This window comes from Microbulbifer mixtoriginis (SeqCode) (assembly GCF_052467515.1).
In genome coordinates, this window is the sequence record NZ_CP174314.1 from 751,979 (window position 1) to 867,321 (window position 115,343).

At 49.4% G+C, this 115,343-nt stretch carries 101 protein-coding genes and 1 pseudogene (2 of these 102 running past the window's edge); 58 read left to right on the plus strand and 44 right to left on the minus strand.

All coding sequences use genetic code 11. The features are described from left to right. The 9 genes from panB to dksA form a co-directional block, all read right to left on the minus strand. Nucleotides 1-372: the 5' portion of a 3-methyl-2-oxobutanoate hydroxymethyltransferase gene (panB, locus tag ACJJIT_RS03125; protein WP_252083167.1), read on the minus strand. It extends 441 nt beyond the left edge of the window; only the first 372 of its 813 coding nucleotides appear in the window; the start codon lies at nt 370-372; its stop codon lies off the left edge, out of view. 5 nt (nt 373-377) lie between these two features. Further along, on the minus strand, nt 378-1,064 hold the full coding sequence (locus ACJJIT_RS03130) for a deoxynucleoside kinase (protein WP_252083166.1): 687 nt from the start codon (nt 1,062-1,064) through the stop codon (nt 378-380). 108 nt (nt 1,065-1,172) lie between these two features. Then, complete coding sequence (gene folK / locus ACJJIT_RS03135; protein WP_444899950.1) at nt 1,173-1,649, minus strand: 2-amino-4-hydroxy-6-hydroxymethyldihydropteridine diphosphokinase; 477 nt, start codon at nt 1,647-1,649, stop codon at nt 1,173-1,175. Beyond that, nucleotides 1,649-3,028 carry a polynucleotide adenylyltransferase PcnB gene (gene pcnB / locus ACJJIT_RS03140; protein ID WP_444899951.1) on the minus strand — a complete coding sequence of 460 codons (1,380 nt, stop codon included), beginning with the start codon at nt 3,026-3,028 and terminating at the stop codon, nt 1,649-1,651. Before pcnB ends, folK begins: the two co-directional genes overlap by 1 nt. A gap of 855 nt (nt 3,029-3,883) precedes the next feature. Next, nucleotides 3,884-5,275: a sigma-54-dependent transcriptional regulator gene (locus ACJJIT_RS03145; protein ID WP_444899952.1), complete on the minus strand. Its 1,392-nt coding sequence runs from the start codon at nt 5,273-5,275 to the stop codon at nt 3,884-3,886. A gap of 127 nt (nt 5,276-5,402) precedes the next feature. After that, nucleotides 5,403-8,363, minus strand: a complete 2,961-nt coding sequence (locus tag ACJJIT_RS03150; protein WP_444899953.1) for an ATP-binding protein — start codon at nt 8,361-8,363, stop codon at nt 5,403-5,405. Beyond that, nucleotides 8,353-8,529 carry a hypothetical protein gene (locus tag ACJJIT_RS03155; protein WP_252083161.1) on the minus strand — a complete coding sequence of 59 codons (177 nt, stop codon included), beginning with the start codon at nt 8,527-8,529 and terminating at the stop codon, nt 8,353-8,355. The genes ACJJIT_RS03150 and ACJJIT_RS03155 overlap by 11 nt, the downstream gene beginning before the upstream one ends. Nucleotides 8,530-8,615: 86 nt before the next feature. Beyond that, complete coding sequence (gluQRS, locus tag ACJJIT_RS03160; RefSeq protein WP_444889519.1) at nt 8,616-9,488, minus strand: tRNA glutamyl-Q(34) synthetase GluQRS; 873 nt, start codon at nt 9,486-9,488, stop codon at nt 8,616-8,618. Nucleotides 9,489-9,566: 78 nt separating this feature from the next. Continuing rightward, complete coding sequence (dksA, locus tag ACJJIT_RS03165) at nt 9,567-10,004, minus strand: RNA polymerase-binding protein DksA (RefSeq protein WP_152454721.1); 438 nt, start codon at nt 10,002-10,004, stop codon at nt 9,567-9,569. Between the two features lie 254 nt (nt 10,005-10,258). Here dksA and sfsA point away from each other — a divergent pair, with 254 nt between their 5' ends. Beyond that, entirely contained in the window at nt 10,259-10,957 is a 699-nt protein-coding gene (gene sfsA, locus ACJJIT_RS03170; protein WP_444889520.1) for a DNA/RNA nuclease SfsA, read from the plus strand. A 49-nt stretch (nt 10,958-11,006) separates the two neighbouring features. Here sfsA and ACJJIT_RS03175 read toward each other — a convergent pair whose 3' ends face one another. The 4 genes from ACJJIT_RS03175 to ACJJIT_RS03190 all read right to left on the minus strand — a co-directional run bounded on the left by ACJJIT_RS03175 (nt 11,007) and on the right by ACJJIT_RS03190 (nt 14,003). Then, entirely contained in the window at nt 11,007-11,351 is a 345-nt protein-coding gene (locus tag ACJJIT_RS03175) for a Rieske (2Fe-2S) protein (protein ID WP_252083158.1), read from the minus strand. A gap of 97 nt (nt 11,352-11,448) precedes the next feature. Continuing rightward, nucleotides 11,449-12,504 (minus strand): S1C family serine protease, encoded by a 1,056-nt coding sequence (locus ACJJIT_RS03180; RefSeq protein WP_444883910.1) that lies wholly within the window; start codon nt 12,502-12,504, stop codon nt 11,449-11,451. A gap of 124 nt (nt 12,505-12,628) precedes the next feature. Next, the gene (htpX, locus tag ACJJIT_RS03185) at nt 12,629-13,513 is read right to left on the minus strand and encodes a protease HtpX (protein ID WP_252083156.1); all 885 of its coding nucleotides are present in this window, start codon (nt 13,511-13,513) and stop codon (nt 12,629-12,631) included. 205 nt (nt 13,514-13,718) lie between these two features. Beyond that, nucleotides 13,719-14,003, minus strand: a complete 285-nt coding sequence (locus tag ACJJIT_RS03190; protein WP_252083155.1) for a TfoX/Sxy family protein — start codon at nt 14,001-14,003, stop codon at nt 13,719-13,721. A gap of 243 nt (nt 14,004-14,246) precedes the next feature. Between ACJJIT_RS03190 and ACJJIT_RS03195 the strand changes: the two genes are divergently transcribed. The 3 genes from ACJJIT_RS03195 (at nt 14,247) to ACJJIT_RS03205 (ending at nt 16,470) form a co-directional block, all read left to right on the plus strand. Then, nucleotides 14,247-14,963: a M15 family metallopeptidase gene (locus ACJJIT_RS03195; RefSeq protein WP_444899954.1), complete on the plus strand. Its 717-nt coding sequence runs from the start codon at nt 14,247-14,249 to the stop codon at nt 14,961-14,963. Between the two features lie 142 nt (nt 14,964-15,105). Continuing rightward, the gene (cysE, locus tag ACJJIT_RS03200; protein ID WP_252083153.1) at nt 15,106-15,930 is read left to right on the plus strand and encodes a serine O-acetyltransferase; all 825 of its coding nucleotides are present in this window, start codon (nt 15,106-15,108) and stop codon (nt 15,928-15,930) included. Between the two features lie 51 nt (nt 15,931-15,981). After that, nucleotides 15,982-16,470 carry a hypothetical protein gene (locus tag ACJJIT_RS03205; RefSeq protein ID WP_252083152.1) on the plus strand — a complete coding sequence of 163 codons (489 nt, stop codon included), beginning with the start codon at nt 15,982-15,984 and terminating at the stop codon, nt 16,468-16,470. A gap of 121 nt (nt 16,471-16,591) precedes the next feature. Here the strand turns inward: ACJJIT_RS03205 and ppa are convergent, their stop codons facing one another. Further along, nucleotides 16,592-17,128: an inorganic diphosphatase gene (ppa, locus tag ACJJIT_RS03210; protein ID WP_020412430.1), complete on the minus strand. Its 537-nt coding sequence runs from the start codon at nt 17,126-17,128 to the stop codon at nt 16,592-16,594. 162 nt (nt 17,129-17,290) lie between these two features. On the opposite strand from ppa, the gene ACJJIT_RS03215 reads away from it, so the two are divergent. From ACJJIT_RS03215 to ACJJIT_RS03240, 6 genes are all read left to right on the plus strand, one after another. Next, nucleotides 17,291-18,664, plus strand: coding sequence for a glutamine synthetase family protein (locus ACJJIT_RS03215; RefSeq protein ID WP_444887076.1), 1,374 nt, complete (start codon nt 17,291-17,293; stop codon nt 18,662-18,664). An 81-nt stretch (nt 18,665-18,745) separates the two neighbouring features. Further along, nucleotides 18,746-20,134: an aldehyde dehydrogenase family protein gene (locus ACJJIT_RS03220; protein ID WP_444899955.1), complete on the plus strand. Its 1,389-nt coding sequence runs from the start codon at nt 18,746-18,748 to the stop codon at nt 20,132-20,134. A gap of 24 nt (nt 20,135-20,158) precedes the next feature. Continuing rightward, complete coding sequence (locus ACJJIT_RS03225) at nt 20,159-20,596, plus strand: hypothetical protein (protein WP_444899956.1); 438 nt, start codon at nt 20,159-20,161, stop codon at nt 20,594-20,596. A 256-nt stretch (nt 20,597-20,852) separates the two neighbouring features. Next, on the plus strand, nt 20,853-22,037 hold the full coding sequence (locus ACJJIT_RS03230; RefSeq protein WP_444899957.1) for an iron-containing alcohol dehydrogenase: 1,185 nt from the start codon (nt 20,853-20,855) through the stop codon (nt 22,035-22,037). 63 nt (nt 22,038-22,100) lie between these two features. Further along, entirely contained in the window at nt 22,101-22,703 is a 603-nt protein-coding gene (gene msrA, locus ACJJIT_RS03235) for a peptide-methionine (S)-S-oxide reductase MsrA (RefSeq protein WP_444899958.1), read from the plus strand. Nucleotides 22,704-22,928: 225 nt separating this feature from the next. Continuing rightward, nucleotides 22,929-23,846, plus strand: coding sequence for a hypothetical protein (locus ACJJIT_RS03240; protein WP_444899959.1), 918 nt, complete (start codon nt 22,929-22,931; stop codon nt 23,844-23,846). A 115-nt stretch (nt 23,847-23,961) separates the two neighbouring features. Here the strand turns inward: ACJJIT_RS03240 and pdxR (ACJJIT_RS03245) are convergent, their stop codons facing one another. Beyond that, the gene (pdxR, locus tag ACJJIT_RS03245) at nt 23,962-25,443 is read right to left on the minus strand and encodes a MocR-like pyridoxine biosynthesis transcription factor PdxR (protein WP_444899960.1); all 1,482 of its coding nucleotides are present in this window, start codon (nt 25,441-25,443) and stop codon (nt 23,962-23,964) included. A gap of 345 nt (nt 25,444-25,788) precedes the next feature. Here pdxR (ACJJIT_RS03245) and ACJJIT_RS03250 point away from each other — a divergent pair, with 345 nt between their 5' ends. After that, nucleotides 25,789-28,209, plus strand: coding sequence for a hypothetical protein (locus ACJJIT_RS03250; protein WP_444899961.1), 2,421 nt, complete (start codon nt 25,789-25,791; stop codon nt 28,207-28,209). Between the two features lie 657 nt (nt 28,210-28,866). On the opposite strand, the pseudogene ACJJIT_RS03255 reads toward ACJJIT_RS03250, so the two are convergent. The 3 genes and pseudogenes from ACJJIT_RS03255 to ACJJIT_RS03265 all read right to left on the minus strand — a co-directional run. Further along, nucleotides 28,867-29,297, minus strand: a pseudogene (locus ACJJIT_RS03255) (IS30 family transposase); the annotation flags it as partial. A gap of 345 nt (nt 29,298-29,642) precedes the next feature. Continuing rightward, a complete protein-coding gene (locus ACJJIT_RS03260; protein WP_444899962.1) occupies nt 29,643-29,888 on the minus strand; it encodes a hypothetical protein in 246 nt (81 codons plus the stop codon). A gap of 79 nt (nt 29,889-29,967) precedes the next feature. Further along, complete coding sequence (locus ACJJIT_RS03265; RefSeq protein ID WP_444899963.1) at nt 29,968-30,150, minus strand: helix-turn-helix domain-containing protein; 183 nt, start codon at nt 30,148-30,150, stop codon at nt 29,968-29,970. Between the two features lie 114 nt (nt 30,151-30,264). Between ACJJIT_RS03265 and ACJJIT_RS03270 the strand changes: the two genes are divergently transcribed. After that, entirely contained in the window at nt 30,265-30,642 is a 378-nt protein-coding gene (locus ACJJIT_RS03270; protein WP_444899964.1) for a YybH family protein, read from the plus strand. Between the two features lie 11 nt (nt 30,643-30,653). Continuing rightward, nucleotides 30,654-31,316 (plus strand): alpha/beta hydrolase, encoded by a 663-nt coding sequence (locus ACJJIT_RS03275; protein ID WP_444899965.1) that lies wholly within the window; start codon nt 30,654-30,656, stop codon nt 31,314-31,316. Between the two features lie 653 nt (nt 31,317-31,969). Here ACJJIT_RS03275 and ACJJIT_RS03280 read toward each other — a convergent pair. Together ACJJIT_RS03280 and pdxR (ACJJIT_RS03285) are read right to left on the minus strand one after the other, a co-directional pair. Then, nucleotides 31,970-33,382 carry a hypothetical protein gene (locus ACJJIT_RS03280; RefSeq protein ID WP_444899966.1) on the minus strand — a complete coding sequence of 471 codons (1,413 nt, stop codon included), beginning with the start codon at nt 33,380-33,382 and terminating at the stop codon, nt 31,970-31,972. A 241-nt stretch (nt 33,383-33,623) separates the two neighbouring features. Then, nucleotides 33,624-35,096 (minus strand): MocR-like pyridoxine biosynthesis transcription factor PdxR, encoded by a 1,473-nt coding sequence (pdxR, locus tag ACJJIT_RS03285; protein ID WP_444899967.1) that lies wholly within the window; start codon nt 35,094-35,096, stop codon nt 33,624-33,626. A gap of 103 nt (nt 35,097-35,199) precedes the next feature. On the opposite strand from pdxR (ACJJIT_RS03285), the gene ACJJIT_RS03290 reads away from it, so the two are divergent. Then, complete coding sequence (locus ACJJIT_RS03290) at nt 35,200-35,799, plus strand: pyridoxamine 5'-phosphate oxidase family protein (RefSeq protein WP_444899968.1); 600 nt, start codon at nt 35,200-35,202, stop codon at nt 35,797-35,799. Here the strand turns inward: ACJJIT_RS03290 and ACJJIT_RS03295 are convergent. From ACJJIT_RS03295 to ACJJIT_RS03305, 3 genes are read right to left on the minus strand one after another with little or no spacing between them, the layout of a single operon-like run. Next, on the minus strand, nt 35,792-36,262 hold the full coding sequence (locus tag ACJJIT_RS03295; protein ID WP_444899969.1) for a GNAT family N-acetyltransferase: 471 nt from the start codon (nt 36,260-36,262) through the stop codon (nt 35,792-35,794). The two genes, ACJJIT_RS03290 and ACJJIT_RS03295, sit on opposite strands and share 8 nt — an antisense overlap. A 55-nt stretch (nt 36,263-36,317) precedes the next feature. After that, on the minus strand, nt 36,318-37,274 hold the full coding sequence (locus ACJJIT_RS03300) for a S41 family peptidase (RefSeq protein ID WP_444899970.1): 957 nt from the start codon (nt 37,272-37,274) through the stop codon (nt 36,318-36,320). Beyond that, nucleotides 37,271-37,810 carry a MarR family winged helix-turn-helix transcriptional regulator gene (locus ACJJIT_RS03305; protein WP_444899971.1) on the minus strand — a complete coding sequence of 180 codons (540 nt, stop codon included), beginning with the start codon at nt 37,808-37,810 and terminating at the stop codon, nt 37,271-37,273. The genes ACJJIT_RS03300 and ACJJIT_RS03305 overlap by 4 nt, the downstream gene beginning before the upstream one ends. Nucleotides 37,811-38,005: 195 nt before the next feature. Between ACJJIT_RS03305 and ACJJIT_RS03310 the strand changes: the two genes are divergently transcribed. The 3 genes from ACJJIT_RS03310 to ACJJIT_RS03320 all read left to right on the plus strand — a co-directional run bounded on the left by ACJJIT_RS03310 (nt 38,006) and on the right by ACJJIT_RS03320 (nt 41,893). Continuing rightward, a complete protein-coding gene (locus ACJJIT_RS03310) occupies nt 38,006-40,852 on the plus strand; it encodes an ExeM/NucH family extracellular endonuclease (RefSeq protein ID WP_444899972.1) in 2,847 nt (948 codons plus the stop codon). A gap of 265 nt (nt 40,853-41,117) precedes the next feature. Then, nucleotides 41,118-41,492 (plus strand): hypothetical protein, encoded by a 375-nt coding sequence (locus ACJJIT_RS03315; protein ID WP_444899973.1) that lies wholly within the window; start codon nt 41,118-41,120, stop codon nt 41,490-41,492. Nucleotides 41,493-41,527: 35 nt separating this feature from the next. Continuing rightward, nucleotides 41,528-41,893, plus strand: coding sequence for a VOC family protein (locus ACJJIT_RS03320; protein WP_444899974.1), 366 nt, complete (start codon nt 41,528-41,530; stop codon nt 41,891-41,893). Between the two features lie 115 nt (nt 41,894-42,008). Here ACJJIT_RS03320 and ACJJIT_RS03325 read toward each other — a convergent pair whose 3' ends face one another. Together ACJJIT_RS03325 and ACJJIT_RS03330 are read right to left on the minus strand one after the other, a co-directional pair. Beyond that, nucleotides 42,009-43,820, minus strand: a complete 1,812-nt coding sequence (locus tag ACJJIT_RS03325) for a hypothetical protein (RefSeq protein ID WP_444899975.1) — start codon at nt 43,818-43,820, stop codon at nt 42,009-42,011. A 709-nt stretch (nt 43,821-44,529) separates the two neighbouring features. Further along, entirely contained in the window at nt 44,530-45,792 is a 1,263-nt protein-coding gene (locus ACJJIT_RS03330) for a 6-phosphofructokinase (protein WP_444889544.1), read from the minus strand. A 280-nt stretch (nt 45,793-46,072) separates the two neighbouring features. Here ACJJIT_RS03330 and mpl point away from each other — a divergent pair, with 280 nt between their 5' ends. The 4 genes from mpl to ACJJIT_RS03350 all read left to right on the plus strand — a co-directional run bounded on the left by mpl (nt 46,073) and on the right by ACJJIT_RS03350 (nt 51,109). Further along, the gene (mpl, locus tag ACJJIT_RS03335) at nt 46,073-47,461 is read left to right on the plus strand and encodes a UDP-N-acetylmuramate:L-alanyl-gamma-D-glutamyl-meso-diaminopimelate ligase (RefSeq protein ID WP_444899976.1); all 1,389 of its coding nucleotides are present in this window, start codon (nt 46,073-46,075) and stop codon (nt 47,459-47,461) included. A 29-nt stretch (nt 47,462-47,490) separates the two neighbouring features. Then, the gene (locus tag ACJJIT_RS03340; RefSeq protein WP_435583650.1) at nt 47,491-48,117 is read left to right on the plus strand and encodes a flavin prenyltransferase UbiX; all 627 of its coding nucleotides are present in this window, start codon (nt 47,491-47,493) and stop codon (nt 48,115-48,117) included. A gap of 21 nt (nt 48,118-48,138) precedes the next feature. Next, complete coding sequence (locus ACJJIT_RS03345; RefSeq protein WP_286036977.1) at nt 48,139-48,414, plus strand: SelT/SelW/SelH family protein; 276 nt, start codon at nt 48,139-48,141, stop codon at nt 48,412-48,414. 118 nt (nt 48,415-48,532) lie between these two features. Beyond that, nucleotides 48,533-51,109, plus strand: coding sequence for an efflux RND transporter permease subunit (locus ACJJIT_RS03350; protein ID WP_444899977.1), 2,577 nt, complete (start codon nt 48,533-48,535; stop codon nt 51,107-51,109). Nucleotides 51,110-51,186: 77 nt separating this feature from the next. Here the strand turns inward: ACJJIT_RS03350 and ACJJIT_RS03355 are convergent, their stop codons facing one another. After that, entirely contained in the window at nt 51,187-51,468 is a 282-nt protein-coding gene (locus ACJJIT_RS03355; protein ID WP_252083127.1) for a peptidylprolyl isomerase, read from the minus strand. Between the two features lie 195 nt (nt 51,469-51,663). On the opposite strand from ACJJIT_RS03355, the gene ACJJIT_RS03360 reads away from it, so the two are divergent. From ACJJIT_RS03360 to ACJJIT_RS03425, 14 genes are all read left to right on the plus strand, one after another. Further along, a complete protein-coding gene (locus tag ACJJIT_RS03360; RefSeq protein ID WP_444887053.1) occupies nt 51,664-52,239 on the plus strand; it encodes an LON peptidase substrate-binding domain-containing protein in 576 nt (191 codons plus the stop codon). A gap of 88 nt (nt 52,240-52,327) precedes the next feature. Then, the gene (locus ACJJIT_RS03365; RefSeq protein ID WP_444899978.1) at nt 52,328-53,611 is read left to right on the plus strand and encodes a glutamate-5-semialdehyde dehydrogenase; all 1,284 of its coding nucleotides are present in this window, start codon (nt 52,328-52,330) and stop codon (nt 53,609-53,611) included. Further along, the gene (nadD, locus tag ACJJIT_RS03370) at nt 53,589-54,332 is read left to right on the plus strand and encodes a nicotinate-nucleotide adenylyltransferase (RefSeq protein WP_444899979.1); all 744 of its coding nucleotides are present in this window, start codon (nt 53,589-53,591) and stop codon (nt 54,330-54,332) included. Before ACJJIT_RS03365 ends, nadD begins: the two co-directional genes overlap by 23 nt. Beyond that, nucleotides 54,332-54,709: a ribosome silencing factor gene (rsfS, locus tag ACJJIT_RS03375; RefSeq protein WP_444899980.1), complete on the plus strand. Its 378-nt coding sequence runs from the start codon at nt 54,332-54,334 to the stop codon at nt 54,707-54,709. Before nadD ends, rsfS begins: the two co-directional genes overlap by 1 nt. A gap of 4 nt (nt 54,710-54,713) precedes the next feature. Continuing rightward, the gene (gene rlmH / locus ACJJIT_RS03380) at nt 54,714-55,190 is read left to right on the plus strand and encodes a 23S rRNA (pseudouridine(1915)-N(3))-methyltransferase RlmH (RefSeq protein ID WP_444883939.1); all 477 of its coding nucleotides are present in this window, start codon (nt 54,714-54,716) and stop codon (nt 55,188-55,190) included. Between the two features lie 122 nt (nt 55,191-55,312). Continuing rightward, on the plus strand, nt 55,313-57,205 hold the full coding sequence (gene mrdA / locus ACJJIT_RS03385) for a penicillin-binding protein 2 (RefSeq protein WP_444899981.1): 1,893 nt from the start codon (nt 55,313-55,315) through the stop codon (nt 57,203-57,205). Further along, the gene (gene rodA, locus ACJJIT_RS03390) at nt 57,198-58,343 is read left to right on the plus strand and encodes a rod shape-determining protein RodA (RefSeq protein WP_444883940.1); all 1,146 of its coding nucleotides are present in this window, start codon (nt 57,198-57,200) and stop codon (nt 58,341-58,343) included. The genes mrdA and rodA overlap by 8 nt, the downstream gene beginning before the upstream one ends. 43 nt (nt 58,344-58,386) lie before the next feature. Continuing rightward, nucleotides 58,387-59,397: a lytic murein transglycosylase B gene (gene mltB, locus ACJJIT_RS03395; protein WP_252083121.1), complete on the plus strand. Its 1,011-nt coding sequence runs from the start codon at nt 58,387-58,389 to the stop codon at nt 59,395-59,397. A gap of 148 nt (nt 59,398-59,545) precedes the next feature. After that, entirely contained in the window at nt 59,546-60,412 is an 867-nt protein-coding gene (locus ACJJIT_RS03400; protein ID WP_444889549.1) for a septal ring lytic transglycosylase RlpA family protein, read from the plus strand. A 362-nt stretch (nt 60,413-60,774) separates the two neighbouring features. Continuing rightward, a complete protein-coding gene (locus tag ACJJIT_RS03405; protein ID WP_252083120.1) occupies nt 60,775-61,920 on the plus strand; it encodes a D-alanyl-D-alanine carboxypeptidase family protein in 1,146 nt (381 codons plus the stop codon). A 176-nt stretch (nt 61,921-62,096) separates the two neighbouring features. Next, complete coding sequence (locus ACJJIT_RS03410) at nt 62,097-62,378, plus strand: HP0495 family protein (protein ID WP_444889550.1); 282 nt, start codon at nt 62,097-62,099, stop codon at nt 62,376-62,378. Further along, on the plus strand, nt 62,378-63,079 hold the full coding sequence (gene lipB, locus ACJJIT_RS03415) for a lipoyl(octanoyl) transferase LipB (protein WP_444899982.1): 702 nt from the start codon (nt 62,378-62,380) through the stop codon (nt 63,077-63,079). Before ACJJIT_RS03410 ends, lipB begins: the two co-directional genes overlap by 1 nt. Beyond that, complete coding sequence (lipA, locus tag ACJJIT_RS03420; RefSeq protein ID WP_444883942.1) at nt 63,072-64,055, plus strand: lipoyl synthase; 984 nt, start codon at nt 63,072-63,074, stop codon at nt 64,053-64,055. Before lipB ends, lipA begins: the two co-directional genes overlap by 8 nt. Before the next feature lie 815 nt (nt 64,056-64,870). Further along, nucleotides 64,871-66,580, plus strand: coding sequence for an AMP-binding protein (locus tag ACJJIT_RS03425; protein WP_444899983.1), 1,710 nt, complete (start codon nt 64,871-64,873; stop codon nt 66,578-66,580). Between the two features lie 88 nt (nt 66,581-66,668). Here the strand turns inward: ACJJIT_RS03425 and ACJJIT_RS03430 are convergent, their stop codons facing one another. Continuing rightward, nucleotides 66,669-66,959, minus strand: coding sequence for a DUF1540 domain-containing protein (locus tag ACJJIT_RS03430; RefSeq protein WP_252083115.1), 291 nt, complete (start codon nt 66,957-66,959; stop codon nt 66,669-66,671). A 612-nt stretch (nt 66,960-67,571) separates the two neighbouring features. Between ACJJIT_RS03430 and ACJJIT_RS03435 the strand changes: the two genes are divergently transcribed. Continuing rightward, nucleotides 67,572-68,090, plus strand: coding sequence for a hypothetical protein (locus tag ACJJIT_RS03435; protein ID WP_444899984.1), 519 nt, complete (start codon nt 67,572-67,574; stop codon nt 68,088-68,090). Nucleotides 68,091-68,216: 126 nt separating this feature from the next. On the opposite strand, the gene ACJJIT_RS03440 is transcribed toward ACJJIT_RS03435, so the two are convergent. Together ACJJIT_RS03440 and ACJJIT_RS03445 are read right to left on the minus strand one after the other, a co-directional pair. Continuing rightward, nucleotides 68,217-68,738 carry a GNAT family N-acetyltransferase gene (locus ACJJIT_RS03440; RefSeq protein ID WP_444899985.1) on the minus strand — a complete coding sequence of 174 codons (522 nt, stop codon included), beginning with the start codon at nt 68,736-68,738 and terminating at the stop codon, nt 68,217-68,219. Nucleotides 68,739-68,872: 134 nt separating this feature from the next. Beyond that, nucleotides 68,873-71,245 (minus strand): autotransporter outer membrane beta-barrel domain-containing protein, encoded by a 2,373-nt coding sequence (locus tag ACJJIT_RS03445; RefSeq protein WP_444899986.1) that lies wholly within the window; start codon nt 71,243-71,245, stop codon nt 68,873-68,875. A 433-nt stretch (nt 71,246-71,678) separates the two neighbouring features. On the opposite strand from ACJJIT_RS03445, the gene arfB reads away from it, so the two are divergent. Continuing rightward, nucleotides 71,679-72,086, plus strand: a complete 408-nt coding sequence (arfB, locus tag ACJJIT_RS03450; protein ID WP_444883946.1) for an alternative ribosome rescue aminoacyl-tRNA hydrolase ArfB — start codon at nt 71,679-71,681, stop codon at nt 72,084-72,086. A 317-nt stretch (nt 72,087-72,403) separates the two neighbouring features. On the opposite strand, the gene ACJJIT_RS03455 is transcribed toward arfB, so the two are convergent. Continuing rightward, nucleotides 72,404-73,033 carry a DUF2799 domain-containing protein gene (locus tag ACJJIT_RS03455; RefSeq protein WP_444899987.1) on the minus strand — a complete coding sequence of 210 codons (630 nt, stop codon included), beginning with the start codon at nt 73,031-73,033 and terminating at the stop codon, nt 72,404-72,406. 685 nt (nt 73,034-73,718) lie between these two features. Here ACJJIT_RS03455 and ACJJIT_RS03460 point away from each other — a divergent pair. Next, nucleotides 73,719-75,275: a M20/M25/M40 family metallo-hydrolase gene (locus ACJJIT_RS03460; protein ID WP_444899988.1), complete on the plus strand. Its 1,557-nt coding sequence runs from the start codon at nt 73,719-73,721 to the stop codon at nt 75,273-75,275. Between the two features lie 383 nt (nt 75,276-75,658). Then, on the plus strand, nt 75,659-78,280 hold the full coding sequence (locus ACJJIT_RS03465) for a TonB-dependent receptor plug domain-containing protein (RefSeq protein WP_444899989.1): 2,622 nt from the start codon (nt 75,659-75,661) through the stop codon (nt 78,278-78,280). 151 nt (nt 78,281-78,431) lie between these two features. On the opposite strand, the gene ACJJIT_RS03470 is transcribed toward ACJJIT_RS03465, so the two are convergent. The 4 genes from ACJJIT_RS03470 to can all read right to left on the minus strand — a co-directional run bounded on the left by ACJJIT_RS03470 (nt 78,432) and on the right by can (nt 82,360). After that, nucleotides 78,432-79,163: a glycerophosphodiester phosphodiesterase gene (locus ACJJIT_RS03470; protein ID WP_444899990.1), complete on the minus strand. Its 732-nt coding sequence runs from the start codon at nt 79,161-79,163 to the stop codon at nt 78,432-78,434. Nucleotides 79,164-79,341: 178 nt separating this feature from the next. After that, on the minus strand, nt 79,342-79,854 hold the full coding sequence (locus ACJJIT_RS03475; protein ID WP_252083106.1) for a flavin reductase family protein: 513 nt from the start codon (nt 79,852-79,854) through the stop codon (nt 79,342-79,344). Between the two features lie 105 nt (nt 79,855-79,959). Then, on the minus strand, nt 79,960-81,618 hold the full coding sequence (locus ACJJIT_RS03480; RefSeq protein ID WP_444899991.1) for an FAD-dependent oxidoreductase: 1,659 nt from the start codon (nt 81,616-81,618) through the stop codon (nt 79,960-79,962). A gap of 85 nt (nt 81,619-81,703) precedes the next feature. Beyond that, entirely contained in the window at nt 81,704-82,360 is a 657-nt protein-coding gene (can, locus tag ACJJIT_RS03485) for a carbonate dehydratase (protein ID WP_252083105.1), read from the minus strand. 136 nt (nt 82,361-82,496) lie between these two features. Here can and ACJJIT_RS03490 point away from each other — a divergent pair, with 136 nt between their 5' ends. Both ACJJIT_RS03490 and ACJJIT_RS03495 read left to right on the plus strand, forming a co-directional pair. Next, complete coding sequence (locus tag ACJJIT_RS03490; RefSeq protein ID WP_444883952.1) at nt 82,497-82,718, plus strand: hypothetical protein; 222 nt, start codon at nt 82,497-82,499, stop codon at nt 82,716-82,718. 163 nt (nt 82,719-82,881) lie between these two features. Next, nucleotides 82,882-83,391, plus strand: coding sequence for a GNAT family N-acetyltransferase (locus ACJJIT_RS03495; RefSeq protein ID WP_252083103.1), 510 nt, complete (start codon nt 82,882-82,884; stop codon nt 83,389-83,391). Nucleotides 83,392-83,442: 51 nt separating this feature from the next. Here the strand turns inward: ACJJIT_RS03495 and ACJJIT_RS03500 are convergent, their stop codons facing one another. Beyond that, on the minus strand, nt 83,443-84,663 hold the full coding sequence (locus ACJJIT_RS03500) for an MFS transporter (RefSeq protein ID WP_252083102.1): 1,221 nt from the start codon (nt 84,661-84,663) through the stop codon (nt 83,443-83,445). Nucleotides 84,664-84,840: 177 nt separating this feature from the next. Here ACJJIT_RS03500 and ACJJIT_RS03505 point away from each other — a divergent pair, with 177 nt between their 5' ends. From ACJJIT_RS03505 to ACJJIT_RS03520, 4 genes are read left to right on the plus strand one after another with little or no spacing between them, the layout of a single operon-like run. Further along, on the plus strand, nt 84,841-86,706 hold the full coding sequence (locus ACJJIT_RS03505) for an IucA/IucC family protein (RefSeq protein ID WP_444899992.1): 1,866 nt from the start codon (nt 84,841-84,843) through the stop codon (nt 86,704-86,706). A gap of 34 nt (nt 86,707-86,740) precedes the next feature. Then, a complete protein-coding gene (locus ACJJIT_RS03510; RefSeq protein WP_252083100.1) occupies nt 86,741-87,721 on the plus strand; it encodes a GNAT family N-acetyltransferase in 981 nt (326 codons plus the stop codon). After that, nucleotides 87,718-89,532 carry an IucA/IucC family protein gene (locus ACJJIT_RS03515; RefSeq protein ID WP_444899993.1) on the plus strand — a complete coding sequence of 605 codons (1,815 nt, stop codon included), beginning with the start codon at nt 87,718-87,720 and terminating at the stop codon, nt 89,530-89,532. Before ACJJIT_RS03510 ends, ACJJIT_RS03515 begins: the two co-directional genes overlap by 4 nt. Nucleotides 89,533-89,534: 2 nt before the next feature. After that, nucleotides 89,535-90,848 (plus strand): lysine N(6)-hydroxylase/L-ornithine N(5)-oxygenase family protein, encoded by a 1,314-nt coding sequence (locus tag ACJJIT_RS03520; protein ID WP_444899994.1) that lies wholly within the window; start codon nt 89,535-89,537, stop codon nt 90,846-90,848. Nucleotides 90,849-90,952: 104 nt separating this feature from the next. Here the strand turns inward: ACJJIT_RS03520 and ACJJIT_RS03525 are convergent, their stop codons facing one another. Further along, complete coding sequence (locus ACJJIT_RS03525) at nt 90,953-91,891, minus strand: hypothetical protein (protein WP_444899995.1); 939 nt, start codon at nt 91,889-91,891, stop codon at nt 90,953-90,955. A 309-nt stretch (nt 91,892-92,200) separates the two neighbouring features. Between ACJJIT_RS03525 and tnpA the strand changes: the two genes are divergently transcribed. The 6 genes from tnpA (at nt 92,201) to ACJJIT_RS03555 (ending at nt 98,772) form a co-directional block, all read left to right on the plus strand. Beyond that, the gene (tnpA, locus tag ACJJIT_RS03530) at nt 92,201-92,635 is read left to right on the plus strand and encodes an IS200/IS605 family transposase (RefSeq protein ID WP_444899996.1); all 435 of its coding nucleotides are present in this window, start codon (nt 92,201-92,203) and stop codon (nt 92,633-92,635) included. A 484-nt stretch (nt 92,636-93,119) separates the two neighbouring features. Further along, nucleotides 93,120-93,845 (plus strand): hypothetical protein, encoded by a 726-nt coding sequence (locus ACJJIT_RS03535; RefSeq protein ID WP_252083096.1) that lies wholly within the window; start codon nt 93,120-93,122, stop codon nt 93,843-93,845. Between the two features lie 309 nt (nt 93,846-94,154). Continuing rightward, nucleotides 94,155-95,270 carry a phospholipase A gene (locus ACJJIT_RS03540; protein ID WP_444899997.1) on the plus strand — a complete coding sequence of 372 codons (1,116 nt, stop codon included), beginning with the start codon at nt 94,155-94,157 and terminating at the stop codon, nt 95,268-95,270. A gap of 33 nt (nt 95,271-95,303) precedes the next feature. Then, on the plus strand, nt 95,304-95,708 hold the full coding sequence (locus ACJJIT_RS03545; RefSeq protein WP_444899998.1) for an NUDIX hydrolase: 405 nt from the start codon (nt 95,304-95,306) through the stop codon (nt 95,706-95,708). Between the two features lie 227 nt (nt 95,709-95,935). Beyond that, nucleotides 95,936-97,999 carry an aminotransferase class I/II-fold pyridoxal phosphate-dependent enzyme gene (locus ACJJIT_RS03550; protein ID WP_444899999.1) on the plus strand — a complete coding sequence of 688 codons (2,064 nt, stop codon included), beginning with the start codon at nt 95,936-95,938 and terminating at the stop codon, nt 97,997-97,999. A gap of 32 nt (nt 98,000-98,031) precedes the next feature. Beyond that, nucleotides 98,032-98,772 (plus strand): SDR family NAD(P)-dependent oxidoreductase, encoded by a 741-nt coding sequence (locus tag ACJJIT_RS03555; RefSeq protein ID WP_444900000.1) that lies wholly within the window; start codon nt 98,032-98,034, stop codon nt 98,770-98,772. 4 nt (nt 98,773-98,776) lie between these two features. Here ACJJIT_RS03555 and ACJJIT_RS03560 read toward each other — a convergent pair whose 3' ends face one another. The 6 genes from ACJJIT_RS03560 to ACJJIT_RS03585 form a co-directional block, all read right to left on the minus strand. Continuing rightward, nucleotides 98,777-100,537, minus strand: coding sequence for a hemopexin repeat-containing protein (locus ACJJIT_RS03560; RefSeq protein WP_444900001.1), 1,761 nt, complete (start codon nt 100,535-100,537; stop codon nt 98,777-98,779). A gap of 200 nt (nt 100,538-100,737) precedes the next feature. Beyond that, nucleotides 100,738-101,439 (minus strand): UTRA domain-containing protein, encoded by a 702-nt coding sequence (locus tag ACJJIT_RS03565; protein WP_252083090.1) that lies wholly within the window; start codon nt 101,437-101,439, stop codon nt 100,738-100,740. A gap of 79 nt (nt 101,440-101,518) precedes the next feature. Then, on the minus strand, nt 101,519-102,328 hold the full coding sequence (gene phnX / locus ACJJIT_RS03570; protein WP_444900002.1) for a phosphonoacetaldehyde hydrolase: 810 nt from the start codon (nt 102,326-102,328) through the stop codon (nt 101,519-101,521). Nucleotides 102,329-102,377: 49 nt separating this feature from the next. After that, nucleotides 102,378-102,932, minus strand: a complete 555-nt coding sequence (locus ACJJIT_RS03575) for an HD domain-containing protein (protein ID WP_444900003.1) — start codon at nt 102,930-102,932, stop codon at nt 102,378-102,380. After that, a complete protein-coding gene (locus ACJJIT_RS03580; RefSeq protein ID WP_444900004.1) occupies nt 102,922-104,106 on the minus strand; it encodes a TIGR03364 family FAD-dependent oxidoreductase in 1,185 nt (394 codons plus the stop codon). Before ACJJIT_RS03580 ends, ACJJIT_RS03575 begins: the two co-directional genes overlap by 11 nt. Before the next feature lie 19 nt (nt 104,107-104,125). Beyond that, nucleotides 104,126-105,562, minus strand: coding sequence for a DUF5690 family protein (locus ACJJIT_RS03585; RefSeq protein ID WP_444900005.1), 1,437 nt, complete (start codon nt 105,560-105,562; stop codon nt 104,126-104,128). A 159-nt stretch (nt 105,563-105,721) separates the two neighbouring features. On the opposite strand from ACJJIT_RS03585, the gene ACJJIT_RS03590 reads away from it, so the two are divergent. Continuing rightward, nucleotides 105,722-108,307 carry a TonB-dependent receptor gene (locus tag ACJJIT_RS03590; protein ID WP_444900006.1) on the plus strand — a complete coding sequence of 862 codons (2,586 nt, stop codon included), beginning with the start codon at nt 105,722-105,724 and terminating at the stop codon, nt 108,305-108,307. 65 nt (nt 108,308-108,372) lie between these two features. Here ACJJIT_RS03590 and ACJJIT_RS03595 read toward each other — a convergent pair whose 3' ends face one another. Continuing rightward, nucleotides 108,373-110,061, minus strand: a complete 1,689-nt coding sequence (locus ACJJIT_RS03595) for an acyl-CoA dehydrogenase family protein (protein ID WP_444900007.1) — start codon at nt 110,059-110,061, stop codon at nt 108,373-108,375. A gap of 667 nt (nt 110,062-110,728) precedes the next feature. Here ACJJIT_RS03595 and ACJJIT_RS03600 point away from each other — a divergent pair. The 6 genes from ACJJIT_RS03600 (at nt 110,729) to ACJJIT_RS03625 (ending at nt 115,161) form a co-directional block, all read left to right on the plus strand. Further along, on the plus strand, nt 110,729-111,412 hold the full coding sequence (locus ACJJIT_RS03600) for a LuxR C-terminal-related transcriptional regulator (protein WP_444900008.1): 684 nt from the start codon (nt 110,729-110,731) through the stop codon (nt 111,410-111,412). Then, nucleotides 111,409-111,822, plus strand: coding sequence for a CsgE family curli-type amyloid fiber assembly protein (locus tag ACJJIT_RS03605; RefSeq protein ID WP_444900009.1), 414 nt, complete (start codon nt 111,409-111,411; stop codon nt 111,820-111,822). Before ACJJIT_RS03600 ends, ACJJIT_RS03605 begins: the two co-directional genes overlap by 4 nt. Continuing rightward, nucleotides 111,822-112,223: a curli assembly protein CsgF gene (locus ACJJIT_RS03610; protein ID WP_252083081.1), complete on the plus strand. Its 402-nt coding sequence runs from the start codon at nt 111,822-111,824 to the stop codon at nt 112,221-112,223. Before ACJJIT_RS03605 ends, ACJJIT_RS03610 begins: the two co-directional genes overlap by 1 nt. 42 nt (nt 112,224-112,265) lie before the next feature. Further along, on the plus strand, nt 112,266-113,114 hold the full coding sequence (locus ACJJIT_RS03615) for a CsgG/HfaB family protein (RefSeq protein WP_252083080.1): 849 nt from the start codon (nt 112,266-112,268) through the stop codon (nt 113,112-113,114). 321 nt (nt 113,115-113,435) lie between these two features. Further along, complete coding sequence (locus ACJJIT_RS03620; protein WP_444900010.1) at nt 113,436-113,915, plus strand: hypothetical protein; 480 nt, start codon at nt 113,436-113,438, stop codon at nt 113,913-113,915. Between the two features lie 55 nt (nt 113,916-113,970). After that, a complete protein-coding gene (locus tag ACJJIT_RS03625; RefSeq protein WP_444900011.1) occupies nt 113,971-115,161 on the plus strand; it encodes a hypothetical protein in 1,191 nt (396 codons plus the stop codon). Between the two features lie 95 nt (nt 115,162-115,256). On the opposite strand, the gene holA is transcribed toward ACJJIT_RS03625, so the two are convergent. Next, nucleotides 115,257-115,343 carry the final stretch of a DNA polymerase III subunit delta gene (gene holA, locus ACJJIT_RS03630; protein ID WP_444900012.1) on the minus strand. Its footprint extends 918 nt past the window's final position, so the window shows 87 of its 1,005 coding nt (coding positions 919-1,005); its start codon lies beyond the right edge, outside the window; it ends in the stop codon at nt 115,257-115,259.

Consider the following 115,343-nt stretch of genomic DNA (forward strand, 5'->3'; position numbering starts at 1 on the left):
GGCGCCACCCTCAATCTTCACCATATGGGCGCCAGCCTGCATGATACGGGTGGCATTTGTGAGCGCTTGCTCCGGTGTGGCATATGTCATAAATGGCATATCACCCATGATCAGGGATTTTTTATTGCCCCTTGCCACTGCTTCCACGTGGTAGATCATCTGTTCCATGGTGACCGGCACTGTGCTGTCGTAGCCCAGTACGGTCATACCGAGGGAGTCGCCTACCAGCACGGTTTCCACTCCGGTTTTCTGCGCCATGGCCGCCATGGGCGCATCGTAGAGGGCGACGGTAATAAATTTCTCGCCGTTCGCTTTCATTTTGCGCAGGGTTTGCACGGTAACGAGCTTTTCTAATTCTGAAGGTGCATACATAGCGGTTAACTTCCCGGGTTGTAGTAATGACGGCCCTTGGTGACGGTGAGCATATACTCCACCAGTTGTTGGTAATCCTCGGGGCTATCGACGATATCGATTTCCTCACTGTTGACAATCAACAGCGGTGAGCTGTCGTAAAAGTGGAAAAATTGCGTGTAGGCGTCGTTGAGTGTGGCCAGATATTCGGTGCTGATAACCCGTTCAGCTGGGACGCCTCGATTGCGGATACGAGCCTGCAGGACTTCCAGTGGGGCCTGTAAATAAATAACCAAGTCGGGCTTGGGGGCCTCTAGTGTGAGATGCTGAAATACCTGTTGGTAGAGCGCGAGTTCATCCGCGTCCAGCGTGACTTGGGCAAACAGTTGGTCTTTCTCGATAAGAAAGTCTGCCACCCGCACGGGTTCAAACAAATCATCCTGGCGCAGGGCCTGAATCTGTTGAGAGCGTTGCAGCAAAAAATGTAACTGGGTGGGTAGTGCGGCGTTTTTGGGGTCGCGATAGAAGCGTTCGAGAAAGGGGTTTTCCTCGGGTAGCTCCAACAGAGTGTCGTAATTGAAGGTACAGGCCAGTTTTTTGGCGAGGGTAGTTTTGCCCACTCCGATATTACCCTCAACGGCAATAAATTTCGGTGGCGTTCTCTCCGGCTGGCCAAACTCACACGAACTGGTTTCGCTGTTGTCGATAACCACGTGTTCGACTCCTCTGGTTGGGGCGTCTTCCCTGATGGGTTACAGGCGCCAAAATACTATCAAGCGGGGCGGCCAGTCGAGTACTTTTAGCGCTGTATTTGAGGCTGTCTAGAATTTCTCCAGGCGGTTTTGTGGGCAATTCTGCAGCAACTGTTGCAATAGCTCCCCCGATGGCAGTTGCAGTTGTGGATCGAGCTCAGAGAGTGGCTGTAGTACAAAATTGCGCTCAGCCATACGCGGGTGCGGTACCTGCAGACGCGTCTCGTCTAATTGCTGTTCGCCAAACAAAAGTACATCCAAATCGAGGGTTCGCGCTCCCCAGCGCACCGAGCGCTCGCGCCCGTGAGCCTGCTCAATCGTTTGCAGCTGGTCGAGTAACTCAATGGGCGTTAGTGCGCACTCCAGCTCAACCACGGCGTTAACATAATCGGGCTGCTCGCCAGGGCCTATGGGCGCACTGTGATAAAAGCTGGAGCAGCGCAGCAGGCGGCAGTCGGGGATTTCCTCCATGGCCGCCAGGGCACTGCGCAGCTGCTTTTGTGGCTCAGACAGATTACTGCCGAGCCCGATAAAAACCCTTTCCATTATTCGGCAGCCTTTGGCTTGCGTCGGCGTCCGCCACGGGAATTGCGGCCACGTCGATTGTTGCCGCCGCTGCGCTGGAGTTTGCGCACCATTTGCTGGCGTTGTTCATCATCGGCTTGCTGAAAGTCGGTCCACCAGTTGCCCAGACCGGGTTCAATTTCTCCACACTCTTCGCGCAATAGCAGGAAGTCGTAAGCGGCGCGGAAGCGGGGGTGCTCCAGCTGGCGCTGGGCGCGACTGCCGCCGCGTTGTGGCAGGCGATGCTGGAGATCCCATATCTCGCGCATGGGGATAGAGAAGCGCTTGGGAATAGCGGTGTGGGCCAGTTGGTTACTGGTAATTTTTTGAGCCGCCTGGGCCAGTGCCGGCGCCGGTGGAATCCCTTTCTCAATGAGCTTTTTCTGTTCCTCATTCACAGCCGGCCACAACAGGGCCGCGTATAGGAAGGCGGGAGTCACGCGCATGTCAGCCTGGATGCGCTGGTCGGTATTGCGCAGGGCGCGCTTAGTCAGCTCCAGTGCTGCGGGGCTCTTTTCAATTTGGGCTGCATTATCTGGGAACAGGTGCTGCCACAGATGATAGCGGCGCAATAGTTCGAAAGTGCGCTCGCCCTGGCCGCTCATCAGCAGTTTGAGGATCTCGTCAAACAAGCGTGCGGGGGCGATATTGCGCAATAGAGGAGCCAGCTCTTTTAACGGGGCCTCGGTAGCGGGTTCGATGGCAAAATCCAGTTTGGCTGCGAAGCGCACCGCACGCAGCATCCGCACAGGGTCTTCTTTATAGCGGGTAGCGGGAGCCCCGATCATGCGGATCAGGCGATTATTTATGTCCTCAACACCCCCGGTGTAGTCATGAATAGCGAAGCCATCGGTGGTGTAATATAGAGCATTGACTGTAAAGTCGCGGCGCATGGCATCGCTTTCCAGGTCGCCGTAGACGTTGTCGCGCAGCAACATACCGTGTTCGGATTGTTTTGCTTCGTGCGTCTCGCCATCGCTGTGGTGCCCCCGAAAAGTGGTGACCTCAATAACCTCGCGGCCAATACGCGCGTGCAGGATTCGAAAGCGCCGACCGACAATGCGTGCGCCGCGAAACAGTACTTTAGCCTGTTCTGGTGTAGCGTCAGTGGCAACATCGAAGTCTTTGGGGTGGCCGCCGAGCATTAGATCCCGCACGCCTCCCCCGACAATGTACGCTTGGTAACCTGCTTCCTGTAGGCGTTTCATGACCGTTAGGGCTGCGCGGCTGATATCCCGGCGGGAGATATTGTGGTCGTTGCGGGCGATAACCCTGGGGCCTTTCTTGGCCGGCTTGCGCCAGCGTTTGATACTACTAATCAAATTATTGAGCATACGGCTGTCTGTCTTGACTGCTGCCATCTGTTGGTGACCGAAAATGCCCTGTTGGTGCTGAGGCCACATCTCCGGTGGCGACAGGCATTACACCTGCACTTTCCTCCCCAACGGAGTTGGGGCATGTTGTTGCACTACTGGGGCCTCTGTACCTGGGCGGGCCCAGGGGGCGAAGTCCAAAACAGGGGGCGGCAATGGCATCTGCTGTCAGTGTGGAGGACTCGCTGGCGCGATTCTAACACACGCAAAGCAATGCGCCCGCAATCTGCGGGTGCCGGAAAGTTGGGGAAAAGTTTGGGAATTATTATTACAGGTATGAAGGCAGCGGCTTCCTTGCGCTCTTAATTTGCTATCAAGCAAACACCCTCTCCCAGGTATAAATCAGTCAGTTTGCAACGCGCTTGTTGTTATTTTTATTCTTCTTTCGAAATTATTGTTATTGTTTATTGTTGTTCTTGCGGTTTTGGCCACTCATTGCTTTTGTTATCGGCCGCCCCATTATTTTTATTGTGTTTCGCCCACTTATTTTGAGTAGTTATAGGGCTTTTAACGGTCATTTATTTTTATTGTTGGCCGTTTTTAATTTTTGTACTAAGAGTAAAGCATTTAGTGTGCCAACTTTTAAAAATTCTTATAAATCAATAAGTTACAATCTTTACGAAAATTGATGGAACTTTTCCGGGTGCCATTGCGTTACGTAAGGTGCGGCAACTGTTACTTGAGGTAGGTCTTGGGTAACACTTCCCCTGTTACCGGTGATGTAACAAAGTGGGACAGCGGTCACGGACGTGGCTAAAGCCTGTTGAAGAGAAGTTTAAGGGGCTACTTGTTAAGGAAGTGTGGCGTAGGTGAGGGAGGGGGCTCAGCCCCCAAGAAAGTTGATCAGGCTTCGGCAACCGCGCTGCGGCGGGTTTTCTTGCGGGGAATGCCCAGTTTTTGGCGACGCTCCCACAGGCACTTGCGGCTGACCCCCAGCTTTTTCGCCAGCTCGGTCTCGCTCATGGTGTCCTGGTGCTCGATTACGAAGCGAGCGAAGTAGTCCTCCAGCGAGAGATCCTCGCGGGGATCGGTATGCAGGCTGCGCGGGCGAGGCTCGCCGATGGCCTCCTCCACGGGGACCAGGTCCAAGTCTATATCTAGGGTTTTGTGGTCGATTTCCCGGCTGTCACGGTCGGTGAGGATGACCGCGCGTTGTATGGCGTTCTCCAGTTCGCGAACGTTACCAGGCCAAGTGTACGTGGTGACTGCCTGAACTGCCTCGGGAGAGAGGCGCAGCAGAGGGCGCTCAATTTTGGTGCAGAACTTTTCGAGAAGGTGCTCTGCCAGTGCAAGGACATCGCGGCCGCGCTCGCGCAGCGGTGCCAGAGTCATCTGCACCACGTTGATGCGGTAGTAAAGGTCTTCGCGGAACTTGCGTTCAGCGGCAAGTTGACGCAGGTTACGGTGGGTGGCGGTAACCAGGCGCACATCCACTTTGTGCGACTCGATAGAGCCAATTGGGCGCACCTCACCCTCTTGTATCACTCGCAATAGCCGTGCTTGAGCCTCTAGCGGGAGTTCACCGATTTCATCGAGAAACAGGGTGCCGCCATCAGCGGCGGCAACCAATCCCTCGCGGGCACTCTGGGCGCCGGTAAAAGCGCCCTTTTCGTAACCAAACAGCTCCGATTCGATCAATGTCTCGGGAATGGCGGCACAGTTGACCGAGATCAATGGCTTGCCAGCGCGGCGGCTCTCTTCATGGATAGCTTTGGCCACCAGCTCTTTACCGGTCCCGGTTTCTCCATGCACCAGTACGGTGGCGTCTGTGGGTGCCACTTTGTGAATGCGCCTATAGAGTTCGCGCATAGCTATGCTGTCGCCGATCATTCCGGCGATAGTGCCTGGGTTACTTTTATCCAAAGGCGCTTGGGCGCGACTTTGTTCGGCCTTGCCGATGACGCGGCGCACGGTGGCGAGCATCTCGTCGTGGTCGAATGGCTTGGCGATATAGTCCGCGGCGCCCATGCGCATGGAGTCCACAGCGGAGCGCAGGCTGGCGTAACTGGTCATGATCAATACCGGTACTTCACCGGCATGTTTGAGCAAGTCGGTGCCCGGTGCACCGGGTAGGCGCAGGTCTGAGATAACCAGGTCAACTTCATTGACCCGGTGCTTACTAAGGGCCTCCCTGACTGAGCCCGCCTCACTGACCTTATATCGGTGCCGCTCTAACAGTTTGCGCAGCGCCGTTCGAATAATGGCTTCATCTTCGACGATCAGGATGTGGCTCATATGTTACGCCTGGTTACAAAATGCTCAATAAACGCCTAGTTTTACCCGGCCGCCGTTTCGATGCAACTCAAAAACGGATAACCGGGTTATTTTTGCCCAGTTCCTGGCCGGTTTGCCGGCTGGAGCCTTAGCCTGCCAAGGGCAGCTGTACAGTAAATCTGGCGCCGCGGCCGGTCTCCGGATTGGCTGGGCTCTCCAGCTCTAGCTGCCCTCCGTGCTCCTCAACAATGCTGTACACCATGGCCAAGCCCAGGCCTGTACCTTCTCCGGGTTCCTTGGTGGTGAAGAAGGGTTCCAGAATACGCTCGCGGTGTTGGGCAGAGATACCGGGGCCGTCGTCGGTGACTGACACACAGGCACAACCTTTGGCTTCTCGACCTTCAATGCGGATGAGACCGCCATCCGGGCTGGCGTCGCGGGCATTGCTGAGCAGGTTGATAAATACCTGGATCAGACGCTGGTTATCCCCGGGGGCGATCAGATCTGCTGGGACTGCATTTTCGAAGCGCACCTCGGTTTTATCCCGTTGCAGGGATAGCAGGTGCACCGCTTCCTGCACACAGGCGTAGAGGTCTACCGGAGCCCGCTCGCTCTCTTGGCTGCCACTGTGAGAGAAATTCACCAGTGAGTGTACGATGCGGCTGATGCGCTGGGTCTGGCTGAGGATTTGGTCGGCGGTTTCCAGCACTTCCGGGTTGTCGCAATCGAACTGGAGATTCTGTGCCAGGCAGGCGATACCGGTCACTGGGTTGCCCACCTCGTGGGCGACACCGGCGGCGAGGCGTCCCACCGAGGCCAGGCGTTCGCTGTGAATCAGCTCCTGCTCCAGAGTCTGGGTCTCGGTGATGTCCTCGAGCAGTAGCATCTGCCCATCGCCACGCTGGTTGCGGGCCCGCCCGCTGCGGCTGCGTTTCTGCCGGGTTTTGTGCAGGTTGAGCCAGTGGCTGTTGCCGCTGAGACTGACTTGCTGCTTGAAGCGGCTGGCATCGCTAGATTCGGCAAACTCCGCTAGCAGACTCCGCCAGGGCTCTGCCAGATATTCCAGCTTGGAGCCAATTACCTCAACGGCGGCAATCCCGGTGAGATCCTGCATGGCGTAATTCCACAACAGTATCTCGCCGTCGCGCCCCAGAGAGCAGGCGGCCATGGGCAGCTCCTCCAGCATTTGCCGGTGGTAAAGCCGCAAATTGTTCAGCTCTGCCGCCAGCCCAGTCAACTGGTGCTTGTAACGCCCCAGGCGTGTCTCGATCAGGTGGATATCCTTGTTGGCCGGCTGATCGCTGTTCTGAAAGGGAAAGTGGCGATCGATAATCTGGCCGGCTAGTACCCGCCCGAGCAGTCCGGATAGGTTGGATTCAATACGATTGCGCAGCTGGCGCAGGGCGTAGGGGCGACGCTCGTTATCGGGCAGGTTGAGCTGATTGAGGGCGCGCTTCACCTCGGTGTTGGCGGTGGCCGCCCCTAGGCTCTCCGCCAGGCGCAGGCGAAAGTCCGCTGCGGACTGTACATCGAGCCCCAGGCGCAGGGCTTGGGCGATGGTGTCGTCACTGCATAGGTCGGCGGCGTATTGCTCCAGGCTGCTCGTTGAAGTGAACAGCGAGAGGCTGACGAATAGAAGTATGTTGACACCGAGAGACAGGGTAGTGACCTGGGTCCAGATGGACATGCCCAGGGGTATCTGCAGAGAAGTACCCGGTAGGGTGATACCGGTTAGTTCGAATACCGATGGCAGCAACAGGCCGCAACCCCAGATCAACATCCCCGCCAGAAGTCCACCAATCAGGCCGCGTCGATTGCCTCGCGGCCAGTGAATAACAGCGAAGATACCCGGTAGGAACTGCAGTGAACCGATAAAGGCCAGCAGGGCTAAATCCGACAGGGTTAGGCGATTGTCCAGCAGCAGGTAAAAGGCAAAACCCGCGATAAACAATGCAGCGATTAAAGCGCGGCGTAGCCACACCAACTGGCGGTACATATTGTCTTCGGAGTCCCAGCGGGTGCCCGGTAGCAGCCAGTGATTCATGACCATGGTAGATAATGCCAGGGTGATCATAATCAGTGCGCCGGTTGCGGCGGAGAGCCCGCCGATAAAGGCCAGTGTTGTGAGCAACGCTGAGCCACTGGCACGCGGTACCGCCAGCGAGAAGTACTGTACCGGTTCAGCCACATCCAGGGCGAAGCCCGCCCACATAATCGGAAAGATCGGCAGCGCCATTAGCAACAGGAAAAGCGGAAAACCCCAGCTGGCGGTGCGCAGGGCCTGGCCGGTGGGGCGCTCGGCGATGCTGAGGTAAAAGATATGTGGCATGGCCACGGCGGTAGCGATAAAGACTAACAGCAGCGTATGCGAGGAGCCCTGTTCAATGGGAGTGTAAAGCAGCTGTTGCATATCATTGTTTTCCAGCAGCCATTGGTCGAGCCCTGAGAAACCGCCGAACACACCGTAAACGGCATAACCACCGACCGCGGTCAGAGCCACCAGTTTAACCAGGGATTCCAGTGCCATGGCACTGGCGAGGCCCTCACCGCGCTCGCGGGTGGCGCCATACATACTGGTGAAGACTGCCAACAGCACACAGTAGAAAAAGGCGATCAGGTTTTTACTGGAAACACCACTGTCGGGCAGGCCGAGGGCAGCAACGCTGTCTCGTGACAGCAGTGCCAAGGTTTCCGACACCGCCTGGATCTGTAGGGCGACCAATGGTAATAGCGCCAATAGCATAAACAGGGTGGCCAGGGTGCCCACCTGGCGGCTGTGATAGCGGAAAACCAGCAGGTCTGCGGGGGAGTAGAGCTGGTAGCGTTGGGCCAGGCGCGCCAGGGGCTCCAGTGCCACAGGCGCAAATAAGAACATGGCACCGGTGCCCAGGTAGTAGGCAAGCACCCCGTAGCCGTATTGCCATGCGAGGTCGACAATGCCATAGAACGTCCAGGCGGATAGAGAGACCCCCAGCGAGAGTACGTACACCAGTGGATGGCGCACCCAGCGTGCGGGCAGCCAGCCCTTGGAAGTGGCGAAAGCGACAAAGAACAAGGTAGCGATATAGGCAACCCCGATCAGGGCGATATGGGCGATCTCAAAGCTCATTCGAGTTGCGCCTCCACTGGATAAAAATCGCCAGCAGGATCAAAACGAACCAAAGGATAAAGGGCCGGTACCAGGCGCCAACGGGGTTGATCATCCAGGTAAATATGGTGGGGGAGAACACATAGCCCACCAGCACGAGCAGGATTAGCAGGGTGCGGTTGCTCATAGGTTGTTATGTAAATCCGCGTGGAGGGTGAAAAGTTAAATGGCGAGCCTGTCGGCTGGCGCAAAAATGTTAATTGCCTCCAACGATCAGTGCAATTGTCGGTCGCGTTTATCGATCTGGTGACGCTGCCAGCGTGCAGCAGCCCACTTGAGAATATGTTCTGGCGCCTCGCCCTCCAGCCCATCCGCGACATGAAAGCCGAGAAAATCCAGTGCGGTGCAGAGATTGCTAGCGGCTCGGTTGTCGTCGATGGCCGGTGCGTGGTTTTGTTTGCTGAGTTTTTGCGCCCCCCCCGGTCCCATGACCAGCGGTAGGTGGCCGAAGATCGGTGCTCTGTTATCGAGCAGGTGAAACAGGCGAATTTGTGCAGCGGTGGTGTCGAGCAGGTCCGTTCCGCGCACGATATGAGTAATGCCCTGGGCAATATCATCGACCACTACCGCCAGCTGATAGGCGTAGAGGCCATCGCGGCGCTTGAGAATGGTGTCTTCACGCACTGGCTGGGATTGGGGCCCGCGCCAGATATCTTCGAAGTGCTCCTCGCCTCCGGCACAGGACAGGCGCAGGGCGCAGGCACCTGTGCCCCCGTCTTTTATCCGGCAGGCTTGATTGTCGTGCCCACCATTTTGACGGATCTGGCTGCGTGAGCAATGACATGGATATAGGAGTCCGCGTTGGCGTAACTGTGACAGGACTGCCTCGTACTGGGCGTGGCGCTTACTTTGCCACACCACGGGGCCGTGCCAGTGCAGCCCATGGGATTCCAGGGATTTCAGTATTCGAGTGGCTGCGCCGGGCTCCTCGCGCGGGGGGTCGAGATCTTCCATACGCACGAGCCAGTGCCCGCCATGCGCAAGGGCGTCCAGATAGCTGCCGAGTGCGCACACTAGCGAGCCGAAATGCAGAGGACCGCTCGGCGAAGGCGCGAAGCGACCGAAATAGGGCGTTTTACTATTCAAAGTGATAGGGGCGGTCCCGTCGACCGCCCTGTCGAGCCGGGCGATCAAGGGTGATCGCCGCAATACGATGGGAAAAAATCAGCCGGAAAGCTGTTTTTCTTTGATTTCCGCCAGGGTTTTGCAGTCCACACACAGGGTTGCGGTGGGGCGCGCTTCAAGACGGCGGATACCAATATCGACCCCACAAGCTTCACAGAAACCGTAATCATCCTGGTCGATCAGTTCCAGGGTGGCGTCGATTTTCTTAATCAGCTTGCGCTCGCGATCGCGGGTGCGAAGTTCAAGGCTGAACTCCTCTTCCTGGCTCGCACGATCAGCGGGATCGGGAAAGTTTGCAGCCTCGTCTTTCATGTGGGAAACGGTGCGGTCCACTTCCGCCATCAGTTCGGCCTTCCAGGCCAACAGCAAGTTGCGGAAATGCTCCTGCTGCTTCTCATTCATGTACTCTTCGCCCTTAGTCTCCTTGTAGGGCTCAAAGCCGTGCAGAGAATCGGTGCTCGCAGCAGTTTTGGGCATAGTCGTTGCCTCTCTTTCTTTACGGGCCCCCGATAATGGGGGCGATACCACCAAATTCAATCTAGCCTAGACCGGAATCTTTTTGGGTGATGCTTTTTTCACCTATCAAATCAGTTGCGGTGGCAGGCTAATCCTTGCCCCGATTGCCGGTACCCCGGCGACCGAGAGCGAGGAAGCTATCAAATCTGCGCGATTCGCGCCACAAATAGTTGTCTGCTATTTTGTGGCGCTGAAATGTACAAGAGTGCCAGCCAGTGAAGTTTTCCCCTGAGTTACAAAAGGCCACCCTGTTGCGCCGCTACAAACGTTTCCTCGCTGATGTGGAGACGGCTGATGGCGAGAAATTTACCATCCACTGCCCAAATACCGGTTCTATGAAAAATTGCTGGATCGAAGGCGGCGCCTGTTGGTATTCGGACTCGGGCAATCCCAAGCGCAAGTACCGCCACACGCTGGAAATTTGTACAACACCGGATGGATCTCTGGCCGGCGTTAATACTGGGCGCGCGAATGCCCTGGTGGAAGAGGCAATAAATTCCGGTGTGGTTAGTGAGTTGCAAGGGTATGAATCCCTGCGTCGGGAAGTGCGTTATGGCGAAGAAAACAGCCGCATCGATTTTCTGTTGTCTGGCGATGCTGGCGACTGCTATGTGGAAGTTAAGAATGTCACCCTGGCGGATGGTGCGCGGGGTTATTTTCCCGATGCGGTGAGTGCTCGCGGTGCTAAGCACCTGCGTGAGTTACAGAAGTTGGCTGAGAGTGGTGTGCGTGCAGTGCTTTTTTACTGTGTACAGCACAGTGGCATAGATAGCGTAGAGGCAGCGCGAGAAATTGACCCGGCTTATGCTAAAGCTCTCGACAGTGCTATCTCAGCCGGTGTGCAGGTGCTCGCTTACCGTGCGCGGATGAGCGCCGATGAAATCGTTTTAGGCGAAGCTCTGCCGTTTCGCTGAGGGAATTTAGAGTAACTGGTCGGGTGGGGGCCACCCAGCCAGTAAAATCTTATTCAGGCAGCAGGGCGTAGAGGCCGTCTTGGGCGTATTCGACGGGTATGGGAGTCAGTGAATCGCCGGTGCAGGGCCCGGCAATACACTCGCCGGTTTCAATGGTGAACAGCGCCCCATGGGAGGCGCATTGGATCAGTGCGCCATCGGGATCGAGGAACTGGTCTTCCTGCCAGTCGAGATTGATACCGCGATGGGGGCAGGTGTTTTTATAGGCGAAAACCTCGCCCCCTTTCATTACCGCAAACACATTGTCGGTGCCGGCGGCGGTGTCACCGAGGGAGAAGCCCTTGGATTGCCCTTCCGCTAATTCCTCGTAACGGCACAGGAAGTATTTCTGCATAACTGGTCGGCCTTAGGCGCAATGATTTATTCGTTATTGCGGCGCCTTCTCTCCAGATAGGTTGACTTGGGGAAGTTGCGCCAGATTCTGCCCCGAGTTATTGGGGCGCCGCGAGTGTAATCGAGGTGTAGCGGATTGTCCCGTTGCGCATTATCCCCAAAGTGATCTGGTCGCCGGCGCGGTACTTCTCCAGTGCGTTGAGCAGGTCGTCGTAGCTGCGGACGGGTTGCTGTTCGACTTCCACGATAACGTCTCCGAGCTGCCAGCCCCCTTGGCGTGTGCGATAAATGCCTTGTAAACCGGCTTTTTCCGCCGGCATACCAGGGGCTGTACGCAGCACCGCCACACCTTCAAAACCGTAGCGGCTGCTCCACTGATCCGGTGCGGATTCAATGCCGAGAATCGGTCGCACCAGGCGGCCGTAGTTAATCAGTTGCGGCACTATTTTCTTTACAGTATCCACAGGAATAGCAAAACCGATGCCCACACTGGCACCGCTGGGGCTATAGATGGCGGTATTTACCCCGATCAGACGGCCGAGGGAATCGAGCAGAGGACCGCCAGAGTTGCCGGGATTAATGGCGGCATCGGTTTGAATCACATTGCGAATGGTGCGGTTGTTGGCGGCCTCGATTTCACGCCCCAACGCGCTGACCACCCCGGTGGTTAGGGTGGTATCGAGGCCAAAGGGGTTGCCGATGGCGAGTACTTTTCGGCCCACAGAGAGTTCACTGGAAGTACCGGCAACCAGTGGTTTAAGTAATTTTTTCGGAGCCTCGATTTTCAACACCGCCAGATCTTTTTCTGGAGCGGAACCCACTACAGTGGCGGGCCACTCACTGCGGTCCTGCAGGGTGATTGTGACTTTACGCGCGCCCTCGATGACATGGAAATTGGTCACAACGTGACCCTGTTCATCCCAGATAAATCCACTGCCGGCGCCTTTGGGTACTGCATGCAGGCGCAGGGTTCTGCGATCGCGAACCAGGGTTTCATTGGTGACATACACCACAGAGGGGCTGGCAAAATTAAACACCTGCATGGTGTTGCGTTCATCATCTGTGGCGAACTCCTGTACCTCTGCGTACAGGGGAGCACTGAGAATGAATAAAAGGATCGACAGAATAATGGGCAGAGTTTTAAGCGGTGTCATGGTCGCTGTCTTCGCTTTAGCACTTTAATGAAAAGTTTACTTTGCTCGTTGTGAGGGAGTGAAGATGGGGGCGCGGCAATGAATTAAAACCCGCCCCTAAAACGTGCCAACAGCAATCTGGGTATTACTTACGGAAGTTTTGCAGGGCCAGGATACGATCATCCAAGGGTGGATGGGTGGCTAATAGTGCGCCCATATTGCCGAAAATACCGAAGGCTTTCATATTGCCTGGCAGCGGTTCCTCGTGACCCCGTTCAGATTCCACTTTGAGCCGTTGCAGTGCGGCGATCATTGAATTGGGACTGGCGAGGGTGGCGCCGGCGTGGTCTGCGCGATACTCCCGACGGCGGCTGAACCAAGCGATGATAAACATGGCGAGGAAGCCAAAAATTATATCCATCACGATAGAGGTAACGTAATAGCCGATGCCAAGGCCTTGCTCATTGCGCAGTATCACCCGGTCGACAAAGAAACCGACCAGCCGTGCGAAGAACATCACAAAGGTATTCACCACTCCCTGAATCAACGCCAGAGTTACCATATCGCCGTTGGCCACGTGACCGATCTCATGGCCGATCACCGCACGGGCCTCTTCGCGGCTAAAGCGCTGCAGTAATCCGGCGCTTACAGAGACCAGGGCATTGTTGCGATTCCAGCCGGTGGCAAAGGCGTTGGCCTGGGGCATGGGAAAAATACCCACATCCGGCATACCGATATTGGCTTTGCGCGAAAGCTCCCGCACAGTCTCCACCAGCCATTGCTCATCGGCGCTGCGCGGCTCGGTGATAATCTGGGTGCGGGTACTCATGCGGGCGATGGTCTTGGAGAGAAACAGGGATATAAACGAACCACCAAACCCAAAAAGAGCGCAGAGGAGTAACAGTGCCCCCAGATTCAGGTCGACCCCGTTGGCCTGAAGGATGCCCCCGATGCCAAAAATATTGAAGATGATGCCAACCAGAACTAATACCGCAAGGTTGGTCAGCAGGAATAGCCCAATGCGCAACATCGGCTCTCTCCGTCTCTTTGCCCTTAGACAAGTTTAGATAGGTTGTGGTGGTTTGTGTGACAAAAGCTCGAGTTATTGCGTAGCCGTAGCATGGGGTAAGGCATTAAGGGCCTGTGCGAACGTCTCGGTACATCTTGCGCAGGCACTCAGATGCGCAAGGGCCCCAGCGTAGCTTTTCCCTTTCTAAAATTGTTGGTGACAGGCTTTAGTTTGAATTCTGTGTAGCCAGCAGGCGGTCGGCTTCAGTCACCAATTGCTGTTTAAGATCTGGGTCCAGATCGTTCCAGTGCACATCAAGTAGAGCACCTTGCAGTGCATAAAGCATGACGCGCGAGGCGTTGATCCCGCGGTTGCGAATACTGATAAAGGCCTCAACCGGGCCAATACGGTGGAGGTCTTCGTAGGTGCGAATACCAATGGAGTGAAGGATGTTAACGGAGGCGAGCCCCAAATTTTTCAGCTTAAGTAGTTCTGATTGACTTGGGTGCATTCAGTTTTCCCTGCAAGGTTTTCCGTCCAGTAGTCACGATCAATCCCCAATCGCGGGGCTGAACTTAACATAAATTAGCAAGCTGCCAACAAAGATAACCGCCGCATGCCCTAAGACAGCGCCTATTACTTTGCCTAGCATTTCCAGTGGCCACTTATTCCATGCCGCTCTTTGGTAGAGTAATAGCTGGGGGTTTACTCACTTTAGCCCGCCTTTTGAAAATCGCCTGTCTATAGGAGCCAAATGTTATCCACACCGCTTAAGAGTATGCTCTTCGGGCTAACCGATATGCACGTTATCCTCGATCCACCCTCAGGACAGCTGCTGCACCCTGAGGCACTGGTGGCATTTCAGCGCCTGCGGCGCGATGCGCGAGATGCCGGTTTTGACCCCAAGGTGGTCTCAGGTTTTCGCAGCTTTGAGCGCCAGCGCACCATCTGGAATAACAAGGCACAAGGTCTGCGTCCAGTGCTGAACACCGATGGCGTAGAGCTTGAAGTCTCTGAGCTGCCACCGCAGGAGTTAGTGCTGGCCATACTGCGTTGGTCGGCACTGCCCGGTGCCTCGCGCCACCATTGGGGTACTGATTTCGACATTATCGATGCCGCCGCTGTAGCCGAGGACTACCAGGTACAGCTCACCCCACAGGAAGTGGCCGATGATGGGGTTTTTGGCGCTTTTCACCAATGGCTGGATCAGCGTATAGCCGCGGGGCAAAGTTACGGCCTGTTTCGTCCCTATGCCGAAGATCTCGGTGGCGTTGCACCTGAGCGCTGGCATTTGAGTTATGCACCGCGAGCTCTGGAGCTACAGCACCTGTTGACACCCGAACGCCTGGAGGCGCAGTTGCGCTCCTGCGACTTGGCGCTGTGTGACACGGTTTGCGAGCAGCTGGAGCACATCTATACGCGCTTTGTATGGATTCCGGATCACTGTTATCCGACAGATATGCCGCTCTGAGTAAAATCTACGCAAATCTGTACGCTTTATTTTCACCGCCGGATGGCGCTTGAAAGGCCCAGGTATTCCTGCGAAGCTGCGCGGGCCCAATGGCGCAAAGTTGTGTGAGACAAATCAAATACATTAGGAAAGCGCCGGGAAAATGAGTACGACAGGTGAGGAACTGAATATCGACAGCCAAACTGAGCCCAGAGACGTATGGAGTGCTATGCGCGCAGAGGCTGCCGCAGCTGCCAGGGATGAACCAATTCTGGCGAGTTATTTTCACAATACGGTGCTGCGCCACAAGTCGGCGGAGCATGCAATCGCCGACCAGTTAGCCTCAGTCCTGGATCACAATGCACTCACCTCCACCGCTTTGCAGGAGGTGATCGCTTCGGCCTTACAAGCAGATACAGGGATATCCCGCAGTATGCTGGCGGATATCTGTGCCTGGTATGATCGCGATCCCGCCTGTGATCAGTACCTCACCCCCTTTCTCTACTTCAAGGGCTTTCACGCACTGCAGTCGCACCGAATTGCCCACTGGCTGTGGAAGCAGGGCCGCACGACGCTCGCGCTGTACTTCCAGAGCCGTGTGTCGGAACAGTTTTCTGTGGATATCCACCCCGCAGCTCAATTTGGCAGCGGCATTATGATTGACCACGCAACGGGCCTGGTCGTGGGAGAGACCTCGGTGGTGGGCGACAACGTCTCTATTTTGCACTCAGTGACTCTGGGCGGCAGCGGCCGAGGTTCCGGGGATCGCCACCCGAAGATTGGTCACGGGGTTATGATCGGTGCCGGCGCCAAGATATTGGGGCCTGTGCGGGTGGGTGAGGATGTGAAGATTGCTGCGGGTAGCCTGGTTCTACAGGACGTTCCCGACCACACCACAGTGGCCGGTGTCCCCGCGCGTCAAGTCGGTGGTCGGATAGAAAAGGCCCCCGCCTTTACCATGGATCAAACCCTGGACTCCGAAGAATAAACTGGCTGCAGCAAGTATTATCCAACCAGCATTACACATAGGGATTGAGTGATGACCCAAGCCACCTATAGCCTGATTTTCCGCGGCGACCTGATTGCCGGGTTTACCGCCGGTGATGTGAAGGCCAATTTGGCGCGCTTGTTTAAGAGCAGTCCGCAGGCAGTGGAAAAACTGTTTAGTGGTCGACCGCTGGTGCTGCGCAAGGGATTGAGTCGCGCCCAGGCGGAGCAATTTCAAGCGACCCTGGCCAAGGTTGGGGCTCAGGTCAACCTGAAAAGCGAGGGAGGCCCTGAAGACGTCCCTCCGGTACCCGAGCCGAGTCAAACACCTCAGCCAGAGGGCCCTCGCGTTCCAAACTGGACGCTCGCGCCAATGGAGGGCAATCTGATTAAGGACCACGAACGCGAGTCGATAGCGGAGGTGCAGGTGCCCACCGAACATATCAGCCTGCGCGCGGCGGAAGGGTTGTTACTGGATGAGAGCGAGCGGGCCGAAACAGTTGCTGCACCAGTCAATATTCCCCAATGGGATCTCAATTAGATCTTCTGCGATTCGCGTTGATTACAGCGCCCAGGCATAAAAAAACCGGCTAGATGCCGGTTTTTTTATGCCTGTCAGCCCGGCCAATACAAAATCGTGCCGGGCTTAAGAGAAGCTGTGATTAGCCTTCTTCTTTCAGGTAGCGCTCGCGAGAGGAAAGCACTTCTTTGCGCGCTTCTTCAGCGTCGGCCCAGCCTTCCACTTTCACCCACTTGCCAGCTTCCAGAGCCTTGTAGTTCTCGAAGTAGTGTTCGATCTGCTTGAGCAGCAGCTCGGGCAGGTCGCCAATTTCCTGAACGTGATCGTACAGCTTGGTCAGCTTGGTGTGAGGTACCGCCAGCAGCTTGGCGTCAACACCGGATTCGTCGGTCATTTTCAGAACGCCGATCACGCGAGAGCGGATCACGGAGCCAACCATTACCGGGTAGGGTGCCACTACCAGTACGTCCAGGGGGTCGCCGTCTTCCGACAGAGTCTGGGGTACATAACCGTAGTTGGCTGGGTAGAACATGGGAGTGGCAACGAAACGATCCACAAATACGGCGTCTGAGTCCTTGTCCACCTCATATTTGATGGGGTCGGAGTTGGCAGGGATCTCGATGATTACGTTGATATCGCTGGGCAGGTCTTTACCTGCGGGGATCTTGTCGAAGCTCATTGCTGGTCCTGAACTGGGTAAAACGAAAAATTTGGAGCGCGGATTATATATGCAGTTCGGCACGGCTGAAAGTCACGCCCTTAAAGGAAATATGGGGCGTCAAGGCTCGGCTGGCGGGTCTATCCTGTAGGACATTGATAACAACAATGGGCAGGGATGGCCATGATCAAAGCGCGGGAGGTAAAAACCGTTCAGGAGGCTCGTGCCATCGTTGAGGGGCGCGGTCTCAGTCATGTGAAAGTGGGCCTGTTTGATTTGGATGGGGTCATGCGCGGCAAATATATGAGCCGTGAAAAATTCTTCTCTGCCCTGGAGCAGGGGTTTTCCTTCTGTGATGTGGTGCTGGGCTGGGATGTCAAAGACCAGCTCTATGACAATACCCGTTATACCGGCTGGCACACGGGCTACCCAGACGCGCCGGTGCGTATCCTGCCGCACAGCTGTCGCGATATTCCCTTTGAAGACAATATGCTGTTATTTCTGGCGGAGTTTGATGAACGGGCTCAGGTCGTGTGTCCGCGTGCGGCTCTTCAGCGGGTGGTAGACCGTTGTCGGGCTATTGGATTTGAGCCCTTCGCGGCTTTGGAATACGAGTTCTTTTTATTTGATGAAACACCCGAGTCGGTACGGGAAAAGGGCTTTCGCAATCTGAAGCCTTTCACGCCGGACTGGTTTGGCTATTCAATGCTGCGCAACTCGGTTCATGCCGAACTCTACCGGGAAATCCTCGAAATGGGTGAGTGTATGGACTTCCCTTTGGAGGGGCTTCATACAGAAACCGGCCCAGGGGTTCTCGAAGCGGCAATCGCCGTGGATAGGGTCGAGGCTGCTGGGGATAAAGCCGCACTGTTTAAAACCTTTATGAAAGTACTGGCCCAGCGTATGGGCCTGATGGCGACTTTTATGTCGCGCTGGTCCAGCGATCTTCCCGGGCAGAGTGGCCATATTCATTTATCGCTGCGCGATTTGAATAACGGCAATGCCGCGTTTTTCGATGGCTCTCAGCCCCAGGGAATCAGTGAGACCATGCGTTACTTTATCGCCGGCCAACAGCGCCTGATGCCAGAATTCCTGGCTCTGTTCGCGCCAACTATCAACAGCTACCGTCGCCTGGTTCCGGGTTTTTGGGCGCCTACCGGTGCGAACTGGGGCGTGGAAAATCGCACCACGGCCTTGCGTGCCATCCCCGGCGGGGAAAAATCACAGCGGGTGGAATACCGCCTGGGCGCTGCAGATGCCAACCCCTATCTGGCGCTGGCCGCCGCCCTGGGCTCCGGCCTTTACGGAATCATGCAGCAATGGCAGCCCAGTACGCCCATCGAGGGCAATGCCTATGCCTTGACACAAGAGGCACAGCAGGCGTTGCCTACCACTTTATGGGATGCCACCCAGCGTCTAAAAAATTCTGAGACGGCTCATGAATTATTCGGCAGTGAATTTATTGAGCATTTCGCCGCCAGCCGGGAATGGGAGGAGCGCGAGTATCGCCGCCATGTTACTGACTGGGAGCTGGATAGGTATTTTGAAATTATTTAAATGGCCCTTTTAAAAGCCCGCTTTTGTGATTTTTTGGATGGTAAGGAAATCAAAATAAGCCGTGGATAAGGAATATTTAATATGCACCACCTGCGCTGTATTTCCCCTGTCGATAACAGTGTATATCTGGAGCGGGCCCTGGCCGGCGAGGCTGAAATTCGTGTGGCCCTGGATAGGGCGGCGGCTTCACAAAAAGCCTGGCGATTGACCCCTCTGGTGGAGCGAATTGCCATTGTCCACCGTGCAGTGGAGTTTTTTACCGAGCGCAAGCATCGTCTGGCTGAGGAACTCTGTTGGATGATGGGCAGGCCCATTCGTTTTGCACCGGGGGAAATAGATGGCTTTACAGAGCGCGCTGCGGCCATGGCGAATCTGGCAGAGGAGGCCCTTGTAGATATCCATTTGCCAATTAAACCGGGATTTTCCCGCTTTATACGCCGTGAACCGCTGGGGGTTTCCCTGGTGATCGCCCCCTGGAACTACCCCTATTTAACCGCGGTAAATGCACTGGTGCCATCCTTACTGGCCGGCAATGCGGTCATATTAAAACACTCGGCACAAACGCCCTTGTGCGCTGAGCGTATGGTGGAGGCTTTCAGGGAAGCGGGTCTGCCCTACGGAGTATTTCAATATTTGCATCTCAATCATTCCAATACGCAACGTTTAGCCAGTGCCGAAGAAATCCAGCATATTGCTTTTACCGGATCTGTGGACGCCGGGGCCAATATAGAGCGTATTGTTGCCGGCCGATTTATCCAGTTGGGACTGGAGCTGGGTGGTAAGGACCCCGCTTATGTGCGTGAAGATGCGGACCTTGAACTGGCGGTAGAGGCTGTAGTGGATGGTGCTTTTTTTAATTCCGGCCAGTCTTGCTGTGGTATTGAACGTGCCTATGTACAGGAAAATCTATTCGAAGAATTTGTCGAACGCGCCGTGGCACTAGTGGGCGATTACCAGCTGGGGCGCCCCGATGATCCTCAAACAACCCTGGGTCCGTTAGTCAATGCGGAGGCTGCCGACAAAGTGCGCACTCAAATTGACGAAGCTGTGGCCCAGGGCGCCCAGCCCCACCTGCACAGCAGTAAATTTTCCATGGACAGGCGCGGTACTCAGTATATGGCACCACAATTACTCACTGGTGTGCGGCAAAAAATGCGGGTAATGCGCGATGAATCTTTTGGCCCGGTTTTGGGGGTGCAAAAAGTCCATGACGATGGTGAGGCTCTAGAATTAATGAATAATAGCCCTTTCGGTTTGACGGCAGCTATTTTTTCACAAGATGAAGAAACTGCCCTGGCAATTGGCGATCACTTGCGAGTGGGCACAGTGTTTCTCAATCGCTGCGACTATTTAGACCCGGAATTGGCCTGGAGCGGCGTTAAACAATCTGGCAGGGGGTGTACTTTGTCCAGAGTCGGGTTTGAGCAGCTAACCAGGCCCAAATCATTTCACTTTAAAGTTGGGGGCTAGTAAACCAGTAAAGAGGGAAATGTTGTGAGGTGGATTGCTTGTTGTATTTATGGTGTGTTCTTAACTTATCCCCTAGTGCTAAACGCGGAGTCCTATGTTTATAGAGATATTGCTCTAGAGGTCCCTGATGGTTGGTCGATACGCAGAGAATATAATGACTATGTGGGAATAGAATTTTGCCAGAATGATACAGGCAATGTGATGGGGTTTTTTCTGAGGAAAGGGTTGCTGGTTAATGGAGGAGACCCCAGTGTGTTCTTAAAAATGCACCCATCGGAGCATCCAGTTTCTTCGGTACAGATTGGCAAATATTCAGGTTACTTTGTCACTTTTACATCGGAAGGAAAGTGTTCGGCAAATTGGTTTTTGGGGGATGGGAGCGATCTACTGATTGCGTCCTATCAAGGTGACTGTCATTCAGTGGATTTTACTCCAGTGATTAAGTTGGTTGAATCTATCTAGCCCTTAGAAGATGTAGTCGATTAATGATGCTTCTGCTGGTTTTATAGGTCCAATTACTAAAATGACAATCGCGCTTTTTTCAGCTGTAGTTTCGCCTACGGATAATAACCCCGAGCTTTTACAGGTGGGATATCCAGATAGCGGTGAGGTCATAAACAGAAGTTTGTTTTTAACCTTATCCTATCGGTTAAACGCATAGAGACTGTGGATAACTAGAAATTTTAAATGGTTAGGCGGTAAAGGCAGAGAGGATAATGTGGATAAATACCGGGTAAACTGGAATTTTCCTACCAATATTTGGGTTGGTCCCGGCCGGATATCAGATCTTGCCAAAGCCTGCTCTGATCTCAATATGCAGCACCCCTTACTGGTAACGGATCCCGGTATTGCAGGCATACCACTGCTTCAACGCGCATTGGTGCCTTGTAAGGAATACGGCCTGGAGGTGGAGATTTTCTCCTCAATCAAGGGGAATCCCAATGGTGAGAATATTAACAGTGGTGTCGAGCTGTTACGAGATAAAAATTGCGACGGCGTAATCGCCTTCGGTGGTGGTTCAGCCATAGATGCCGGTAAGGCGATTGCCCTAATGGCCGGGCAGCGTCGTCCCATTTGGGATTTTGAAGATATTGGCGATAACTATAAGCGGGTTGACCTCGACGGCATGCTCCCGGTAATTGCCGTGCCTACAACTGCGGGCACTGGCTCGGAAGTTGGGCGGGTGGCGGTCATAACCGATGAGCAGGCGAAGGTAAAACGCCTGATATTTCACCCCAAACTATTGCCGGATATCGTCATACTGGATGCCGAGCTGACTCTGGATCTTCCCCCCCAGATTACTGCAGCCACTGGCATGGATGCACTCTCGCATAACCTGGAAGCTTATTATTCCCCCATTTACCACCCCATGGCAGAGGGGATCGCCCTGCAAGGCATGCGGCTGATCAAAACGTATCTTCCGCGGGCTTACATGATTGGTACCGAGTTGAAGGCGCGTCAGCAGATGCTGGTTGCTTCCTGTATGGGTGCGACTGCCTTCCAACGTGGCCTGGGAGCCATTCATGCTCTCGCGCACCCTCTTGGTGGCCTTTACGATAAACATCACGGCTTACTCAATGCCATACTGATGCCCTATGTCCTTGTAGCGAACAGGCCAGCCATAGAGGTTCCCATGGGACAATTGGCGCTCTCTTTGCAATTGACCGGGAAAGACATGTTTGAGAGTGGCTTTGATGCAGTGCTTAACTGGGTTATTGGCCTGCGTAAGCAGCTGGGCATTCCTCATACTTTGCAAGAAATTGGTATTGGTAGCGATGATGCCGATAAGATTGGTCGTATGGCTGCAGAAGATCCGTCTGCAGCCAGTAACCCAATGTCTTTTAACGCAGTGGAATATCGCGATATTTTCCTGCGTGCCTGCCAGGGCACTGTCACACTGTAAGAGTTTCACCCTATAAGCCGACAGAAGATTACCTATCAATAGAATTGTCCACAGGAATTAGCTATGCGCGGCGTCTTTACTCTGTTTATCCTCCTGGCTGCCACCCTCGGATATGCCCAGGATTCCCCGAATATTCGTACTGCTATTTTTGCCGGTGGTTGTTTCTGGTGTATGGAACCACCCTATGACAAAGTGAATGGCGTGCTGGAAACCACCTCAGGTTACAGCGGAGGTCATGTGAAAAATCCCACTTATGATCAGGTCTCTGCTGGTGGTACAGGTCATGCTGAGGTGGTACAAGTTAAATATGATGCAAACAAAGTGAGTTATTCCGAGTTACTCAATATTTTTTGGCACAACGTGGACCCCTTTGATGCCGGTGGCCAGTTTTGTGACCGGGGCGACCAGTACCGTGCTGAGATCTTTTACGGTAATGAAGAAGAGAAGAAGCTGGCCGAAGAGAGTAAAAAGAAAGTAGAGGCTGAGTTGGGTAAGAAAGTTGTCACCCAGATAAAGCCTGCCGCTACTTTTTATCCAGCAGAGGCTTACCACCAGGATTATTATCAGCGCAATCCCCTACGCTATAAATACTATCGCTTTCGCTGCGGGCGGGATCAGCGGCTTGAGGAAGTTTGGGGTAAAGGAAAAGGTAAGAGCAAGAGCTGAAGAGTTTGGGGTGTTTTTTGATCTCTTAAATAGAGGTGCCCTTAAGCGAATAAGTCTGCTGACTAGGATAATTCAGATGTGGTAAACGGCATGGGGAATACCGAATCTGGCAGGTTGCAAAAAGGGGAGGTAATGAGCACTGCAGCAGGATTCCCCGTTCTTTATCGCTATATTGCTGCAGATAAATCCAAACCTCTAATGGTATTTGTGCCGGGTAACTCTCACTTGGCACGTATCTTTTATGGCTGCCCCGAGGCCAGAGAAGAAGACTTTATCAGTTATTGGGTTCATCGTTCAGGCCACCCCTTCCTTGCTATATCCTTCCCCATCGCCAATAAGGCCTTTGAGGGATATTACCCCAATTTCACCATCGCAGACTGGGGTAAGCAGGTCGCGGAAGTAATTGACAAGATTGTCTCTGAGAATAGATTGCAGCAAGAGGTGATCGTCTGTGGCTGGAGTATGGGATGCAAGATTGCCGGAGCTCTTGGGAGGGAAGCGATTGGTATGAGCTTCTCAATAGTGATGTTTGTTGCCATGTCGGGAGATCCCGCTGTTCCGGGCTTCTTGCCAAAAGCAAATGCTGAAAATATCGCTATGACACCAGAAGGGCTGGCAAACCGGGAGAGCTTATACCCTTGGTTTTTTCAGGCACTGGAAGATCAAAGTACCTATAATGGCCATACTATTCTCCCAAAAGATATTTATCGGCAGAGGATCCTGGGGGCCACGCCTGTGGGATTGATCGGCGCGGGCCTGATGTATAAGAATGGCCAATTTGTGGAAGACTTAGAATGGAGTCTTAAGTCCGCGAACACTTTCAATTACGACGATTATCCTTTTCCTGTGGTTATTCATGGTAATTCGATATCTGATGCGGAAAACGTATTACTGAATACCTCTAACTGGGCGTTTATTAGAAATAGAGTGCTTATTAAGAGGGTGCTTGGGGATAATGCATTGAAGGACCTGTCTCCTGCTCAGTGGGAGCGTCTTCAAGAGCTAGTTGAATGCTCTGGTAGCCATTTTTCGCAATCCCTTCCCGGGGGGCACTTCTTTTTTTGGGGAGAAGTTAGTGCGAGGGATGTAGTCAGAAAGTTATTAATGTTATTGTCGCGCGTCAAAAATTTGATAAGATTTTAATGGGTGATTTTTATTCGACATTTATACTTTGATGATATTGTTTAATGGATTTGCGGAGTTTAATTCGGTAAGTGAGCGCAAATCCATAAGGGTTATTCTAAGAATGACCATTAATTCAACTGGTGGGGCGTTTGTCACTGTTTAATAGGTGTGCCAAATAATCTACAAAGTTTTCACGTTGAGAAGAATTTGTATTTGCGCAACCTAAAATCAAACCAGATATTTTTTTTTCATTAGCATCAGATAGTGAAAGAGGGGCGTTGCCAAATCCTTTTTTGTGTAGTTTTTCTGAAAGCCATTTATCATCGTGATGTGGCGTAGAAAGAACAGCAAACATAATCCCACTACCTGTAATCAAATTTACATTAGGTTCAAGTCGGTTTTGTGTTAATCTGTGAAAGTGTTCCCATTTTTTTTGGTATTTTTTTTGCATTCTACGAGTGTGTCGAACAAAGTGCCCTTCATTCATAAAATCAGCGATGATTGCTTGAGGGAGTAGCGTGGATGGCCCTGAAATAACAGACTTCACACTTACAAAGCTAGAAACTACAGGTTTTGGTACTACTAGATATCCTAATCTCAGGCTAGGTAATAAAGCCCTATTAAAGCTTCCAATGAATATTACTGGAGTGTTATTTCTCATCCCTTGTAGCGCCGCATATGGGTTCCCATTGAATGAAAATATACTGTTAGATTCATCCTCAATGATCCAGCATTGATTTTTATCGGCCCAATCTAATAGCTTATTCCTTTCTAAAGGTGGAAGAATCCCACCCATAGGGTATTGATAAGTTGGAGTTGTATAGAGGAGCTTTTCACTTACATTAATTTGTGGTAATAAATCAACGTCTAGATGATTATTTTTCAGACCAACTAAGCTGATTTTTGCATTCATCGATTCAAATGCTAATTTTGCTCCCCAAAAACCAGGGTTTTCCATTAAGATTGAATCATTTTGCTCTAAGATGACTTTGGCGCATATATTTAAGGCTTCTTGTCTGCCATTGGTAATAATGATTTGATCTGGAGCACATCTTACGCCTCGAGTGATCAGTAAGTACTCTGCCAGCCATTCCCTTAAAGGTAAATATCCAATAGGATTCCCATATCCATTAATTGGTATTCTATCTTGATGCTGTCGGTAAAGTTTGTTCCAGATAGAAAAAGGGAAAGCTTTTAAATCTGGTACACCTGGTGAGAAGGGTAGGAGAGTAGGCCACTGTGACATAAAACGAGGATAAGAATTTAGCATTTGGCTGTAGACCGACAAACTCGGTAAAGGTGTTGCACTATTAGGCGTGTCATTGTGGGGGTGACGTTCATCTGGATAATTTGCGAAGGGCGGTAAATTTTTAGAAACAAAAACTCCTTTCCCTACCCTGCTGGTTAAAAATCCTTCATTTTTAAGTTGCTCTATTGTTTGTGTAACCGTATTACGGCTGATGTCCAAACACTCAGACATTCTTCTGGAAGAAGGTAGTTTTACTCCCGCTAATAACCGTCCATTGATAATTCGTTCAATTAAGGCTTTATAGAGTTGTTTCTGGAGAGGCTTGTTTCGATTTATAGATAAATCAGATAAGTCTGGGGCGTTCACCGCTGGCACCATATAATATAAAAACTGAATCTTACTTATTTTGACATTACTATCAATATGGTGTCACCAAAGAGTTAGATCTAGAAAATGAAAATTCATTTTTAAAATGTAATTATCTAAAATAAATCACGCTTTCCCAAGCAAGGCTGGTAGATGGTTTCATTTGTAATCATTTCGTTGTTGCTTAAAAAAATATATTGTGAATTTTACAGCCTTTTCTGTTGATATGTATGCTGGCACCATGGTTTTTTCAAAACTGGACCTAACTCTTTAATACTTTTTCCAGCTATATTTCTAGGGTCAATTTTGACTTTATTTAAATGCAGATTTTCTAGGGGTAAAGATATGAAAATTATGAAGAGGGTTACCTTGTGTGCAGGTATCTCCCTGGCAGCCGCTAATGCATCTGCGAATGAGCTTAGCGGTGCTTGTTATGATTATGCATCAAGAGAGGCCAGCTCTGCTGTCTCTTACGATGGTCAAAGTGTAGGAGTTTTACTTGCAAATAATGTGATATCTACGGCACTCGGTGTGCCGGAATCCTTCTCTCTTATTTCAAAAGCGTACCCTTTTATTTATAGTGCTGTAAAAGGTGGAGTTGTTGAAAAAATGACTCCGGGGGCTGATCCTCAATTGGTCAGTTGTTTGGAAGAATTTAATAGCCGCATTTCAAATTTGGAAGGAGCTTACCTTGCTCAAGATCTAACAGATCTCACCGGCTTGGTTAGTCTTATTCAACAAGAAATTGTGGATAATGGAATTTTATCTAGCCATGCTAATATTGCTTCCAAACTACAGTTGTTAGCAGTAAGCCTTGGGGAGAAAATAGATAAGGAATTGGATGCCGATACACCAACATCAGCTAAATATAAAGCTCTGATTGATGAAGTTATACCAGGATATATAGCGATCATTCAGATGGAGTTTATGCACAGAAAAGAATGGAATCGCTATTGTTATAATAGAGGCTCCTATGCGTCCTGGAAGAATGTGGAGGATGATGAGTTAATTTCTCCCTCGATATTGAATTCAATTAAACACGATGATGAAGTTGTACTTACAGACTACTTAATTGAGCCAGAAGATGCCCTGGATGCATGCAGGGGCGGTAATGATACTTACTTGACGTATAACCGGGTTAAGGATGTCAATGAAATTGGCTCTTATAAAAAAATATTAGATGATGTTGGTATTAAAGTTAACGAAAATAATTTATTTCCGGGGCTAGTTTCAGTAGAATTAGATTTTCGTGAATCTCGACTAGGAGGTTATAGGGAATCCTTCGTAAGAGAGTGCTCTGGTGGTGGTATTAGATATTCATATATAGATAATTATAACAATTTTACTTCACAAGCTGTCCCTGAGAGTCAATGTAATCAGTGGCGTGATGAGTATATTGATGACCTTTATAGCAATAGTCAATTCGCAAGTGAATCGAAAAGAAACTCTATCTTTCATAGCCTTGCATTTATTGTGGATTCCTGGGATTGGTATAACCACGCTTTAAAAATAACTGACGCCCAGGCTGATGAAGATCTAATCGAGTTAAAGGATGTCTTTGATCTAGAAACTTACAGGGGAGTAAGGCTTAAATATAAGTCTACTGACAAATGTGCCAGTATGGATGGTACAGTAAAGCTAAATTGTGATGTTGGTGCCAGCCAATTTATGATCAGGCCCTATCAGGATGGTTATACGATCTCTAGGCTTGCTGATAATCGTAACTTTAAAGATAAAGGTGAAGATTCAGATGGCTTTGTTATCCGGTCTAGTGTTGGGAGTGACTCTGTTTGGCAGTTTAAGAAAAGACATTTTTTGGACACTGAGTACCAGATTGTGAATTCAAATACAGAAAGGTGTCTAATTGTTGATGAAAACGACAGGCTCATTATGGGAGGGTGCGAGAACGATGACAGGTGGGAAATCGATGGTACAGATATCCCCGAGGGGACCTTTATTCGCTTGCGTCATGTGCCCGAAAACACCTGTTTTGGTCACTTTGGGACAATTAATTGCGATGAAGAATCCTATGTTTTTGAAGTTGCGAAATATCAAGATGGGTATCGGATAACGGTTGATAGCAGGAGCTTAAAGCAAAAAGATGATGGCCTTGGATTTTATAGTGGGCTTGGAGATGATGCCGTCTGGGTTATAAATGATTTTGATGGTGATGGTCTTTTCCGGTTAGCAAACTATACTACCGGTCATTGCTTGAGCAATGAAAATGGAGTGCTGACTACCGTTGCTTGTGGAATTGCGCCATCTGATATCGAGATTTTTGCACTGGAATTTATAGAACTCCCTACAGCAGCGAGTGGTAATCACACAATAATTGCCCCAGAAGGATTAACAGGATTTAATGGTTGCATCAGTTCATTTCACAGCGCAAGTCCAACTTTCCCTGCAGGATATCGTGGTAGCAATTTATCGTGTCAAATAGCCTTATTACCACATAATGGTGGATATTTGATTTGGGACACTGAGGCAAATAATGAATCTTATGTGAGTGATCTAGATTTGGGCTTTGGCCATCATAGCATACGTCCTGATACGGAAAAAACTGATGCAACAACTTGGGACTTTATTGGTCCTTATCGTTTTTCCGATGATAGTAGTTTTTATCAAATTAAAAACAGACTCACAGGCCATTGCTTGGCTCCACAGTTCCAAAATGCTCCTAACTGGTTGGTTGGAAAAGTTGACTGTGAAGATAACTCTTCAAAAGTTTGGACCATTAAAGAAGATTCGTTTTCAGATGGCGAATAGGATTAATTGACCTCCTTGAGGTTCTTTAAGGGGCTTAATTTAAGCCCCTTCATTTCACTACACTAAATGACTATTCGATACCTAATCAAGATTGTAAGATGATGATAAAGAAGTAAAGAAATTGGTCAACATCATTTTTGTTATAGGTAAAATCACTAGTGCACAAAATAGTTTTTCTCTGAGTTCGTCTTGCACAGCTAATGAAGGTCAATTGATTATTTTTTCTAAAAATATAGATCACCATATGTTGAGCATGGTGTTGTTAGGTTTGAATTTAATCCATAAAAGAGTAAATTGTATTTGTAGTAGTCGTTGGGTGTTAGGTAGGTTGTTGTCTGGTGATTCTAGGTGATGTCAATTCATAAATATATCCTTTTGAGCTAGGAATCATTTTTTAATTTGATTGCGTTCTTTCTCAATAGTGATATTTAATGTGTCAATCTTCTAGGTCATTTTTCAGAAGGTTTATATTGGTGTTGTCGGGTTTAATGATGGAGTTGGGGGTGCTGGTAGCTCTAGGCTATATAGTTTGTGAATCAGCTTGATACTTGTCCGACCATGTTATTATTAGGGTGTTTGAAAGGTTGTTGCTAAATACTACTTGCTTCTTGGTTTCAAGTAATAGCTGCAATACTTCCATGCTGCAAGAAGATTATCTTACAGCCCCATAAATTGCTCATTCGGAGACCCTCCACCCCAACTCGCTCTTGGTCTACTGTTTAGGTGATCTATTACAAATTGAATCTGCTCCTCTGTTACTTTATTGAAGTAGGTATTCTTTGGGAAATACTGCCGAATGAGGCCGTTAATGTTTTCATTAATTTCCCTCTCCCAAGATGAATATGGGTGAGCAAAATAAATATCAGCTTCCAAGCCTTCTGCAATCGTTATATGGCCAGCGAATTCAAGACCATTGTCAAATGGTAATTGTTTTTATTTTTCCGTGTCGATCATACTTACCGTAGCACTTACGATGGGGCTTTGATGCACTCCTAAGATACTTGTATAAGTCCTCACCATAAGTAAATTAGCTGGTAGATCATCTCATGATGTAGCGTTACACCCGTATGTTCCTTTAAATGGCTTGCAGCCTACTTAATGCTTTTAACGAAGTACTGAACATTCGCAGGAGGTCTTTTTGGGGAAAAGATACATATAGTGTATTGGTGTCAAGGCTACTGTTGTTACTGTTTCCCGAACCCCCTCTTTGACGAGCTTAGCTGCCGTAATATCCGCTTGCCTCTCAATCTTCAAGCCCATTTCTGTTATTTGAAAGAAACTGCGCAAAGAGTTACCGCGAACTTTGGTGTGACTCGTATTGTGTCTGTATTAAGAAACTTATATTTAACCGGAATTCCTTGCTAGCCACTGGCGATATGACTCCATTGGCGTAAATAATAGAGATTCTCTAATAAATTACCTTGCCTATCTATTTACTCTCTATTTGGATTAAGGCTTTCACGGAGCACACCTAGATTGGACACTTTGGTTGATTGCATATTCAGGTTGCCTAGGCGAATTGCAATATCTACCTGTAATTCAATCAGGTCGATAGGGGTATCGTTAGCGAGTAATCGAACACTAAGCTGTGTATGCTGCTCCGTGAGCTGGCTGGAACAATAACCGGCTCGAAAAGTGCGTGAGGCGCAGTAATTGTCAGTGTCCCGAGAGTTTTTCACTGGTGCTTTTTAAGTCTGCCAGGACAGTGCTATAAATATCTCTGATTTTATGGCAAGTAATGTAGAACTGCGTGCCTGCTTACGTTAACGAGAGCGCTCGGGTACTTCGGTATAGTAGCCCCATTCCCAGACCTCTTTCCAGTTGGGTTACCGTCTGACTTATTGCCGATTTAGTACGGGCCAGGCTATTAGCCACTGCCATAAAACTACACACTTTAACAACAGCTAGAAATACTTGCATATCTTCTAGATAGGGTTTCATTGTTTAATTCTTCTAAACACTAATTTAACTTTATGGCTCTTTATCAAAAGGCGGTGTCTGGGGCACTATGCTTGCAGAAAGTTAATACTTAATTATCGTGAAGAGGAATCTGATTTGAATAAGGCATTAATTGAAAAAACTGTAATGGCCAGCGAGCGTTGGAAGTCATTTTTCAACCAAGGAAATGCAGAAGGCTGCGCTTCTATGTACGAAAAAGATGCGCAAATGATGGCCAAGCCATTTGGGCTATTCCAGGGGCGGGAGCAGATACAGGCTTTCTGGGAAAACCTTGTGGCTCAGGGGTTCTCAGATGTGACTTATCTGGATACAAAAATCGAGGCAGTAGATGACTCTTCAACCGTACTTTCCAGCAACTGGAGAATGAATAACGCGCAAGGGGTAATTACACGGGAGCTCTGGGTTCTCCAGGAGGACGGCACAATGCGCCTGCGTGAGGACCATTTTGAAGCCTTGGACAAAAATGCGAAGTGAAAGGATATAACATGAACGAATATTGGAATAGTTTTACCCGGGAAAAAACTGACGAACAGTACAATCCAACTCTGTGGAATCATCGTTTGCCGCCAGAAAAAATGTTACCAGCTCATGTAGAATTCACAGAGAGTCACAGCTCCAATTACCGACAGGTGATCAAAGGTGGACTGCAAACAGTTAGTTTTGGGGAAGGGGAATTTTCAGGTTCAATGGATATTTTTAGGCCTGAGAATGTTGCTGAAGATGCACCCATAGTCATTTATATCCATGGAGGTTGGTGGCAATGGTTCTCAAAAGAGCAGTTTTCCTTTCTGGCTGAGCCTTTTAATAGAAAAGGGATTGCTGTTTATATGCCTGGTTATCGTATGGCCCAGGATTGGAATAATGGCGTGCCTATGGAGTCCATAGTAAAACAGACACAGTATGCAATGGCTAAGGTACTTAAAGAGGCAGAGCTGAGAGGTACGTCTGCAGTTTACCTGGTGGGGCACTCGGCAGGTGGTCAGTTAGTAGGGATGTTACATCAGACAGATTGGAGCCAGTTTGATATTTCAAAATCTACGCAGGATAAGTTCAAAGGCGCATTTTCTCTGGCTGGGCTTTTCGATATCCGTCCACTGGTGAATAGCTTTGTCAATGACACGATTAATATGTCAATGGAGTCGGCGTAGAAGGTAAGCCCACAGTTAATGCCGCTAAGAGAAGGTAGAAAGCTCTGTCCACTACATTTGATAGTACCTGAATTTGATACCCCTGAGTTTTTTCGTCAGACAAAGGAGTATCAAGAAAAGCTATTAAAGTCCGGAAATCCCTGTCATTTTATCATTGCAAATAATCGTGATCATCTTGATGTGCTTGAAAGATTAGTTGTCGAAGATGATGAGGTGCTAAGTTATCTCTTGAATCATATTTTGGTTTAGTTCTAAAACTAGGGCATGACAAGTAATGTCCATGTCCTCCTGTCTAAACAGTATTTAAAGTTTTGAAATAAATTGTAGAGAAAACCTTGGTGGGGTATCTTTTAAATAAATGGCTTAATTTTTCTAACTTGGTTTCAAGTAGTAAAGATAAGCCTCTATTGACAACCAAGTTGTATGTCTCAGAGTATGTCTGTTTTTTTAATATGGAAATGCTGTGTTCAGCTTTAATAAGCTTTTAATTCTCTAGTAATCTGTTTTTGATATTGAATTTTTATCCAAGCCTTTGGTTTAGGTTTTTCTGATTCCTGTGCTAAATTTTTGTGTGAATAAATTATGTGGATAAAAGAGTAGAGAGCCGCGAATGGACGCTTATCATTTTAGCCAAGATTAAGTCTGATTGATGATTAGTGTTTTGTGCTGTCTTTTCTATAAATATCTATAAGTATCAATATATAAAATAAAGGAATCAGTGTGAGTGCTGCCAAGTGCAATGCTAATATATCATTTTCTTTACTGATAGGGCTCACTGAAAATACAATTATCTCCAGGATAAAAAACAAGATAAACAATAGATGTTTATCCAGCTTAGATATGGATTCAAACACCTTGGAACCAAGCAGCCAGTAACGCCAGGATTTGTATTTTAAGGCATCAAAAAGATAATAAAGGCCACAGGTTAAGCTCACTAACGTTGTGAGTAGTAGCTCAAACACCCAGGCCGGGGGCTTGCCAGGGGCTGGGGGCCAAACATTGGTTACTCCAAATTCGGTAAAGGAGAGAATGGCGAATAGTCCGGTAGTTAATAGAACAATAGGGAACCGAAAAACTAATATGACCATGCAAATTGCGGCAGAGACTTCGAAAACCCTTTGAATGGGCATAAAAATATTGGCATGCTCTGCAACCCAAGCTAATGCGTTGCGAAACCATAGTGGGGTGTTTCCGTATTCTACATAGGAGTTCACCAGCCCCCGATAGCCCTCTACGGTAAACCAGTTCAGTAAGCTGTCCTCATAAACCTGGAAAATCAACATAACACCTATGGTGATGGTGAACAGGTTAATCCAACGCCCTACCAGCTGATTGGATTGTTCTGTCTGTAAGACTATGCGATATCGGTCTAAAAATTTTGAAAGTATTGCTAGGGCTGCAATGGTGATACTGGATAAAAGGCTGGCTAGAAGTATGTGATTGCCGCCGTTACGCGACATCAAAAATATCGCAAACAATACGCTAGATGCCACAATCACCCAGAGGCACCAGGACAAAAAGCTTATATCGGGTGCCAGAATACTGCCCAATAGACGCTGGTGATAGGGCGTTGGATGAGATGAGGCTTGATCGGATGGTTTCTGAATGTTTGGGATGAAGCTACAGCTGCTTACCGCTAAGACTAATGCATATAAAGCCGGTGATAAAAACTCAAAGAACCAGCTATTTTCGCCCATGTAAGTAAAGCCCCATAATACTATGAAGCTCACAAACATGAGTAGGGCGCCTAGGGTCATTAATACCCGTAACATCAAGAGTACCCCGGCAAGTAGAATGACAAAATGCAGTGAGTAAGTCAGGCTGGTGATGTGCGGGGTGAAAAATATGGCTAAAGATTTAAGAGCTGCGGGGACTTCTTCTGTTCTAATAAGCTGCTCTAATACGGCTGCAAAGGCCTGCGGAGCCATCTCGCCATTCAGGTAGCGTATAATGACTAGTTGGATACAAGCGGCGCCTAAAAAAAGGCTTATCATAGCTAGCCATGCAGTTGGCCTGGTTGCCGCTTTTGTTTGGCTAGTATCTAAAGTTTGACTGGAATTGTGCATAAACCCAGCCTAGTTGAATTCGACCCCCATAGATCAATCCTTGTGCCAAAAAAAGTTCGCTATTTCAGCGTGTATCCATCCAAGTTGTTGTCTTTATCGGCAATAGGAAAGCGTGGATAACTTCAGGCTAGGGCTGGCAGGCATATGCAGGGTGAGTGTATATAAGAAATACACTAACAATATTTTCTACTGACCATGGCATAGAAATGCTGTTGCCAATAATAATGATATTGAAAGTTTGCTAGCTGAATGAGTGTGTTAAAAAATTCTGCAGAAGATCTATACAGTCCTCTCGTTGTTGTTTACTGGTATTGGCAAACCCTAATACCAGGCCATGGTTCAATGATTTATCGGGGTAGAAAAAAGAAAGTGGCGTGCTACCGAAGCGGTGTTCGGCTAATTGCTTTGACAGTTCTAGGTCATTCCTGCCGGGCGTGGCGAGTACCAAGTGCATTCCGGCACTACTTGCGATGAGTTGCGCCTGGGGTTCCAGTTTATCTCGTGCCAAGTCGCAAAAATGCAGCCATTTTTCCCGATAGTTGATGCGCATTTTGCGCAGGTGTCGTACGAAGTGCCCCTCGTCAATAAAGTCGGCAACAACCGCCTGGGCAAGTAGGGGGGAGTGGCCGGAGAGTATTTCCTTTGCCCGAGCAAATGCCTGTACAAAGGGTTTGGGAGCGATCATGTAACCTAAACGCAGGCCGGGCTGCAGGCTTTTACTGAAGCTACCCATATAGATAACCGGGGTATGCTCTGCCATTCCCTGGAGAGCGGCGACAGGTTTGTGCTTAAAGGAAAATTCGCTGTCGTAGTCATCTTCTAAAATCCAGCATTGCGTCTTGCTGGCCCAGTCCAACAGCTTTAGCCGTTCACTGGCAGGCATGACTCCGCCCATGGGGTACTGATGGGTTGGCGTGGTGTAGAGGACTTTGCCGTGCAGTTGGCTTTTAATCAGTGCATCCACGTCTAAATAGCCGCTTTGCAATTCGGCCAATGCCAACTTGGCGCCGCAGGCTTGAAACACCCAGCGGGCGCGGCGGTAGCCAGGGTTTTCCATGATGGCGGTATCTCCGGGGCCAAGTAGCACTTGTGCGCACAGGCTCAAGGCTTCCTGGGCGCCATTGGTTATGATGATCTGGTCTTCATCACAGAGGACTCCGCGGCAGCTGCGCAGGTATTCTGCCAGTGCCTGGCGTAAGGGTGGATGGCCCTGGCTGTGCCCATAGCCAAGCAGTGGAAACCTATCTTTGTGGCGCCTGTAGAGTCTGGACCAAATAGCTAAAGGAAAGGCATTGAGATCCGGTATACCCGGTGAAAAAGGTAGAGATACGCCGCTGTCGGTTTTAAATGCCGTGGCAGTCTGCAGCTTTTGGCCAAGGGCTGAGAGCCCTGGTAAGGGAGCGGTACCATCGGAGTCCTGGGAATGCCATGCCTGGTGTTGTGGTTTCTGTACGTAAGCGGGCAGGGCGCTAGATACAAAAACGCCCTGTCCGACATGGCTGGTAACAAAGCCCTCTGCTTTAAGCTGCTCTAATACCAGTGTGACCGTATTCCGGCTGACATTCAGGGTGGAGGACAGTCTACGAGAGGAGGGGAGCTTGCTCCCTGCTGCGAGACGGCCGCTGCAAATCCACTCCACCAGGTTGCGGTATAGCTGGCTTTGTAACGGTTGCCTGGGGTCCAGGGTTAAGTCGGCAAAATCGGGGCTGCTCAAACTGGCACCATTAACTGATTAAAACTGGATCTAATCAGAGTACCAGCAACTCCCTATATTGGCGATATCTGTTGTTGATAAATCGTTGTGGGAGTTTTTAAGAATGGTAGTTTCAGATTCCGCAAAGAGTGAACTGCCGGTAACTGAGAAAAGCCGGGTGCGCCGTGCTGCCAAGAGGGCCAGTTATCGCCGCGAGGATATTTATCGTTTGGTCGATGAACTGAAGCTGGGACATATTGGTTTTACCCAGGATGGTGAAGTGATTGTTATTCCCATGACGGTATGGCGCCATGGGGACTTTTTGTATTTTCATGTGCTCAATAAAAGCCGCTTGCAGAAGTTACTGGATTCGGGGCAGCAGGTGTGTATTTCCTTTGCCCACTATGACGAATGGGTCCTGGCTAAATCCGCCTTTCATCACAGTGCCAACTATCGCTCGGCAGTTTTGTTTTGCCGCGGTGCGCGGGTGCAGGACCCAAAGGAGTTTGATGCGGTTTTCAAATCTATTATCGAAGATATCGAGCCCGGCCGCTGGAGCCAGGTGCGCGCTCCAAACCCTCAGGAGCGCAAGGGTACGGCCCTAATGCGCCTGACCATAGAGGAAGGTTCTTTTAAGAGTCGCACAGGGGCGCCATCAGACAATAAAGAAGATCTCGATTTACCGGTCTGGAGTGGCACTAAGCCCGCCTGCCCGTTTAGATAGCATCAGCCTCTTCAGGAATTTTATTGGTGAGATTGATAATGGCAAGCATATCTTCGTTGTCCTTATCCATGCCCACTTCAGTAAAACCAAAACTGGAATAAAAGTCTTTAGCCACCGGATTTTTGGGGTTGTAGCAGATTTCTATTTGCTCGATATTGGGTGTTTGCCGGATTTCTTGCAGGGCTAGCTGAAGCGCTGCCCTACCTATCCCCTTTCCCTGCTGATTCTGGTCAACCATAAATCTCCAAATGGAAATTTTTTCACGGCTCTCTTTCACCCACATAAGAAAACCAACGGGCTTTTCACCCGTATAAATCGCACGGGTTTCATATCCAGAATTGAACTGTGCCTCCACTAGTGACCACATATTACAGGCGACGTATTCTTGCTGCGCTTTGGCGACATCCAGATTGCAGATCGCCTCATAGTTATTCTGGGTTATAGGTTGTAAAGAGGTACGCATTGTTGATTTCTACAATTCCATTGCTTTAATGTTTGGGTGTGCTTTAAAACGCAGTTTATTTTTTAAGAACCTCTAACGCCACCTGCAAAATTTCTTGCTCGCTAGTTTTAATATTCGGCCTCACCCCCTGACCCTCCCAGTTAACCAGTTCCTTAGATAAAGTCGAAACCGGGCGACTAGAGGGAATTCCAATTTCAAAGCTAAATGGCAGGGTCTGAGGCGCATCCATCATATGGGCTCCGCCGGCGCTGGCACTACCGATAATAGTGGCTCTACCCAGTTGTTGCAGCGAGAAGGCGATGCTTTCTGATGCGGAGAAGGAGCGCCCATTGATCAGTACTACCATGGGTCTCTGGGTGCCATAGGCTGGCCAAGGAAGTTCTTTGATGCGTTCAGGGAAATGTTGCTTCTCTCTGGTTTCAATGACATATGGTAGGGGGTTAGTGGGGTCCACAAAGGATTCGAGGATGGCAGTGGCTGTATCACTATCACCTCCGCCATTATTGCGCAGGTCCAATATCAGACCGTCACTGTGTTGCAACAGGGTAAATGCCGCGGCCAGGCTTTGCCGGGCATTTTCAAAAGTGTGGAATGAAGAGAGTTTGAAGTAGGCAATATTACCGGGCAATAACTCTAGTTTCTTTACACCATAGTTGTTCTTGGGCGCCTCGGCCCGCCACTGTGCTATCCAGTTGTTGGAATCTTCATTAGGGCTTACAGGCTCCAAATAGAAGTGCTTGTCTCCGGACAGTGTTCGGATTTTCTCGGTAATTAGCTTGGCAAAACTTTGGGAGTCCCGACAAAGGCGCAAAGCTTCAGGGCTACTGGCCATCTCAGATAACGCCAGGGAAACGCTCTGGGCTTTGTCTGCGAGTACATAAGTTTCTGCAATAGCGCTGGCAGCGGATTGGATAACTACGGTGGGATTAAACTGGCAATCCTCATCGCTTGCGTAAGTCGCTGAAGAGATGGTGTGGCATAGGGCCAGGCTGAAGGCGGCAATCAGTTTCATGGCTTTTTATTCTCCTTGGCAATGCACTGCTGAATGCGATCGAGATAGGGGTGTTCCTGCAGAGCGGCAATCGCCTCTTCGACGAGTGCTGTTAGAGGTGTAGACAGTTGCCGATTTAATGAACGTTCCGCTTCAACGGTGGCTTGCCAGTGGACTTCAAGCTTTGGTAGTAAGCGCTGGCCTTTACGGCTGAGGCGGACCTTGCGCTGGCGTGCATCCTCCCCGGTGAGGATTTCTAATAATCCCTGCTGGACCATATCTCTGACCGTCTGGCTGACCGCCGGCTGGGAGATTGCGGCACTGGCCGCTATTTCATTGATGGTGACCGGGCTCTTGTGGGTAAGGGCTCGCATCACCGGTGTATAACGCGGCTTGTAGTTTTTAATACTGCAGGTGCGGTAACTATCTGCGACATCGCCGTCTAGTAATTCGATTAAATGCCTGAGGCGAGTACCCAGCTGGCTGTATTTCATAGTGTTGAATTTATATAAGTGCTTATATAAATGATTGTAGAGTATCTCCCTACGCTGTGGCATTTCCTCAACCTCCTGTGAACCCGTTAACCCTTCGCTTGATCGCGGATACACGGTTTTAGGTTGCCCGCTAATGCCAAGCCTTTCCAATCACCACACATTGAAACCGAAATTTAACATTTGTTTCATCGAAATTTAGGAATTCCCCGCCACTCTTTGCGCCGCTTAATCCGTATCAGGCAACTGGGAATAACGACGATGAAACAATTTGGCTTGGCTGCTCTGGCAGCCCTGGGTCTTCCACTGATGGCTGCAGAGGTCCAAGCCAGCGACCTCATTATCTCGGAGTACATTGAGGGCAGTGGTAACAATAAGGCGCTGGAAATTTTTAACGGCAGCGAAACTGCGATTGATTTGAGTAATTACTCAATCCAGCTCTTTTTCAACGGCTCCGATAGCGCCTCCGCGAACATTGCTTTGAGTGGCACCCTGCAGGGCGGTGCGGTATTTGTTCTGGCCCATGGCAGTGCCGATACGGTGTTGCTGGATCAGGCCGACCAGATTTACACCAGTGGCCTGTTTAATGGTGACGATGTAGTAGCACTTGTAGGTCCCAATGGTTTTGTTGATGTGATCGGCCAAATTGGTACTGACCCCGGCAGCCAGTGGGGCAATAGCAGCCTCGGCACACAAAACCAAACTCTGGTACGCAATCTGGATGTGCAGACAGGCCGCACCGATGGCAACAGCACCTTCGATCCCGCTCTGGAGTGGTCCAGTGAGGGGTTGAATAATTTTGATCACCTGGGCTGGCACGGCGCCGATGGTGGCAATGGAGATGGTGACGGTAATGGCGGTATCGAGCTGGGGGCCTGTGGCGATGCGTCAACCTTAATCAGCCAGATTCAGGGCAGCGGCACCGCGAGTGCGCTTGAAGGCGAGCGCCACGAAATTGAGGCGGTGGTTGTCGGCAATTTCCAAGATCCCAATACCGGCCTGGCTGGTTTTTTCCTACAAGAAGAGGACAGAGATCAAGATGGTGTGGATGCGACTTCCGAAGGGCTATTTGTACACGACAATGCCTTCGGTGTGAGTGTGCAAGTTGGCGACCTGGTGCGCGTAGGGGGTATCGTCGATGAATTTTTTGATTTCACTGAGTTGAATCAGGTTGATGGTGTCAGCGTTTGCGGAAGCGGTTATCAGGTAACGGCGGCTAATGTACAGATGCCGTTTGGCTCTGTGGCAGAGCAGGAGCAGCTCGAAGGGATGCTGGTTGAATTCCCGCAGAGCCTCACCGTTAACGGACATTACAACCTGGGCCGCTATGGCGAAGTGATCCTGTCCAATGGCCGCCTGTATATCCCCACCCACAATAATATGCCGGGCGCCGCAGCGGCGGCTCAAGTGGAAGCCAACGCACTCAACCAGATTATTCTGGACGATGGTTCCACAGTGCAAAATCCCGAGACAATGCCTTATCCGGCCTCGGGTCTCAGCGCTTCTAACACCTTGCGCAGTGGCGATACTCTGGAGGGGCTTACCGGAGTGATGGGGTACGGCTTCGGTGCCTACCGTGTTCACCCTGTGGAAGTCCCCCAATTTACCCCGGTCAATCTACGCGATGAAGCGCCCATCTTACCGGGTGATGGCAGCCTGCGTGTTGCCAGCTTTAACGTGCTGAATTACTTCAATGGTGACGGCAACGGAGGTGGCTTTCCCACTTCGCGCGGTGCCGATACTTTGGAAGAGTTTGAGCGCCAAAGAGAGAAAATTATTTCTGCAATCTTGCGTATGGAAGCCGATATTGTCGGATTGATGGAACTGGAAAACGACGGCTACGGTGTCGATAGTGCCATCCAGGATCTGGTCAATGGGCTCAACGCAGCAGCATCAGGACAGAGCTACCGGTTTGTGCAGCCGGACCTCACGCAGCTGGGCAGTGATGAAATCGCCGTGGGCATGATTTACCGCAGCGACCGTGTTATGCCGATTGGCAGAGCCGTTACTCTGCAGGATTATCCTTTTGATGACGGTAATCGCCAGCCGCTGTTGCAGGCATTTGCCGAACTCTCCTCTGGTGAGCGTCTCGCCGTGGTGGTGAACCACTTTAAATCCAAGGGAAGTTGTCCAAAAGATGGAAGCCTGAACAGCGATCAGGGGGATGGTCAGGGCTGCTGGAATGCTCTGCGTACTCAGGCTGCCGATGCCCTGGTGAGTTGGGTTGAGAATGACCCCACCGGAACTGGAATTGACCGTGTTTTAGTGCTGGGCGACCTCAACAGCTACGCCATGGAAAATCCAATTACGGCTCTTGAAGGGGCGGGTTATACCGACCTGCTGGAATGGTACGGAGCGGGACAGGCTTATTCCTATGTCTATGACGGCCAGTCTGGCTACCTGGATCATGCGCTGGCCAGCCCTTCACTGGCTCCGTTGGTTACTGCCGCCGTGGACTGGCATATTAATGCCGATGAACCGCGAGTGTTGGATTACAACCTTGAACACAAGAGCCTAGAGCAGCAGGAAAACCTCTATTCTACAGGCCCCTTCCGTGCATCCGATCACGATCCCTTAATTGTTGAGCTGGACCTGGGTGCAGATAACCTAGCGCCCACGGCAGAATTCAGCTGGGAGTCTGAAGGGTTGTTGATTAATTTTATCGATAACAGCACTGATGCAGATGGTGAGCTGTTGAGCTGGTCCTGGGATTTCGGCGACGGTGTAACCAGTAGCGAGCAAAATCCCAGCCACACTTTCGATGTGCCGGGTAATTACTTGGTACGTTTGCAGGTAAAAGACGATCGCGGTGCGGTATCCACACAAGAACAGATTGTTGAAGTGATGGATGATGCGATTTCATTGCAGGCTAACTTTAAACTGCATCGCTTTTTCCGTTGGGTATGGGTAGAAGATCGCAGCCAATACAGTGGTGATAATAAACTGCAATACCACTGGGATTTTGGGGATGGAGTGCAGCGCAACGGTCGTTGGACGTTACATCGCTACGCACAAACGGGTAATTACGAAATTACCCTCACAGTGAGTGATGGTGAGGACGCTGAAGATAGCGCCTCCCAAGTAGTAAAAATTTCCTGGCCACGATGATATATGTCAATTTTTGATTAATAATAAATATTCTGGTTGCCCTGGCGCTGGGGTTTTGAATTCCCTGTCGTCGCTTCACCAGGATTCTTTGAGTTGATAGCTTTTCCCTAGAAGCGAATGGCCGCACCCTGGTGGTGCGGTCTTTTTTATTTCGCTCTCCTTAAAAAATTAATTGCCCCCATTTGTTTTTAAGCTGATGACCCCCTTTGGGAGAAAGAAGGACCATACTAGGTTCAGTCTTGTTGGGTTACAGGGGCGCCCCTTTATGTCGTGTGCATTCAAAAATCTCGTAGGTTTAAGCCTGGAGTGGACTGGCACCCATTATTCCGAGGTGGGAGATTTCCCTGATCTCTCCACCTATGTTGTCAGTTATGAGTCAGAATCCAACTGCTATATCACTGCCGGTGGCAAGCTGGTATGTGAAGCCAGTTACTCGTATGCGCCTATGGGAGTACGCATGGCAGCACTGGTTTATCGGCCGAATATCTACCAAGGGCGACGTGGAGTTGTTCTTTACGCCATGTTGGATTTTGACCTGATGATGGATCGCGCCGTTATTATGCATAACGATCAACCCCTCGCGCTGGCCAATGGCAGTTTTCGGGTGGTGGAGACGCCGGAAAAACCCGTCGTTGGTTAGGGGAGAATTTAATTAAAATATCGGGAGAGTTTGGTATGGATAATCATGAAAAAATTAATTATGTAGAGTTCCCATCTAAGAGTCTGGCAAAGACCAAGGCTTTTTTCATAGAGGCTTTAGGCTGGGAATTTACAGATTATGGCCCCGAGTACTCCGCTTTCTCCGGCGCAGGCTTGGACGGTGGCTTTTTCCAGGCGGATATACACAGCTCAACAGCGAATGGTGCCGCGTTGGTAGTACTCTATAGTTCTGACCTGGAAGATACGTTACAAAAAGTCGAGCGGTGCGGTGCTAAGGTGGTCAAACCTATTTTTTCTTTCCCCGGAGGAAGGCGCTTTCATTTTGCCGAGCCCAGCGGCAATGAATTTGCGGTTTGGTCAGATATCGGAGAGAAACAGTAATTTTAGGTTGCACCAATAAAAAAGCCCCCGTGGGGGCTTATTAATTTTTGCTAAGAAATTTTCGCTGAGCCCTCAAGCTGATAATTCAGTTTGTTTCTCATCGGCTAATTAAGCGCTAATAGATATATACTGCTCCGCTAGAGTATGCTGAATTATCTTGCTGATTGCCGCCGATGCCCGTGGCGCCACTATCTTCTTGAAAGGCCCCTACCGCTAAGGTCTGGCCATCTGCGCTGAGGCTGATATTACCAAAACCAAAATAGTCTCCCTTTTCGGTATTACTGGCTTTTAGGTAGGCCTTCTGTTGCCAGTTGTCCTCACTTCGGGCGAAGATATACACGGCACCAGACCAATCTGCACTATTATCGCCTTCATCGCCATTAATGCCAATGGCACTGCTACCCTCCCGAATGGCTCCTACCGCTAGGGACTGGCCATCGGCGCTAAGACTGAGAGATCCACCAAATCGGTCATAAGAATTTGTATTACTTGCCTTAATATAAGCCTGTTGCTGCCAAGTATCGTTGTTGCGAATAAAAATATAAGCTGCGCCAGCACCCGTTGCCTGGTTGTTATTTGCATCGCCATTAATACCGGAAGCATTGCTACTCTCAGCTGTAGCTCCTATCGCCAGGACCTTGCCGTCTGCGCTTAAACTGAGTGAAGAACCAAAATAATCACCTTCATCAGTGTTACTAGCTTTTATGTAAGCCTGTTGTTGCCAGTCGGTGTCACTGCGGGCAAAGATATACACCGCACCAGAATTATATGTACGATTGTTACTTTGATCGTTGTTAATACCGGTAGCACTGCTATTTTCATTTGGTGCGCCCACTCCGAGTATCTGGCCATCGGCACTGAGGCCGACAGTATAACCAAAAAGGTCATTTTCATCGCTATTGCTAGCCTTTATGTAGGCCTGCTGTTGCCAGGTGCCTTTATCTCGGGTGAAGATATAGACTGCTCCGCTATCCTCTCTTGAAGCCCCTACAGCTAAAGTTTGGCCATCGCTACTAAAGCTGAGTGAATCACCGAAATTTTCAGAGGTATCTGTATCACTGGCCGTAAGGTAGGCTTGTTGCAGCCAGTCATCTTCATTGCGGGTGAAGATATAAACACCACTATCAGTACCCACTGCGAGAGCCTGGCCATCGGCATTCAGACTGAGTTCTGAACCAAAATACTCCCACTTTCTATTGTTGTTGGCTTTAAGGTAGGCCTGCTGTTGCCAGCCGCTTTCACTGCGAGTAAATATATACACCGCACCGGATTCATCTGCATCATTATTGCTTCCATCTCCATTAACACCTGTGGTGTTACTATCCTCTCTAGGTGCCCCTATTGCTAGGGTCTGGCCATCAGCACTAAGGCTGATTGCTTTGCCGAAATCATCGTGGGCATCTGTATTACTCGCTTTGAAATAGCCAATGCTTCCGGTCAGTAAAAAATCGTCAACAGAAAGTATCGTTGAATCACTACATCTTTCTTGAGATCCCTCACCGTTGCAGGCCTGTAGAATATATTGCGCATTAGTTCGGGAATAGAGTGCTGTTTCTAGCTTGAGTGTTAGGGATTCATTACCTTGGGGAATATATTCAGCAACCCGTCTAAAACCGGAGACCCCATCGGGGTTTTCCAGTAAATGATAGTGGCTGGCATTTTCAGCATCAATCCACGCGAAGCGGAACTTCTTTATTGCCTCAAAACTTAAAGCAATTAGCTTTACTTGCTCTGGTGCAATAGAGGAGTCACCTCCATTTGAGGGATCGTCTGTTGCCGGTGGAGTACCGTTTCCTGTTGAAGGGGTACTTGCTACCGGTGGATTTTTTTCAGCAGTATCGCCGGTGCTACTGCTACCAGATCCGCCACCGCTACAACCGGATAGGAGTAAGGCAATTAGGGAGATCTTTATAATTTTTCTCTTCATAACTTTTAACCGGTTATCTTTGGCGCCTGATTATGCAGTTTGAATCTATAGGAATTCAAATATTACTTTCTATAATTTTTATTTTTTGACAAAAATTTTTTTAATTGGCAGGCTTCTATAGATTATGTTTTCGAGAGTTGAAAATTTTGCACTTTGGTGCCACTTGCTATTTGGATGTTTTTTTAAGAATTCTGTACCAAAAGGAAAGGTGTATTTTTGTAATTTTCAGGATTTTTGATTTTATTTTTGTTTGGTGGATGAGCTGGAGGGGCGATTTCTGCGGTTGTGGCTGATTTTTTTGAGTGGGTTGTGTCTACATGCTAGGGCCTGATTGAGATGAGAGTAAATATAAAGTTACCACAAAGAAAAGAGTATCTTGTTAGATATTTTCAGTGGTATTTTTGGAGGGTTTAGGATGATGGTTTTTTCTGGCTTTAGTGGCAGGTTGGAGTTGTCAATAAGATATTTTGGATTTTAAAATGAGAATAAAAGGGGGGATCTGGTGGTATTTCAGCTCCAGGCAGTCAGAGTTGAAGATAGTAAGAGTTATATCAGGAACAGGCGTTTCATTTGGCTAAATTGTATAGTAATGATTTTTTATTTTGATTGGGTGTAGAGTAGCAATAACAAGCGCTTAAACAATATTCAATAAAAAAGCCCCCGGTTTTATTTGGGGGCTTTTTTAAATCTGGATGAAAGAGTTTTAAGATTACACCTTAAACTCTGTATCCAGTTTCTTTTCCACCAGCTGCTTTTTTAATTTTGCATACTGGGGTACGCCGTTTTTGTAGGGGGGGTAGTCCTCGCCCTGAATTAACGGTAACAGGTACTCGCGTCCCGCCTCGGTAATGCCGAAGCCGTCTTCGCTAATATATTCTTTCGGCATAAATTTTTCGACGTTGGCCACTTCAGACAGCGGTGCTTCTGCGATAGACCAGCTGTACTCTTCACCTTCCGCACGAATAATTGCCGGCATAATCGCATTCTTGCCGGCTGCCGCCATTTCCACGGCGGCGCGACCGACTGCGTAGGCCTGCTCCACATCGGTGGCGGAGGCGATATGGCGGGCGGCGCGTTGCAGGTAGTCGGCCAGTGCCCAGTGGTATTTCAGGCCCAGTTCGCTTTTGATCATATTGGCGAGGGTCGGTGCCACACCGCCCAGCTGCTTGTGACCAAAGGCATCGGTAGTACCGGCATCGGCGAGGAAGGTGCCGTCTTCGTACTGGGCGCCCTCGGAGGCGACGATTACGCAGTAGCCTTTCTCGTCCACGGTCTTCTGCACCTTGGCCAAGAACTTCTCTTTATCGAAGGCCACTTCCGGGAACAGGATGATGTGCGGTGCATCCCCTTCCTCTTCCTGGGCCAGGGCGCCGGCGGCGGCAATCCAACCTGCGTGACGACCCATCACTTCGAGGATAAAGACCTTGGTGGAAGTAGCGCACATGGAGGCTACGTCCATGGCCGCTTCCTTGGTGGAAACCGCAACGTATTTGGCTACGGAGCCGAAGCCGGGGCAGTTGTCGGTTAGCGGCAGATCGTTGTCGACCGTTTTGGGAATATGGATGGCCTGAATTGGGTAACCCATGGTCTCAGACAGTTGCGAGACTTTCAGGCAGGTGTCAGCGGAGTCGCCGCCGCCGTTATAGAAGAAGTAGCCGATGTCGTGAGCCTTGAATACTTCGATCAGGCGCTCGTACTCTGCGCGATTCTCTTCCAGGCTCTTCAGCTTGTAGCGGCAGGAGCCAAAGGCGCCGGAGGGAGTGTGACGCAGTGCGGCGATGTCTTCCACACTTTCCTGGCTCACGTCGATCAGTTCCTCACGCAGTGCGCCGAGGATGCCGTTCAGCCCCGCATAGACTTTACCAATTTTGTCCTGGTTTTCACGGGCAGCTTCTATTACGCCGCAGGCGGAGGCATTGATTACGGCAGTCACACCACCGGACTGCGCGTAAAAGGCGTTCTTCTTCGACATGGTTATCCTGTTTTCATAGAGATCTTGGGAAGTGACCCGATCCGGTTGTCCGCCGGACGCTCTTCGGCGGCGCCAGTGGGGAACTCCGGGAGCTCGTATCGGGTGTCGGCCGTAGCTGGAAAATTCCTACCACCCTACCGGGGGTGAGGCCGATCTGTGCGGGGGCGGAGTCTAATGGAATAGCGAGTAAATTGCATGGCAAACGGGGCATTTGGCAATTACTGGCCTGTTTTGCCGTGGTAAGCTTGCGCCGCAACCCCCAGGAGTACAGATTTTCGCCATGCATATCCATATTCTCGGTATTTGCGGCACCTTTATGGGCAGCCTAGCCCAATTAGCGGTGGCCGAAGGACACCGGGTCACCGGTAGCGATGCCAATGTTTACCCCCCCATGAGCACTCAACTACAGCAGGCGGGTATTCAGATCACCGAGGGCTATGACCCGGCTCAGTTGGAGCCGGCCCCAGACCTGGTCATTATCGGCAATGCCATGTCCCGCGGTAATCCCGCCGTAGAAGCGGTACTTGAACAGGGGCTGGCCTATACCTCCGGTGCCCAGTGGCTCTGTGACCATTTCCTCGGTGGGCGCTGGGTACTGGCAGTAGCGGGCACTCACGGCAAGACCACAACTGCCAGCATGTTGGCCTGGATTCTGGAAGCGGCGGATATGCAGCCGGGCTTCCTGATCGGCGGTGTGCCAGGCAACTTTGGAGTGTCGGCGCGTTTAGGGGAGTCCCCTTTCTTTGTGGTGGAGGCAGATGAATACGACACCGCCTTCTTCGATAAGCGCTCTAAATTTGTGCATTACCGCCCACGCACAGTGATTATCAACAACCTGGAGTTCGATCACGCCGATATCTTCGACGATTTGGCGGCGATCCAGCGGCAGTTTCATCATCTAGTTCGCACGGTGCCTGGCAACGGCCTGATTGTCAGCGCTGCAGAAGATAATGTAGAGCAGGTATTGCAGCAGGGTTGCTGGAGTGAAGTGCAGCGCTTCGCCACTGAGGATCAGCCGGGGATCAGTGCGGGCGACTGGCGAGCGGTGGGTATCGCCGCGGATGGCAGCAGCTTCAGTGTGCTGTTCGAGGGTGCCGAAGTGGCGCGTGTGGAGTGGGATCTCACCGGCATGCACAATGTGCGCAATGGTCTCGCCGCTATGGCTGCAGCCCGTCATGTGGGTGTGGTACCTGAGCTAAGCGCTACCGCACTCGGACGTTTTCAGGGCGTAAAGCGCCGTATGGAATGCCTGGGCGAAGTGGCTGGTATCCGCGTTTACGATGATTTTGCCCACCACCCGACTGCGATTGAATCCACACTCAGTGGCCTCAGGGCCAAGGTGGGTAAGGACAAGATCATCGCCTTGATTGAACCCCGTTCCAACACCATGCGTATGGGCGTGCATCAGGGCCAGTTAGCCAGTGCCTGTAGCGGTGCGGATATGGTGTTGTGGTATCAGCCCCAAGGGATGAATTGGTCTCTGAATGAAGTTACTCACCACTCTCCGGTGCCGGCCAAGATTTTTGACACTATCGAGAATGGTGTGGAATCGGCACTACAGCTCGCCGGCGAGGGCAGTCATATCGTGGTGATGAGTAACGGCGGCTTCGGTGGTATCCATCAGCGTTTGATTGGAGCCCTGGAGCAAAAATATAACTATTCGACCTGAATAGAGTCAGCACTTTAGTGATCGGGGAGGTGATCTTGCAGCAAGCCACATTTAATAAAACCGTTACCCTGGCCATGACTGGGGCTTCCGGGGCCCAATACGGCCTGCGTTTGTTGCAGTGCCTGCTCGCTTCTGGCGTGCGCGTCTGGCTGTTGATGTCTGAGGCTGCCCAGGTAGTGATCAATACAGAGACCGACCTGCAACTGCCGGAGGGCGACGATGACACACTGCAGGCTTTTCTCGCCGATCGCTTCGGCGCCCAAGAGGGCCAGTTGAAATTGTTTGGCAAGCGCGACTGGTTTTCGCCGGTGGCATCCGGCACTGGAGCGTCGGCCAGCATGGTGATCTGCCCGGCCAGCGGTGGCACTTTGTCGGCCGTTGCCTGTGGAGCTTCCAACAATCTGATTGAGCGCGCTGCGGATGTGGCGTTGAAGGAGCGCCGCCAATTGATTTTGGTTCCGCGCGAGGCGCCTTACTCGGAGATTCACCTGGAAAATATGCTCAAACTCACCCGCATGGGCGCGATGATTCTGCCGGCCAGCCCAGGTTTTTATCAGAAGCCGCGTACGGTCGAAGACATAGTCGATTTTGTGGTGGCGAGACTGCTCGACCAATTGGGCGTGGAACAAAAGTTGTTGCCGGCTTGGGGTGAGTAGGTCACAGGGAGATAAAAAATAGTGAAAGCGAGCATAACCATCCACTACTGTGTGCAGTGCAATTGGATGTTGCGGGCTACCTGGATGGCCCAGGAGTTGCTTCACACTTTTGCGGATGACTTACAACAGGTTGCATTACAACCCGGAACTGGAGGAGTATTCGAAATCCGCATTGGTGAAAATTTGATCTGGGAGCGCAAGCGCGATGGCGGTTTCCCCGGAGCAAAGGAACTCAAGCGGCGCGTGCGGGACCTATTGTTTCCCGAGCGCGATCTGGGACATATCGATACTCCCTGAAAATATTTCCAATAGCGCCGTGTAAACGCAAATTTTGTATTTGCACCAGCACTGCCGGGGCGATCAAAATATGCGCCGTACTGCGGCCCACTGATTTATTGGATAGAAGCAAAAACCTATGCTGTCAGCTTTCAAGAACTCGTATGAATACCTGGTAACCAAACGGCCACTGGCTGTGTTGGTAGTTATCGGCCTGCTCACCCTGCTGGCAGCGATGGGCTTGCCCCGCTTCAAGATCGATGCCTCGGCGGACTCCCTCACCCTGGAGGCCGATGAGTCCCTGGATTATTTTCGTGAGATCGCCGAGCGCTACGCTAGCGGGGACTTCCTGGTGGTCACCTATCGCTACGAGGATGGCGACCTGTTTAGCGATAAATCTCTACAAGCTCTGGCCAAGTTACGCGATGAGTTGGCCGGAGTAGATGGCGTTTCCAGTGTACAGACCATCCTCGATGTCCCTTTGCTGTACAGCCCCAAGCTGTCTTTAACCGATATCACCGATGAGATTCGCACCCTGTCCCAGCCAGATACTGATCGAGACCTGGCCCGACAGGAGTTTCTCTCCAGCCCTATTTACCGCGAATTGATTCTGAGCCCGGATGGCCAGACCACCGCACTGCTCGCCAATCTGACGCTGGATAGCCACGGTATAGAATTGGTACGCGAGCGCGATGCCCTGCGCCGCAAGCGCAATAGTGAGGGCCTGAGCCCGGAGGAGGCTGCGCGCTTGGAAGAGGTGAGTGCCGTCTATTTGGAGCACCGCACTGCTCAGGAGTTGGAAGCGCGGGCGCGAGTTGATGAGGTGCGGGGGATTCTCGCCGGTTACAAAGGCGAGGCAGAGTTGTTCCTCGGCGGTGTGACCATGATCACTTCGGACATGATCACTTTTATCAAAAGTGATCTGGTAGTGTTTGGTGTGGGCATCCTCCTCTTCATTATTCTCACCCTGTTGCTGATCTTCCGTCAGCCCCGTTGGGTGCTGTTACCGCTGCTCACCTGTGTCACCACCGCAGTGATGATCCTGGGTCTGCTCAGCTGGCTCGACTGGCGCATGACTGTGATTTCCGCAAACTTTGTCGCGCTGCTGCTAATTATTACCCTGGCGATCACCATCCACCTGGCGGTGCGTTACCGCGAATATATTGCGCAAAACCCCGACTGGAGCCGTGAAACACTGGTGCTGCAGACAGTGCGGTTTATGGCCAAGCCCTGTCTGTACACGGCCCTGACCACTATCGTTGCGTTTGTATCGCTGGTGGTGAGTGGTATTCGCCCGGTTATCGACTTTGGTTGGATGATGACGATGGGGGTAACTCTAGCCCTGATGTTGTCCTTCCTGATTATCCCCAGTTTTCTGATGATCCTGCCCAAGCGCCAGGGCAAAGTGAGTGCGGATAATTCCCATGCATTTACCCTGCGTTTCTCTAGCTTTGCCGAGCGCCATAAGTTTGTGGTGTTAGGGGTGTCCCTGGCCGCTGCGGTGATCAGTGTGGCGGGAATGCTGCAGCTTAAAGTGGAAAACCGCTTTATCGATTACTTCGATGATTCCACCGAAATTTACCAGGGTATGCTCGTGATTGACCGCCGCCTGGGTGGCACTGTGACCCTGGATATTATCCTCGACAAGCCTGTGGAAGAGGAGCCTGCCTTCGAAGGTGAAGAGGATCCTTTTGCCATGGAAGAGGAGGAAGATCCGTTTGCGGTAGAGGAAGATCCTTTTTCCTCAGATGACCCTTTTGGCGGAGAAGAGGAGTCTCAGGAACAGAGTTATTGGTTTACCGTAGCTGGTCTCAATACCTTGGAACAGTTGCACGATTACCTGGAAGAACAGCCAGAGATCGGCAAGGTGCAGTCCCTCGCCACTCTGTACAAAGTGGCTCGTGACCTGAAAGGTGGCCAGCTCAATGACTTTGAGTTGGCGGTGGCCAATACCAGCCTGCCGCCGGAAATTCGCGGCGTATTGGTAGATCCCTATCTCTCGGTTGAGAACAATCAGGCCCGCATTACCCTGCGGGTGATGGAGACTGATCCGAATCTGCGCCGTGGCGAATTGATCGAGCGCATTTACGATTACGCGCATAATGAAATGGGTATAGCACCGGAAAACATCCACCAGACAGGACTGCTGGTGCTCTACAACAATATGCTGCAGAGCTTGTTTAAGTCCCAAATCCTGACCCTGGGGGCGGTATTTGTGGGCATCCTGTTAATGTTCCTGGTGTTGTTCCGTTCTCTGTCGATTGCCATTATCGCGCTAGTACCGAATATGCTGGCGGCCTGTGTGGTACTCGGTGGTATGGGGCTCGCCGGCATTCCATTGGATATGATGACCATCACCATTGCGGCGATTACCGTGGGTATTGGGGTGGATCACGCGATTCACTATCTGTACCGCTTCCGCGCCGAGTTTGCCAAAGACGGCAATTACCTGGCCACCATGCATCGCAGCCATGCAACTATCGGTCGCGCCATGTTCTACACGGCAATCACCATTATTGCCGGCTTCTCGATCCTGGCGCTGTCCAAGTTTGTGCCTTCTATTTACTTTGGCCTCTTGACCGCCTCGGCGATGTCCGCAGCACTGCTGGGCTCACTGACTTTGTTGCCATTGTTATTGGTGATATTCAAGCCTCTGGGTGCCGGTTCTGTAGATAGAAGTGAGGTGGAAATTCCAGAGGGTGCAGCCAAGGCCTGAGGGAATATTTTTTAGAGCTAGCAATAAAAAGCCGGGCAATTGCCCGGCTTTTTATTAGCAGATTAATTCGCGGAGAATTAATCCTGGCGGCTGGTGATTTCCAGAAGGTGGTAACCAAACTGAGTTTTTACCGGGCCGTGTACCTTGTTCAGTTCCTCAGAGAAAACGACCTTGTCGAACTCCGGCACCATCATACCCTTGCTGAACTCACCCAGGTCACCGCCGGAACGGCCGGAAGGGCATTGGGAGAACTGCTCCGCGATTTTGCCGAAATCGGCGCCATTTTCGATCTGATCTTTCAGTTCCAGGCACTTGTCTTCGGTCTGTACCAGGATATGGCGGGCTGTTGCTTTAGGCATGAATAGTCTCCATTCGTTAATAAACCGCAGCAGCTTAATGGCTGTGGGTCGTGCTTGCCACCGACAATTACCGGGATTCCGTGGAATATTGCACTCAAACAATTGGATTGGCGCTTAAAGGCCTCGCCAGTAATCTCGGTGATCCTATTGGCAGTGTTATCTTTAGTACTTCAACCCACCCAACGAGAGAGCATTTTGCAACAGATCCCCCTTTTTCCCCTGAGCGTGCCCCTCTACCCAGGTGTTGCGCTACCTCTACGTATCTTTGAACAGCGTTATCTGCATTTGGTTAGCGAATCTCTGAAAAATGAGAGCGGCTTTGGTGTTGTTTTGATTCGCTCTGGCGGCGAGGTGGGCAACGCCTCAGTTTGGCCCCTTGGGGTCTATGTGCATATTGTCGATTGGAGTCAGGGGGAGGAGGGCTTGCTGCATGTGCAGGTAGTAGGGCGGCGGCGCTTCCGCATCAGTCACACCGAGCGGGCTGAAGACGGCCTGTTACTGGGGGATGTTGAGTGGTTGCCGGATAATGCCCCCCGGCCGATACCTGCAGATTGCGATGGCCTAATGGCAGTGCTGGAAGAGTTAAAGGAGCGTGCCAAGGATCTTTCACTCAAGTTCGATAATGTCGACTCCGCCGATGCCCTGTCCTGGCAACTGGCCCAGTTGTTACCCCTTGAGGATAAAGCGAGAGTGGATTTGCTGGCCCTGGAAGACCCCTTGGCCCGTCTCGCCAATATTGCTGAGAACCTGGATCGTTGGAGTAGGGAGTAACCCAACAGCAGGAATCCATTTATGCCGTTTAAACCCCCGGCTGCTGGGGTATACTGCGCGGCCGACCGGATTTCGCACGGAGAGCCAAGTGACCACGATAGCCAGCACTGATCAGCAATCTACCCGCGACAAACTCGAACAGATGGGGCGAGCCGCTCGAGAAGCTTCTCGCACAATGGCGCGCGCAGATACTGAGGTCAAGAACCGTGCCCTTGCAGCAATTGCTGCCGAGTTGGAAGCCAATCGGATCGAACTGGCCAAGGCCAATGCGGCTGATATGCAGGCCGGACGCGAGCGCGGTCTGGATGCGGCACTGCTCGACCGATTGGAACTCAATGATGAGCGCATCGACGGTATGATCGAGGGGCTGATACAGGTGGCCGATCTACCGGACCCGGTGGGGGAAATTGAGGATTTGTGCTATCGCCCCAGCGGAATTCAGGTGGGCAAGATGCGTGTGCCCTTGGGAGTAGTGGGCATTATTTACGAGTCCCGTCCTAATGTGACTATCGATGCGGCCAGTCTCTGCCTGAAATCCGGTAATGCGACTATTTTACGTGGCGGTAGTGAGGCGTTGCAGTCCAACCGGGCTATCGCCGCCTGCATCAGTGCAGGGCTGCGCGAGGCCGGCTTGCCGCAAACGGCAGTACAGGTAGTGGATACTAGCGACCGCGCTGCAGTGGGCGCCCTGATCACCATGCCCGATTATGTGGATGTCATAGTGCCACGTGGTGGCACCGGCTTGATCGAAAGAGTCAGCCGCGAGGCCAGTGTGCCGGTGATCAAACACCTGCACGGCGTTTGTCACGTCTATATCGATGACCTGGCTGACGAACAGAAGGCTTTTGAGATCGCCTTGAATGCCAAGACCCACCGCTACGGCGTTTGTAACGCTATGGAAACGCTGTTGGTGGCCGAGGCAATTGCTGGGAAAACTCTGCCGCGGCTGGCCGAGGCCTATGCGCTGAAGGGCGTAGAATTGCGCGGGTGTGAACGCAGCAGAGAGATATTGCCACAGATTAACGTAGCCAGTGACAGCGATTGGAGTGAGGAATACCTTGCGCCTATTCTCGCTATCCGCGTCGTGGCGGATATGGATGGCGCAATGGATCATATTGCCCGCTATGGCTCAGGCCACACTGAGGCTATTGTGACTCAGGATTACAGTCGCAGTCGTCGCTTCCTTGCCGAGGTGGATGCCAGCTCGGTGATTGTTAATGCCTCCACGCGCTTTGCCGACGGGTTTGAATACGGCCTGGGGGCGGAAATCGGTATCAGTACTGATAAAATCCACGCCCGTGGACCGGTGGGGCTCGAAGGGCTCACCTCGCAAAAGTGGATTGTGCTCGGTGACGGGCATATCCGCCGATAGTTTTTCGGGCCCGGCAGCCAGTAAAGAGGTAATTTTGGCAACTAAGCGGCAGACCATCGCCTTATTCGGCGGCACTTTCGACCCGGTGCACTTCGGCCATCTGCGCATGGCGCTAGAGCTGCGCCAGGCCCTAGGTTTCGATGAAATGCGTCTGCTACCCAGCCATCAGCCTCGCCATCGTCAGAGTCCGGGAGTTTCCTCACGCCAGCGCAGTGAAATGTTGGCGCTGGCATTGGCGGGTTGTGATGAATTGCAGCTGGATGAGCGGGAACTGCAGCGCGGTGGCGACACTTATACGGTAGATACCCTCGAAGCGCTGCGTGAGGAATTGGGGCCACAAGTGTCCATCAGTTTCTGTATGGGTACTGACTCCTTGTTGACCTTGCATCGCTGGCATCGTTGGCAACGCCTGTTGGAGCTGGCTCACCTGGTCGTTGTGACCAGACCCGGCTGGCACTTGCCGGAAGCGAGCGCAGCCACTGGCAATGCCGAGCTAGCGAAATTGCTGCAGCAGCATCGCGGCACCGTGGCCGATTTACATGAATATGCCTCAGGTCGCCTGGTCTTGCGCGAGCAAACCCTGCTGCCAATTTCCGCTACACAGATTCGCCAGTTGCTGGCCAGCGGCCAGTCTCCGCGTTTCTTACTGCCAGCAACGGTGTTGCAATATATTGAAGACCATCAACTCTACACAGAATCGGTTGCCACTGGTGACCCGTAATGAATCAAGGTGTTATGACAAATATTAAAGATATCGCGCTAAATGCTCTGGAAGGTCTGAAAGGCAAAGACATTGTCGCTCTGGATGTTTCCGAATTCTCTGATGTGATGGATAACCTGGTGATCTGCACCGGTACCTCCAGCCGCCAGGTAAAATCGCTGGCGGAAAATGTGGTGGACGAACTCAAGAAAGAGGGGGTGCGCCCGATTGGTGTTGAGGGCAAAGAGCAGGGCGAGTGGGTACTGGTGGATTATGGGGATCTGGTAGTGCATGTAATGCTCGCGGATGTGCGCAGTTTCTACGATTTGGAAAAACTCTGGTCTATGACCCCGAATACCCGCGATGAGGCGGATGGCAGCGATCCCCACCAGGGTTGATTAAGTGAAGATTCGCATCCTCGCCGCCGGAGGCAAAATGCCGGCATGGGTCCAGGAGGGTTATGCCGAATACGCCAAGCGTCTGCCCCGTGAAATTGCTCTGGAAATGGTGGAGATTCCCCTGGGGCAGCGGGGCCAGAAAAGCTCTGCGGCACTGATTGATAAAGCGCGCAAGAAAGAGGGCGAGGCCATGCTCGCCGCCCTCGGCCCACGCGATCATGTGGTGGCGCTGGATGTTAAGGGCAAGCCTTGGAGTACAGAGCAATTGTCCGACCAGCTGCGCGACTGGCAGCTGCTGGGGGAAAATGTCAGCCTGTTGATTGGCGGCCCAGACGGGCTTTCGCAGGACTGCCTGAGTCGGGCGCGCCAGCGCTGGTCTCTGTCACCTTTGACCCTGCCGCACCCTCTGGTACGTGTGGTTTTGGCCGAGCAAATTTATCGCGCCTGGACCCTGCTTGCCGGCCACCCTTATCACAAATAAGACATTTGCGACCAAGTGCGGAGAGATTTGCCAACTGGAATTCTCTCTCCGTGCGTTCGCTGTGGTAATGTAGTCCGAATTAGATTTTTCCCGCGCCAGTCATAATCGTTTAAAAAACGCCAATGCCCCACGATCATCACCTCAAGGACCCCCACACGGAACAGCGACTGTTTCGCAACCGTGTGTTGGTGGCCATTGTCGGTGTCATCGCGTTGCTGGGGGTTTTGATTGCGCGTTTTTATAACTTACAGGTGGTCAATTATGATGACTACCGCACCCAATCCGATGAGAATCGTATTCAGGTACGCCCCGTCGCTCCAACCCGCGGGCTGATTTACGATCGCAACGGTATTTTGCTAGCGGATAACCGCGCCAGTTATAACCTCTCTATTGTGCGTGAACGGGTGAAAGACCTGGATGCAACCCTCGAATTGGTCGGCCATCTGGTTCGCCTGGATGACGGTGATGTGGCCAAGTTTCGCAAGCGTTTGCGCCGCCGCCGTCCATTCGAACCGGTGCCCCTCAGATTTCGTCTGAGCGAGGAGGAAATTGCTCGGATTAGTGTCAACCAGTTCGGTATGCCCGGTGTCTCCGTGGAGGCCGAGCTGGTGCGTTACTACGCCCTGGGAGACCTTTTTGCCCACAGTGTTGGTTATGTGGGGCGTATTAGTGATCGCGACCTGAGTAATTTCACCAAAGAGGACGTGCGCCTATATCGCGGTACCCGCAGTATCGGCAAGGTGGGGCTGGAGCGCTCCTATGAGAAAACCCTGCTCGGCGAAGTGGGTTATGAAAATGTGGAGATCAATGCACGCGGGCGTGTATTGAGAGTGTTGGAACGCGAGGACCCCAAGCCCGGTGCTGATCTGACCCTGCACCTAGATGCCCACTTGCAACAGGTAGCCTCGGATGCCCTGGGCGATCGCCGCGGTGCAGTTGTCGCCATTGATGTGAACACCGGGGGAGTACTGGCTTTCGTCAGCAAACCCTCCTTCGATCCCAACCTGTTTGTAACCGGAATCAGCTTTGCCGATTACCGCGCCCTTAGTGACTCCCTCGATGTGCCGCTGTTTAACCGCGCGGTACAAGGCCAATACCCACCGGGTTCGACCCTGAAGCCGCTGATGGGGTTAGGGGGGCTAGAGGCTGGACTGATCACCCGTGAAACCAAAATTAAGGATCCGGGATTCTATAAGCTGCCAAATGATCCGCGTCTATACCGTGACCACGTGCGCTGGGGCCATGGAGAAAAAGTGGATCTGATTCAGGCTATGGCGCAGAGCTGTGACGTCTATTTCTGGGATATGGCCCACCGCTGGGATATTGATGGCATGCACGATATGGCCGCTCACTTCGGCCTGGGTTCCAAGACTGGTATTGATCTGCCTATGGAACGCTCTGGCCTCTTCCCCTCGCGGGACTGGAAGCGCGGTGCGCGGGGTATGCCCTGGTTCCCTGGAGATAGTCTGAACGCCGTGCTGGGGCAGGGATTTGTCCTGGCGACGCCACTACAGCTGGCGGTGATGACCGCTACCATTGCCAATCGCGGTACCCACTACCGTCCGCAAATGGTGAAAACCATCAACGGGGTCGAACAGCCGGCGGAAATTCTGCATAACCTGGAGGCGCACCCAGATAATTGGGACCTGGTGTTCGAGGGGATGGAAGCGGTGGTCAATCGAAGCTATGGCACGGGTAAGCGCGCGGGTAAAGACCTGAACTTCCGTGTTGCCGGAAAATCCGGCACCGCCCAGGTGGTGGGTATAGCCCAGGGCGCCCGTTACGATTCAGAGGCCTTGCAGGAGCGCCACCGCGATCACGCCCTGTTTGTCGCCTTTGCTCCTGTGGATAAACCACGTATTGCTGTGGCGGTCTTGGTCGAGAATGGTGAAGCCGGTGGTGGTGTGGCGGCACCGGTGGCGCGGGAATTATTTGCCGAGTGGGTGCCACGACCAGACACCCAAGAGAATACGGCGCAGGAAACCAGATTGAGCAAAGGGGTGGATAATGGCTAGCCGCGATTTTTCCCACCGGCTGTCCGATGCTCACGGCAGTCTTCGAAAGCCCGTGAGTCTGGCGAGGCGCTTACACATTGATGTGCCGCTGCTGGTGCTTTTATTGGTGCTTGCCTCCGTGGGGCTGGGGGTGCTCTATAGTGCTTCTGGCGGCGATATGAACTATGTGAGGCGCCAGTCTATATTTATGTGCCTGGCGTTCACCGGCATGTTTATTGTCGCGCAGATTCCGTTGGATTTTTATCGGCGTTGGTCCCCCTGGGCCTATCTGGGTGGCTGTGCCCTGTTGGTGGGGGTGTTACTCTTTGGCACCGGTGCCAAGGGTGCCCAACGTTGGTTGGAGATTGCCGGCTTCCGCTTTCAGCCTTCAGAGGTGATGAAGTTGGGAGTACCGATGATGGTGGCGGCTTTCCTGCACCAGCGCGCCCAGCCCCCATCCCTTGTGACTGTTATCGGGGCCCTGGCTATCGTGGCGGTTCCAGCCGCTTTAATCGTGCGCCAGCCAGATTTAGGGACCTCTATCCTGATCGCCGCTTCCGGCCTGTTCGCGCTGTATTTGGCTGGGTTGAGCTGGAAGATGATCGGAGCGGCGGCCATGGGCTTGCTGGTTTCCGCTTGGCCAATCTGGCAGTGGGGGCTCAGGGACTACCAGCGCCAGCGTATCCTGACACTTCTGAATCCTCACGATGATCGCTTTGGTGCTGGCTGGAACATTTTCAATTCCAAAGCCGCCATAGGTTCCGGGGGTGTGTATGGCAAAGGCTATTTGCAGGGCACCCAATCGCAGCTGGACTTTCTGCCGGAGAGCCATACCGACTTTATTATCGCGGTGTTGGCTGAGGAATGGGGGATGCGCGGTGTCCTATTACTGCTTTTACTCTATGTGCTGGTGATCGCCCGCGGCATCTATATTAGCTTTATGGCGCAACATCTATTTGGGCGCCTGCTGGCGGGGAGTATTACCCTCACTTTTTTTGTCTATGTGTTTGTAAACATTGGTATGGTTACGGGATTGTTGCCAGTGGTGGGGGTACCCTTGCCAATAATCAGTTACGGTGGAACCTCACTGATTACCTTAATGGCGGGATTCGGTATTCTCATGGCCGTAGGGACCGAGCGGCGCAGGGTACATTTTTGATGAACCAGCGGCGCAAATCAAAAACTGGATGTAGAGACGCGAGATGAAGACAGGAGCGGTGGTTTTGAAGTGGACCTCGGGACTATTGGTTGGTATGGGGCTAGCGCTGGCAGCTTGTGCGCAGGAGCCCGGCCACGGCGATAATGCCGACGCGCAAAAGTTCGTGGAATATATGGTGCAAGAGCATCAATTTGACCGCAACGAAATGCAGGAACTGATGCGCAATGCCAAGCGCAAGGACTCTATCCTCAAGGCGATCAAGCGTCCCGCAGAAAAAGCCAAGCCCTGGTATCAATACAAAAAGCTATTTTTAACTCCGCAAAGCATTGCCGGCGGTGTGGATTTTTGGGATAAGAATGCTGAGGCCCTGGCGGAAGCTGAGAAAAAGTATGGTGTCCCAGCTGAGGTTATTGTCGCGATCATCGGGGTTGAAACCCGCTACGGTGGCAATATGGGAGGCTACCGGGTACTGGATGCACTCTCCACCCTAGCCTTCAATTACCCGCGCCGATCTGAGTTCTTTACTAAGGAGTTGGAAAACTACCTGCTTTTAACCCGTGATCAAGGTATGGATCCTCTCGCGCTGAAGGGCTCCTATGCCGGTGCCATGGGTTACGGCCAGTTTATGCCTTCAAGCTACCGTGCCTATGCGGTGGATTTCAGTGAAGATGGCAAGGTGGACATCTGGACCAATACAACCGATGCGATCGGCAGTGTGGCTAACTATCTGGCCAGACACGGCTGGAAGCCCGGCGAGCCAACGACTGTATTAGCCAACCCGCGCCCCAATGCAGATATGACCATCGTCAACGATACCCTACAGCCCGAGTGGACAGTGGGTGAGCTGGCGGAAAAAGGTTTTAATGCTACCAGCCAGGTGGCACCCGAAATGCCCGCGATTGTTTTCTCGCTGCAGACTGAGCAGGGCAAGCAGTACTGGTTAGGCCTGAATAACTTCTCCACTATTACGACTTACAACCGCAGCCGCCTCTACGCCATGGCAGTGAATGAACTTGCCCAGGAGATTGTTAAAGCGCGCGGCGGAAAGAGCTGAGTTGGAGATAAATAATTCCTGAGAATAATTGCCAAAGCCGGGAACTAATGGTGATGGTGGTAATCAATAATTTTCTGTTTTACTGAGCAGTTATAGATAACAGCGGCTTGGAGACGGCAGCCTGGGGTTGCCGCGCGCCGGGGGGATTATGTTTCAGCGCAATATACGGCGAGTGTTCCTACTCGCCGCTTTGTTTTTGGTCGCTTGTGGCGGCCCGCAAATTAAGCCGAATAAGCAGGGCGAGCAGGACTTCGATAGCCTTAAGGATAGCGGCCCAGCCAAACCGGTAAATATGCTCGCTACGCCGGAGCCCACACCCGTGCGGGAACCAATCGGACCGGCGGGCAATAAAAGCCCTTATAAAGTCAAAGGTGTAACCTATCACGTACGCCCTGCGGTTAAGGGCTACAAAGAGCAGGGTAAGGCCTCCTGGTATGGCACCAAATTCCATGGACGGCGCACTGCCAATGGCGAAATTTATAATATGTATGCCATGTCCGCCGCGCACAAAACCCTACCGCTACCCAGTTATGCCAAGGTAACCAACCTGGATAATGGGCGCAGTATTATTGTGCGCATTAACGACCGCGGCCCCTTTGTTCATGGCAGAATTATCGACCTGAGTTATACAGCAGCGCAAAAGTTGGACTATGTGAATCAGGGTGTTGCCCGTGTTGAGGTAGAAGCGCTGGACCCAAATACCCTGCCACCGGTGACGGAAACCCTATTGGCTGGCGATGTAACTGGCGGCCTGCCCCAGGATGCCAGTATCCGCCTGCCGGAAAATACCTTCCTGCAAGTGGGAGCCTATAGCAGCCCAGCCCAGGCCGAGAAAATTCGGGCTCGCTTGGCTGCAGCAATTGACTATCCTGTTTCTGTCAGTCCGGTTGAGCGCAGTGGCAAGCAATTTTATCGGGTGCGCATAGGCCCAATCTCCCAACAGCGGGCCCTGGCCAATGCACGGGAAACTGTGCAGAAGAACCAGCTGGGAGAGCCCCAGGTTGTGTATGAGTAAAACCCATCGGTAAAAGTGCGGCCCGAACGGTGAATACTCCAGTTTGTGGAGAAAGGTCACGGTTACCGGAGAACCGTAAAATCCTGACGATATTCTTTTCTCGAAATTGCTGAAAAACCCGTCATCAGCTGTGCCGGCAGCATAGGGGGGATAGCTAGTCGTCAGTGATCACCAATGGAATTGACGGTCATAGGAACGACCGTTCACAAAATACTGCGCAATGGCGTGAATTTTCTTGTATTTTGTCTTTATTACTGGCTCACGGCGTAAGGTGACAAGCCTTCGCTGTGAATTAATCGCTTAAAATAAGTAATAGGTTAACAGCCAGCCAACGAACACGAGGATTAACGAGACTCTCACCTATGATCACACGGATTATCGCCTGCTCTTTTCTGTTGCTTTGTGCGGGCCTAGCCCAGGCGCAATCACTTATTCCAGCGCCGCCCCAACTGGCGGCTACCTCTTACTTGCTTGTGGATGCCAATACCGGTCAGGTACTGGTGGAGCACGAGGCTGATAAGGAGGTTCCTCCTGCCAGCCTTACAAAAATGATGACGGCCTACATTGTTTCGGAAGAGATGATCAAAGGCAGCATCAAAGAAGATGACAAGGTACGTATCTCTGAGAAAGCCTGGCGCAAGGGCGGCTCTAAGATGTTCGTTAAGGTTGGCGACCAGGTACCGATTATGGACCTGATGCGCGGCGTTATTATCCAGTCTGGTAATGACGCCAGTATTGCCCTAGCTGAGCATGTTTCAGGTAGTGAGGAGGTATTTGCTGAAGTGATGAACCAGCAAGCCGAGCTGCTGGGGATGGAGAACACCAATTTTGTCAATGCTACCGGCTGGCCGGCTGAGGGGCATGTGACCACCGCCCGGGATTTGGGGGTTCTCGCACGTGCTCTGATTGCAAACCACCCGGAGCACTACGACATCTACTCCGAGAAGTATTTCAGTTATTCCGGTATCAACCAGCCCAATCGCAATCGCCTATTGTGGCGTGATTCCGCAGTAGACGGCATTAAAACAGGCCATACCGAAGAGGCTGGCTACTGTTTGGTGGCTTCTGCCATGAAGCGCGGTATGCGCCTGATTGCCATCGTGGTAGGCACCGATAGCGATGAAAAACGCGCTTCAGAGACCCAGAAGCTACTGGCTTATGGTTTCCGCTACTACCAGACCCACAAAGTATATGGGCAGGGCGAAGTACTGCAGACCGAGCGTGTCTGGGGTGGTAAAGAACCCAGTGTTGGCATAGCGGTTGAGAAGGATATTTTTGTAACTATCCCACGCGGTGGCGAAGAGGGTATCAAGGCCGACTTGATTGTGGATGGAGAGCTGGAAGCTCCCGTCGAGAAGGGTCAGTCTGTTGGTAAAGTTGTTGTGACTCTCGATGGCGAAACTGTCGCGGATGTTAAAGCGGTCGCCGCAGAAGAAGTAGACCGAGCCGGTTTCTTCAAGCGCATGTGGGATTCTATCAAGCGCTTTGTTATGGGCTTCTTCAATTAAATTTGCTCAGTTTTGACCAGCCAGGGGTGGCAATTTTGCCTCCCTGGCTGGCTCGCCCGGTTCCCTGGCCAGTTCCTCTGTCATTCCCTGTCCACTGCCCTGCGCTCACTGTATAATCGCCGCCCGGCTGCACCTAAGCTTTTCTTAATGTCCAAAGGCCGGTCCCGGAGAGTGGTATGAGTCAAGATCCCAATCAGAAACCCCCGAAGATTGAATTCCCTTGCGAAGACTATATGGTCAAAGTGGTACGCGATGCCAATGAGGACGCGCATCAGTTCGTTCTGGAAGTTATGCGTCGCCATGCCCCCGGTTTAGATGAGGAGCGCATTACTCTGCGGGATAGTAGCAGTGGGAAGTTTACCTCCATGACCTTCTTTATCCTCGCTACAGGTGAGGACCAGCTCAAGGCCCTCTTTGAGGAGTTGAAAGTACATCCTGCGGTTCATATGGTGCTTTGATGACCATTGTCCGCAACCTAGCCCGGCGGGACTACGAGATCGTCTGGCGTGCCATGTCCCGATATACCGATCTTCGTGATGAAAGTAGCGCAGATGAAATTTGGTGTGTGGAGCATCAACCGGTATTTACCCAGGGGCAGGCGGGCAAGGCAGAGCATCTGTTGAATACCGGTGATATCCCAGTGGTGCAGGTGGACCGTGGTGGCCAGGTGACCTATCACGGCCCCGGCCAGCTTGTGGTTTATCCATTGCTGGATTTACGTCGCGCCCAAATCGGTGTGCGCGATCTGGTGACGGCCTTGGAAAAGGCTACGGTAGCAATGCTGGCAACCTTGGGTATTGTGGCTGCGCCTCGTGCTGATGCACCAGGGGTCTACCTGACGGAAGGGCCTCGCAGTGGCAATAAAATTGCTTCCATCGGCCTGCGTGTGCGCCGCGGCTGCAGCTTCCACGGTATTGCCATCAATATCGATATGGATCTGGCCCCTTTCCTCCGAATTAACCCCTGTGGATATGCCGGCATGCAAATGGTGCAGATGGCCGAGTTATTGCCACAGGCACCCTCCTGGGAACAGGTGGCGGAAATTTTTGTGCGCGAATTACTGCGTACCTTGGAGCTGCCCTCGGCCAAGTGGCAGCCACTAGAAGAACATGTATTGGCGCAACTGAGCGCGGAACAGCAGGAATTGAGTAATGGCTGACAAACCCGATCTGGTGCCGGTTAAGCGCACCCGCCGCCTTCAGCAGGGGGAAAAACTGCGTGATGGTGACAAAGTAGAGCGTATCCCGGTCAAGGTGATCGCCAGTGATACCGTGCTGCGCAAGCCCGACTGGATCCGGGTGAAAGTGCCAGCCTCAAAAGAAGTGGATCGCATCAAGAGTATCCTGCGTTCACAAAAACTCTCCACCGTATGTGAAGAAGCCAGCTGTCCGAACCTGGGCGAGTGCTTTAGTGGCGGTACTGCCACTTTCATGATCATGGGGGAAATCTGTACCCGCCGCTGCCCCTTCTGCGATGTTGGCCACGGTAAGCCCAACCCTCTTGACCCGGAAGAGCCCAAGAATCTGGCGGAGGCCATTGCCGCTATGAGTCTGCGTTATGTGGTTATTACCTCGGTGGATAGGGATGACCTGCGCGATGGGGGTGCCCAGCATTTTGCCGAGTGTATCCGCGAAGCTCGCGAGCTCTCCCCGAACCTGCAAGTGGAAATCCTTACCCCCGACTTCCGCGGGCGCATGGATATTGCACTGGATATCCTTGAAAAGCAGGCACCGGATGTATTCAACCATAACCTGGAAACCGTACCGCGCCTTTATCGTGAGTCCCGTCCGGGTGCCAATTACAAGTGGTCCCTAAAGCTGCTGCAAGAGTACAAAAAGCGTCGCCCGGATGTACTAACCAAGTCTGGTTTGATGGTGGGCCTGGGTGAGGAAAAGGAAGAAATTTTCCAGGTAATGGACGATATGCGCGAGCATGATATCGATATGCTCACAATCGGTCAGTACCTGCAGCCGAGTAAAGAGCACCTGCCCGTGCAGCGCTATGTACATCCGGATGAGTTTGAGGAATATCGTCGTTATGCAGAACAAATCGGCTTTAAGCATGCCGCTTGTGGTCCGCTGGTGCGTTCTTCATACCATGCAGATAAGCAGGCTCATGGTGAGACAGTAAGCTAAAAATAAGGAAATAAAAGAGGGGAGAGTTGGATGAGCTTTCCTCTTTTTTAAGATACTTTAATTATAACTTTTATCTTCCTCATCCTTTATCCTCTCAACTCTGTTGCGCATAAAGTTCTTCGCAGCAGTGAGTTATTCAAAATAACCTTTAATTTAGTAAATGTTTTTCACTGGTTGAGTGTTTCTAGCGAAGCTTTAGTCAAAGTGAGCGATGGTTTGCTGATTCGATTAAAATTCCTGTTTTTATCTTTTAAAAAACGATACTGTTTAGCTCTTTTCATTTCTGGGAACACACATTTGCTTTGACGGTTTAGGCTGGAGAGTAATTAGATTTTTTAAAGTGTGAAAGTATAAGAATATAAGTATTCACAATTATTACTACCGTGATTATAGCTGGTACTGGCTAGTCATCTCTTGCGCCGTAAGCTTTTCTAAGTTTTTTCATTAACTCAAGCTTTTGCACTTTCCACAAAAGTGCACCAGATACTATCTTATTGCAACCTCATTGCAACGGACTGGGTAGTCTACACTCTTGCTGAAATGGTACATCTATTCCTAGTGCTTAGTAATTGCACTAAGCGAGCATATTCAGTAACTTTAAGTTAAATAATAACGATAAGTTGACGCTGACCTATATATTTGTGACTGCACCTCTTAGAAAGCTGCTAGTCAGAGTGCACTAAAATGGTGATTTAGGTGCGCGGTCAATTGAATTGGCGATCTGGAATTTAAGTCGCTGCTAGTACCCAAATGCAGGGTCTAACAGTGCTATCCAATATCAAACCATAATAAACACAATAATGAGAGAGAAAGCGATGACTCCAGAAGAGCGATACGAAAAGGTGAAGGGCCTGCAGCCATTGGAGCTTCTCTACAAGAGAGAGGCGGAAGAACCGGAAACAGTATTTCTTCGTCAGATGCAGCGCCGCGAGTGGCAGGACTACACCTGGCGTGAGGTAATGGATCGGGCCAGACGTATCGCGGGCTACCTGCGCAGCCGATTCGAACCAGGCGATCGAATTGCAATTCACGGTAAAAACTGTGCTGACTGGATCATTGTTGATGTAGGTATCATGCTTGCTGGTATGGTTAGCGTGCCTCTGTATCCTGGGCAATCTGCATCCTCTATGTCTTATGTTTTGCAGCACTCCGAGTCGAAATTGCTTTTTTGTGGAGCTACAGATAACAATGCCGCTCTTCAGGAAGTGGCGGACACTCTACCTTCGGTAGCGATTCAGCGCTGTGAAATACACTGCGATGAAGAGTTGGGAGCTGTTATCGCCTCTAATGAACGCTATGAGGAAAGTCCCGTTTTTAATGAGGATGACCTCTTCACCATTATGTACACCTCTGGCACTACCGGTAACCCCAAAGGCGTGATGCATACATGGTCGTCGGTAGTCTTTGTAGTACCCAATATGATTCGTGGTTATGGCTTTAATGAGAGCGACCGCGTGCTTTCCTATCTGCCTTTGGCCCATGCCGCAGAGCGAATCCTGGTGGAATTCCACTGTCTCTATTCAGGTACGCCGGTACATTTTCCGGAGTCCCTGGATACTTTCCTCGAAGACTTACAGCGCACCAAGCCAACTATGTTCTTCTCGGTTCCCAGATTGTGGACCAAGTTTAAGGAGGGAATTGACGAGAAGATTCCGCCTGCGTTGCAAAATGTACTGCTCAGAATTCCGGGCCTGAATAGTTGGTTAAAAAATAAGGTACGTGCCGGGCTTGGACTGGATCAGGCTCGAATGCTGGTAAGCGGTGCCTCACCAATTTCCATCGAGCTATTGCGCTGGTATGAGCGTATGGGGATGCAGATAGCTGATGGCTATGGGATGACGGAAAACTTTATCTATGGCTGTTTTGTGATGCCGGGTGAGGACCCAGTGCCTGGTACGGTGGGTAAACCTTACCACGGTTGCGAGGTGAAAATTTCTGATGAGGGTGAAATCCTTTTCAAAAGCGGCTCTCTGATGAAAGGGTATTACTTAGAGCCAGAGAAAACTGCAGAAGCCATTCGGGATGGTTATTACCATACCGGGGATTCTGGTTTTATCGATGAGAGGGGCTTACTGCATATTACAGGCAGGATCTCTGAAACTTTTAAAACGAGTAAAGGAAAATTTATTCAGCCCAGCTTACTGGAGGGACACTTCGGTAATGAGACCCTTCTGGCACAACTTTGTGTGTTGGGGCATGGTATGGATCAACCTGTGATGTTGGCGACCATATCGGAATCTGCGGAAAAGCTTCCTCGTGCTGAGGTCAACGAGCAGTTGCGGCGGATACTGGAATCAGTTAATGAGCGTTTACCGTACCATGAACGTATCCGGGCAATTTTTATCTGTAAGGAGGAGTGGACTCCGTTAAATGAATTTCTGACTCCCACTCTAAAAATTAAACGCAAAGTGCTGGAATCCCATTATCAACCACTCTTTAAGCAGCATGCGACTACTCAAGGGGTAGTTTGGGAGCCACGGGATATCAAAGAGAAGTCTCAACTGGATTTACAAGCTGTAGATTAAGATCGTGTAATGCCTTAAAAGAAAAAGCCCGATAGCGGATAGCTTTCGGGCTTTTTTATTGGGGAGGAACCTGTCAGCTGAGCCAAGCTCAGTGGGTATAGCTTAGGCAGTTTGTTGAGTTGCCATTACGCCCAACCTCTATACGGTCCGCTGAACATTCGAAGTCATCGTTAAATTTACAGTCTTCCATCTTACAAGCGCCAACACCAGCAGTGCGGGAACTGCGGGTGTGCCTGGAATTAGTGAAGAAAGTGTCGCAATCTGGGTCCGCGCCTTCACCAATCGTTATCGCCCTGGCGTGGCAGGCATCATTAGCATTATAGGCACACTGAGTTGCGGCACATTTGCTCACTTCAGGCATATCTGTCGCGATTATCATGGCTTTCTTCTCCTAGATTAATAAGTTGGAGACTAGCTTAGCGCCGTGGCATGTCAATAAAGAAACCATGATTTTTGTAAGGCATTAAAGCTTTATCATATTTGTCTTGAATTGATAGTGTAATTACTCAATGGAAATGATTTAAATAGATGATTATGATTCAAAAGTAGTTGTTTATATTCATTTTCGAAATTTCACGATTCTTGACCATGTCGGCTATATCTTCAGATGCAATGTTTCTACAAATAAATACTATTTAATATTTTTGCCTGGATGCCAGTCCTAGATATTGACTAATCGAAAAGCTCAAAAGTAAAAGTTTATTTTTTTAATTGTATTTTGATTGGATTTGTAGGAGCGATATCTGGTAAAGATTGGACTTGTCTCTGGTGATAAGCTACCAATCAACGCAGTTCATAACTTGGTTTGGAGTTCTGATATAAAGAGAAGGGACTGCTGGGTTCAAATGAAGAATAGCCATCTTGAAGTTTTACTGCTGTAGTCAATCAGTGTCATTACGTGTGATTACTGTCAGCATAAAATCTCTTGATTGGTATTGTTCTCATGCCTACTATCCGCCCCCTGTTCATGGTCTTTAGATTGAGGGGATAAATGAAAAAAATAGCTGTGCTGGTATTATCTGTCATATTTCTAGCCTCCTGTGGAGAAAACTCAACACCAGAGGATTTGGCAGAGGATCTTGTAGATGCGCTAACCTCCCAGGATCAGGAAGGCTACAACGATTTATTTATGACAGCGGAAGATCATGAAGGTTTGATTGAGTTGGCTCTAAATGCTGATATTCGTGAATCCAGTAAAAAAGGTTTTATGAAGCGAACCAATGAGTTGGTAGAGAAGATGCAGGGTGCAGATTATATACGTACCCAGAAAAGTAGAATTGAAACCGCTTACAAGAAAATCCTGTTGAAAAGTAAAAATCATTCCTTTGATTGGAATGAGGCTGATCTGGAGTCTATTGACTACTCTATCGAAACTAAGTTTGGCGTTGAGCGGGCAAAACTTGTTATTACGATGGAGTACATGGATATGAAATATAAAATCAATGCCCCCAGAATAATAAAAAGCCAAGATGGTTGGAAGTTTGACCTGATGCCAAGCTGGAGAGGCTAAGTTTAGGTCGCTGAGCCGGTGGTTGAAACTGTCGGCTCAGAAGAGACACTCTATCCAGTCATTTTTCATGAGTTGGTCATTATTGGTGGCAGTATTTTTGGACACCAAATGACTTCTGTTATTCTGTTAAGCTTCCCATGCCATCAGGAGAAGCTCTTCTGTTTCCCCTGGTAAAACAATCTTTTTCTCTATTTGAAGCCCAATTTTATTCAGCAGCTTTATTGAGGGTGTGTTTTCGGGTAGTGTGATCGCGACAATTCGCTCTAAGTTTAATTGGTGTTGAGCATATTCCAGCACGGCTTGTGCTGCCTCTAACGCGTAGCTTCTGCCTCTATATTTTGCTAAGAAAGCGAAGCCAATATCTACATCATCAAGACAGTCCCGCTTGATTAAGCCGCATATACCAATGCCGATACCATTGCCAAGTTCAACTTTATAGAGACCAAAGTTGTACTTGCGGTACATGGCTATTGGCCCTTTTTTAATGTAATCACTAGCCTGCTCAAGAGTGCGCACTCCGCGATCGCCAATATATCTCACGAAGTCCTTATCATTGAGTAGGTTGAGCATCAGTTTCGAGTCACTTTCACAGAGCTCACTGATCACTAAATTAGGTGTTGTGATTTGAAACATACTGGTTTTTTTCACAATGAGGGTTGGCTTTGTATTGTGCCGGTAAGCTGTTTATATAGCGAGAAGGAGGCTCGGGAGGAACTTAATTGTTAGGAGAGGGAAGAGAGTCGCGCCCCCTGAGGGGCGCGAGTGTTAGCTCTATCGCTGGATTAGAAGCGGTAGGTAACATTGACCGATGCTTGCTCAGCCGCTGGGCGTGAGGTCACATTGGCACTTAAAGCGAGGGAGTCAGCCGCTTGCCAGCGAATACCAGCAATCAGGCCCATACCATCGTCGAAGAGGCCTTGGTCCACGCTGGAATAGCTGGGCATAGCGTTCATGTTACCAGCCATAGACTTAACACCTACCTCAAGGGTATCTGTGTCAGTACCGTTGGTATCTTCATACCAAACCTGCGCGTAGGCATTGATGGTGTTCCAGCTCTTATTGGCAAAAGCACCAAAGCGCAAGGTGTTGTAGTCACGCTCTTGGTCACCGTAATTCATGCCCAGGGGATCGTACTCATTACCCATGGAGTCGGTGTAAGTAAAGCCCTCAATGGCCTTTTCGGTATAGCCGTCAACTTCCATGGTCGCTCGGGTTACGCCGATGAAGGGCCCTAGCTGGAAGCTTGCTTCGCTGAACAGATTGGCACCAACCGTCAGGCTCAGGGTGGTATTTTCACCGGAGGTATCGCCTTCCAGCTCGGAAGCAAAATTATTGCCGAGGGTCAGGGCGCGGTTTGCCTGGTCGAAGTCTACATCGGTCAGGGTCATGCTACCTTCAACGAAGAATACATCGTGATGGAAGCGGCCAAACAAGCTGTAGTTGGTAGAGGTGGACTCGATATCGGAGCGGGCGTTATCCACATCGATATCGGAGCGGCTCACCGCGAAGCCCAGTTCCAGGTTGTCGCGAAGGGCGTAGGTCATACCGATCAGGTTGGCATTACTATCACCGCTCATATCGGCGGCAAAGCCGTTGTCGTAATCGATATCACCGAAAATGCCACCAGCAAATACTGCGGTTTGGGCCTGGCTATAGCGTACACCAGCCAGGTTTTCATCCAGGCTGTTAATGTGTGTGCGAGCAGCCTGAGCGCCGATGTCAGGCAGCTGACCGGCGACCTGAGCGGCATTCACAATAGCGGTGTAGTAGTCGGCGAGAACCTGCTGACCAACTTGGGTGGGGTGAACGGTATCGTTGAAGATCAGCTTGGAAGCGTCTGGGTTAGTACCATTTGCACCGTATACTTCATGCTCAATGCAATCACCGCCGCTGCCGTCAAAGCAATATTGGCCCTGGTCGAATTCTGTAGACAGGCCCAGTTGGCCGGCATTATTCAGGGCCACCTTGAGCAGGCCGGCTTGGTCGACCATTAGAACGCCGTCGATATCTTTGGCTTGAGCCAACAGGTTGGCATTAAAGCCTTCGGACGCCTTACTTGCATCAAGTAAAGCTTTATCAATAGCAGCCGTCAGTTGAGCATTAGCCTCATCTTGGGTAACCAGGCCTGCTGCTACTGCCGCCTTAAGCTGAGCTGCGCTCTCACTGGAGTCTACAGCGTCTTTAACGGCCTTATAAACAGCTGGAGTCTTGCTGATATCCGGCACGTTGGATACCAGAATATAGTTAGCCCCTGCGTTGGATAAGGCGCCGGCAGCGCTCGCGAGCATCACGGATGCCAGACCTGCATTTGCAGTGGCTTCCTCAATGCTCATTTCACCTTTGGCGACACTTTCAAAGCCGCTCAGTAAGTCATTGCCGCCGCCATTTACCCAGTAAAGGGCGTTGGCGTCGGCAGTTCCAAGAGTGGTCTCCAGGTAACCTCTACCCAAAGGGTGTGGGTTGCCAGAAGTACCTAATTGTTCTAGAGCTTGATCAGCCTCGCCTTTGGCTGCTAATGCTTGTTGCTGATACCCGGCTGCAGCGACTAAATCACCTTGCGCTTTCGCAGCTTCTGCCATAGCGGCGTATGTCCCAGCTTCGGTTAACTTCTGTTTTAGCAAGCCGGCCAATTGTTGGTCTGGGTAGGCTGGTTTTCCTTCCGCATCTACAGCTGGCATAAAAGCGCTAAGAAGATTATGTCGATTGACGTCAGCGTCTAAACCATTAGCTTGAAGGAAAGCCATGTAGTTCTCGGCACCGATAATATTCATCAGTACGTCAGCAGCTTTGTGGCCACCAACAGCCCATACAGACCCTGCTTCGTTGACTCCGTTAAAAACCTGCCGCGAAACATCTGCTTCAAGCTTGGCGGGGTCAGTCATCAATGCAGGGTCAATACTGGGTAGGCAGAGAGAAGATTGCATACCAGCACAAGATGCTGTTAAAGAGCCCAGGCCAAGATTCTGGGACATGACATTGATAGCGATATCATTTGCATCGCCACCATTAGTGAATACATCGTAGTTGCCTACGTCGGTGAGGCTGTCACCAAAAGCAATAACCTGGCTGAAGGCCGATTCTTCTGCAATTGCAGAAACGCTGGTAAGGGATGCAAGTGCAATAGCCGCCGCAAGGCTGCGCTTGGCGTTAGGCATGGTTTTCTCCTAGTCGCGGTAATGGCACACCCGCGGAGACATCGGGAGGAATCCAGAGGAAACAACTGGGCGTGCATCTTTATTGTTTTTTGTTCCTGTACCTCAAGGAAGCTTGGCAATACTAGCGGATTTGACCCAGACAATAAAATAAGTCACGGGTTAAGTGGCTGGCTGCTTGGTCATCCCAAAATTGGGGACCTTGAGGCACGCACAAAGTGGCGCAATAGTACTGAATGATTCTTTTTAGGTAAATGCGCTATGGCTTTTTAATCGTTCGATTCATGGTGCGTCTGATTAATGGGAAGGGCAAGTGTTTTTCTAAGAATGAGGGGTACCAGGGTACCGAAAGGAGAGTGTCCTAAAGAGTGATGAATTTCAGTAAAATATAAGTTCTCACCCTGATGGTCATCGAGTTGGTTTTGGATTTGAAATTATGTTAAGTGCCCGTTTAAAGATTAACCTGGCTGATGTGCAGTTCAGCGCTGTCCGCGCCCAGGGGGCGGGTGGTCAGAATGTAAATAAAGTCTCCAGTGCAATTCACCTAAGGTTTGATATTAGAAGCTCCTCTCTGCCTGAGGCGGTTAAGTCCCGGCTACTACAATTACGTGATCAGAGAGTTTCAGCTGATGGTATTGTGGTTATTAAGGCGCAGCGCTTTCGGACCCAGGAGAAAAATCGGGCAGATGCTTTGGAACGTTTACAGCAATTGGTCGAGCAGGTATCCAGGGTGGATAAGCCGCGTATAGCGACGAAACCCAGTCGAGGCTCAAAGGAGCGGCGCCTGAAAAATAAAAATCGCCGCTCTCAAGTAAAGGCGATGCGGGGAAAAATTAGGGACTAAGTAAGCAATTTCTTTAGTCTTCTTTTTATAATGACTGTTTTTATAGAAGCTAAATAGACAGGGCCCAGAGAATTTAGTGTTAGCTGGATACAGTTAGAGTTTTGTTTCAGTCGTTTATTTTAGAACAAAAATAAAATAAAACTATACTGCCAGTAAATTAAATTGGATTCTGCATTAGAAACTTATTTAAAGGCGGAAGATAATAACTCTTTACAGTTAGGGCTATTTGAAGAGTAGCGTTAATAACTAATTTGTCCATGCTCCAGGTCGTTTAATGAACAGTTTCTCTTCTCCTCCGCCCGGGTTTAACCTATTACTTATTGTGGGTAGGGAGATATAGCCAATAAATCCTGATATTCCAATTGTCTTTGTGTCAGCTCGAATAGTAGGTCGTCAATCTCTAGTCCCAGCTCTGTATGGCGCACCTTAAGGCGTGCGATGTCGGCCAGCATGGTGACTCGCTCTTCGCGTGTCGCTTCATCTTCAACCAGTTGGGCACCTATTTCAGTCATGTCATCTAGGAGGTGCTCACGTTCCAGCTCCCGATCGTGAATAGCCGCTTCAATTTCTTCAACTGCAGTTTTGGCAATGAAAAGATTCCGGCCGGTTTCATAGCCTTTCAGAAAGAGTCCTTCAAGGCCCGCGGGACAAACGCCGGCGTAGTTTTCCCCTGAACGCCCTTCAGAAAAGCCGCGTAGCTCTGTACAAAAAAGTTCTAACCCCTCATCCCGCCCGTTGCGGTAGGAACTGGTATTGAGCTGAACGCCATACTTTGCACAGGACTCCCGTCGTTTGCCCATGTAACTCAATCCTCTTCCTTCGGCGCCGTCTTCATAACCCAGTGCCTGCCAGTCGGCTACTTGGCATTCATCTTTGCTCATGGTGGCGCAACCGGTGCTTAAGAGCGTGATGGCGACCAAAGAAAGGGTTCCAAATCTTAGCTTCACAGCTGTTTCCTATGATCGGGATAAAAGGGCAACTTAGCTGAGCCAACCTGACTGTAAGCTGAAGAGAATGGGTTAAAGGCTCATAAACCTTGTGCGATACCAAAGTGTCTCTGCACTCTCTACATAAGGTGAAAAAGAAGAGGGGTAAGAGTTGAGGCATAGAGTTAAGAAGACAGTGTAATTCATTGCTCGATAGGCCCTGTCTAATCCAACAGAGTTTATTATGTTGAGTGATTTCGATCGTTTTCTAATAGCCCTTTATTGGATTTAATTCGCCTGGTGTTTGTCCTTCTCTATTCACAATAGCGAAACTTTTTATATTCAGAATTTTTTAAGTTCTCTTCAGTCTTAAAAATTATTATTTGTTTTTTGGTGAGTGGTGCTAAATTGTTCAAGTACCATTTTTCTGTTGGTACTTGTTTCTTTGATTTTTATTGAGTTTTTCTATCTGTTAACCCCAGCGTTTATCAAAGTTTAAATAATAAAAATAAATCCATATGTCGTACAGTATTTCTTCTTGAGTCAGGTTGCGTATTTAAGAACGTTTTTTATGGGTTTTTTTAACTTCGTCGGCATCGAAGCATGCTGTTTGTGCAAGGATTTTGCATGAGTCTCCAGTGCCTCCCAGCGTTTTTTGGGAAATTGCCGACTTACGCTGGGGGAATCAATCAATGTGGAGAAGATAATGAAAAAAATGATTTGTACATCGCTACTAGGGTTACTGGTGGTACCCGGTGTAACTTTAGCTGAGGACTTGTGGATAACGATCGGCAGTGACGGTTATCAATCCCTGAAAAAAAGCAGTGCGTTAATGGCTAAGGAGCCCCTGAATGCACTAGGAGAGCGTAATGGTATAACCATATTGAAGGTGAATGAGGATAATTTATCCGAAATTTCTACGATAATGCATAATAGCCACAATCGTTGTGGTGGCTTTATGGTGCATGATTCCCTGCAGGAGGCGCAAACTGCGCAGCTCTCTCCACTGGCTAACACTGTGTCGAGTATTGCCAGTTATACCATTGATAATGCCAATGTGGTGAATGCCCTACAGGCGGAAATCTCTGAGGCAAATATTCGCTCGACAATTACCAGCCTTTCCAATTTTACCAATCGCTATTACACCACCTCTACAGGCGTAGCTGGTGCTGAATGGATTCGGGATAAATGGCAAGCATTGACTAGCTCTCGCAGCGATGCATCTGTGCAGCTCTATAGCCATAGTTGGGCTCAGCCTTCGGTCATTCTCACTATTCAGGGGCAAACAAACCCTGATGAAATCGTGGTATTGGGGGCGCATTTGGATTCCACCGTTGGCTGGGGTACCGGGGAAGGCACCAGGGCACCGGGTGCCGATGATGATGCCTCGGGTATCGCCACTCTGACCGATGTGGTGAATGCCATAGTGGCAACAGGTTACAAGCCTGCAAAAACTCTGGCTTTTATGGGGTATGCGGCAGAGGAGGTTGGCTTGCGTGGTTCCGATGATATTGCTACGGATTACAAGAACCAAAATAAAAATGTGGTTGGTGTTCTACAACTGGATATGACCAATTATTATGGATCAAACAGTGATATCTATATTATTGGTGATTACACCAACAGCTCACAGAATGCCTTCCTGAAAGATCTTGCTCAGACCTATCTGGGGAACCTTAGTGTCGGCACAACTACCTGTGGCTATGCTTGTTCGGATCATGCCTCCTGGCACAACCAGGGCTTCGCGGCCTCTTTCCCTTTCGAGGCCACATTTAATGGCTCTAATCCTTATATCCACACTGTCAATGACACTTTAGCCAACAGTGGTGGCGATGCAAATCACGCTGTGAAGTTCGGCAAACTGGCTGCCGCTTATGTGGCAGAGCTGGCCAAGGGATCCATTGGTGATGATCCAGGTCCTGATCCCGACCCGGATCCCGATCCCGATCCAGGTCAGGAGAAAACGGAAAGCTTCTCTGGCAGTGTGACTCGTGGTGGAGAGGAGCATTACGGGCCGTTTAGCGTGACACCGGCAACCAATTTTGTTGCGGATATGACCGGCACCAATGACGCAGATCTATACGTGCGGTTTGGAGCAGCCCCAACCTGGCGCTACTACGATTGCCGACCCTACGAGAATGGTTCAGCCGAAAATTGTTCGCTACAAGTGCCGAGCGGTGATAGTCAAGCTTTCATCATGGTTCGCGGATACAGCCGTCAAACTTCCAACTTTGAGCTGGATGTCACCTATACCCCGCAATAAAAAAAGAGGGCCCAGGGAATTTTCTTCCCTGGGCCTATTATCTCCATCCTCGATTTTAAAATATCAGCAAAAAAATGACATGATTGGCAGTTAAGGCTGGCAGTCGGCTCTGACAGTCATTGCTATAAATTAATTTAAACGCCATGGATTTTGGTTTCCAGAGTAACTGTTGTCTAATCGAACGAGGGAAAATGCCAAAAAGTGAAAGTCTTTTAGCACTGACGCCAAAATTTGCAGCTATCTTGGCGAACTGACATATTCCCACAGAAATAAGTCGCGCACAGTTATTGAAATTGTGCGCATGAAAATTACTGTACATCACTTATCAGGGGTAACCTGTGGTGTGCTGTCCGAATTAATAATGAGAAGAGAGGACGGGCAATATGCAAACCCATTTGCTAAAACCTTTATCGTTGGCAATCGCCATCGTGCTGACTGCTCCAAGTGCTTTTGCGCAGGATCGAAATGAAAAATCTTCGACAGCCGATGATCGTACTATGGAAGAGGTGATTACTACCGGTACCCGTAAGGAAGGTGTTTCCCCAACAGAAACTCTTTCACCGGTTGACGTAGTTGGCGGAGAGGAGTTGGCAGATCAAGCAGGCTTTGACCTCACTGAGTCTCTGGCAAAAATTGCTCCCTCGTTTAATACCCAGCGCTTTCCCATCGCCGATGGTACGGCATTTATTCGTCCAGTAACCCTGCGTAATTTGTCCCCGGACCAAACATTGGTACTGGTCAATGGCACTCGTCGGCATCGTTCTGCTTTGGTGAATTTACAGCTCGCTCCTCTGGGTACGGTCAATCAGGGAGCTCAGGCGGTGGACTTTTCCACGTTGCCTTCACTGGCTATCGAAAGAGTCGAGGTGCTGCGTGATGGTGCTTCGGCCCAGTATGGCTCCGATGCTATTGCCGGCGTGGTTAATATCATCTTAAAGGATGATGCTGAAGGTTTTGCTCTTTCTGCTCAGACCGGTGAATATTTTGAGGGGGATGGAACTCGTAATTCTTTTGCCGCTAATGCTGGTTTCAACCTTTTTGATCAGGGGTTTGTTAATGCCACTGTAGAATATTCCAAAGCTGATAAAACTTGGCGTGGGGTTGCTCGCCCAGATGCGGAATTTGTGGGTTCTGTAGTTGGTGAAAACCTAGTTCCCCTTGATGGGCTCGGCCAACGTTGGGGTGACCCGGATGTGGAGGCACTGAAATTTTTCGTCAACAGCGGCCTTGAAATTAATGACAATTTCGAATTGTACGGAAATTTTGGTTACTCGAATAATGAAACAATTTCAGACTTCTTTTATCGTGGTCCAGTATTAGATCCTGAACATGAGTTTACCGCTCGTGGCACTTTACAAGTTGATATGCCCAATGACCCTGTAGATCCGAGTAGTATCGACTATTTGCCAGATCCAGCCCCTCAGTCACTGATTGATTATATTGTTGCTCAAGGCTTAAACCCGTCTGATTACCTGGTGGCGGATGATTCCAGCCCCAGTGGCTATGTATTGCGCAATCCGATTTATACTCAATTCCCAGGTGGTTACAATCCACAATTTGGTGCGGAAATTCAGGATATCTCCGCTGTAATAGGTGCTCGTGGAGAATTTCAAAATGGTTTGACCTGGGATCTGCGTGCTCGTGTTGCAGAGAATGAGGTGGAATATGTATTGAAAAACTCTATTAATCCCAGCCTCGGGGTTTTGTCACCCACTAGTTTCAAACCGGGCACCCTCACCCAGGAAGAGTCCAGTCTAAATGCAGATTTTGTGAAACCTATTGATGTTGCTGCCTTTGCCTCCCCACTGAATGTTGCTTTTGGCGCTGAATGGCGTGAGGAAACCTATTCAATAGGAGCTGGTGATACTGCATCTACTGAGGTTGGCCCAACGGCGGTGTATTTTGGTGTGGGCTCAGATGGTTTTCAGGGGTTCTCCAAAGACTCAGACGGTAGTTTCAGTATTGAGAGTATTGCCGCTTATATCGACCTCGAAGCGGATGTTACTGATGCACTAACCCTTGGCGTGGCGTTGCGCTTAGAAGAATATGATGAGTTTGGTTCCACCTCCGACTGGAAGCTTTCAGCTCGTTACGATGTTAATGAGAACCTTGCTCTGCGCGGGACAGTGAATACGGGCTTCCGTGCGCCAACACCTGGGCAAGTGAATACCCTTAATGTCACTACCACTGCAGATTCCAGTGGTAACCTGATTCCGAGTGGTACCTATCCGGTGGACCATCCGGTAGCAATGGCCTTGGGGGCAAAAGAGTTGACGCCAGAGGAGTCGACCAGCTTTACCTTAGGGGCAGTGTTTACGCCGTTTAGCAATACCAGCGTCACTCTTGATTACTACAACATTGACATCGAAGACCGCCTTGCATTGCGAAACAATAAAATCGGCGCAGAAGAAATCGAGCTGCTACAGAATGCAGGGGTAGAGGATGCTGCCTTATTGAAAGACAGCAATGCCAACTATTTTGTCAATGCATACGATTCAGAAGTCTCAGGTATCGACTTGGCCATTACCAGTGATTTTGAAGTGGCAGGTAATTTACTGGTTGTGGATTTACGCCACAACCACAATAAGCAAGAAGTGAGTAAAGTAGAAACTAATACGATTAATGCCTCCAGAGTCTTCGACCTGGAAAATCAGGTGCCCAGTGATCGCACAACTCTGACTTTTGATTTTGATACAGGTGATTTGTTTAGCGGCTACTTAAGATTCAATCGCTACAGTGATTGGGAGTCTACTGGTGGTTTGTTTGGTCCTGGTGATGCTACGGATACCTACAGTTATGGTAGTGAAATTTTGGTGGACTTGGAGGCGACCTTTACTCTTTATGAAAATTATAAATTATCCATAGGTGGTGAAAATATTTTTGATGTGCAGCCCGATGATGAACAAGACGGTACTCTGCAAGATTTAGGCGTTCGCCATGCTCTGACATCACCGTTTGGTTTTAACGGCGGCTTTTGGTATCTCCGTGCGAGTGCAGAGTTTTAGCGGGTTGGTTTTTTTGATTGGGGACTGGTACCAAGCCTTCATTCATTGATAGCCGTTGCCAATCAAAATTTACTCTGAAGGACTTATTGCAAGCAATAAAAAACCCGGTATTTGCCGGGTTTTTTGTTCATGGGTCAATCTCTATGAAGACTCAGATTGATTTTCCACCCGTAAGAACCTGCATATTGAAGTCCAGTACTATCTTTGGTTGATCAGTAAAAACACCGTCCACACCTTGTGAGGCCAGGAGTATCAGGTCATCAGGGCTGTTAACCGTGAAGACATAGTTTTTTAAGCCTCTCCGTTTTGCATCGGCAATCAAATCAGCACTGATAAAATCCAAGCTGGTATGCAGGGAATAAGCCTTCAAGGGCACTGTGCTCGCGGCTAAGTCGAGGGGAATGCCACTGTATAAAACTCCACGGCGCACATTGGGTATCAGTTGTAAGCACTCGTGGAGTTGTCGGTGATCAAAAGAGGAAACAATATATTGATCAAAGCTTACGCCCTTGTCGCTGACAAATGTTTGTATTTCTTTGGCTACTAGGGCAGCTGAATTTGGACCCTTGATCTCTATATTGAGTTGAGCGTTACTACCGATTAACTCCAGTACTTCACGCAGGGTTGGAATCTTATTACCGCAGGGTAGGAGGCGTTGGCGCAGGGCATCTGGGTTTAGATCAGTTATCAGCTCGTTGCCGGAAAGTAGTCTACCCAGGCGCCTATCGTGTGTTACCAAGAGTTGCCCACCAATATTCCAGACATCGATTTCAATACCATCAACATCCAACGCCAATGCTTGGCTGATGGCCTGTAAAGTGTTTTCACTGGCCTGGCGTTGGTACCCCCGGTGGGCAAAACAGAAAAGTGTGCTTGGGTTCATTGTTGCTTAATTCCCCCGATAATTTTTAAAAGCTTATTATTAAATGATGAGGCAAGGGTAATTTAAGTCTATCGGTTGTTAACCCAGGTAGAGAGGTAAATACCTTTATAGGTTTGGAAAATTTAAAAGGGGGCAGAGTGGCCCCTTAAAAGTCTTGATGGTGGAGCCTTTGGATTTTTTATTCTCCAGACAAGGCGCGGTAGCGTCCGCGGTGGAATATTAGGGGTTCGCCGCCGAAAGCACTGAACTCCAAAACTTCTCCCAGCAGGATGGTGTGATCCCCACCTTCAATACACTGGACACGGCGACAGTGGAAATAGGCAGCGCACTCTTCCAGGCGAGGTATTCCATCTGGGCCCTCGCTCCACTGAATCTGCCCAAACTTATCGGCCCCGCGACCGGCAAACAGGTTGGAAACGTGTTGCTGATCTGCGCGCAGTACGTGTACTGCAAAGTGTTCGCGGCTGGTGAAGGCCTCGTAGCCCAGTGATTGTTTATCGATACTCCATAGAACCAGTGCGGGGTCCAGAGATACTGAATTAAAGCTATTGGCGGTCATCCCCGCAGGCTGTCCCTCAGAGTCCTGCGTGGTAATAACGGTGACCCCAGTAGCGAACTGGCCCAGAGTATCGCGCAGCAGGCGACTTTGTTGAGGGGAGGGAGTGATAATGGAGCTTCTTTCTGTCGACATACGATGGTTGCTTGTACAAAAACTGTGCTAGCCAGCCATTTTACGGCAAAAGCGTACTGATTGCGCGTCTTGCCTCGCAAGCTAGTAAAAGAAGCTCGAATATCGTTATTCGAATGACTTATTGTCCATAAGCGGCATGCACTCACTCATCAGTCGCTCCCTTTCTGTAATTGCGGCGCCAGTCAGTGCGAAACCGAGCAGTTCTCCCCTACTGTTGCGAAACTCGGCACAGATGCCTTTTGTGTCTTGAGATACTTGCCAGCTGCCCTCGGCGCCTGGATGGGGAGGGCAGAGGGTTGTGGGGCGCAGGGTTGTTTTAACCGCAACCGGGATAACGCCGTAGTGTACGGGACTGGGATTGCCGCTAAGGGTTTGAGCCAGGGCGCGGGCACAAGTCATTAGGGGAGCGACGTAAAACAGCTGGTGCCCCTCTACCTCCGCACAGTCGCCAATGGCAAATATATGCGGATTGCTACTCTGTAATTTCCGGTCTACGGCAATTCCCCGTTGAATTTTCAGTCCCGCAGTTTCAGCCAGGGCAGTACTGGCTTCAAGACCCAGTGCCGCCAGGGCGATATCTGCCACTAGCGTCTCACCGTTATCCAGCAGGGCTTCAATGCCTTTAGGATTCTGATTCAGGGAACGAATGGATTTTCCCAGATAAAAACGAACGCCACTGTTACTTAGGACTTCCTGGAGATCGCGACCGGCAGCTTCTGGCAAGAGAGAGGCGAGCGGCCACTCCTTAGGATCTACCACAGCCACTTCATATCCGGCTTGCACCAAATCATTGGCAAACTCACAACCAATCAGACCTGCACCGATCAGGAGGACCCGCTGGCAGCCAACGAGCGCGGTGCGAAAGCGGTGGTAGTCTGTCAGGTTGTTAATTCTAAATAGCCTTGCGTGGGCATTGCCCGCGATAGCCGGCAATTTGCGGCAGTGGGCACCAGTCGCCAATATCAACCTGTCGTAAGGAATATCTGTTACGTGGTTATCAACATCCTGCTGCAACTGTAATGTTTTGCTGTGGGGGGAAATTGAAGTAACACGGGTATGTACGAGAATCTGTGCGTCCAATTTACGCGCCATTTCTTCGGCACTGGTTTGGCATAACTGCTGGGCTGTTTTTCCATGGGAAAGGGAGGCTGATAGAAGGGGTTTAGAGTAAAAGGCCCCGTCATCACTGGAAATCAGAACCAGGGGGGTTACAGAATCGAGCTTGCGAAACTCCAAGGCTAGGTGATAGCCGGCCAGGCCTGTGCCGACAATCACTAGTGGGGCTTGATTCTCGTTGGAGACTTCACCGCCACTTAGCTCAGTGTCATTTTCTATAGGTTTTGATGCCGGAGTCACCAGCACCATGTCGAAGTCTTCCTTACCCACTCCGCATTGCGGGCAGCTCCAGTCCTCGGGGATATCCTCCCAGCGGGTGCCGGGAGCAATGCCTTCCTCTGGACACCCCCTGGCTTCGTCGTAGACCCATCCGCACACCATGCACTCCCAGAGGCGAAAAGTAGCTGTGCCCTCATGAGTTGGTGACGGGGAGTCAAGCTCGGTATCAAGTGGAGAAGGGGGGGGTTCTTTTTTATCCAACTCACACATTGCAAAGTCTTGCTTGTGTGCTCCGCACTGGGGACAGCACCAGTCTTCGGGGATATCTTCCCAACGGGTACCAGGGGCTATCCCATCCTCAGGCCAGCCCTTGGCTTCATCGTAGATCCAGCCGCAGATTTGACATTCCCACTGGCGATAGTCTGGCATGGTGCCCCCGTGCTAGCTAGACAGTAGCCGGCTGTAGGGCAACCGGCTTTAGGGCAAATATAAGGGAGATCGTCGGAGGGTGCTGCTAATCGTGTTTGCCTTGGGAAATATTTGTCAGAGCATTTTGATAGACGTCTGCAATCTCTCCTGGGTGGCGAATGGAAATCCCCAAATCGTGTACGAGCCCGTCTTTTAGCCCGTAGACCCAACCGTTAATGGAGAGTGACTGTCCTGAGCGCCATGCGTCGCGCACTATTGTCGTTTGGCAAATATGGATTACTTGCTCCAATACATTGAGCTCGCACAGTAGGTCTGTACGCTGTTGTTCCTGGAATAAGTCAACCAGAGTGTGGTGCTTGTCGCGAACATCTTGGATATGGCGCAGCCAGTTATCAATTAGACCAAGCTGTTCGTTGTGTAGTGCCGCCTGTACGCCACCACAGCCGTAATGCCCACACACGATAATATGCTTGACCTTCAAAATCTCTACCGCGTACTGCAAAACGGATAAGCAGTTGAGGTCAGAATGCACCACCACATTGGCGACATTGCGGTGTACGAACAGCTCACCGGGTAAAAGCCCGACAATTTCATTCGCGGGCACACGGCTGTCTGCGCAGCCAATCCAAAGGTATTCCGGTGACTGCTGCTTTGAAAGCTTTAAGAAAAAGTCCGGGTTGTCCTTGTGGGTGGCCTCGGACCAGTTCTGATTATTTTTTAATAGATGATCTAGCGGGTGCAATGGGTTTGTATCCTGATATGACTAATTGGACATAATGTTGGGAGGATAGCGGCTTTATTCCTGCGGGCCAAGAGGGTATGGGCTAACCTGAAAGATGACTATTTTTTAGCATTGGGTCTCAATTTAAGGAGAAATGATGGCGAGAAGGAATCACTCCGGTCCCGGTAGGCGACAGCGCACATCCTTGCGCTCTGGATTTGCTGATCGGCACCGTTTGCGTATGCGCCAGCTACAGGCGCGGCGGACTCGGCTGCGTGGATACACCTCTAACTCTGATGAAGAGGAAGGAGCTATTGAACCAATGAATGGTGGAGAGGACCCCTTTAGTCGAGAACTGGAAAGGGAGCCCTTGGCTTGAGTTTTGCTGTTTCCGATAAATTAACCAGGAAATGAAAAGAGCGCTTAAAAGCGGTATGGATTTTATTTGACAGTAATAATCGTCAAATTAGCAAAAGTTTGTTTACATACTCGCTTTTCAATACTTTTGCATTTCCCAGGTGGAAAAAGTCGGAGGAATAATAATGGCCTTGGTTACCCCGGAGACTTCCAGCGCATTGCGTGTGGTTTTGGCGAATTATACGGACTGCCATCAGGCTGAGGATATTATCCATTTAATGGATGAATACTCCCGCCATCCTTTTGGTGGAGGGGGGCCATTGCCAGAGCCTTGTCGCAATGAGCTGGTGCCTAAATTGGCAAATTTTCCCGGTGCTTTCAGCGTGCTCGCCTATGGTGATAATGAGGCCTTGGGTTTGGTTAATTGTTTCACCGGTTTTTCCACATTTTCCTGTATGCCGCTGATTAATATTCACGATGTTATCGTCAGTGAGCGCGCCCGGGGGCAGGGCGTTTGCGCTGCCATGATGGACTTTGTGGCGTTAGAGGCGAAAAAGAGAGGGGGCTGTAAGCTGACCATGGAAGTACTGGAAAAAAACTTTGCCGCGAAGAATGCCTATCGCAAGTCGGGGTTCAAGCCTTATACGCTGGATGAAGAGTTTGGGCAGGCCGAATTCTGGCAGCGGTATCTCTGAATCTTGAGGGGTGGCACAGGCCACCCTTTTTCAAATTAAGCAATAACTTTGTTACCTGGCAGTGTATTGGGTCTGTCCCACTTTCTTTTTCTTGCTGATTATGCTGCTGAGTAGTGCAAAAAGCGCGATAAGTGAGACGCTGACCAGTAATCCCAATAAGGGTTGCTGCGGATCCCTTTCATAAAGCCAGCCACCGATGGCAAAACCGATAGTGTAACCGCCGGTGTGCATCAGTGATAGAAACCCAAATAGCCGGCCACCGCGTCGATTCGCTTGGCTCAAAAGTGCGCTGTAGCCCGGTACCAAAAAGGCAATCCCCACCACAAAGATCAGCAGGCCGGCAGCTGCGAGCAGGCTGCCTAGGGTACTGGAGAGCAAGATGGTGCCTGTGCATAGGGAGCTTACGCCCAACATAAAACTCATCTGCGGCGCCTTGAGTTTGCGCACCAGACCAATCTGAACCAGGAACCCACAAATCGCTACTGCAGCCAACAATACGGCAGTAGCTGATGAGGCGCCCATGGCGCTGAGACCGTAGAGATCTTTAAGAGCAGGTCCCATGACAACCTGCAGCTGACCAACACTAACGGTACCGAGCAGAGCGGTGGCAAACAGGGCCAGGGCACCAGGAGGGAGGGAGGAATTTTCAGAGGATTCTGTTTCTGCAATATAACTCTTTCCTTTCGGCAGACCGGCGGTTAGAACGAGGGTGATGAATGGTAGCAATATCAGCCACGCCAGTGGCCAAAGAGCGCCAGCGAGGAGAGCCGGCAAGGCAAGTAGTGGCCCGAGTCCTCGTCCCAGATTAGCCGCCGCACTCAAGCCTGAAAGAATTGATAAGCGCTTTTCTGGCTCCCCCAGGTCAATAGCCCAAGCCTGGCAGCAGGGGTAGATGGCCGCAGCGTTCAATCCATAAATGACACGACTGATTGCCAGAGCTATTAGGGCATTACTTTCCTCCAGGTACCCCTGGGACATGGCCACCAACAGGGCCACAAAGAGGCACTGGGCCAGCAGAGCACCAGTCAGCCCCGCGAGTAGTACTGGCTTGCGGCCAACCCTGTCCCCCATTTCACCCCAGAGTGGTCCGGCAATCATCAGGCAAAAAGTACCCAGGGCCACTAACCCCCCGATGCTGGCCAGACTCAGCCCACAGCGCTCAACGATGAGTGGAATTTGAGTCAGTAGAACAACCTGGGCAGCTCCCTGGCTGGCCACCACCATATTGATTTTACGCAGGTGATGTTTGGGGTGATTCAGGGATCTCCGCATCCGGGACTCCACAACAAATTCATAAAAAATCACAGAAAAACGCGACCCTTTCCTGTGCAAGAGTTCACAGCCAGATAATTTCTCTGGCAATGGGCTTGAAGTGCGAGAAATTTACCTGCATCATAAGGCTAATGCAAACCATTCTCACTTAGATTTAGCCGATAAAGAATCACCACCATGAATAATCCTCAATCCGATGCAGCCAGCACTGGCGGCGTCGACGGCGATGCTTTTGCTCAAAATCCAGTTATGACCGCCGGGGATACGGAGGTCAATATGGCTGCGGAAAGAATGTCAGCCAACTGCTTCTTCAATGCACTACTGCGAGAGACAGATAGCGGTATTTGGCACGAACGAGCTGGCGAGCAACTTCCACAAGGGATCAGTGTACCGGCGGTGCATATTCCTCTACCGGCCAGTGGTGCCGAACTCTGGCTGAGTGTCTCCTATCGCAGTGAGTGTGGCAGGCACCAGTTTACCCTGCCGATGATATTGCGTAACGCAGAGGGTGCCAGCAAAACTATTGGGTTTGCTGATGCGGCGCAGCAGGTTGCACAGGAGCCTGTTTTTTTCCCTGGCGCCACAGCAGAATCCAGGGCGCAATTTACTCGCAGAGTCTCGGCCAGTATGAAAAATATGGCTCAGGCACTGGATGCTCGTCACGCAGATACAGAGAAACTATTTACTCAGCCCCTCACTTTTGTCGAGTCGGAACAGGCACTTTTATGCGGACACTCTATCCATCCGACTCCTAAAAGCCGCGATCCATTTACCGATAAGGATGCCGAATGTTACGCCCCGGAATTTGGCAATAGTTTTGCCCTGATGTGGCTGGGGGTGGACCCACAATATTTGCTTGGAGCCAGTGGAGCGGAAATTAGCGAGGCGCAGTTTGCCGATCTGGTGCGTGCAACGGATGGTGCTCCGGTGGCACCGGAAGGATTTATTGCTATCCCGGCACATCCCTGGCAGTGGCGTCAGCTAGGGCAAGACCCACGTGTGGCCGAATTACTTGAGAGTGGAAAAATTCTTGAGTTGGGTGAGGGCAGGGAACCGTGGCGGGCAACCTCTTCACTGCGCGCAATTTACAGCGCTCAAAGCCCTTATATGCTCAAGTTTTCTCTCAGCCTGAGGCTGACTAATTCGGTGCGTACTCTGCAACCAAAAGAAATGGTGCGTGGTCTCGAAGTCTTAAAAGTAAGAGATACGCCTCTGGGGCAGGAGTTTGCCAGCCGCTACCCGCGCTTCCAGGTGTTGGCGGAACCGGCTTACCTGATGCTTGCCGATAGTAGAGGTGAGCAGATTATAGAAAGCCTGGTTATGTTTCGGGAAAATCCTTTCTTGGAAACAGCCGCAAAAAATACCTGCCTGTTGGCAACATTGACTCAGGATCATCCTAATGGTGCTCCCTGCCGGGCTGCGCAATTGGTACAGCGCCTCGCGGGAGAGGAAAATATTTCCATTGAGGCTGCTAGCAAACGCTGGTTTAAGGCTTTTCTCGACGCAGTTATTGAGCCCTTGCTAATTGCCCAAGCCGATTTTGGAATTTTATTTGGCGCCCATCAACAAAATCTGATTTTGAGCTTCGAGGGTGATCTGCCTGTGGCTGGTTTCTTCAGAGATTGTCAAGGCAGTGGTTATAGTCGCCTGGGCGAGGAATTACTCAAACCTTATCTGCCTAATCTGGCCCAGGACAGTGAGAATGTCATTGACGAAGAAATGGCCAACCGCCTTTTTGTGTATTACCTGATCGTTAATAGCTGTTTTGGTTTGATCTGTGCGCTTTCCGCTGCAGGTTTAATTTCCGAGCAGGAGTTGTTGCGCCAGCTGCGCGAGCGCCTGCAATTGCTGTACGAAGGCCAGCGACGTGACTTTAGCTGTTTGGCGTATTTGCTCAATGCCGATGAAATTTGGGCTAAGGGCAATTTTCAATGTGCGGTGATTGGTATGAATGAAACCACCACCGAAGACCCGCTTTCCATCTATCACACTATGGCGAACCCCCTGCGAACGGTAGTAGACGCTGAAGTTGCCGAAGCTTGATCACCGTGACGATAAAAATTGAAAGGAAAGAATTATGACCAGCTCAACAGCTGCGCTTGAAATATCTTTAGGGGAACAGGGTCAGCTTCCCGATGGGCGCTCTTGGCAAGTTGCTGTGGGAGGATATCGTTGCCAGTTAAATGGCGATAACTATTTTCAAATTGAATATGTTCCCGGACAGGAAATAGCAATTTTCATCCTGTCGTCTGGTGAAATTTCGTTAGAAGCGTTAGATCTTTGGTTCGACTGGCTTTTTGCGCTGAATCCAGCATTGCAAAATACGGATATTGTCGATGCGGATACTGTGGTAAGCCGAGTTTCCCGCAGCAATTTTTATCAACGTACAGAGCTCTGGTATCGGGGTAACAATGCCGGTGAGTTTCCTTTGCAGTGGGTAGAGAATACGCAGGGAGTTCGCCACCCTCTCCGTGCGGAACCACCTAAAGGGGAAGTTTATCACCGTCATTTCCACGCGCTGGGAATAGATTTCAGTTTACGTCACCTGGATCCAGAGAAAGATTTGGAGCGCTTTACCAACTGGATGAACCAGGAGCGTGTAGCAAAATTTTGGGAAGAAGAAGGTGATAAAGAAAAGCAGAGACAGTTTATTGACTCTGTTATTCAAGATCCCCATAAGCATCCATTGATCGCCTGTATTGATGGTGAGCCCTTTGCCTATTTTGAAATTTATTGGGCGCTTGAAGATCGTATTGCACCTTACTATGACTGCCAGCCATTTGATCGCGGTGCACATATGTTGGTTGGCGACCAACGCTTCCTGGGAGGCCGTTTTGCTCAGGCTTGGTTTAATGGTGTTACCCATTTTATGTTTCTGGATGACGCTCGCACAGAAACTTTGGTTGGAGAGCCGCGCGCGGATAATCGCGCATTGCTTAAATACATCAACGGCACTTTTGGCTGGAAAAAAGTTAAAGAATTTGATTTTCCCCACAAAAGAGCTGCTTTGATTATGTGCAAGCGAGACGAATTCTTTCAGAGTATGGGGGGAATATGAGCGGCGATAAATATTGGAAGCAGGCGAATAGAAACCTGCTGGTGAAATCGCTGGCTGAGCTTTGTTATGAACAGGCTCTGACGGCAAAGTTAGAAACGGGTGCCCGTTACTTTGTTGAACTTGCTTCTGGTGTTATCTATCGTTTCCAAGCTCAGTTAACTGTGTGGGATTGGTTATTAATTGATGCGCAAAGTATTGAGCGGGAAGGTGATGGGCAAGTAATACCTACGGATGACGCAGCACAGTTTTTTATTGATGCTGCTCTGGACCTTGAAGCCTCCCCCAGTACTTTGGGCAATTTATTACACGAACTGGCCAATACCCTGGTTGCGGATGTTACTTTGCTGCAAAAGCGTGAATCGCTCACAGCGCATACCCTAGGCACACTAACTGATGAAAAATTGCAGTGCCTACTGGATGGGCATCCTAAGGCTATGGTGAATAAAGGCCGTATCGGTTGGGGCGCACAAGAGTTTAACGCCTATGGTACAGAGGCCGCTCAGGGGGTCAGGCTGTTATGGCTTGCTGTTCGCCGGGATCTCGCTGTGAGTGGCAATAGCGACCTGTGGGATTGGCCTCAGCTATTGGCAGAAAGCCTGAGTGAATCACAGTTACAGCAGCTGGACGATAAATGTCGTGAGAAAGGGGTTAACTGGCAAGAGTTTTTGCCCTTGCCGGTGCATCCATGGCAATGGCAGCATCATATTAGTCAGCATTATGCACAACAGATTTTTAGTGGTGACTTGGTTTTACTCGGTGAGTTTGGCGATGAATATTTGCCGCAGGTTTCACTACGTACCTTGTCCAACTTGAAGCGCCCGCAGGCTCTCCATGTGAAGTTGCCATTAACGGTATTGAATACTTCCTGCTACCGTGGAATTCCAGGCAAGTTTATGCGCTGCGGACCGGCGTTATCTGAATGGATGCAGTTACTCTGTGAGCGTGATGAGCAATTACAATCGCGGGGCACCGGTGTTCTTCAAGAAGTAGCTGGCCTGCATGTACCGCACTTACACCAAGAGTCGATAAAGGGCGCGCCCTATCGTTACCGTGAATTACTGGGAGCTACCTGGAGGCAGAGCCCGGCAAGCTTGTGTGCTGAGGGCGAGCGCCATCTTTTAATGGCCGCGTTATTACAGAAAGATAGCAGCGGTAAGTCTGTAATTTCTGCTCTGATTGAAGCCTCCGGCCTTTCAGTAGAAGCCTGGCTTGAGCAGCTATTCGACGCTACGGTGGTGCCTCTTTATCACCTGCTTAGCCGTTATGGCATAGGTTTGGTAGCTCACTCGCAAAACCTAACGCTGGTATTACGCGACAACAAAGTTGTTCGTGTTCTTCTGAAGGATTTCCAGGGAGATCTGCGTCTCGCTCAGGGTGATTTCCCTGATCGTGCGGACCTACCGGAATCGGCGGCACAAGTTCTCGATCAATTGCCTGCTAATTACATTATTCACGACCTGTTTACCGGTCACTTTGTCACAGTGCTGCGCTATCTGTCCGCCCAATTAATGACAGAGATTGGCCTAGAGGAAAGGAAATTCTACGGAGTCTTAGCCAAGGTCCTACGCCGATATCAAGAATCCGCACAGCGAGATAATGGCGGTATGGCGGAGCGTTTCCAGCAGTTTAATTTGTTCCGTCCCCATATCGAGCGCGTTTGTATTAATCGCGTGCGCCTGCGTCAAGGTTACGATGACAGCGCTGAACGCCCGGTCCCCATTGTCGGTGGAGACCTGACTAATCCCCTTTGGCTCGCAGAGCAAGAGTCACAGAAACACCAACCAGCAACCGCTTCCGCTTTAGAGGCATAATCATGAGCAATTTCCTAGATCTCGCCGGTATCGGAGCCGGTCCTTTTAATTTGGCTGTGGCCGCTCTAATGCGGGACACATCTTTGAGACATCGCTTTTTTGATGCTAAAGCGGAATTCTCTTGGCATCCTGGTTTAATGTTGCCGGGGGCTATGATGCAGACTTCTTACCTGAAAGACCTGGTAACGCCGGTTGATCCAACCAATCCCTGTAGCTTTATGGCGTACCTGGTAGAAAATAAACGTTTCTATGACTTTCTGCACGCAGAACAGCGTACCGTAACCCGTCGCGAGTTTGCCGATTACCTGGCGTGGGCTGCCCGTCGCTTGGACTCTATCCAAATGAGCAGCCGTGTACAGAGCGTGGTGGATAATGGGGAGTTTTTTGAGCTTGACGTGCACGGCCCTAATGGTCGCGAACAGGTACTCACCAAAAACCTGTGTGTTGCTGCGGGTAAAAAACCAAATATTCCAGAGTGCAGTCGCCCATTCCTGTCTGATAATTGCTTCCATGCGCTGGAAATTGCCCTGCGTAATCCGGATGTAAGTGGTAAGCGCGTCGCCGTGGTCGGTGGCGGCCAGACTGGTGCGGAAGTGGTTATTAATCTTTTGAGTAAACACTGGGGCCGCCCACAGCAGGTAACCTGGGTATCCCGCCGCAGCAATTATTTGCCATTGGATGAGACCCCCTTCACCAATGATTGGTTTACCCCAGAGTATGTCGACGTGTTCCGTCAGTTGAGCCCTCAGCGTCGTGAGGAAGTGGTTGCAGAGCAGAAGCTGGCTTCTGATGGTATATCTCCTGATACCCTCAAGGAACTTTACCAGTTGTTCTACCGTCTTGTGCACCTGGAAAAGGATGCTGAACGAGTAGCATTATTTCCCAATCGCGAACTGGTGGAGATGTCTCACCGCGGTGACTATCAACTGCAGCTGGAAAATCACTTGCTGGGTGAGGCAGATGGTACTGAGTGGGTTAATGCGGATATCGTTATTCTATGCACTGGCCTGTGTGAGGCTCTACCTCCTTGTTTGGCGCCTTTACAAGAGCGCATTGCACGCGATGCAGAGGGTCGCTTGCTGTTGGATGATGCTTTTGCGGCAAGACTCAGCGGCGATGAGAGTGGTCGACGTTTGTATTTCCTTGGTACTGGCCGGACAAGTCACGGTATTGCGGAGCCACAGCTGAGCTTATCGGCCTGGCGTGCGGCACAGGTAGTGAATGATTTACACGGTAATGCGGTCTATGACAATCAGCAAACCGGCAACTTTATGAAATGGATTACTCCGCAAGCCCAGCAGGCAGCGGTTGCTTAAATAGAGGGAGAAATCATGATCGACCTCCAGGTGTCCACCAATAAGGTCGATCATGGATATACAAGTTTTTGCAATCCTATCTATAGCCGGAATGGTTGCCAGCCTTACTTGGTTACGTCAATAAAAATACCCATGTGGTCAGTGACAGCTGCAGCCATATTGACACCGTTAATATTGACTGCAGTGCTCTGTGATAAGTAGTCCACATTTACGATATTGATAGTCGCAGTATTGTAAACCGCTACATCATATTTTTTACTGGCAGTACTATTGGTGCCAGAAAAACTGCGTTGATGGGAATCTGAGGGTGTTACCTCACTTGCAGGGTGTGCGTCGTGAAAGATCGTATTTGTTGCCCGGCTTATTACTGAAGGGGTAAAACTGTTGCTGCCTTGGTTGGTATCTCCCATCACGAGGTCAATTGCACCGTGGCCCTGCTGCAACAGGTATTTATTAATATTCTGATAAAACAATGTTGCCTGTCCTTCACTCTTGGCAATGCTATTGGGGACATGCACAAATACAGCATTGACATTGCCTGTTTTCACCGCGATCCAGCCCATACCTGACCCCAGGACTTGGTGTTGGGTAGTTTTTGCGGCATGGACACTAAAACTGTTGCAGGCCTTGCCTGTGGAGCTTGATCCCACCAGCGCTCCGGCATGTTGCTGCATGGAGCTCCATTCGCTATTAGCCCCATCCATTTCACCATATACCAATAGATCGCAAGTTTTTCTTAGCGAGCGATAGAGATGTTGGTGAGTCTGTCGCGCCTTGCCCTCAACCATAGTGAGAAATTGGCTGTTGCTGTGTTGGCCCTTGGCCATATAACCCACAGGTGCCTGGGAGACCAGCTGGGCGGGGCCGTAAAGCGGAGTGTGGGGGTCCAGTCCTTTGGCGGTTGGCATTACCAAAAGCCAGGGACTTTGATTGGCGGCTTGGTGGTTATGGGTAACACGAGTGAAATGCTGGCTGTTGGAAGCACCAACATCATGATTGGTACTGGCGTTTGAATTTATGGATTGATAGGCAAAGGTTGGCATGTCGGTTACTCATTTTTATTGAATCTTCCAATGAATCACGAGGTTTAATACCTTTTGTTAATAATAAAAGCCAGATCTTTTTTGCGATTATGGTCTTTTAGAGCAGGTGCTTGTTAAAGCATTTTGGCGTCAATTTTATTTTCCTGACTGTAGTTTTGTATGGCGGTAAAAAGTTTTTATTTGCTCGAATTAATTAACACACTGGTAAACCACCGCCTCTGGCGGTGAGACTTGACAAGGCTCAGCCGTTCCGGCGTGCAGAGTAAAAATATGGCCTCCATGAACGGGCAAGTTCTAGAAGGAGGCCATATGCGAGATTGGCAGTGCCAAGCTCACGTGAAACATTATTGCAGGTACCACGTGGTATTTGTGCCCAAGTATCGAAAGAAAGCGTTATTTGGGACATTGAGGCGGGAGATTGGAGCAATATTCCGAGACTTATGTCGTCAAAAGGGCACTGAGTTAGTCGAGGAGTACGCAATGAGGGATCACATTCATATGCTGTTAATGATTCCTCCGAAGTTTAGTGTTTTCAATACGGTTGGGTTTCTGAAAGGGAAATCTGCGATCCAGATATTTCGGAAGTACAAGCATGTACAGAGAAATTTCACAGGAAGACACTTTTGGGCTCGGGGTTACTGCGTGAGTACAGTGGGGCTTGATGAGCAGATGATTCGAGAGTACATCAAGAATCAAGAGGTCGAAGAACGCCGGCAAGAGCAGATTCAACTAGCGGGGTTGTAACTAGCCCCCTCTGGGGGCTTTCACCATACCACCCGCTATGCGGGTGGTTGCTGATTTTCAGTTTATGTAAGGTGAATTGGTTTTAAATTTCAGTGCTGGAGCAATGAATAAGTTGCCTTATAAATAAATGAATTGCGGATTGGGTCAATCAGGATTTCACTTTTATTAAGCATTGTGTCTGATCGATAGGTATTATCAAAGATTAACGAGTCGGATTTGTCAGTCGCTGTTTCTTTATTTTTTTTAATAACTAGTCTATGCCAGCATGGAATAGTGCTAGTAAATGCTTGCGTTACTTGTTTTGATAGCGATGAGATATATCCATTTTTCTCCTCTTATTTCCGCTCAGAAATCCCCGTACAAGCGCATAAATATATAGTTAATTTTCGCGCCAAAGCCCGGGTGCTCAACCCACCTTGTGCAATACTTTTTGGGTACTGAACCATCGGTCTGGTGCATGCAGTGAGCAGGGAGGAAATCTGTAATGCGTTTGAACTCAACCCTTGCACAAGGGCGTTATCATTACAGCTGTGACGGGCGTGAGATGCCTGTTCAAGATAGCTGGCAGTTGGGCTTTGATGCCCTTGGACGCCGCTCTCTGGTCAGCCAGAGACTGGTGGGTGATCGAGGCTTCGGCATAGAGGTCTTTGCGCTGCTAAATAATGGCTTGGTGAGTGAATGCCAAGTGAATTGGCGCGATGAGGTTGATGAGGTCAGCGCGCATTATCATTTGTGTTTCCCTGAAGGTCAGCCTCCCCGATTAGGAGATGAAATAGAGGCTAACTGGAGTGGCCCTAACGGCCCTCAAGAGTTGCGTTTGGGGGGAGAAAACCGTCTGCTATTCCCTCTAATGCGAGTTTTTATGGGGCCGCTATTGAAAACACTGGTAAAACACCAAGCGGGTTTGGAAGTGGTTTCTCCAGATATTGTCGACCCCTCCCAGCGAGGAAAACTATTGGCTCCCAGAGTAAGCCATCGCACGGCGCGAATTATGGCGGGTGATCAGGCTAGTCAGCGCTCTCAGGATCTGGGCCCAGATATCAGCGGTTATATTTATCAGGGGGATGAGGCTGAGCGGGATGCGCACTGTTATGTGGATAACCGCAGCCTGCTAGTCGGTTATGATTGGCCTTCTAGTACCGGGCGTTTGTGGCAGGTTCGCCTCAGAGACCTGGAGTGGTCTCCCAGTCTCACCAGTCTCCTTTTTTAATTATTATCTTGATATTGTGTTCACCGGACTTATGCCCTGTGAACACAACTGGTTTTATCAGTCTAGTGAATAATGATGATTATTTGACGCATCATTCACTCTGCCGGAGGCTTATAGCCTTTCCAGCCTGGTAAGAATTTCCTCAAAATATCTTTTCTCCCACATTTTGAACTTTTTGTGTCTGATGCACATCGTAGTCAACCGCCGGTAACTGGACTTTGAGAGAGTACCGGAGGAATTTATACCGCGGGATTTTTTCAGTACCGCAGTGTAAGATTTCGTCACTTATGTGCTAATGGGGGAGCCATTTTGCCTTTATCCAAAACCAATTCGCGCTGGGGTATGCCGCTGGCGGTCATCTTATTTGTGACTTCACAGTTACCGCTTAATGTTGCTTTGGCAAGTATTGATGGTGAGACCGAAATAGAGCTTAAGGAGTTAGACACAACCCCGGAGCAACAACAAGAGCAGTGCTTGCACGAGCAGCTGCTGATTTCCTCCGCCGATACCACACTGAGGGATATTCGCCTGCTCTGTGCCGATCGGGTGAGAGCCCAGCTTGGTCTGGAGGAGGATTTCTTCGAAGTCGACCCTGTGGTGGAGGAGTACTCTGAGGAATTGCCTACGGATGAGGTCTTACTTGGTGGCCGGGCCCAGGCCATTCGCGATGCCGCCAGCAACCCCTTTACACTTGCCTCCCACAAGACCAACTACATATTGCCATTTACCTATAACCCAACTCCGGAGAAGGGTGGGCTCTCGGATTACGAAGGCGAAGGGAAAGACCTTGATAATATCGAGGTGCAATTCCAGTTATCAGTACAAGTACCGGTATGGCGGGGTTTTCTTGGCAGCGCTTCATTTATGAGCGTTGCTTACACCAACCGGAGTTTTTGGCAAGCCTATAACTCTGATAACTCGGCACCATTTCGTGAGACCAACCACGAGCCAGAGCTGATTCTCACCTGGCTCAATAACTGGAGCCTGTTTGGCTGGCAGAATGTCGCTAACCAGATCGCTTTCAACCACCAGTCCAATGGACGCAGCGAACCTTTCTCCCGCAGTTGGAATCGGGTATATGCCAACTTTATTTTTGAGCGGGATAATTTCTCGATTGGTATAAAGCCCTGGTATCGCCTCAAGGAGGATCGTGAGGATGATGACAATCCGGATATAGAGCATTATTTAGGACATTTTGAGCTGGGTGGCCGCTACCGCGATGGCGATCACACCATAGCCGTTATGATGCGCAATAACCTGCGCTCGGAAAATCACGGTGCGTTTGAACTGACCTGGGGTTTTCCCCTGGGTGACCGGGTGGATGGCTACATTCGCTACTTTAATGGTTACGGAGAAAGCCTGATTGACTACGATGAGTCAGTGCAGACTCTTGGCTTCGGCTTCACCCTGGCACAGGGGTTCTAACTCCTATTGGGCAAAGATTCAGGGATGGAATCGATGGGATTTGAAGATAGCTACCGGCTCAGTGCGCATGCGGTGATTACGAATGATTCTGGTGAGGTCCTGCAGCTGCTGGCGACCTATGCCAACCGCAGTTGGGGGTTACCCGGTGGTGCACTCGATCCCGGAGAGACCATTCACGAGGCTCTGCGGCGGGAGTGTCATGAAGAGTTAGGGCGTGAAGTGCGTATCGAATACTTGAGCGGCGTCTATTACCATAAGATCTACAATTCTCATGCATTCATATTCCGCGCCCATTTTACCGACAGAAGATATATTACCCTCTCTAGTGAGCACTCAGAGGTAGCTTATTTTCCCCTTGAGCGCCTCTCCGAAGTGCAACGGCAGAGGGTCAGGGACTGCCTCGAATTCGACGGCGTTGTTCGCAGCGCAAAGTTCTAACTTTACCCCCTTCTTTGGCAATAGATCTGGTCAGTCAGCACGCTTTTGGCGATTTTCGCCAAAAGCACTGACATCGCGGAATTCCCCGGTCCGCTCCATTAGTATTTGCCTCCTGGTTTTTTACCCAAGAACTCCAGATTCTCCGCTTTTGCCGGGGGACTAAATAAAAGTTAATAAAATCAAACAGTTGAATAATTAAGGCAGCGGCCCTCAGCAAGTTGCGGGCTATGCTGGTGGATAAGAATATGGGTTTGGAAATGAAGATGCCTGAACTGGGCAACCTGAAGCACAGCGTACAGAAGCTGGAATGCCATGTCGCGCTAGTGAGCGCAGACAGCAAATTAGCGGGAGACTGGGTTAGCGCCCTCAATAACACCGCGACTCTGCATGAAAACCCCTTTGGCCTGGTGTTTGAGGCGGTGTTACCGACAGATGTGGAACAACTGGCACTGGAGGAGTCTCGTCTTCAGGCGATTATCGTAGATGGTGGCACCGATACTCAGGGGTTGGAAGCTGCCGATCTGCTCGCTGACCAGATACATGCACTTCGTTCTCAACTCAATATTTTTTTGGTGGCACAAAGTGATGTCGCCGGTGGTACTCCTCTTGCCGGTAAGAGTGGGGTCAAGTCACTGACCAACCTGCGTCGCCGCTTTGACGAGCTGTTTGATCGCCGAGAGGGCAATTTCAACCATATGTTCCGCCTGGTACAGGCGTTTATTGCCCGCCGCGCCTCCACGCCTTTTGCCGATACCCTGAAGGAATATGTATTCTCCGCACGTGACGCTTGGCATACTCCTGGTCACTCCGGTGGTGACAGCCTGCGCAACAGCCCCTGGGTTGGGGACTTTTACCGCTTTATGGGCGAGCATGTATTCAATACGGATTTGTCTGTTTCCGTACAGATACTCGACAGCCTGCTGGAACCGCACTCGGTAATTCAGGAAGCACAGGATCTTGCCGCCCAGGCGTTTGGTTCGCGCCATACCTTTTTCCTGACCAATGGCACCTCCACTGCCAACAAGGTCGTGATTCAGCAGATACTCGGTGGCGGCGGCAAGATTATTGTCGACCAGGCCTGCCACAAATCGGTTCACCATGCGATAGTGATGAATCGCTGTGAGCCGGTTTATCTGAAGTCGGTACTGCACCCTGAATTCGGCATTTATGGCCCGGTGAAGCGCTCGGATATCGAGACGGCGCTTGATGAACATAGCGATGCGCGCTTATTGGTTATCACTTCCTGCACCTACGATGGTCTGCGCTACGATTTGAAACCTATTATCGATTACGCCCATGAGCGCGGTGTCAAGGTGCTGGTCGATGAGGCTTGGTTTGCCCACGGTTTCTTCCATCCAGAGCTGCGCCCGACCGCGCTCGAGTGTGGCGCCGACTATGTGACCCAGAGTACCCATAAGATGTTGTCGGCTTTCTCCCAGGCCAGCATGATTCATGTGCAGGACCCGGACTTCGACGAATTCCGTTTCCGCGAAAACCTGAACATGCATGCGTCTACCAGCCCGCAATACGCCATGATCGCCAGTCTCGATGTGGCGCGTAAGCAAATGGCGATGGAGGGTTATGGACGTCTCAAGCAATGTCTGCAAATGGTGGAAACCCTTCGCCGTGCAGTCAATGAAACCGGTGTATTTAGAGCCCTGACCCGCGACGACCTGATTGCTGAGCCTCTAGCGGGTGACAATATCGGCCTGGACCCCACCAAGGTAACCATCGATATTTCCCGCAGCGGCTATTCGGGCAACGAGATGCAGATCAAGCTGTTTGATCAATACGGTATTCAAGTGGAAAAGACCACCTACAATACCATCACAGTACTGGTAACCCTGGGCAGTACTGAGAGTAAATTGTTGCGCTTGATTCATGCGCTGAAGCAGCTAGCGGGGAATACTCACAAGCGTATTCATGTCGGTACTCCGCGCCGCCTGCCTGAGTTTACCCGCTTCACCTGTCTGCCGGCGGATGCCTACTTTGCCGATACGGAAGAGTTGCCTTTGATGGACAATGGGGTGGACGCTACACAGAATCTTATCGGTCGCACCAGCGCCGATGAGATAGTGCCTTATCCGCCGGGCATCCCTGTTCTGGTACCTGGCCAGGAGATTTCTGAGCAGATAGTGCAGTACTTGCAGCAGTTGTTGCAGGGGCAGAATACTACGGAGATTCACGGCCTGATTTTCCGCTCAGATGAACCTATGCTGCGTGTAGTCAAGGAAGTCGCTGAGAAATCAGAAAACAAAGACAAAAAGTCCGGCGGCAAAAAGGTAAAATAAAGCCACACGAGCTATCCGGCATGGAGGCTGGTATGTTTGATCAACCAAGGATGGTATTACTGGCGGGTGCCTCGGGCGGTTTGGCTCGCGCGATAGGCGCCGAAATTGTTCGGCGCTATCCCGATATTACTTTGGTGACTTTGAGCCGTGGTACAGTGGATCGGGTACCTGGACACGCCGGCGAGCGTCGTCACCTGACAATCTCTCTCGCGGACGAGCACTCTATCAGGGCTGCCGAGACTTTCCTTTCTGAATTTTCATCTCCGCCTGACTGGGTAATTAACTGTTGTGGATTGTTGCACGATGAATTTCATGGCCCGGAAAAATCTCTAGCGCAATGTGAGGATGATTGGTTGATACAGTCTATGCGTATCAATCTCCTCACTCATATGCACCTGGCCCAGGCGCTGGATAGAAAATTACAACGCAAGCAGCCGCTGCTATGGGTATCCCTGTCTGCCAAGGTGGGTAGTATCGGTGATAATGAGTTGGGGGGCTGGTATAGCTATCGTATCAGCAAGGCGTCACTCAATATGTTGGTAAAAAACCTGTCTATTGAATGGGGGCGCCGATTGGAAAACAGTTGTGTGGTGGCAATTCATCCGGGCACTACGGATACAGCACTTTCCAAACCCTTCCAGGGTAATCTGGCGCCGGGAAAATTATATAGCCCGGTACTGAGTGCCGGGCGTATTGTGGATGTACTACAACAACTGGCGCCCGCTGATAGTGGTAATCTGTTTTTTTGGGATGGTAGCTGTTTGCCCTGGTAGTGAATCAGGGGGTCATCAAGCCTGGCCAGGTTTCATTATCTGTTGTTCTCGGATACCCACTGTATGCTTGATCAGATGTAATGGAGTAGCGTATATAGCGCTGGTTTTTGAGGAAAAAATATGCACGAAATGTGTTCCATTGGTGGGCTGCGGTTATCTCCGTAGCATAAGGACCGAGTCCAGGCCAATTGCTGTCATTGATAGGTTGGGGGTAGCCGCTGTCAAGTTGGTCTTCTTCCAGGTCGTAGCGTAAATAATTCCCGTCTTTGAGAAAGAAATAAACTTTGCTATTAGGCCATTTCAGGACAGCGCGAATTTTTGTCGCGTAGGTAGCCAAACCAGGCCAAGTATTGTTGTCCACCAATTTGGGATAGCCGGAATCGACCCGATCTTCATTGAGGTCATAGCGCAGGTAACGCCCGTCATTTAAGAAGAAATAGCCTTTGTCACTGTTGGCTTTAAATGCAGCAACAATCAGGTGGGCATAGTCGCCCAAGCCAGGCCATGTACTGTTATTGGTTATGCGTGGATAACCGCTAGAGGCTTTGTCCAGGGTTTTATTGTAGCGTACATATTGATCGTCACCGCGAAAATAGTAAGCACGTGCAGTGCTCCAGTCCAGGCCAGCAGTAATTTCCAGGGCCGATTTACGCAAAGCAACAGGGGTATCGTTATGTACGAATACATAGTCCAGGACTCCCTGTGCTTCTGTATAGTCGGTCCAGCTTTGTGAGCTAGCGTCGACGACATCAATGAACTGGTCGTTCTGGTGAATCTCCACGGGTCCGCTATCTGTGGAATACCATTTAATTGTCTTATTGTCAGCAGCCATCATTTTACGTATTCCAGGGCTGCCAATCAGTGGGTTACCATCCAGCTTCCAATTCGTTTGCAGCTCAATATCCATAAAACGCAACACCGTTGGTGCAATGGAGGTTTGGGCAGCATGGCCATAAATTCCATTGAAATCTCCATTGTGGATATCTCCAATAAACTCGCTGTGCTCAGCATTTAACGGCAAATTACTGCCAATAAAAATTGTTTTCTCGCTGGCAGTTTGTGCCCCATGCCCGCAGCCGCGAGAATCACGGCCGTGGTCTGTAGTTACAAGCACTAACCATTCTTCACCTTTTGCAATACGTGTATCTACGGCATCTAACAGAGCGCCCAGCTGAGTGTCGCTTGTGCGAATGCTTTCGTTATAGTGATTGCCAAAACAGGAGCTGTGACCGACACCATCGGGATCATCCAGGTGTAGGAAAAGGAAATCCACATGACCTGAGGCTATTTCCTGCACGCCGCGTGTGGTGACATCCGCATCGGAAAGACCACTTAAAACCAGGTTAGCCTGTGCCAGGTCGGTAGTAAAAAAGTTGGTATTTATAGGGCTCCAATGGGATATGCTGCCCACCCAAAGGCTATTATCAGCCTCCTTTATCCGTTTGAACAAACTGGGGAATCCTGCATTTGCCAGGCCTGAGTCATTGGACGTGACTTGGTGCTTGTCAACCCAAACTCCTGTAAGGATAGTGGACCAGCCGGGGCCACTTTTAGTGTCCTGTTGACTTTGAGAGCCACTGATACCACCGGTATAAGCCTTGTGTAGAATTAATCGATCATAATTGGGGGTGTCTATATCCTTGAGCTTTTCGTACTGCAGCCCATCAACGCCAACTAGAAGTACCTTTTTATTATTCTGGGCAAAAACGAATTGGTTACTGGAAACAAACGAAATTAACAACAGGCAGTAGATAAGTGTCTTCATATCAAATATCCCGTATTTTCAATGATTTTCTGGTCTAGACCAGTAATGATAGAATAGACGATAGCTATTAAATCCCAATGAAGGGATTTTTACAGCGATACTGCAAAGAAAAGACAGCTATTTAAAAGCTAATAACTAACCAATCTCCCTCATTAAAATTAAAGAGCAAGGAATTTTTTAGGTGCGTTAAAAAATAAGTACTATCTAGTGGCTACTTCCATTTCTATGGCGTGGGGTAGCCAGTATTCAATATTGTAATCAATCAGATATTCAGCAGAATCATAGCGAAGTCTTAAGATTCTCAGGCCTGGAGCACCAGCGTGTATACCCAATGGCTCTGCATATTGCAACTCCAGGTTCGCAACCTGAATATTACAGCGCTCGTGAGTGATATTTACCCTATAATTATCTTGCAATATTTCGGTAATAGATCCGGATAAATCGAAGTCAGATAATTCAGGAAAACACTCTGATGAGAGATAACTCTCTTCTACCATGACTGGCCTTTGGTCCAGGTAGCGGACTCTTCGGATTTCAAAGTACCTGGTACTTTTAGTGGCGTTAAAGGCGGAATAAATATTGTGTCTTACGGTCAGCTTACGGACCCCAAGTACTTTGGTGGTTGCTCTAAAACCCTGTTGTCGGGCCATGGAGTTGAAATTTACCTTTTGTGTCGGGTTCATCACAAATCGATTTGGTGCAACAAACCAGCCTCTGCGATTTTGTCGGTACACCAGTCCCTCACCTTCAAGACGGTTTAAACCATCTCGTAAAGTAATACGTGTGACTTGCAGCTGCTCCGCCAGCTCGCGCTCAGCGGGCAGCTTGTGATTGGCGGCCAGGCGACCATTACCGATCAACAATTGGATATGTGATTTAATTTCTACGTAACTGGAGGACACAGTATTTCTCTTGGGTTTGACTGAAACTCGGTCTTAAGCCTGGGCTACCAAACTGGTATTCCTGAAGTTTGATAGCCTATCAGGGGCGTTGTCCAAGAGCCAGTCGGCGATTGATATCGACCAGTACGGGTTCAAGCTTATTGATATCGTCTATCAAATAATGAGCGCCGCAATTCTCAAGTTTTTGATAAGCGCCAATACTGTGATTTCTTTTTTCTTCCTCCGAGAGTGCTTGCCAACTTCCCAGGGATAATCCCGAAGCATTGCCTGAAAGTACCACTGCAACTGTCCACATGCCGGCATTGCGCCCCTCATGAATGCCTGCGGCGGTATCATCAATCTTGACACATTGGTTGACAGACGGGATTTCCATTTCAATGACGTTCTTTAATGCAGCTGCGGGTCCTGGTCTTGCGCCCACAGCTTCATCTGCTGCAATAACACAGTCGGGCTCTAGGCCTTGTTGTTGAGCTTTTGCCAGCATGCCTTCAATCATTATGCGACTGTAACCTGTGGTGCTACCAATACGTATATTACGCTCACGCAAGCGGACAAATAGTTTGTCGGCTCCGGGTATTATTTGGCTGTGCCTATCGATTTCCTGAATCTGTATCGGGGCCAGACGGCGATATAGTCCGTCTATATCAGATTCCTGGGATGGGCGCCCATGAACCACTTGCCAGGCAGTTTGAATGGAATTTTGTTGTAGCATCTGGCGAATATGTTCTTTCTTCTCAGTACCCATTGGAATACGGGTTTGCTCTTCACTGACCGTAACTCCAGCCTCAGCAAAAATTTGCATAAACGCTTGTAAAGGGGCGCGGGAGCCAAAATCTACTAAGGTTCCGGCCCAGTCGAGGATAGCAGCTTTAAGTTGCAGTGGTTCCATGGATTATCTCCTTTTTGGTAATTGATAAGGGAGTTGAGCGGTAAAATATCTATCGACTAAGTACCTTTGAGCAGATCTTTAGCCAGTGATCTAGAGGAGCTACGGCTAAACCAGGCACTTTTCCTGAATCATCCCACTCGCGCAGACGTAGAGCATCCTCGGCGAATGGGGTATTAAGAAAATTATCTTTTTCTTTATCTGTCATTCTTTTTCCTTGTTTTTTTAGGGTTTTGTGGCTTGCTGCGGATAGCCGTGTCTCATAAATGTTATCTGTATTCATTAAAAATCTTTTAGCTTGAACATGTAGGGCGATAGGCTTTGTGACTGTATTGGGAAAACCCCACCTTTCGAGTAAATCTGCACCTATTAGGTCATGTGCACTGTAGCCTTCAGTATCCGTCCCGGGTATTTTTTCCTTTATAGCGTGGAGATGGCCGATATCATGAAGAAACGCTGCAACAGTCATTTCATCGGAGATACCAGAGTGTTCCGCCAGGGTGGCACACTGGGTAGCATGCTGTAGCTGCGTGCATTTTTCTCCAAGTGTTAAATTACCGTACTGCAAAAATAACTGTTTAATTTTATCGACAACATTAGCTCTCATCGATTAAGCACTCATCTAGAGGGATCTTGTCCAAAATACCCTTCACTACCCGTTCCATTAATGCTGGTCCGGTTGTCATACCTTTTCCTCCAATACCGGTTATTAAATGAATATTTTCTGTTGCGGATTTTAGGAATACCCCTTGGCTACTTTCCTGGCTGTAATAGCCATTCCAAGTCCTGGCAACATTTAAATGGGGTAGATTAAGGATACGCTTGGCTTCGGCTACCATCAGTGAGTTGATTTCCTGATATATTTCATAGTCCAAAGTGCCTGAGTCCTGGGCAGTGAAGTACTCATGAGAATCGCCAATGATGATGCTGCCATCGGCAGATTGTCGGAATAGAAGGTGGATACCAAATTTTCCATAGCTTGGATCAATATGGGGCTTCGGTAAATTTTTATAATTAGGGCAACTTTTAAATGCTTCATAGCGGCGGATTGTCAGACCTGTAAGCAGGTTCCCTGGTATTTTGACTCCCTTGATTTGTTGGGTGCGCAACATCTGCAATTTACTAAGCTGTAGCTGTTCTGTTTGTAATAAGTGCGGAAATAAATGACTAAGTTGGTGGCCACAACAAATCATTACCTGTTCTGAAATAAAAGACTCACCTGTTGAGCAGCGAAGCTGGACCCCATTTTTGACTTCCTCTACGGCTATTACCGGAGATGCCTTCTTAAAATGTAAATTTTTCGTGTCTTCAAGTAGTTTCCAAAAAAATTTCATTAGCAGGGAGCTTTCGGCACTCATTTCCTGTGGATAGTAGAGGCCACCATGGCAGTAACTCTGCTTTAGTAAATTAATTTGCTTGTGACACTGCGTCGAGGTAAGAAGCCTGGAAACGTAGTTAGTCTCACGATTAATCTCATGCATTTCCTCAAGTAGATTGGCCTCTTCTAAAGAAGAAGCCACGTAGAGAGAGCCATGCTGCCAGAGTGCGTCCGGCATTATTGTCGCCAACTCGCCATAAAGTTCCAGCGATCGTCGCCCCAGATTTCGCCATAGTTTTAGATTCATACCAGATGGTACTACTTGGCCAAAATTGCGTACCGTGGCTCCGTGAGGCTTAGTGCTGGCTTCAATTAACAGTACTTTTTTTCCGGATTTGAGTGCATGGTAAGCAGCAAAACTGCCTAATATCCCGGCACCGACAATGGCAATATCAAATTTCATAACTGCTCTATAGCCTTTTTTACACTGGAGAAGTAATAAGCCTCGACCGTGAAGAAGAATTACGGTGCAAGCGGCGAAAGAAAAGAAGCGAGAGCAGCATTAACAAAATACATGCAAAACCAGTAGCATAGGAAAGTTGCTGAGTAAACTGTAACCAGTTTAGGTTTGGTTGCGCGAAAGTCTTATAGAGCATGACACTAATGCTGCCGATATAACCCGCACTATCTGCCAGATAAATCACAAATCCTGCGTTACCTAGGCTCTTGGTGCAGGCGACCAGACGTTCAAATAACAAACAGTTAAATGGAACATAGCCTATATAGAGCCCGATATTGATCCCAATCATCCAGGCAGCCCCGGATACAATATCTAACTCAAATGCGAGAGTTGAAGTTATGCAGATTGCTCCCCCAGCCGCGACTAATAGCTGGTTTAGCTGCAATGCGCGATAGTTGTTACGTACAAAAATAAGTAGCGCCAGGGATGCTAAAACTATCAGTGCCACGGGTAGAGTGCTGGTAAGGAAGATCTGGGGTGCTTGACCATGACCCAAAGCTTTCCAAAGCTCTGCAGCAAAATTATCAGAGAAGTCACGAAATGCCGTTAGGAATACATAAGCGATGATTAAAGCCAATAATCCCAGATTCGTTTCGTTGACGAAAGTCCAACGCATTTCATTCGTCATTGGTACTCTTTGTTTTCGTGCACGGATGTCTGCTTGGTTGGGTTGGGGAATTCTATTGAGTGTAAATGTCGATAGAATCAGTGCAGGTAGAAATAATAAGCCCACGGTTGCAGGCATCCAGATTTCCGGCACTTTCCATTCCAGCATTAGATATGCGGCTACTGCTTTTACGGCTCCTGAAGAGACGATTAAGCTAACACATAAAATGGCGCCTAGTGTTTCAGTAAGACGACGCCCCTCTAAATAGCTGAATACTAGTCCCCACACCATTCCAAGTGGGAGACCATTAAAAAAAAGCATGACAACATTATAAGGAGCGGGGATCAGTGCGAATGCTATCAAGGCCAGATGACTGAAAAGAATTAGAATTACCAGCATTCTTCCCCGCTGCAATGGCCGTAACTCTGAGACAACCTTAATCCCGATAATTTTTGAAAACGCATAACCCAGTACTTGGGAAATTATAAGTGCGGTTTTAAAGTCTAGAGTGAATTCCCAGCCGGAAATGTTGGCGTAAGATGCTGCTGCAAAGGGCTTGCGGAAAGCATACATACAAAAATAAGTGAAGAATGCAGCAACTCCGGAAAAGAGTAGCAAGAAAAGCTCACTGTTGAAATCTTCACTGGAATCAGATTCCTGTTTTTTACCGGTTTTTTCCATTTTATCGATAGCTGCCATTTGGTCTAGACCAGATTTTAGGTGCTTATGATTGCGTTTTTGTGACAGTCTTTTTAAGTTCAATAACCATTCCAGATGGTAAAAATTTTTCATTTATATATTCGCAGGGAATATTCACACACCTGTTATACAAACGTCATAGCGGCAATTTAGGATTCTGGTCTAGTCCAGATTTATGTTGATGATCGAGCAAGTTAATTTGTGTCGATAAAAATTTGCCAATCATTTTTTGATTGATACAGGGGAAGTAAAATGATTTATGTCAAATTATTGCCTGCAACGATTACTCTGCTGGTGGGACAAGTAAATTACGCTCATGCACAAGAAAGTAGTAAGCAGAGTGTCCAGGATGATAGCGAAATAGAAGAGATTGTTGTGCTTGGACGAATGTTTGAGACAGAGTTACGTTCCCTGGAGTTACAGAGGGAATCCAACCGGATTGTTAATGTGGTATCGGCAGATGGTATAGGAAAGTTACCGGATCGTAACGCCGCAGAGGCAGTTCAAAGAGTCGCAGGCGTATCTATCGAGCGTGACCAGGGGGAAGGACGGTTTGTCGCTGTGCGTGGCCTCCCGTCCCAATGGAGTTCTTCTAGCCTTAATGGTCATCGTTTGCCATCTGCAGAAGAGGAAACTACCAGCAGGGCTACGGCGTTTGATTTCTTTCCATCGGAGCTGATTGAACGTATTGAGGTCTCTAAGGCTGTTACCGCGGATCAGGAAGGTGACTCTATTGGCGGCAATGTTAATTTTGTGACTCGTACAGCCCCTGAAGAACGCACTTTGGATATATCCCTATCTGGTGGCTATGCGGATAAAGCCGACGGTGATATTAAATCCATGAGCATTCTTTATGGGGATAGAAGTGAAGGTGGTAAATGGGGATTTTTGGCCAATGTAACTGGTTGGAGCAGGGATTGGGCAACAGATAACTACGAGCCTCGCCGTAAAGGGGAGGGAATATATCGATTGGAACTGCGGGATTATACCGGAACCAGAGATACCCTGGGGTTAAACCTTGCTACTGAATACCGATTGGAAGAAGGAGGTAAGATTTTTGCTCGTGGTTTGTATGGGACATTAGAAGATGAGGAGACACATTACAAGCACAGGTTGCGGTTCGATAAAGATAGAATGGAACTTCAGCATATCCACAATACTTTGATAACACGTATGCAAGGTGTTGAAGTTGGTGGAGAGCACTTTTTTGGTGATGATAAGCAGCTGAATTGGAATTTAGCCAGCTATGATAATGAATTCCGCTATGGGAATACACCCAATAAAGATGATCGCTCTTATTTTGTAATGCGTTTTGATCAAACGGAAGTAGGTTATGTTGGTCTGGATGATGATGGGCTGGCTTACAACCAAATCGATGGTGGTACTGACCCAGCAGAAAATATACCCACTCACCTCCCGGATGGTTTTGTAATGGACCCAACCCAGTCCAGCCTATCTTGGGTTGAACTATATAAAGTGTATGTCAACGAAAAGGATAAAGTGGTAGCCACTTTTGACTTTTCTTCCCAGTTTTCCAGTGAGCTGGAGTTAAAGTTCGGTATGAAATATCGGGACAAGGAACGGGTGTCTGAATTCTCCGATGCATTTTACATTTGGGATGAGGAAAACTATGGGCCTGCCCCAGTTCTCTCTGACTTTACCTTGTCTGATCAGCCTGGCAGAAATGATTTCCTATCCGAGTTGGATATCAACTATGAATCCCAATTTTCTCAGGTTGCTTCAATGTCTCAATTGGAGAATTTTTGGAACCAAAACCGGGATAAATTCATTTTGATTCCCGAAGAATCAGCTCTAGTTGAAAATGGAGGGGCTCTTGGGCGAAATTTTGAGCTAACAGAGAGGCACCTATCGGCTTATGGTATGGGTAATTATGAGCTTTCAGATAGAGCCACTCTTGTAATGGGATTACGACTCACTCAGACACAAACGAAGGTGGAAAGCCAGGTATTTGTTAACGATGAAGCTAATAACGGCTATTTGGTGCCGTTTAATGGTGATAAAGAGTATTTATCCATTCTGCCATCGGCACATCTAAAATATGCGCTCACAGAGGATAGCAATATCAGGCTCGCGCTGACCAGAACCTTTGCCAGGCCGGACTTTGGTGACCTGAATCCGGGAGGGTACTATGCCGAGCACGATAATGAGTTTATAGGAGGTAATCCAGATCTTGATCCTACTTACTCTTGGAATCTGGATTTTATGTATGAATACTATTTTAATGACTCCGGGATTTTATCTGCTGGTCTATTTTATAAAGATATTACAGATCCAATTTTTAAGGATGTGAAAGAAGGTGAATATAATGGGGTGTCAGGAGTCGATATTTATAGTCCGGAAAATGGTGAAGATGCGTGGTTGGGGGGATTGGAATTTAATATCGTGCGAAAATTGGATTTCCTCCCTGGATTTCTTTCAAATATCGGGTTATCGACAAATTTAACCATGATGGATTCAGAAATGCGTATTCCGGGCCGTGATGGTGCGGTGCCGATTTCCCGTCAGGCTGATTTATTACATAATCTCTCTATCTATTATGATGACGGTGCTTTCTCCATTCGCTTAGCTCAAAACCATAAGGGAGAGTATATTGAAGAGCATGGTGGCAATAAAAATGAAGACCAGTACTACGGTGCTTACACAAGCCTGGATATGAGTGCAAATTATACGATTGGGGACAATTTAGTTATTTTTGCTGAGGCCTTAAACCTTACGAATGAACCTTTAACTTATTATATTGGTAATAAAGATAGGCCAAAGCAAGTTGAGTATTATGGGGTTCGTGGCCAACTGGGTTTTCGCTATAGTTTTTTTTAGCTAATCTTTTATCTTGCACAGGAGAAACATCTCGGTTGTCGTCGAGTTGCTTCTCCCAAAAGCAGTTAAACACCAATTGTAAGCGGGTCGCCGCGTCTGAGTAATGTTTCAATGTCAACCCCCTTGGGTAGACTGCCAGTGCTATGAGCTCCTCTAGTTTCCAGTCTTGATCGAATAAATGCATCACTAATCGATTCGTTGCCTGACTGTAAAAGTAGATGAACCTGCATTGCAATCGCCATTTGATCAATAATACTGCGTGCTCTGTATTCAAATTGATCCAAATCAGCAAGCTCTTTTTTTAGTGAATCTATAGCTTTATCGAAGCGGATATCCATACCAATGCTTGTTGCCATCTCATCCAGCCAGTGATTTACGACATTGGGTGTTTTTGTGATGGCACGCAGCACATCAAGAGCCTGGATATTACCGGAACCCTCCCATATGGCATTAATTGGAGCATCGCGGTAGAGTCGTGCAGTGATAAAACTTTCAATAACACCATTTCCACCGAGGCATTCCATCGCCTCATAGGCATGATGCGGGCTGCGCTTACAAATCCAATACTTACCCACAGCTGCTCCCAGTCTTAGGAGCATTTGTTCGTGTTCTTGATCTTCATGATCCATAGCTCGGGCCATGCGCATGGTCAAGGCCACTGACCCTTCAACTTCTAATTGCAGGTCTGCCAGGACATTTTGCATTAGGGTTTGATCAATTAGCTTTTTTCCAAAGGCTTCTCTATGGGATGCATGGTATATCGCTTGCAATACGGCTTGGCGTTGGCCCCCAGAGGAACCGACCATACAATCAAAACGAGTTATCGCGACCATCTTGATAATTGCATTGACTCCCCGACCTTCTTCACCCAAGAGCCATCCTAAGGCACCTCGCATCTCCACTTCGGAAGAGGCATTGGATACATTGCCAGATTTCACTTTGAGCCTTTGGATTTCTAATGGGTTTTTACTTCCATCCGGACGCCATCGGGGAACCAAAAAACAAGAAAGCCCGCCCGGTGCCTGAGCCAGGATTAGAAAACCGTCACACATAGGAGCAGACATAAACCATTTATGCCCAAGTAGCTCATAAGTTCCGTCATCCATGGGGATTGCACAGGTTGTGTTGGCACGTACATCTGACCCACCTTGTTTCTCTGTCATACCCATACCGATAGTCAGAGAGTGTTTTTCATAGTAGGGGCGATTACTGCCATCGTAGCCCCGGCTAAGAATTTTAGGGATCCACTCCTTGGCGATTGATGGGTTTAATTTTATCGAAGGAAGAGAGGCAAAAGTCATCGTGATTGGGCACCCATGACCCGCCTCAAGTTGACAATGCAGATAGTTCTTTGCCGCTCGAGCAACATTGGCACCGCTACAAGGATGACTCCAGGGGGAGCTGTGTAGTCCTTCTGATAAGGCAAGCTGCATAAGTTGATGGTAAGAAGGATGATAACGAACTAAGTCTATACGGTTTCCGATTCGGTCATGACTTTCAAATATGGGTTTAAACTCATTGGCAGCATAACCCCGTTCAATCATTTCTGGTCTTCCACAAACCTCGCCATAGCGTTGTAGATCATTTTCGGCCCAATGTCCGCCATTAAGGTGTACCGAATCGAGTAGAGCCTGATCGCCGGCATACAGGTTGTGCCCTGAGAGAGGGGAAGTCTGATTCTTTACCGTATGAGTGGTTGCATGGGCAGAGGGGTGAAGGTGATCGCTCATGATCAGGGCCTCAATGGTTAACATAGTTATATGTTCTTTGATTCATCTACTTGTACCAAAACACCAAACAGGTACCAAGAGACATGGTGATAGCGTACCAATACAAAATCATAAAGTAGTCCCACCCTGATTACTATTTGCGCACTCATTAAATCTATTACGCACTATAAAAATATTTAATAAGTATAATTTATAGGGTTTCTTTGGATAGGTTATCCAAAATAATATTACTTTCATGAAAGAGAGTGTATTTATTATTTTAGTGTGATTGATTAGCTAAATTTTAATTTTTGTTGCTACTTGGCTTTTTGTGCCGTTTATAGGTTTTTAACTTTTCTAGGTATGCTTTTTTTCATGCTAATATTTAAAATAAATCCATTAATTTTGTGGGTTAGTGCAAATTTATTACTGTTTTTTAAACGCTTTATTTTTTTTAAGTTTAGACAAAAGGATGTTTCTAGTTGGTTACTTAATAATCGTCTTTAATACCTTTGTATGAAAAAATGACATTTGTAATAATCGCTGGCACACTTAAGATTGAATTTTTGTTATCTGTATCACTTACTGTTGCAGTGTGTTGGTTGATCGAATAGATTTAGCTCTCAATATCGAGAATGTGGATAGAAAATAATAAAAAAGTAAGAAGTCATTAGATAAAATCTTAAAGAGATTGCATATTGGGGGAACCCAGATGAATTTGCATAAGGAATATGCACGCCTCAAAGTTGTTTCGCAGGATCATGTTTGTAAGGGTCCCGCTGTTACCTTCTTAACCTCATCAGTCAACTTGCAGAGTTCAATTTTTGCAGGGCATATTGAAGAGGAGTTTAAAACCAGATGCTCCATTGTTCAGCGAGTCCCATCTTTTTCACTTGATGGAGTTAAGGCTGATTATCTCTTGCTCGACTGTGTTGGGCTCTTTAAAGTGGATCTTGATCAGTTATTACGTGATATTCATGCTTCTACTAACTCGCCTGGCATTATTCTCTTAAATGTTGACGACCCTAATGAGTTTGACTTTGTCTTACACTGGGAGAAGGTCCTAGGATTGATGCCGGCAAAATGTGAGCCCGGGGTTATTATGGAGCGATTAGGTAAGATATTCCTGGGGGAATATTGGTTCCCTAGAGATGTTCTGCATAACTTTTTAAGGCAGCATAGACGTCCTAAAAGATGGATGGATTCTAGCGCAAACCTTACACAAAGAGAAAGACAGATATTGGAGCTTATTTGTGAGTGTAGAACCAATGCAGATATTGCGGAGGTACTATGTGTCAGTGAGCATACCGTTAAAAGTCACCTATACAAGGTTTATAAAAAGATTGGTTGCAAAAACAGATTGGAGGCAAGTAGTTGGGCGAGTCAAAATCTGTGAAATTAAAAATTCTATTTTTTTCTATTTGGTTTACTTCTAGTACAGTTATTTCCCAGGAGTCAGAGTTTGCTCAGAGCGAAGAGTCAATCCTTACTGGTTTGGTGATTGATAACACAGTAAGCGGCATAGGGCATGAGTTCGCACGCTCTTTATCGTTGTATATTACATCCAACTTGACTGACTTTGATTATAACCTGACTGTGTATGAAAGGCCTTCTGCGCGGTGGGGTAGTGTTGTGTGGGTAAATTATGAGAATAAGCAGGTGTTCAGGACTGTTATTTACCCAGGCAGAAGACGTTTTGGGCAGATAGTTGAGCAAGCTGTTGCTCAAATCAATAATAATGTACGACAGCAAAGGCTGCAGCAGTTATTTTCACAAAACTTGGACTTGGCCGGGGAGGAATTATAGTGAGGTTCTATGTTTTATTGGTTTTATCTTTCTTTTCTGTCTCTGCCTATTCGACAGAGCTTATTTACACTCCAGTAAATCCATCCTTCGGAGGTAATCCATTAAATGGTAATTATTTGTTAAATAATGCCAGCGCTCAAAACAGTAAAAAAGATCCTAAAGCTGGTAAGTCACCATACTCTGATTCATCTTCACTTGACAGGTTTACGGATACACTAGAATCCAGATTGTTGTCTCAGTTGCTCACAGATGTTGGAGATGGAAATGATGGTACTCTCGTAACCGATGACTTTATCGTTAACATACTTGATGTAGATGGTACCCTAACTATAACTATTACAGATGCTGTCACAGGAGAGCTTTCTGAGATCGTAGTCGTTGGCCTAAATCCTGGTAACTGATTTAATTGGTCAATAGATTGTTTGTTCTTTAGGGTGGTGGTGATGGTGGTTAGAATAATAGTTATATTTTTGGTTTTTATTTTAAGTGGTTGTAGTTTCTTTCAAAATGCAGGAGAGGCGTTGTTTGGCCCAGGGCATCAAAAAGCCACTTTGACGGATCGAATGAGTACTTATGCAGATCTTTTGAATTTGCCCTTACCGAGGGGGAAGATCGTAGTAGCGGTTTATGGATTTAGTGATCAAACTGGCCAGTACAGGCCAGCACCGTCTAGCTCTTTTTCTACTGCAGTAACACAAGGCGCTGCCTCTATGCTCGTACAAGTACTCAACGAGTCAGGTTGGTTTGTTACTCTTGAGCGTGAAGGGCTGCAAAACCTGCTTACTGAAAGAAAAATCATACGAGCAGCAATCAAAGAGCAAGAAACTCCCCAACCCTTTGAGCTCCCCTCCCTGATGTCAGCAAATATAATGTTGGAGGGAGGTATAGTCGCTTATGATACCAATATCAAAACCGGCGGAGCCGGTGCGCGTTATTTTGGTATTGGACTTTCTGAGCAATATCGAGTAGACGAAGTGACCGTGAATTTGCGTGCGGTCGATGTTAGAACTGGAAGAGTTTTAAATAGCGTTTTAACCAGTAAGAAAATTCTATCAAGGCAGGTTCAGGGAGACGTTTATACATTTGTTGAGTATAAACGTTTGTTAGAGATTGAGGCTGGAATGACGACCAATGATCCGGCTCAACTTTGTGTGCTTTCTGCGATTGAATCTGCAGTCATTCACCTTATTGCCAATGGTGTGACGAATAATATTTGGGCAATGCAGGATGTCAATGAATTCCCTGCATCTGTACTGAGTGAATATGCGGATGCAACTGTGAAAATTCTTTAGAATAATTATTTTATTAAATATTCTGACTAATTTCTTTGTCTTGCAATGATTGTTAGCTGCTCATATTTCTGTGTGAGCGGTTTTTCTTGTTGAATCTTTGTGTAAGTTTGTGTAATTTAGTAAATCTACTTGCCGAAATCTTACATCTTCGTATTAAATCAACTTTCTAGAAAGGCTTTCATACAAAAGTCTTAAATATTCATTATTTTCCCACCCCAAAAAATATTCTTTTTTCTGATTTATTGTTTTTGCTTAAATTCCTATAGTGGTCCTCGATGAGCGGAATGGCTCTCGCTTTAATTAACCTTGAGGAGAATTTTGGTGGGCGTTATCAAAGTTAGCCTATGTGGTTTATTTGTACTCCTTACCTGTATTAACTCTGTCTGGGCTGGTGACTTAGATGAGCATGATGAGCTGTTTTCTGGTCAGGGAAAGCTGGATCTCATGTTGCAGCGGGATGAGTCTATTATTGGTCAGTTAGCTGAGGTTGTTCAGACAGGGGAATACAATTTTGCAGAAGTGTCTCAGTTTGGACAGTTCAACCAAGTTTTTTTGGTTCAGGATGGCTATTCGAATGAAGCAGTAATTCAGCAGGCTGGGGAATATAACTATGCGGCAATTTCCCAGTCTGGTGCTTATAACCAAGCTACCGCTATACAAAATGGTTTAGATAATATTGCTCTTATAAATCAAATGGGCAATGGAAACTCAGCCAACATCATCCAAAACGGAGATGGGCTCTTTGGATTTGTCGCGCAGTTCGGTGACAACCATGCGGTGCAGGTCGTTCAGCACGATTAAAGCACTGCTTTCTTTTTGTTTGTATTTGTTTACTTAGTCTGATGGAGAAACATAAATGAAAAAGCTTTCACTTGCTGCTGCGATTGCAATGCTTGTTGGTGCTGGTTACGCAATGGCCGATGCTAATTATGGTGATCAACTGCAGGTTGGAAATGACAACGCTGCTGATATCTATCAAATGGGCGAGTCCACCAATAATGCGGCTTATCAGTGGCAGGAAGGTAATGACAACCGTGCTTACGCAAGTCAATCCACCGCCGATGCTAACTATATCGACCAGACTCAGGTAGGTAACCGTAACTACTCTGAAACCACGCAAGTCGGTCAAAATAGCTCTCAAGCCTATTCTTATCAACAGGGAGAGGGTAACTGGGGAGTTGTTCATCAGTGGGGCGGTAATGGCAATGCAGCTTATGCTACTCAAATGGGTAGTGAAAACACTATGCACCTAGATCAGTACCGCTCAGATGGTGGTGAGGCTAATTACAATACCCTTGATGCGGTGCAGGAGGGTAATGACAATATGGCTGCCCTGCAGCAGGACGGAGATAGTAACCTGTTTGTCAGCACTCAGTCTGGTGATGGGAACAGCGTTTGGAGCAGCACCTGGATGAGCTCTGATGAAGGCTTCGTAGGAGGCCAAGTTGGTGAAGGTAACGTCGGTTTTGTTTATCAAGGCGGTGTTGAAAACACTTCTAACTTGGTGCAGTCAGGTGACTTCAACTATCTGAATATGTCCCAGGATGGGGCCAATAACTTCAATACTATTGCTCAGAATGGCACTGGTAACTCTAGTGTTACTGGTCAGTATGGTGATGCCAACACCATGACCGTTACGCAGAATGACCTCAACAATATTGGTGATATGTACCAATATGGCAATGATAATGCTGCAATTCTGCAACAAACGGGTGATCATAACGAAGCTGAATTCTCTCAGTTTGGGGATCTCAATACAGCTAATATTGACCAGGTGGGAAGTGCCAACTTCACTTACGGCCATAGCGAAGGTATGGCCAACACAGTTGATGTTGACCAGAGCGGTGAGCTGAACTTGGCTGAGATCCATCAGGACATGGGTGAGTTTAACCTGATGGTTGTATCTCAGGATGGTTTTGAGCACGGTGCTCACCTGGGACAGTCTGGTAGTGAGAACACTACCTATGTAACTCAGGCTGGCAATTTCAATATGGCGAGTGTGCACCAGGTCGGCAACAGCAATATGGCTACAGTTTCTCAAAACTAATACGCCTATAATGACTGTTGTTTAAACCCTCCTCGTTTTGGGGAGGGTTTTTTTATTAGCGGCATTTAAAGAATTCGATTGCTTGGGCTAACTTTCTAAACGCTTTTCTGTCCACTCAAATTAAGCGTGAGTTCCATAAGGCCATTCCATGGGGACTGGTGAGTGTTGCCACCTTTGATTGC

Excerpts from the sequence above, each read along its gene's own strand:
- folK (WP_444899950.1), bottom strand. The coding sequence starts at position 1,649 with ATGGAAAGGGTTTTTATCGGGCTCGGCAGTAATCTGTCTGAGCCACAA.
- pcnB (WP_444899951.1), bottom strand. The coding sequence starts at position 3,028 with ATGGCAGCAGTCAAGACAGACAGCCGTATGCTCAATAATTTGATTAGT.
- ACJJIT_RS03145 (WP_444899952.1), bottom strand. The coding sequence starts at position 5,275 with ATGAGCCACATCCTGATCGTCGAAGATGAAGCCATTATTCGAACGGCG.
- ACJJIT_RS03150 (WP_444899953.1), bottom strand. The coding sequence starts at position 8,363 with ATGAGCTTTGAGATCGCCCATATCGCCCTGATCGGGGTTGCCTATATC.
- ACJJIT_RS03155 (WP_252083161.1), bottom strand. The coding sequence starts at position 8,529 with ATGAGCAACCGCACCCTGCTAATCCTGCTCGTGCTGGTGGGCTATGTG.
- dksA (WP_152454721.1), bottom strand. The coding sequence starts at position 10,004 with ATGCCCAAAACTGCTGCGAGCACCGATTCTCTGCACGGCTTTGAGCCC.
- ACJJIT_RS03175 (WP_252083158.1), bottom strand. The coding sequence starts at position 11,351 with ATGCAGAAATACTTCCTGTGCCGTTACGAGGAATTAGCGGAAGGGCAA.
- ACJJIT_RS03180 (WP_444883910.1), bottom strand. The coding sequence starts at position 12,504 with ATGACACCGCTTAAAACTCTGCCCATTATTCTGTCGATCCTTTTATTC.
- htpX (WP_252083156.1), bottom strand. The coding sequence starts at position 13,513 with ATGTTGCGCATTGGGCTATTCCTGCTGACCAACCTTGCGGTATTAGTT.
- ACJJIT_RS03190 (WP_252083155.1), bottom strand. The coding sequence starts at position 14,003 with ATGCACCCAAGTCAATCAGAACTACTTAAGCTGAAAAATTTGGGGCTC.
- ACJJIT_RS03195 (WP_444899954.1), top strand. The coding sequence starts at position 14,247 with ATGTTATCCACACCGCTTAAGAGTATGCTCTTCGGGCTAACCGATATG.
- cysE (WP_252083153.1), top strand. The coding sequence starts at position 15,106 with ATGAGTACGACAGGTGAGGAACTGAATATCGACAGCCAAACTGAGCCC.
- ACJJIT_RS03205 (WP_252083152.1), top strand. The coding sequence starts at position 15,982 with ATGACCCAAGCCACCTATAGCCTGATTTTCCGCGGCGACCTGATTGCC.
- ppa (WP_020412430.1), bottom strand. The coding sequence starts at position 17,128 with ATGAGCTTCGACAAGATCCCCGCAGGTAAAGACCTGCCCAGCGATATC.
- ACJJIT_RS03215 (WP_444887076.1), top strand. The coding sequence starts at position 17,291 with ATGATCAAAGCGCGGGAGGTAAAAACCGTTCAGGAGGCTCGTGCCATC.
- ACJJIT_RS03220 (WP_444899955.1), top strand. The coding sequence starts at position 18,746 with ATGCACCACCTGCGCTGTATTTCCCCTGTCGATAACAGTGTATATCTG.
- msrA (WP_444899958.1), top strand. The coding sequence starts at position 22,101 with ATGCGCGGCGTCTTTACTCTGTTTATCCTCCTGGCTGCCACCCTCGGA.
- ACJJIT_RS03250 (WP_444899961.1), top strand. The coding sequence starts at position 25,789 with ATGAAAATTATGAAGAGGGTTACCTTGTGTGCAGGTATCTCCCTGGCA.
- ACJJIT_RS03265 (WP_444899963.1), bottom strand. The coding sequence starts at position 30,150 with ATGAAACCCTATCTAGAAGATATGCAAGTATTTCTAGCTGTTGTTAAA.
- ACJJIT_RS03275 (WP_444899965.1), top strand. The coding sequence starts at position 30,654 with ATGAACGAATATTGGAATAGTTTTACCCGGGAAAAAACTGACGAACAG.
- ACJJIT_RS03280 (WP_444899966.1), bottom strand. The coding sequence starts at position 33,382 with ATGCACAATTCCAGTCAAACTTTAGATACTAGCCAAACAAAAGCGGCA.
- ACJJIT_RS03290 (WP_444899968.1), top strand. The coding sequence starts at position 35,200 with ATGGTAGTTTCAGATTCCGCAAAGAGTGAACTGCCGGTAACTGAGAAA.
- ACJJIT_RS03295 (WP_444899969.1), bottom strand. The coding sequence starts at position 36,262 with ATGCGTACCTCTTTACAACCTATAACCCAGAATAACTATGAGGCGATC.
- ACJJIT_RS03300 (WP_444899970.1), bottom strand. The coding sequence starts at position 37,274 with ATGAAACTGATTGCCGCCTTCAGCCTGGCCCTATGCCACACCATCTCT.
- ACJJIT_RS03305 (WP_444899971.1), bottom strand. The coding sequence starts at position 37,810 with ATGCCACAGCGTAGGGAGATACTCTACAATCATTTATATAAGCACTTA.
- ACJJIT_RS03310 (WP_444899972.1), top strand. The coding sequence starts at position 38,006 with ATGAAACAATTTGGCTTGGCTGCTCTGGCAGCCCTGGGTCTTCCACTG.
- ACJJIT_RS03315 (WP_444899973.1), top strand. The coding sequence starts at position 41,118 with ATGTCGTGTGCATTCAAAAATCTCGTAGGTTTAAGCCTGGAGTGGACT.
- ACJJIT_RS03320 (WP_444899974.1), top strand. The coding sequence starts at position 41,528 with ATGGATAATCATGAAAAAATTAATTATGTAGAGTTCCCATCTAAGAGT.
- ACJJIT_RS03325 (WP_444899975.1), bottom strand. The coding sequence starts at position 43,820 with ATGAAGAGAAAAATTATAAAGATCTCCCTAATTGCCTTACTCCTATCC.
- ACJJIT_RS03330 (WP_444889544.1), bottom strand. The coding sequence starts at position 45,792 with ATGTCGAAGAAGAACGCCTTTTACGCGCAGTCCGGTGGTGTGACTGCC.
- mpl (WP_444899976.1), top strand. The coding sequence starts at position 46,073 with ATGCATATCCATATTCTCGGTATTTGCGGCACCTTTATGGGCAGCCTA.
- ACJJIT_RS03350 (WP_444899977.1), top strand. The coding sequence starts at position 48,533 with ATGCTGTCAGCTTTCAAGAACTCGTATGAATACCTGGTAACCAAACGG.
- ACJJIT_RS03355 (WP_252083127.1), bottom strand. The coding sequence starts at position 51,468 with ATGCCTAAAGCAACAGCCCGCCATATCCTGGTACAGACCGAAGACAAG.
- rsfS (WP_444899980.1), top strand. The coding sequence starts at position 54,332 with ATGAATCAAGGTGTTATGACAAATATTAAAGATATCGCGCTAAATGCT.
- mrdA (WP_444899981.1), top strand. The coding sequence starts at position 55,313 with ATGCCCCACGATCATCACCTCAAGGACCCCCACACGGAACAGCGACTG.
- rodA (WP_444883940.1), top strand. The coding sequence starts at position 57,198 with ATGGCTAGCCGCGATTTTTCCCACCGGCTGTCCGATGCTCACGGCAGT.
- mltB (WP_252083121.1), top strand. The coding sequence starts at position 58,387 with ATGAAGACAGGAGCGGTGGTTTTGAAGTGGACCTCGGGACTATTGGTT.
- ACJJIT_RS03400 (WP_444889549.1), top strand. The coding sequence starts at position 59,546 with ATGTTTCAGCGCAATATACGGCGAGTGTTCCTACTCGCCGCTTTGTTT.
- ACJJIT_RS03405 (WP_252083120.1), top strand. The coding sequence starts at position 60,775 with ATGATCACACGGATTATCGCCTGCTCTTTTCTGTTGCTTTGTGCGGGC.
- ACJJIT_RS03410 (WP_444889550.1), top strand. The coding sequence starts at position 62,097 with ATGAGTCAAGATCCCAATCAGAAACCCCCGAAGATTGAATTCCCTTGC.
- lipB (WP_444899982.1), top strand. The coding sequence starts at position 62,378 with ATGACCATTGTCCGCAACCTAGCCCGGCGGGACTACGAGATCGTCTGG.
- lipA (WP_444883942.1), top strand. The coding sequence starts at position 63,072 with ATGGCTGACAAACCCGATCTGGTGCCGGTTAAGCGCACCCGCCGCCTT.
- ACJJIT_RS03425 (WP_444899983.1), top strand. The coding sequence starts at position 64,871 with ATGACTCCAGAAGAGCGATACGAAAAGGTGAAGGGCCTGCAGCCATTG.
- ACJJIT_RS03430 (WP_252083115.1), bottom strand. The coding sequence starts at position 66,959 with ATGATAATCGCGACAGATATGCCTGAAGTGAGCAAATGTGCCGCAACT.
- ACJJIT_RS03435 (WP_444899984.1), top strand. The coding sequence starts at position 67,572 with ATGAAAAAAATAGCTGTGCTGGTATTATCTGTCATATTTCTAGCCTCC.
- ACJJIT_RS03445 (WP_444899986.1), bottom strand. The coding sequence starts at position 71,245 with ATGCCTAACGCCAAGCGCAGCCTTGCGGCGGCTATTGCACTTGCATCC.
- arfB (WP_444883946.1), top strand. The coding sequence starts at position 71,679 with ATGTTAAGTGCCCGTTTAAAGATTAACCTGGCTGATGTGCAGTTCAGC.
- ACJJIT_RS03460 (WP_444899988.1), top strand. The coding sequence starts at position 73,719 with ATGAAAAAAATGATTTGTACATCGCTACTAGGGTTACTGGTGGTACCC.
- ACJJIT_RS03465 (WP_444899989.1), top strand. The coding sequence starts at position 75,659 with ATGCAAACCCATTTGCTAAAACCTTTATCGTTGGCAATCGCCATCGTG.
- ACJJIT_RS03470 (WP_444899990.1), bottom strand. The coding sequence starts at position 79,163 with ATGAACCCAAGCACACTTTTCTGTTTTGCCCACCGGGGGTACCAACGC.
- ACJJIT_RS03475 (WP_252083106.1), bottom strand. The coding sequence starts at position 79,854 with ATGTCGACAGAAAGAAGCTCCATTATCACTCCCTCCCCTCAACAAAGT.
- ACJJIT_RS03480 (WP_444899991.1), bottom strand. The coding sequence starts at position 81,618 with ATGCCAGACTATCGCCAGTGGGAATGTCAAATCTGCGGCTGGATCTAC.
- ACJJIT_RS03490 (WP_444883952.1), top strand. The coding sequence starts at position 82,497 with ATGGCGAGAAGGAATCACTCCGGTCCCGGTAGGCGACAGCGCACATCC.
- ACJJIT_RS03495 (WP_252083103.1), top strand. The coding sequence starts at position 82,882 with ATGGCCTTGGTTACCCCGGAGACTTCCAGCGCATTGCGTGTGGTTTTG.
- ACJJIT_RS03500 (WP_252083102.1), bottom strand. The coding sequence starts at position 84,663 with ATGCGGAGATCCCTGAATCACCCCAAACATCACCTGCGTAAAATCAAT.
- ACJJIT_RS03505 (WP_444899992.1), top strand. The coding sequence starts at position 84,841 with ATGAATAATCCTCAATCCGATGCAGCCAGCACTGGCGGCGTCGACGGC.
- ACJJIT_RS03510 (WP_252083100.1), top strand. The coding sequence starts at position 86,741 with ATGACCAGCTCAACAGCTGCGCTTGAAATATCTTTAGGGGAACAGGGT.
- ACJJIT_RS03515 (WP_444899993.1), top strand. The coding sequence starts at position 87,718 with ATGAGCGGCGATAAATATTGGAAGCAGGCGAATAGAAACCTGCTGGTG.
- ACJJIT_RS03520 (WP_444899994.1), top strand. The coding sequence starts at position 89,535 with ATGAGCAATTTCCTAGATCTCGCCGGTATCGGAGCCGGTCCTTTTAAT.
- ACJJIT_RS03525 (WP_444899995.1), bottom strand. The coding sequence starts at position 91,891 with ATGCCAACCTTTGCCTATCAATCCATAAATTCAAACGCCAGTACCAAT.
- tnpA (WP_444899996.1), top strand. The coding sequence starts at position 92,201 with ATGCGAGATTGGCAGTGCCAAGCTCACGTGAAACATTATTGCAGGTAC.
- ACJJIT_RS03535 (WP_252083096.1), top strand. The coding sequence starts at position 93,120 with ATGCGTTTGAACTCAACCCTTGCACAAGGGCGTTATCATTACAGCTGT.
- ACJJIT_RS03545 (WP_444899998.1), top strand. The coding sequence starts at position 95,304 with ATGGGATTTGAAGATAGCTACCGGCTCAGTGCGCATGCGGTGATTACG.
- ACJJIT_RS03550 (WP_444899999.1), top strand. The coding sequence starts at position 95,936 with ATGCTGGTGGATAAGAATATGGGTTTGGAAATGAAGATGCCTGAACTG.
- ACJJIT_RS03555 (WP_444900000.1), top strand. The coding sequence starts at position 98,032 with ATGTTTGATCAACCAAGGATGGTATTACTGGCGGGTGCCTCGGGCGGT.
- ACJJIT_RS03560 (WP_444900001.1), bottom strand. The coding sequence starts at position 100,537 with ATGAAGACACTTATCTACTGCCTGTTGTTAATTTCGTTTGTTTCCAGT.
- phnX (WP_444900002.1), bottom strand. The coding sequence starts at position 102,328 with ATGGAACCACTGCAACTTAAAGCTGCTATCCTCGACTGGGCCGGAACC.
- ACJJIT_RS03575 (WP_444900003.1), bottom strand. The coding sequence starts at position 102,932 with ATGAGAGCTAATGTTGTCGATAAAATTAAACAGTTATTTTTGCAGTAC.
- ACJJIT_RS03580 (WP_444900004.1), bottom strand. The coding sequence starts at position 104,106 with ATGAAATTTGATATTGCCATTGTCGGTGCCGGGATATTAGGCAGTTTT.
- ACJJIT_RS03585 (WP_444900005.1), bottom strand. The coding sequence starts at position 105,562 with ATGAAAAATTTTTACCATCTGGAATGGTTATTGAACTTAAAAAGACTG.
- ACJJIT_RS03590 (WP_444900006.1), top strand. The coding sequence starts at position 105,722 with ATGATTTATGTCAAATTATTGCCTGCAACGATTACTCTGCTGGTGGGA.
- ACJJIT_RS03595 (WP_444900007.1), bottom strand. The coding sequence starts at position 110,061 with ATGTTAACCATTGAGGCCCTGATCATGAGCGATCACCTTCACCCCTCT.
- ACJJIT_RS03600 (WP_444900008.1), top strand. The coding sequence starts at position 110,729 with ATGAATTTGCATAAGGAATATGCACGCCTCAAAGTTGTTTCGCAGGAT.
- ACJJIT_RS03615 (WP_252083080.1), top strand. The coding sequence starts at position 112,266 with ATGGTGGTTAGAATAATAGTTATATTTTTGGTTTTTATTTTAAGTGGT.
- ACJJIT_RS03625 (WP_444900011.1), top strand. The coding sequence starts at position 113,971 with ATGAAAAAGCTTTCACTTGCTGCTGCGATTGCAATGCTTGTTGGTGCT.